Source organism: Citrobacter sp. 506, from assembly GCF_050434985.1.
Lineage (GTDB): Bacteria > Pseudomonadota > Gammaproteobacteria > Enterobacterales > Enterobacteriaceae > Citrobacter > Citrobacter braakii.
Map to the genome: position 1 here is coordinate 517933 of NZ_JBNDJN010000001.1, position 114113 is coordinate 632045.

General features: G+C 52.2%; 110 protein-coding genes and 1 pseudogene (2 of these 111 only partly in view). 46 read left to right on the forward strand and 65 right to left on the reverse strand.

Annotated elements, in window-relative coordinates; genetic code table 11:
• Positions 1 to 605, reverse strand: the 5' portion of a protein-coding gene (locus ABIE10_RS02625; RefSeq protein ID WP_016153126.1) for an L-talarate/galactarate dehydratase. 592 nt of this gene lie to the left of the window's left edge; only the first 605 of its 1197 coding nucleotides appear in the window; the start codon lies at positions 603 to 605; its stop codon lies beyond the left edge, outside the window.
• 271 nt (positions 606 to 876) lie between these two features.
• Here ABIE10_RS02625 and ABIE10_RS02630 point away from each other — a divergent pair, with 271 nt between their 5' ends.
• Both ABIE10_RS02630 and pptA read left to right on the forward strand, forming a co-directional pair.
• Positions 877 to 1929, forward strand: coding sequence for a LacI family DNA-binding transcriptional regulator (locus tag ABIE10_RS02630; protein ID WP_423244166.1), 1053 nt, complete (start codon positions 877 to 879; stop codon positions 1927 to 1929).
• Between the two features lie 34 nt (positions 1930 to 1963).
• A complete protein-coding gene (gene pptA / locus ABIE10_RS02635) occupies positions 1964 to 2191 on the forward strand; it encodes a tautomerase PptA (protein WP_016156554.1) in 228 nt (75 codons plus the stop codon).
• Positions 2192 to 2230: 39 nt separating this feature from the next.
• Here the strand turns inward: pptA and ABIE10_RS02640 are convergent, their stop codons facing one another.
• A complete protein-coding gene (locus ABIE10_RS02640) occupies positions 2231 to 2803 on the reverse strand; it encodes a flavin reductase family protein (protein ID WP_200100682.1) in 573 nt (190 codons plus the stop codon).
• A 157-nt stretch (positions 2804 to 2960) separates the two neighbouring features.
• On the opposite strand from ABIE10_RS02640, the gene nhoA reads away from it, so the two are divergent.
• Positions 2961 to 3806, forward strand: coding sequence for an N-hydroxyarylamine O-acetyltransferase (nhoA, locus tag ABIE10_RS02645; RefSeq protein WP_429154634.1), 846 nt, complete (start codon positions 2961 to 2963; stop codon positions 3804 to 3806).
• Between the two features lie 57 nt (positions 3807 to 3863).
• Here nhoA and ABIE10_RS02650 read toward each other — a convergent pair whose 3' ends face one another.
• The 7 genes from ABIE10_RS02650 to ABIE10_RS02680 all read right to left on the reverse strand — a co-directional run bounded on the left by ABIE10_RS02650 (position 3864) and on the right by ABIE10_RS02680 (position 13836).
• Positions 3864 to 4757, reverse strand: coding sequence for a PhzF family isomerase (locus ABIE10_RS02650; protein WP_429154637.1), 894 nt, complete (start codon positions 4755 to 4757; stop codon positions 3864 to 3866).
• Positions 4758 to 4892: 135 nt separating this feature from the next.
• A complete protein-coding gene (narI, locus tag ABIE10_RS02655) occupies positions 4893 to 5573 on the reverse strand; it encodes a respiratory nitrate reductase subunit gamma (RefSeq protein WP_003833047.1) in 681 nt (226 codons plus the stop codon).
• A complete protein-coding gene (narW, locus tag ABIE10_RS02660) occupies positions 5570 to 6265 on the reverse strand; it encodes a nitrate reductase molybdenum cofactor assembly chaperone (RefSeq protein ID WP_200047866.1) in 696 nt (231 codons plus the stop codon). Before narW ends, narI begins: the two co-directional genes overlap by 4 nt.
• Positions 6265 to 7809: a nitrate reductase subunit beta gene (gene narH / locus ABIE10_RS02665; RefSeq protein ID WP_019076801.1), complete on the reverse strand. Its 1545-nt coding sequence runs from the start codon at positions 7807 to 7809 to the stop codon at positions 6265 to 6267. Before narH ends, narW begins: the two co-directional genes overlap by 1 nt.
• A complete protein-coding gene (locus ABIE10_RS02670; RefSeq protein WP_429154641.1) occupies positions 7806 to 11546 on the reverse strand; it encodes a nitrate reductase subunit alpha in 3741 nt (1246 codons plus the stop codon). The genes narH and ABIE10_RS02670 overlap by 4 nt, the downstream gene beginning before the upstream one ends.
• 113 nt (positions 11547 to 11659) lie before the next feature.
• The gene (locus tag ABIE10_RS02675) at positions 11660 to 13045 is read right to left on the reverse strand and encodes a NarK family nitrate/nitrite MFS transporter (protein WP_047358146.1); all 1386 of its coding nucleotides are present in this window, start codon (positions 13043 to 13045) and stop codon (positions 11660 to 11662) included.
• 212 nt (positions 13046 to 13257) lie between these two features.
• Complete coding sequence (locus tag ABIE10_RS02680; protein ID WP_016153113.1) at positions 13258 to 13836, reverse strand: TetR family transcriptional regulator; 579 nt, start codon at positions 13834 to 13836, stop codon at positions 13258 to 13260.
• Positions 13837 to 13953: 117 nt separating this feature from the next.
• Between ABIE10_RS02680 and ABIE10_RS02685 the strand changes: the two genes are divergently transcribed.
• Complete coding sequence (locus ABIE10_RS02685; RefSeq protein WP_046276366.1) at positions 13954 to 15441, forward strand: MFS transporter; 1488 nt, start codon at positions 13954 to 13956, stop codon at positions 15439 to 15441.
• Here the strand turns inward: ABIE10_RS02685 and ABIE10_RS02690 are convergent, their stop codons facing one another.
• The 3 genes from ABIE10_RS02690 to yddG all read right to left on the reverse strand — a co-directional run bounded on the left by ABIE10_RS02690 (position 15442) and on the right by yddG (position 18386).
• Positions 15442 to 15822 (reverse strand): GFA family protein, encoded by a 381-nt coding sequence (locus ABIE10_RS02690; RefSeq protein WP_429155475.1) that lies wholly within the window; start codon positions 15820 to 15822, stop codon positions 15442 to 15444. It abuts the gene before it with no gap.
• 143 nt (positions 15823 to 15965) lie between these two features.
• Positions 15966 to 17045, reverse strand: a complete 1080-nt coding sequence (gene ompD / locus ABIE10_RS02695) for a porin OmpD (protein WP_047498652.1) — start codon at positions 17043 to 17045, stop codon at positions 15966 to 15968.
• 459 nt (positions 17046 to 17504) lie between these two features.
• On the reverse strand, positions 17505 to 18386 hold the full coding sequence (yddG, locus tag ABIE10_RS02700; RefSeq protein ID WP_016156546.1) for an aromatic amino acid efflux DMT transporter YddG: 882 nt from the start codon (positions 18384 to 18386) through the stop codon (positions 17505 to 17507).
• Between the two features lie 287 nt (positions 18387 to 18673).
• Between yddG and fdnG the strand changes: the two genes are divergently transcribed.
• From fdnG to fdnI, 3 genes are read left to right on the forward strand one after another with little or no spacing between them, the layout of a single operon-like run.
• Positions 18674 to 21721: a formate dehydrogenase-N subunit alpha gene (gene fdnG / locus ABIE10_RS02705; RefSeq protein ID WP_094169740.1), complete on the forward strand. Its 3048-nt coding sequence runs from the start codon at positions 18674 to 18676 to the stop codon at positions 21719 to 21721.
• Positions 21722 to 21734: 13 nt separating this feature from the next.
• Positions 21735 to 22619 carry a formate dehydrogenase N subunit beta gene (gene fdnH, locus ABIE10_RS02710; RefSeq protein ID WP_016153107.1) on the forward strand — a complete coding sequence of 295 codons (885 nt, stop codon included), beginning with the start codon at positions 21735 to 21737 and terminating at the stop codon, positions 22617 to 22619.
• Positions 22612 to 23268 carry a formate dehydrogenase-N subunit gamma gene (gene fdnI / locus ABIE10_RS02715; protein WP_016153106.1) on the forward strand — a complete coding sequence of 219 codons (657 nt, stop codon included), beginning with the start codon at positions 22612 to 22614 and terminating at the stop codon, positions 23266 to 23268. Before fdnH ends, fdnI begins: the two co-directional genes overlap by 8 nt.
• A 138-nt stretch (positions 23269 to 23406) precedes the next feature.
• Here fdnI and ABIE10_RS02720 read toward each other — a convergent pair whose 3' ends face one another.
• The 3 genes from ABIE10_RS02720 to sra all read right to left on the reverse strand — a co-directional run bounded on the left by ABIE10_RS02720 (position 23407) and on the right by sra (position 27448).
• Positions 23407 to 25122: an ABC-F family ATP-binding cassette domain-containing protein gene (locus ABIE10_RS02720; RefSeq protein WP_429154646.1), complete on the reverse strand. Its 1716-nt coding sequence runs from the start codon at positions 25120 to 25122 to the stop codon at positions 23407 to 23409.
• Between the two features lie 308 nt (positions 25123 to 25430).
• Entirely contained in the window at positions 25431 to 27128 is a 1698-nt protein-coding gene (maeA, locus tag ABIE10_RS02725) for a malate dehydrogenase (RefSeq protein ID WP_016153104.1), read from the reverse strand.
• A gap of 179 nt (positions 27129 to 27307) precedes the next feature.
• Positions 27308 to 27448, reverse strand: a complete 141-nt coding sequence (gene sra / locus ABIE10_RS02730; RefSeq protein ID WP_006684530.1) for a stationary-phase-induced ribosome-associated protein — start codon at positions 27446 to 27448, stop codon at positions 27308 to 27310.
• 227 nt (positions 27449 to 27675) lie between these two features.
• Here sra and ABIE10_RS02735 point away from each other — a divergent pair, with 227 nt between their 5' ends.
• On the forward strand, positions 27676 to 28104 hold the full coding sequence (locus tag ABIE10_RS02735; protein ID WP_429154649.1) for an OsmC family protein: 429 nt from the start codon (positions 27676 to 27678) through the stop codon (positions 28102 to 28104).
• Positions 28105 to 28154: 50 nt separating this feature from the next.
• On the opposite strand, the gene ABIE10_RS02740 is transcribed toward ABIE10_RS02735, so the two are convergent.
• The 6 genes from ABIE10_RS02740 to ABIE10_RS02765 are packed head-to-tail and all read right to left on the reverse strand — an operon-like array spanning position 28155 to position 33870.
• Positions 28155 to 28925, reverse strand: a complete 771-nt coding sequence (locus ABIE10_RS02740) for a 3-hydroxybutyrate dehydrogenase (RefSeq protein ID WP_429154651.1) — start codon at positions 28923 to 28925, stop codon at positions 28155 to 28157.
• 11 nt (positions 28926 to 28936) lie between these two features.
• On the reverse strand, positions 28937 to 30331 hold the full coding sequence (locus tag ABIE10_RS02745; protein ID WP_196615732.1) for a GntP family permease: 1395 nt from the start codon (positions 30329 to 30331) through the stop codon (positions 28937 to 28939).
• Between the two features lie 43 nt (positions 30332 to 30374).
• Complete coding sequence (locus ABIE10_RS02750) at positions 30375 to 31298, reverse strand: 3-hydroxyacyl-CoA dehydrogenase family protein (protein ID WP_279263249.1); 924 nt, start codon at positions 31296 to 31298, stop codon at positions 30375 to 30377.
• Positions 31288 to 32493 carry an acetyl-CoA C-acetyltransferase gene (locus ABIE10_RS02755; protein WP_016156539.1) on the reverse strand — a complete coding sequence of 402 codons (1206 nt, stop codon included), beginning with the start codon at positions 32491 to 32493 and terminating at the stop codon, positions 31288 to 31290. Before ABIE10_RS02755 ends, ABIE10_RS02750 begins: the two co-directional genes overlap by 11 nt.
• Before the next feature lie 10 nt (positions 32494 to 32503).
• Positions 32504 to 33160: a CoA transferase subunit B gene (locus ABIE10_RS02760; protein WP_141875187.1), complete on the reverse strand. Its 657-nt coding sequence runs from the start codon at positions 33158 to 33160 to the stop codon at positions 32504 to 32506.
• Between the two features lie 2 nt (positions 33161 to 33162).
• A complete protein-coding gene (locus tag ABIE10_RS02765; RefSeq protein WP_016153096.1) occupies positions 33163 to 33870 on the reverse strand; it encodes a CoA transferase subunit A in 708 nt (235 codons plus the stop codon).
• Between the two features lie 142 nt (positions 33871 to 34012).
• On the opposite strand from ABIE10_RS02765, the gene ABIE10_RS02770 reads away from it, so the two are divergent.
• Positions 34013 to 34903, forward strand: coding sequence for a LysR family transcriptional regulator (locus ABIE10_RS02770; RefSeq protein ID WP_016153095.1), 891 nt, complete (start codon positions 34013 to 34015; stop codon positions 34901 to 34903).
• A 28-nt stretch (positions 34904 to 34931) separates the two neighbouring features.
• On the opposite strand, the gene ABIE10_RS02775 is transcribed toward ABIE10_RS02770, so the two are convergent.
• From ABIE10_RS02775 to ABIE10_RS02805, 7 genes are read right to left on the reverse strand one after another with little or no spacing between them, the layout of a single operon-like run.
• Entirely contained in the window at positions 34932 to 35867 is a 936-nt protein-coding gene (locus tag ABIE10_RS02775; RefSeq protein ID WP_429154655.1) for an ABC transporter ATP-binding protein, read from the reverse strand.
• Positions 35860 to 36846: an ABC transporter ATP-binding protein gene (locus ABIE10_RS02780; RefSeq protein ID WP_429154657.1), complete on the reverse strand. Its 987-nt coding sequence runs from the start codon at positions 36844 to 36846 to the stop codon at positions 35860 to 35862. The genes ABIE10_RS02775 and ABIE10_RS02780 overlap by 8 nt, the downstream gene beginning before the upstream one ends.
• Entirely contained in the window at positions 36843 to 37739 is an 897-nt protein-coding gene (ddpC, locus tag ABIE10_RS02785; RefSeq protein WP_049281776.1) for a D,D-dipeptide ABC transporter permease, read from the reverse strand. The genes ABIE10_RS02780 and ddpC overlap by 4 nt, the downstream gene beginning before the upstream one ends.
• Positions 37736 to 38758 carry an ABC transporter permease gene (locus ABIE10_RS02790; RefSeq protein ID WP_016153091.1) on the reverse strand — a complete coding sequence of 341 codons (1023 nt, stop codon included), beginning with the start codon at positions 38756 to 38758 and terminating at the stop codon, positions 37736 to 37738. Before ABIE10_RS02790 ends, ddpC begins: the two co-directional genes overlap by 4 nt.
• A 44-nt stretch (positions 38759 to 38802) precedes the next feature.
• Complete coding sequence (locus ABIE10_RS02795) at positions 38803 to 40365, reverse strand: ABC transporter substrate-binding protein (RefSeq protein WP_181635597.1); 1563 nt, start codon at positions 40363 to 40365, stop codon at positions 38803 to 38805.
• Between the two features lie 15 nt (positions 40366 to 40380).
• The gene (ddpX, locus tag ABIE10_RS02800) at positions 40381 to 40968 is read right to left on the reverse strand and encodes a D-alanyl-D-alanine dipeptidase (RefSeq protein ID WP_016156534.1); all 588 of its coding nucleotides are present in this window, start codon (positions 40966 to 40968) and stop codon (positions 40381 to 40383) included.
• Positions 40969 to 40982: 14 nt separating this feature from the next.
• Positions 40983 to 41849, reverse strand: a complete 867-nt coding sequence (locus tag ABIE10_RS02805) for a MurR/RpiR family transcriptional regulator (protein WP_016156533.1) — start codon at positions 41847 to 41849, stop codon at positions 40983 to 40985.
• Between the two features lie 400 nt (positions 41850 to 42249).
• On the opposite strand from ABIE10_RS02805, the gene hdeB reads away from it, so the two are divergent.
• The gene (gene hdeB, locus ABIE10_RS02810; RefSeq protein ID WP_003019999.1) at positions 42250 to 42579 is read left to right on the forward strand and encodes an acid-activated periplasmic chaperone HdeB; all 330 of its coding nucleotides are present in this window, start codon (positions 42250 to 42252) and stop codon (positions 42577 to 42579) included.
• Between the two features lie 155 nt (positions 42580 to 42734).
• Entirely contained in the window at positions 42735 to 44678 is a 1944-nt protein-coding gene (locus ABIE10_RS02815; protein ID WP_279272922.1) for a methyl-accepting chemotaxis protein, read from the forward strand.
• A 65-nt stretch (positions 44679 to 44743) separates the two neighbouring features.
• Here ABIE10_RS02815 and ABIE10_RS02820 read toward each other — a convergent pair whose 3' ends face one another.
• Positions 44744 to 46111, reverse strand: a complete 1368-nt coding sequence (locus tag ABIE10_RS02820) for a glycoside hydrolase family 10 protein (protein WP_429154662.1) — start codon at positions 46109 to 46111, stop codon at positions 44744 to 44746.
• 12 nt (positions 46112 to 46123) lie between these two features.
• Positions 46124 to 46411, reverse strand: coding sequence for a VF530 family DNA-binding protein (locus ABIE10_RS02825; protein ID WP_016153085.1), 288 nt, complete (start codon positions 46409 to 46411; stop codon positions 46124 to 46126).
• A 454-nt stretch (positions 46412 to 46865) separates the two neighbouring features.
• On the opposite strand from ABIE10_RS02825, the gene ABIE10_RS02830 reads away from it, so the two are divergent.
• Positions 46866 to 47582 (forward strand): YebC/PmpR family DNA-binding transcriptional regulator, encoded by a 717-nt coding sequence (locus ABIE10_RS02830; RefSeq protein ID WP_016153084.1) that lies wholly within the window; start codon positions 46866 to 46868, stop codon positions 47580 to 47582.
• 176 nt (positions 47583 to 47758) lie between these two features.
• Here ABIE10_RS02830 and ABIE10_RS02835 read toward each other — a convergent pair.
• Positions 47759 to 47893 (reverse strand): annotated as a pseudogene (locus ABIE10_RS02835) (alpha/beta hydrolase); the annotation flags it as partial.
• Between the two features lie 429 nt (positions 47894 to 48322).
• Between ABIE10_RS02835 and tam the strand changes: the two are divergent.
• Together tam and ABIE10_RS02845 are read left to right on the forward strand one after the other, a co-directional pair.
• Positions 48323 to 49081, forward strand: coding sequence for a trans-aconitate 2-methyltransferase (gene tam / locus ABIE10_RS02840; protein WP_429154664.1), 759 nt, complete (start codon positions 48323 to 48325; stop codon positions 49079 to 49081).
• Positions 49082 to 49212: 131 nt separating this feature from the next.
• Complete coding sequence (locus ABIE10_RS02845) at positions 49213 to 49590, forward strand: GFA family protein (protein ID WP_047500428.1); 378 nt, start codon at positions 49213 to 49215, stop codon at positions 49588 to 49590.
• Here the strand turns inward: ABIE10_RS02845 and ABIE10_RS02850 are convergent.
• The 6 genes from ABIE10_RS02850 to sad all read right to left on the reverse strand — a co-directional run bounded on the left by ABIE10_RS02850 (position 49587) and on the right by sad (position 55726).
• Positions 49587 to 50501 carry a bestrophin family protein gene (locus ABIE10_RS02850; RefSeq protein ID WP_429154666.1) on the reverse strand — a complete coding sequence of 305 codons (915 nt, stop codon included), beginning with the start codon at positions 50499 to 50501 and terminating at the stop codon, positions 49587 to 49589. The two genes, ABIE10_RS02845 and ABIE10_RS02850, sit on opposite strands and share 4 nt — an antisense overlap.
• A 208-nt stretch (positions 50502 to 50709) precedes the next feature.
• Positions 50710 to 52161, reverse strand: a complete 1452-nt coding sequence (locus ABIE10_RS02855) for a tagaturonate reductase (protein ID WP_016156489.1) — start codon at positions 52159 to 52161, stop codon at positions 50710 to 50712.
• Positions 52162 to 52267: 106 nt separating this feature from the next.
• Positions 52268 to 52795 carry a GNAT family N-acetyltransferase gene (locus ABIE10_RS02860; RefSeq protein WP_153690369.1) on the reverse strand — a complete coding sequence of 176 codons (528 nt, stop codon included), beginning with the start codon at positions 52793 to 52795 and terminating at the stop codon, positions 52268 to 52270.
• 81 nt (positions 52796 to 52876) lie between these two features.
• Positions 52877 to 53236 carry a DUF4186 domain-containing protein gene (locus tag ABIE10_RS02865; RefSeq protein ID WP_016153078.1) on the reverse strand — a complete coding sequence of 120 codons (360 nt, stop codon included), beginning with the start codon at positions 53234 to 53236 and terminating at the stop codon, positions 52877 to 52879.
• Complete coding sequence (glsB, locus tag ABIE10_RS02870; RefSeq protein ID WP_016153077.1) at positions 53236 to 54162, reverse strand: glutaminase B; 927 nt, start codon at positions 54160 to 54162, stop codon at positions 53236 to 53238. Before glsB ends, ABIE10_RS02865 begins: the two co-directional genes overlap by 1 nt.
• A 175-nt stretch (positions 54163 to 54337) precedes the next feature.
• On the reverse strand, positions 54338 to 55726 hold the full coding sequence (sad, locus tag ABIE10_RS02875) for a succinate-semialdehyde dehydrogenase (protein WP_131405913.1): 1389 nt from the start codon (positions 55724 to 55726) through the stop codon (positions 54338 to 54340).
• Positions 55727 to 55828: 102 nt separating this feature from the next.
• Between sad and ptrR the strand changes: the two genes are divergently transcribed.
• Positions 55829 to 56704, forward strand: coding sequence for a putrescine utilization regulator PtrR (gene ptrR, locus ABIE10_RS02880; protein WP_016153075.1), 876 nt, complete (start codon positions 55829 to 55831; stop codon positions 56702 to 56704).
• Positions 56705 to 56925: 221 nt separating this feature from the next.
• Positions 56926 to 58122 (forward strand): sugar transporter, encoded by a 1197-nt coding sequence (locus ABIE10_RS02885; protein ID WP_019076778.1) that lies wholly within the window; start codon positions 56926 to 56928, stop codon positions 58120 to 58122.
• Between the two features lie 35 nt (positions 58123 to 58157).
• Here ABIE10_RS02885 and ABIE10_RS02890 read toward each other — a convergent pair whose 3' ends face one another.
• Positions 58158 to 58823, reverse strand: coding sequence for a MarC family NAAT transporter (locus ABIE10_RS02890; RefSeq protein ID WP_016153073.1), 666 nt, complete (start codon positions 58821 to 58823; stop codon positions 58158 to 58160).
• Between the two features lie 257 nt (positions 58824 to 59080).
• Between ABIE10_RS02890 and marR the strand changes: the two genes are divergently transcribed.
• The 3 genes from marR to marB are packed head-to-tail and all read left to right on the forward strand — an operon-like array spanning position 59081 to position 60166.
• Complete coding sequence (gene marR / locus ABIE10_RS02895) at positions 59081 to 59515, forward strand: multiple antibiotic resistance transcriptional regulator MarR (protein ID WP_016156485.1); 435 nt, start codon at positions 59081 to 59083, stop codon at positions 59513 to 59515.
• A gap of 18 nt (positions 59516 to 59533) precedes the next feature.
• Positions 59534 to 59917: an MDR efflux pump AcrAB transcriptional activator MarA gene (marA, locus tag ABIE10_RS02900; protein WP_003032424.1), complete on the forward strand. Its 384-nt coding sequence runs from the start codon at positions 59534 to 59536 to the stop codon at positions 59915 to 59917.
• A gap of 30 nt (positions 59918 to 59947) precedes the next feature.
• A complete protein-coding gene (marB, locus tag ABIE10_RS02905) occupies positions 59948 to 60166 on the forward strand; it encodes a multiple antibiotic resistance protein MarB (RefSeq protein ID WP_016153071.1) in 219 nt (72 codons plus the stop codon).
• A 31-nt stretch (positions 60167 to 60197) separates the two neighbouring features.
• On the opposite strand, the gene eamA is transcribed toward marB, so the two are convergent.
• Positions 60198 to 61097: an O-acetylserine/cysteine exporter gene (gene eamA / locus ABIE10_RS02910; protein ID WP_019076776.1), complete on the reverse strand. Its 900-nt coding sequence runs from the start codon at positions 61095 to 61097 to the stop codon at positions 60198 to 60200.
• Positions 61098 to 61295: 198 nt separating this feature from the next.
• On the opposite strand from eamA, the gene ydeE reads away from it, so the two are divergent.
• On the forward strand, positions 61296 to 62483 hold the full coding sequence (gene ydeE / locus ABIE10_RS02915) for an efflux MFS transporter YdeE (protein WP_191221168.1): 1188 nt from the start codon (positions 61296 to 61298) through the stop codon (positions 62481 to 62483).
• A 49-nt stretch (positions 62484 to 62532) separates the two neighbouring features.
• Here the strand turns inward: ydeE and urtE are convergent, their stop codons facing one another.
• The 5 genes from urtE to urtA are packed head-to-tail and all read right to left on the reverse strand — an operon-like array spanning position 62533 to position 68000.
• A complete protein-coding gene (gene urtE / locus ABIE10_RS02920) occupies positions 62533 to 63231 on the reverse strand; it encodes an urea ABC transporter ATP-binding subunit UrtE (RefSeq protein ID WP_191221169.1) in 699 nt (232 codons plus the stop codon).
• Between the two features lie 9 nt (positions 63232 to 63240).
• The gene (gene urtD / locus ABIE10_RS02925) at positions 63241 to 64038 is read right to left on the reverse strand and encodes an urea ABC transporter ATP-binding protein UrtD (protein ID WP_153690373.1); all 798 of its coding nucleotides are present in this window, start codon (positions 64036 to 64038) and stop codon (positions 63241 to 63243) included.
• A complete protein-coding gene (urtC, locus tag ABIE10_RS02930; protein ID WP_016153066.1) occupies positions 64038 to 65111 on the reverse strand; it encodes an urea ABC transporter permease subunit UrtC in 1074 nt (357 codons plus the stop codon). Before urtC ends, urtD begins: the two co-directional genes overlap by 1 nt.
• Positions 65111 to 66685 carry an urea ABC transporter permease subunit UrtB gene (gene urtB, locus ABIE10_RS02935; protein WP_429154671.1) on the reverse strand — a complete coding sequence of 525 codons (1575 nt, stop codon included), beginning with the start codon at positions 66683 to 66685 and terminating at the stop codon, positions 65111 to 65113. Before urtB ends, urtC begins: the two co-directional genes overlap by 1 nt.
• Positions 66686 to 66728: 43 nt before the next feature.
• Positions 66729 to 68000, reverse strand: coding sequence for an urea ABC transporter substrate-binding protein (gene urtA, locus ABIE10_RS02940; RefSeq protein WP_016156478.1), 1272 nt, complete (start codon positions 67998 to 68000; stop codon positions 66729 to 66731).
• Positions 68001 to 68486: 486 nt separating this feature from the next.
• On the opposite strand from urtA, the gene mgtS reads away from it, so the two are divergent.
• Both mgtS and ABIE10_RS02950 read left to right on the forward strand, forming a co-directional pair.
• Positions 68487 to 68582 carry a protein MgtS gene (gene mgtS / locus ABIE10_RS02945; protein WP_003032406.1) on the forward strand — a complete coding sequence of 32 codons (96 nt, stop codon included), beginning with the start codon at positions 68487 to 68489 and terminating at the stop codon, positions 68580 to 68582.
• A 400-nt stretch (positions 68583 to 68982) separates the two neighbouring features.
• Positions 68983 to 69156 carry a YnfU family zinc-binding protein gene (locus tag ABIE10_RS02950; protein ID WP_213083734.1) on the forward strand — a complete coding sequence of 58 codons (174 nt, stop codon included), beginning with the start codon at positions 68983 to 68985 and terminating at the stop codon, positions 69154 to 69156.
• Positions 69157 to 69322: 166 nt separating this feature from the next.
• On the opposite strand, the gene dcp is transcribed toward ABIE10_RS02950, so the two are convergent.
• Positions 69323 to 71368 carry a peptidyl-dipeptidase Dcp gene (gene dcp, locus ABIE10_RS02955; protein WP_429154675.1) on the reverse strand — a complete coding sequence of 682 codons (2046 nt, stop codon included), beginning with the start codon at positions 71366 to 71368 and terminating at the stop codon, positions 69323 to 69325.
• Positions 71369 to 71505: 137 nt separating this feature from the next.
• On the opposite strand from dcp, the gene ydfG reads away from it, so the two are divergent.
• The 3 genes from ydfG (at position 71506) to ydfZ (ending at position 73417) form a co-directional block, all read left to right on the forward strand.
• Complete coding sequence (gene ydfG, locus ABIE10_RS02960; RefSeq protein WP_016153061.1) at positions 71506 to 72252, forward strand: bifunctional NADP-dependent 3-hydroxy acid dehydrogenase/3-hydroxypropionate dehydrogenase YdfG; 747 nt, start codon at positions 71506 to 71508, stop codon at positions 72250 to 72252.
• An 86-nt stretch (positions 72253 to 72338) separates the two neighbouring features.
• The gene (locus ABIE10_RS02965) at positions 72339 to 73025 is read left to right on the forward strand and encodes a GntR family transcriptional regulator (protein WP_016153060.1); all 687 of its coding nucleotides are present in this window, start codon (positions 72339 to 72341) and stop codon (positions 73023 to 73025) included.
• 188 nt (positions 73026 to 73213) lie between these two features.
• Entirely contained in the window at positions 73214 to 73417 is a 204-nt protein-coding gene (ydfZ, locus tag ABIE10_RS02970; RefSeq protein WP_003032393.1) for a putative selenium delivery protein YdfZ, read from the forward strand.
• A gap of 74 nt (positions 73418 to 73491) precedes the next feature.
• On the opposite strand, the gene ABIE10_RS02975 is transcribed toward ydfZ, so the two are convergent.
• The 4 genes from ABIE10_RS02975 to ABIE10_RS02990 form a co-directional block, all read right to left on the reverse strand.
• On the reverse strand, positions 73492 to 74958 hold the full coding sequence (locus ABIE10_RS02975) for a mannitol dehydrogenase family protein (RefSeq protein WP_429154678.1): 1467 nt from the start codon (positions 74956 to 74958) through the stop codon (positions 73492 to 73494).
• Positions 74959 to 75117: 159 nt separating this feature from the next.
• Positions 75118 to 76452 carry an MFS transporter gene (locus tag ABIE10_RS02980; protein ID WP_049041486.1) on the reverse strand — a complete coding sequence of 445 codons (1335 nt, stop codon included), beginning with the start codon at positions 76450 to 76452 and terminating at the stop codon, positions 75118 to 75120.
• 60 nt (positions 76453 to 76512) lie between these two features.
• Complete coding sequence (gene rspA / locus ABIE10_RS02985; protein WP_429154681.1) at positions 76513 to 77727, reverse strand: starvation-sensing protein RspA; 1215 nt, start codon at positions 77725 to 77727, stop codon at positions 76513 to 76515.
• A gap of 107 nt (positions 77728 to 77834) precedes the next feature.
• Positions 77835 to 78161: a YnfA family protein gene (locus ABIE10_RS02990; protein WP_016153055.1), complete on the reverse strand. Its 327-nt coding sequence runs from the start codon at positions 78159 to 78161 to the stop codon at positions 77835 to 77837.
• A 153-nt stretch (positions 78162 to 78314) separates the two neighbouring features.
• Between ABIE10_RS02990 and ABIE10_RS02995 the strand changes: the two genes are divergently transcribed.
• The gene (locus ABIE10_RS02995; protein ID WP_047500462.1) at positions 78315 to 78656 is read left to right on the forward strand and encodes a DUF1283 family protein; all 342 of its coding nucleotides are present in this window, start codon (positions 78315 to 78317) and stop codon (positions 78654 to 78656) included.
• A gap of 35 nt (positions 78657 to 78691) precedes the next feature.
• Complete coding sequence (gene speG, locus ABIE10_RS03000; protein ID WP_006684613.1) at positions 78692 to 79252, forward strand: spermidine N1-acetyltransferase; 561 nt, start codon at positions 78692 to 78694, stop codon at positions 79250 to 79252.
• A 7-nt stretch (positions 79253 to 79259) separates the two neighbouring features.
• Here speG and ABIE10_RS03005 read toward each other — a convergent pair whose 3' ends face one another.
• Positions 79260 to 79970, reverse strand: coding sequence for a YnfC family lipoprotein (locus ABIE10_RS03005; protein WP_080981761.1), 711 nt, complete (start codon positions 79968 to 79970; stop codon positions 79260 to 79262).
• A 102-nt stretch (positions 79971 to 80072) separates the two neighbouring features.
• On the opposite strand from ABIE10_RS03005, the gene ABIE10_RS03010 reads away from it, so the two are divergent.
• The 6 genes from ABIE10_RS03010 (at position 80073) to clcB (ending at position 86506) form a co-directional block, all read left to right on the forward strand.
• Positions 80073 to 80381 carry a DUF1161 domain-containing protein gene (locus ABIE10_RS03010; protein WP_103766286.1) on the forward strand — a complete coding sequence of 103 codons (309 nt, stop codon included), beginning with the start codon at positions 80073 to 80075 and terminating at the stop codon, positions 80379 to 80381.
• A 148-nt stretch (positions 80382 to 80529) separates the two neighbouring features.
• The gene (gene ynfF / locus ABIE10_RS03015) at positions 80530 to 82956 is read left to right on the forward strand and encodes a selenate/tellurate reductase subunit YnfF (RefSeq protein WP_181628648.1); all 2427 of its coding nucleotides are present in this window, start codon (positions 80530 to 80532) and stop codon (positions 82954 to 82956) included.
• Positions 82957 to 82966: 10 nt separating this feature from the next.
• The gene (locus tag ABIE10_RS03020; protein ID WP_049281795.1) at positions 82967 to 83584 is read left to right on the forward strand and encodes a DMSO/selenate family reductase complex B subunit; all 618 of its coding nucleotides are present in this window, start codon (positions 82967 to 82969) and stop codon (positions 83582 to 83584) included.
• Between the two features lies 1 nt (position 83585).
• A complete protein-coding gene (locus ABIE10_RS03025; protein ID WP_049281796.1) occupies positions 83586 to 84440 on the forward strand; it encodes a dimethyl sulfoxide reductase anchor subunit family protein in 855 nt (284 codons plus the stop codon).
• A gap of 42 nt (positions 84441 to 84482) precedes the next feature.
• Positions 84483 to 85097 (forward strand): Tat proofreading chaperone DmsD, encoded by a 615-nt coding sequence (gene dmsD, locus ABIE10_RS03030; RefSeq protein WP_016153048.1) that lies wholly within the window; start codon positions 84483 to 84485, stop codon positions 85095 to 85097.
• A gap of 119 nt (positions 85098 to 85216) precedes the next feature.
• Positions 85217 to 86506 carry a voltage-gated ClC-type chloride channel ClcB gene (clcB, locus tag ABIE10_RS03035; protein ID WP_429154684.1) on the forward strand — a complete coding sequence of 430 codons (1290 nt, stop codon included), beginning with the start codon at positions 85217 to 85219 and terminating at the stop codon, positions 86504 to 86506.
• Here the strand turns inward: clcB and bioD are convergent.
• The 3 genes from bioD to ABIE10_RS03050 all read right to left on the reverse strand — a co-directional run bounded on the left by bioD (position 86462) and on the right by ABIE10_RS03050 (position 89530).
• Entirely contained in the window at positions 86462 to 87157 is a 696-nt protein-coding gene (gene bioD, locus ABIE10_RS03040; protein WP_016153046.1) for a dethiobiotin synthase, read from the reverse strand. The genes clcB and bioD overlap by 45 nt on opposite strands.
• A 125-nt stretch (positions 87158 to 87282) precedes the next feature.
• A complete protein-coding gene (gene mlc, locus ABIE10_RS03045) occupies positions 87283 to 88503 on the reverse strand; it encodes a sugar metabolism global transcriptional regulator Mlc (protein WP_016153045.1) in 1221 nt (406 codons plus the stop codon).
• A 118-nt stretch (positions 88504 to 88621) separates the two neighbouring features.
• Positions 88622 to 89530: a LysR family transcriptional regulator gene (locus tag ABIE10_RS03050; RefSeq protein ID WP_200107789.1), complete on the reverse strand. Its 909-nt coding sequence runs from the start codon at positions 89528 to 89530 to the stop codon at positions 88622 to 88624.
• 107 nt (positions 89531 to 89637) lie between these two features.
• Here ABIE10_RS03050 and ABIE10_RS03055 point away from each other — a divergent pair, with 107 nt between their 5' ends.
• Positions 89638 to 90891: an MFS transporter gene (locus ABIE10_RS03055; protein WP_047500485.1), complete on the forward strand. Its 1254-nt coding sequence runs from the start codon at positions 89638 to 89640 to the stop codon at positions 90889 to 90891.
• Between the two features lie 33 nt (positions 90892 to 90924).
• Here ABIE10_RS03055 and ABIE10_RS03060 read toward each other — a convergent pair whose 3' ends face one another.
• The 3 genes from ABIE10_RS03060 to ABIE10_RS03070 form a co-directional block, all read right to left on the reverse strand.
• Positions 90925 to 91611 carry a CPBP family intramembrane glutamic endopeptidase gene (locus ABIE10_RS03060; protein WP_429154687.1) on the reverse strand — a complete coding sequence of 229 codons (687 nt, stop codon included), beginning with the start codon at positions 91609 to 91611 and terminating at the stop codon, positions 90925 to 90927.
• Positions 91612 to 91763: 152 nt separating this feature from the next.
• Positions 91764 to 93254 carry a sensor histidine kinase gene (locus ABIE10_RS03065; protein ID WP_016156464.1) on the reverse strand — a complete coding sequence of 497 codons (1491 nt, stop codon included), beginning with the start codon at positions 93252 to 93254 and terminating at the stop codon, positions 91764 to 91766.
• Entirely contained in the window at positions 93251 to 93973 is a 723-nt protein-coding gene (locus ABIE10_RS03070) for a response regulator transcription factor (protein ID WP_016153040.1), read from the reverse strand. The genes ABIE10_RS03065 and ABIE10_RS03070 overlap by 4 nt, the downstream gene beginning before the upstream one ends.
• Before the next feature lie 189 nt (positions 93974 to 94162).
• Between ABIE10_RS03070 and msrP the strand changes: the two genes are divergently transcribed.
• From msrP to ABIE10_RS03095, 5 genes are all read left to right on the forward strand, one after another.
• Complete coding sequence (msrP, locus tag ABIE10_RS03075) at positions 94163 to 95167, forward strand: protein-methionine-sulfoxide reductase catalytic subunit MsrP (RefSeq protein ID WP_019076759.1); 1005 nt, start codon at positions 94163 to 94165, stop codon at positions 95165 to 95167.
• Positions 95168 to 95794 carry a protein-methionine-sulfoxide reductase heme-binding subunit MsrQ gene (msrQ, locus tag ABIE10_RS03080; protein ID WP_235116805.1) on the forward strand — a complete coding sequence of 209 codons (627 nt, stop codon included), beginning with the start codon at positions 95168 to 95170 and terminating at the stop codon, positions 95792 to 95794.
• Between the two features lie 46 nt (positions 95795 to 95840).
• A complete protein-coding gene (locus ABIE10_RS03085) occupies positions 95841 to 97328 on the forward strand; it encodes a carboxypeptidase M32 (protein WP_095715962.1) in 1488 nt (495 codons plus the stop codon).
• Between the two features lie 137 nt (positions 97329 to 97465).
• Entirely contained in the window at positions 97466 to 97855 is a 390-nt protein-coding gene (asr, locus tag ABIE10_RS03090) for an acid resistance repetitive basic protein Asr (protein ID WP_429155477.1), read from the forward strand.
• A gap of 270 nt (positions 97856 to 98125) precedes the next feature.
• On the forward strand, positions 98126 to 98947 hold the full coding sequence (locus tag ABIE10_RS03095) for a trypsin-like serine peptidase (protein ID WP_016156459.1): 822 nt from the start codon (positions 98126 to 98128) through the stop codon (positions 98945 to 98947).
• A gap of 34 nt (positions 98948 to 98981) precedes the next feature.
• Here ABIE10_RS03095 and mdtI read toward each other — a convergent pair whose 3' ends face one another.
• From mdtI to ABIE10_RS03110, 3 genes are all read right to left on the reverse strand, one after another.
• Positions 98982 to 99311 (reverse strand): multidrug/spermidine efflux SMR transporter subunit MdtI, encoded by a 330-nt coding sequence (gene mdtI, locus ABIE10_RS03100; RefSeq protein WP_016153035.1) that lies wholly within the window; start codon positions 99309 to 99311, stop codon positions 98982 to 98984.
• Positions 99298 to 99663, reverse strand: a complete 366-nt coding sequence (mdtJ, locus tag ABIE10_RS03105) for a multidrug/spermidine efflux SMR transporter subunit MdtJ (RefSeq protein WP_429155479.1) — start codon at positions 99661 to 99663, stop codon at positions 99298 to 99300. Before mdtJ ends, mdtI begins: the two co-directional genes overlap by 14 nt.
• A 109-nt stretch (positions 99664 to 99772) precedes the next feature.
• Positions 99773 to 99943 carry a hypothetical protein gene (locus ABIE10_RS03110; RefSeq protein WP_085951052.1) on the reverse strand — a complete coding sequence of 57 codons (171 nt, stop codon included), beginning with the start codon at positions 99941 to 99943 and terminating at the stop codon, positions 99773 to 99775.
• Between the two features lie 138 nt (positions 99944 to 100081).
• On the opposite strand from ABIE10_RS03110, the gene ABIE10_RS03115 reads away from it, so the two are divergent.
• Positions 100082 to 101116, forward strand: a complete 1035-nt coding sequence (locus tag ABIE10_RS03115) for an AI-2E family transporter (RefSeq protein ID WP_065554464.1) — start codon at positions 100082 to 100084, stop codon at positions 101114 to 101116.
• Between the two features lie 841 nt (positions 101117 to 101957).
• Here ABIE10_RS03115 and pntB read toward each other — a convergent pair.
• Positions 101958 to 103346 (reverse strand): Re/Si-specific NAD(P)(+) transhydrogenase subunit beta, encoded by a 1389-nt coding sequence (gene pntB, locus ABIE10_RS03120; RefSeq protein ID WP_016153031.1) that lies wholly within the window; start codon positions 103344 to 103346, stop codon positions 101958 to 101960.
• Positions 103347 to 103356: 10 nt separating this feature from the next.
• On the reverse strand, positions 103357 to 104886 hold the full coding sequence (gene pntA / locus ABIE10_RS03125; protein ID WP_235116804.1) for a Re/Si-specific NAD(P)(+) transhydrogenase subunit alpha: 1530 nt from the start codon (positions 104884 to 104886) through the stop codon (positions 103357 to 103359).
• A 525-nt stretch (positions 104887 to 105411) separates the two neighbouring features.
• On the opposite strand from pntA, the gene ydgH reads away from it, so the two are divergent.
• The 3 genes from ydgH (at position 105412) to folM (ending at position 108742) form a co-directional block, all read left to right on the forward strand.
• Positions 105412 to 106356: a DUF1471 family protein YdgH gene (ydgH, locus tag ABIE10_RS03130; RefSeq protein WP_016156455.1), complete on the forward strand. Its 945-nt coding sequence runs from the start codon at positions 105412 to 105414 to the stop codon at positions 106354 to 106356.
• Positions 106357 to 106600: 244 nt separating this feature from the next.
• On the forward strand, positions 106601 to 107983 hold the full coding sequence (locus ABIE10_RS03135) for an amino acid permease (protein ID WP_429154692.1): 1383 nt from the start codon (positions 106601 to 106603) through the stop codon (positions 107981 to 107983).
• Positions 107984 to 108019: 36 nt separating this feature from the next.
• Positions 108020 to 108742 (forward strand): dihydromonapterin reductase, encoded by a 723-nt coding sequence (gene folM / locus ABIE10_RS03140; RefSeq protein WP_094761181.1) that lies wholly within the window; start codon positions 108020 to 108022, stop codon positions 108740 to 108742.
• Here the strand turns inward: folM and ABIE10_RS03145 are convergent.
• On the reverse strand, positions 108739 to 109074 hold the full coding sequence (locus tag ABIE10_RS03145) for a GlpM family protein (RefSeq protein WP_016153026.1): 336 nt from the start codon (positions 109072 to 109074) through the stop codon (positions 108739 to 108741). The two genes, folM and ABIE10_RS03145, sit on opposite strands and share 4 nt — an antisense overlap.
• Before the next feature lie 117 nt (positions 109075 to 109191).
• On the opposite strand from ABIE10_RS03145, the gene rstA reads away from it, so the two are divergent.
• Complete coding sequence (rstA, locus tag ABIE10_RS03150) at positions 109192 to 109935, forward strand: two-component system response regulator RstA (RefSeq protein WP_016153025.1); 744 nt, start codon at positions 109192 to 109194, stop codon at positions 109933 to 109935.
• A gap of 148 nt (positions 109936 to 110083) precedes the next feature.
• Here the strand turns inward: rstA and ABIE10_RS03155 are convergent, their stop codons facing one another.
• Positions 110084 to 111112, reverse strand: coding sequence for a HoxN/HupN/NixA family nickel/cobalt transporter (locus tag ABIE10_RS03155; RefSeq protein ID WP_429154695.1), 1029 nt, complete (start codon positions 111110 to 111112; stop codon positions 110084 to 110086).
• Positions 111113 to 111232: 120 nt separating this feature from the next.
• Positions 111233 to 112072 (reverse strand): aminoglycoside phosphotransferase family protein, encoded by an 840-nt coding sequence (locus ABIE10_RS03160; protein ID WP_429154697.1) that lies wholly within the window; start codon positions 112070 to 112072, stop codon positions 111233 to 111235.
• Between the two features lie 192 nt (positions 112073 to 112264).
• Here ABIE10_RS03160 and ABIE10_RS03165 point away from each other — a divergent pair, with 192 nt between their 5' ends.
• Positions 112265 to 113056: an MBL fold hydrolase gene (locus ABIE10_RS03165; RefSeq protein ID WP_019076747.1), complete on the forward strand. Its 792-nt coding sequence runs from the start codon at positions 112265 to 112267 to the stop codon at positions 113054 to 113056.
• Positions 113057 to 113078: 22 nt separating this feature from the next.
• Here ABIE10_RS03165 and ABIE10_RS03170 read toward each other — a convergent pair whose 3' ends face one another.
• Complete coding sequence (locus ABIE10_RS03170; RefSeq protein WP_429154699.1) at positions 113079 to 113423, reverse strand: DUF1294 domain-containing protein; 345 nt, start codon at positions 113421 to 113423, stop codon at positions 113079 to 113081.
• Positions 113424 to 113488: 65 nt separating this feature from the next.
• Here ABIE10_RS03170 and rstB point away from each other — a divergent pair, with 65 nt between their 5' ends.
• On the forward strand, positions 113489 to 114113 hold the beginning of the coding sequence (gene rstB, locus ABIE10_RS03175; RefSeq protein ID WP_429154701.1) for a two-component system sensor histidine kinase RstB. 677 nt of this gene lie beyond the right edge of the window; only the first 625 of its 1302 coding nucleotides appear in the window; the start codon lies at positions 113489 to 113491; its stop codon lies beyond the right edge, outside the window.

The window sequence follows — 114113 nt, forward strand, 5'->3', positions numbered from 1 at the left end:
TTTGGCTGACCAACCTTGAGTTTGATGCCGCCGATGCCGTTTTCACGGGAAATAACGACGTTTTTGAGCACCTGATCCAGCGGCGTATGCAGGAATCCGCCGGAGGTGTTGTAACACTGCACGGAGTCCCGGTGTGCACCCAATAGTTTTGCCAGCGGCAACCCTGCACGCTTGGCCTTCATATCCCACAAGGCGATATCGATAGGGGAGATAGCCTGAACCGCCATGCCGCTGCGCCCTACGGAAGCGCCAGCCCACAGCAGCTTGGTGTAGATCTTGTCGATATCGTTTGGATCTTCGCCTAACAGGTTATCGGCAATTTCTTTGGCATGAGCATAGATTCCCTGGCCGCCAGCCCGTTTGGAGTAACTAAATCCAACGCCTTCAAACCCGTCGCGACTGCGGATCTCCGCGATAATAATGGCAACTTCGGTTAGGGGTTTCTGGCGACCGGTCAGCACTTTGGCATCGCTCACGGGTGTTGCCAGAGGAAGGAAAGCCAGGGACAGCTTAACCCACTCGATACGGTCGCCGGTTTCAGCCGCGGTTTTTGCATTGGCTGATTTGGCATACGTTACGGCATCGGAATTCGCACTTAATGACATTTTAATCTCTCCTGGTGATAACAAATGATTGCGCTAACATTTTTAGTGTTAGCGCAATCATTGCGCCAGCGAATTGAATGCGTTTTGAACAATCGCTCACAAATACTGAGACAAAAGGGCAGTAACTTGTAAACAGCATCACATTCCAATACTTTATGGGTAAATGCACAAGTCATTATGATGGCGCTATCATTTCAGATGGCGCTAATTAACTAAGCTGCTGTTTTCTCAGCGTTATCGTAGAGGGGCGCTGGCAATAGCCGAAATCATGATGAATAATGCCAGGATAAATCAGCGATTTTTGACAAGGGCATCGACAGTGAAAAATCCCAGACCTCCGCGCGCACCCACGCTGGAAGATGTTGCCCGTACCGCGGGATTGTCGCCCATGACGGTGAGCAGGGCGTTGAATTCCCCGCAGCTGGTGCGCCCGAGAACAGTAGAAAAAGTGATGCAGGCGGTACGCGCCACCGGATATATTCCCAACGCGCTGGCCGGGGGGCTGGCGTCGCGTCGCAGTAAGCTTATTGCTGTGGTTGTCCCACAAATTAACAACAATATGTTTGTCGATACCATCCAGTCATTAAGCGATGAACTGGCTGAACGCGGATACCACATCTTGCTCTGCGTGTCGGGTTATACGCCGCAAACAGAGGCTGATCTGGTGGCGACGCTGCTTTCTCGTCGCCCGGATGGTGTAGTGCTCACCGGTATCCATCATACCGCCGAGCTGAAAAAGGTGATTCTTAATGCGGCCATCCCGGTCGTGGAAATATGGGATTTAACGCCAACGCCCATCGATATGCTGGTGGGGTTTTCGCATGAAAAAGTCGGGCAGGCGGTAGCAGACTATTTGCTGGAAAAAGGGTATCGCCGTCCTGGTTTGCTATGGACCGCCGATCGCCGGGCAGGCCAGCGTAAACAAGGACTGTGCGATGCGCTGAGTCGTCATGGTATTGCGGCTGGCGCACAGGTGGATGTCCCGCTTCCTGCCTCTCTGGCATTGGGGCGTAGCGGGTTGGCACAGCTATTGGCTGAACGCGCGTTTGATGTCATCGTCTGTAGCTCAGATACGTTAGCTCAGGGGGCGATCATGGAAGCCGAAAGCCGTGGTCTACGCGTGCCGCAGGAATTAGCGGTAATCGGTTTTGGCGATCTCGACTTTGCCGCCAGTAACCGACCTGCCATCACCACCGTCAGCGTCGACAGACGGGCTATTGGACAACGCGCCGCCTCTCTGCTTGCCGATCGTATCGAACAAATTCCGCGTGAAGACGATATTATTGATGTTGGATTTCACCTGGTGGAACGAGAATCCGCATAAGTTACCTGCATCCCAAAACAATAAGGAATCTGCTATGCCGCACGTCGATATCAAATGTTTTCCTCGCGACCTGAACGACGAACAAAAATCCGCGCTGGCGGCGGATATTACCGACGTCATTATTCGTCATTTGCAAAGCAAAGACAGTTCAGTGAGCGTGGCGCTTAATGAAATTGAGCCCGAGGCGTGGCAGGGCGTGTGGGATGCGGAGATTGCGCCGCAGATGGCCAGGTTGATTAAAAAACCCGGCTACAGCATGTAAGACAAAACGGGCGGATTTTCCGCCCGTTTTGTCGTGCCATTATTCAACTGCTGTTATGAGTTTTCCACTGGAGACAAACGTTCCGGCCCCAAGGTGATGCAGGGTATTGAGCTTGCCATCATCAAACTGCCAGCGTCCTTCCACGAAGGCTCGCTCATCGGCGGCAGCCGAGACCACTTCACCAAACAGCGTGTCATATTTTTCCTGTGCCGCAGTGGCAGGCAACAGGCGACACTCCATCCAGGCCAGACATTTTGCTTCAATCAGCGGTAAACCCAGTACCGGTCCCTGTACCACGGGAATGCCGTAGCAGTTGAATTTATCTTCCACCCGACCGGAAACGCTGCCTACGGCCCAGGTCCAGTTGGCGGCGGCAACGCCCGGAATAACGATGCCGAATTTGCCGCTACGTTCAATGAGCTCACGTGACCAGGCGGTCTTGTCGACAACAATCGCGATCCGCGGTGGTTCAAACTCCACGGGCATTGACCACGCGGCAGCCATCACATTTCGCCGCTCGGTATGCTCATCCCGGCTGGTGATTAATATCGTTGGGCCGTGATTTAGCAACCGACTGGCATGTTTTAATTCGATCGGACGAAAATGGCTCATGGATGCTCCTTGGCTGAGAGATAACACACCACAATAAACATAGATATTAACGGTATTAGCGATTTTGTCGCCTCGTCTGGAGGAACAACGCACAAAATCGACGGCGCAAAATTAAAAATGCGTTATAAGTACTGCATTAATCGAACAGGAACTCCGTATGACGCCTTTTTTAACCGCTTATTTTGCCCGTATTGGCTGGTCAGATTTGGCCAGGGTCAACATTGAAACCTTACGGGCGCTGCATTTACTGCACAACGCCGCCATACCTTTTGAAAACCTGGATGTATTGCTTCCAAGAGAGATGCAGCTTGACGATTTGTCTTTGGAAGAGAAGCTGGTGACGGCGCGTCGCGGCGGCTATTGTTTTGAACAGAACGGAGTATTTGAGCGGGCGCTACGCGAAATCGGTTTTACCGTACGCAGTCTGCTCGGACGTGTGGTACTGGCGAACCCGTCAAGCCTGCCACCACGCACGCATCGTCTGTTGCTGGTTGAGTTGCAGGGAGAGCAGTGGATCGCCGACGTTGGTTTCGGCGGGCAGACGCTGACGGCGCCGATTCGTCTGCAGGCGAATGTTGAGCAGAAGACACCACACGGCGAATATCGGCTGATTCAGGAAGGTGAAGACTGGATCCTACAGTTCTGTCATCACGAACACTGGCAATCAATGTACCGTTTCGACCTGGTCATACAGCATCAGAGCGATTATCTGATAGGCAACTTCTGGTCCGCTCACTGGCCGCAATCACATTTTCGCCATCATTTGCTGATGTGTCGTCATCTGCCCGACGGCGGGAAATTAACGTTAACCAATTTTCATTTCACCCATTATCAGGATGGACACGCGGTAGAACAGATTAATCTACCTGACGTCGCCAGTCTGTATGCTTTGTTGCAGGAGCGGTTTGGCCTGGGCGTGGATGACGTGAAGCATGGGTTTACCCAGGATGAGCTGGCGACGGTAATGGCGGCGTTTGATACGCATCCGGAGGCGGGGAAATAGGGGCATCGGAATTAGTGCCGGATTGGCGTAATCGCCTTATCCGGCCTACGGGAACAATTAAAAATCTATCGCCCATTCTGCGTGAAACAGGATCACCGCCGAACCGGTAATGGTGACTTTTTCTGGCTGGTTATCACGGATAGTCACCGTCACATCAACAATACCGTCGCGCCCGAGCGCACGGCCCTGATGTCCCTGAACACGTAACGTTTTCCCATCATGCGCCATCAGCCCATGGTGAACCAACCACGCGCCCATTGGACCGTTGGCATTGCCGGTAACCGGGTCTTCCACAATCCCAATTGCAGGCGAAAACATGCGGCCATCGGTGGCGTTTTCGCCCGGGCGGATTTGAAAAGGAAAGAAGCCGTTACAGCCAATTTGTTGGCTGATGGCTGTCAAAGCCTGCAAATCAGGGGAAAGGGCGTCGAGGTCCACCTCGGGCTTAAGCGGAATCATCACTTTCGAATGCCCGGTGGTAGCAACCTGAATCGGCAAGCCTGCCAGCATATCGTCTTCGCTCAGGTGTAGGGCCTCGATAATCGCACTACGAATAGCCCCTTCCAGCGGAGGTTCAAATCCGGGTACGCCTTGCTCAAGGCTAATACGATAGTCATTCCCGATAGCTTCGATATCCACCCGATGACGACCGGCCAGCGAGGTTTGCCAGACTGTACTGTTGCCCAAGCCAAGCACGTTTGCCCGCACATAATGTGCAGCGACGGTAGCATGCCCACAGATAGGAACTTCGACCGTCGGCGTGAAATAGCGGATGCGAACATCGCTGTCGTCGCTGGTCAGCAGGAAAGCGGTTTCCGAATGACGCAGCTCGCGAGCAATGAGTTGCATCTGTGTTTCGCTCAGTCCGTCAGCATGCAAAACCACGCCTGCTGAATTGCCGCGAAAGGGTACCGAGGTAAAGGCATCGACGTGGTAAACCTGTGGTTTCATTAACGTTCTCCCTGGAATGGAGAAGCATCATAACGTGCAAAATGCCGGATGGCGATGATCGCTATCTTATCCGGCCTACGGTGCCTGGTTGTAGGCCGGATAAGGCGTGTCGTCACCCGACATTTCAATGCGGATTTATCGGCGTGAACGCACTATTTGATAGCGGCGGGTAAAGTACTCAAACGGCGCACTCCACACGTGAACCAGGCGTGTGAACGGGAACAGCAGGAAGATAGTCATCCCCAGAACCAGATGCACACGGAAAATCAACGCCACGCCATCCAGATGCGCAGACGCGCCGCCCTGGAAAGTCACCACCGACTGCGCCCAACCTACCAGTTTCAGCATTTCACTGCCGTCAGGATGCTGCGCAGAGAATGGGATGGTGGTTAAGCCGAGGATACACTGAATCAGCAGAACGCAGAGGATCAGGATATCGGCAGTGGAGGAGGTTGCACGAATGCGCGGATTGGTCAAACGACGTACCAGCAAGCCAGCGCCACCGACCAGCGTCAGCACGCCACAGAGCCCACCGGCGATCATCGCCATCTGCTGCTTCACCGCAATCGGCAGGAACCAGGCATACATCCAGTGCGGGGTTAACATGCCAAACAGGTGCCCGAAAAAGATCCCCAGAATGCCGATGTGGAACAGGTTTGACCATAACACCATGCCGCGTTTGTCCAGCATCTGGCTGGAAGAGGCCCGCCAGGTGTATTGCCCGTAGTCATAGCGTAGCCAACTGCCGAGGATAAACACCGTGCCACAGAGGTACGGGTAGATATCGTAAAAAAAGACGTTCAGGTACTGTATCATTTCGGGCCTCCCGCGCTGACGTCGACATACTGAGGTGCCACGTCCTGGCTAAAGCGTCGTTGATAGTTTTGTAACGGTGAACTGTCACAGGCGGTGGCGTTATCCTCGATAAACTTCACCTGTTCCTCTTCCCAGACGGCATCCAGCGCCTGTCGGGTATCGTCGCGGGTTTCCGTGTCAACCTGTTTAGTGACACTGTCACTTGAAAGAGGGCTTCCGGCAAGCAGTAGCAGGGCGTCAAACAGTTGATACCACGGCGTATCACGCTGTTTCAAACGCCCCCCCAGCAGCGCCAGAATCGGTGCGACGTTCTGCAATCCTTCTTTGGCCTCCGCTTCCGGCAACACGCTTAAGTACTCCAGATACAGCGGCAGATGATCCGGCAGTTCGCGGCAGTCGAGCTGCAGTCCGACCTTTTCGTACTGCGCCAACAGATCAACCATCGCCTGGCCCCGATCGCGAGACTCGGCGTGCACGTGCTCAAACAGCAGCAGAGAGGTGGCCCGGCCCCGGTCAAATATCTCACACCATTCGGCTTGTTTATCCAGTAATGGCGCATTGAGCAGCCCCTGGCTAAATTCGGTAAGCATTGGGGCATCGCTGGCCACAAGCGCCAGCGCCTCGTCTTTACACTCCCACAGCAACTCGTCGGGATATTCCATCAACAGGCCGATAACCTTCAGGATTTGCATTATTCACCCTCCGCTTTATCGCGCACTTCGGTGATGTCGATGGCGTCAATACGACTGCTGTTAAACAGGTTGAATTTGGTATCTGAACCATGGCAGCCGTCGCCAAAGGTAAATCCGCAACCGTTTTTTTCCGGGAACGCATCACGCGCCATTTCACGGTGGCTGGTCGGGATCACGAAGCGGTCTTCATAGTTGGCGATGGCCAGATAGCGATACATCTCTTCAACCTGCTCAACGGTCAGACCCACTTCCTCAATCGCGCGGGTGTCCGTAACGCCTTCTACGGTTTGCGAACGCATATAATGGCGCATGGCCATCATTCGTTTTAGCGCCCGCAGTACCGGACCGGTATCGCCCGCGCTAAGCATGTTGGCAAGGTACTGAACCGGAATTCGCAGTGATTCAACCGCTGGCAGAATGTTGCCATTGTGCGGCAGTCCCCCCGCGTCAGCGACCGACTGAATCGGCGACAACGGCGGTACATACCAGACCATCGGCAGGGTGCGGTATTCCGGGTGCAGCGGCAGCGCCAGCTTCCAGTCCATCGCCATCTTGTAAACGGGCGAACGTTGGGCCGCTTCGATGACGTTGTGCGGAATACCTTGTTTTAACGCCTCTTCAATGACCGCCGGGTCGTGTGGATTGAGGAACACATCGCACTGACGCTCGTAGAGATCGGTCTCATGCTCGGTGCTGGCTGCTTCTTCGATGCGGTCGGCGTCGTACAGCAATACGCCAAGATAGCGGATGCGTCCCACGCAGGTTTCCGAACATACCGTCGGCTGGCCCGACTCAATACGCGGGTAGCAGAAAATGCACTTCTCTGATTTACCGCTCTTCCAGTTAAAGTAGATTTTTTTGTACGGACAACCGCTGATGCACAAGCGCCAGCCGCGACATTTATCCTGGTCGATCAACACGATGCCGTCTTCTTCGCGCTTATAGATGGCACCGCTCGGGCAGGTGGCGACACAGCTTGGGTTCAGGCAGTGTTCGCACAAGCGCGGTAAATACATCATGAAGGTGTTTTCGAATTGCCCGTACATCTCCTTTTGCATTTTCTCAAAGTTACGGTCGCGGGCACGTTTTGAGAACTCACCGCCGAGCAACTCTTCCCAGTTAGGACCCCAGATAATCTTGTCCATCCGTTTGCCATCTATCAGCGAACGCGGACGTGCGGTGGGCTGATTCTTGCTTTCCGGTGCGCTATGCAGATGCTGATAATCGTAGGTAAAGGGTTCGTAATAATCATCGATTTGCGGGATCACCGGGTTAGCAAAAATTTTGGTGATAACGCCCATCTTGCCGCCCAGGCGCGGCCTTATCTTCCCGTTAACATCGCGAATCCAGCCGCCTTGCCACTCTTCCTGATCTTCCCAGTTTTTCGGATAACCAATGCCTGGCTTGGTCTCAACGTTGTTAAACCACGCATATTCCATCCCTTCACGTCCGGTCCAGACGTTTTTACAGGTGACGGAGCAGGTGTGGCAGCCGATGCACTTATCCAGATTAAGAACCATGCCTACCTGTGAGCGTATTTTCATTTTTTCGCCTCCTGTACCTGATCGCGACCTTCATCATCCAGCCAGTTAATATTTTTCATTTTTCTAATCATGATGAACTCATCGCGGTTAGAGCCGACCGTGCCGTAATAGTTGAAGCTGTATGCCAGTTGCGCATAGCCGCCGATCATGTGCGTGGGTTTCGGGCAGACGCGGGTGACTGAGTTGTGGATCCCGCCGCGCATACCGGTGACTTCCGAGCCTGGGATATTCATGATTCGCTCCTGAGCGTGATACATCATGGTCATTCCCGGCGGCACGCGCTGACTCACCACAGCCCGCGCGGTGAGCGCGCCGTTGGCGTTAAAGGCTTCAATCCAGTCGTTATCCTCAATGCCCAGCTCTTTAGCATCGGTCTCACTGATCCAGACAATGGGGCCACCGCGCGACAGCGTCAGCATCAGCAGGTTTTCGCTGTAGGTAGAGTGGATCCCCCATTTTTGATGCGGAGTCAGGAAGTTGAGCGCTTTTTCCGGGAAGCCGTTAGGCGGAACTTCGCGCATATTGCTGACGCTTCGGGTATCGATAGGCGGACGATATGCCACCAGACTTTCACCAAACGCTCGCATCCACGCGTGATCCTGGTACAACTGTTGGCGACCGGACAGGGTGCGCCACGGGATCAGCTCGTGGACGTTGGTATAGCCTGCGTTATAGGAGACATGTTCACTTTCCAGCCCGGACCAGGTGGGGCTGGAGATGATTTTGCGCGGCTGCGCCTGAATATCGCGAAAACGGATTTTCTCGTCTTCTTTGTTCAACGCCAGATGCGTATGGTCGCGTCCGGTCATCGCTCCCAGCGCTTCCCAGGCTTTCACCGCCACCTGACCGTTCGTTTCCGGTGCCAGGGCGAGGATCACCTCAGACGCGTCCAGCGCGGTGTCTATCAGTGGTCGGCCTTTCGCCGGACCTTCGCGTTTGGTGTAGTTCAGCTTGCCGAGGAAATCGACCTCCGCTTGGGTATTCCACGTAATACCTTTCCCGCCGTTACCGAGCTTGTCCATTAGCGGACCGAGCGAAGTGAAGCGTTCGTAGGTGGCGGGATAGTCACGTTCCACAACGGCAATATTGGGCGCCGTTTTCCCCGGGAGGAGATCGCATTCGCCTTTACGCCAGTCCTGAATGTCAAACGGCTGCGCCAGCTCTGCCGGGGAGTCGTGTTGCAGCGGTTGTAATACCACATCCGTTTCTTGCCCAAGGTGCCCGACGCAAACCTCAGAGAAGACTTTGGCGATGCCTTTATAAATTTCCCAGTCGCTCTTCGATTCCCACGCAGGATCGACCGCCGCCGACAGCGGGTGAATAAACGGATGCATATCCGAGGTGTTCATATCGTCTTTTTCATACCAGGTGGCGGTCGGCAAAACGACATCGGAGAACAGGCAGGTACTCGACATACGGAAATCGAGCGTTACCAGCAGATCAAGCTTGCCCTCTATCGCCGCGGACTGCCATTCCACCTCTTCAGGTTTAATACCTTCGCTTGAACCGAGCGCTTCCCCCTGGATCCCGCTTTCGGTACCCAGCAGATACTTGAGCATGTATTCATGCCCTTTACCGGAGGAGCCGAGCAGGTTAGAGCGCCAGACGAAGAGATTACGCGGATGGTTGTTACCACTATCCGGCTGCTCGCAGGCAAAACGAATTTCACCCGATTTCAGCGCCTGTGCAGTGTATTGTGCAGGCGACACTCCCGCTTGTTCTGCCTTTGCTTTGACGGTCAGAGGGTTGAGGTTGAGCTGCGGCGCGGACGGCAGCCAGCCCATTCTTTCTGCACGTACGTTAAAGTCGATCAAATGTCCGCTAAACTTCGACGCATCAGCCAGCGGAGAGAGGAGTTCCTGAGCGGTGAGTTTTTCATAACGCCACTGGCTGGAGTGATTGTAGAAAAACGAGGTGCTGTTCATCTGACGCGGTGGGCGGTTCCAGTCCAGCGCAAAGGCCAGCGGCAACCAACCAGTTTGCGGACGCAGTTTCTCCTGACCCACATAGTGCGCCCAGCCGCCGCCGCTTTGTCCCACACAACCGCAGAACACGAGGATGTTAATCATTCCACGGTAGTTCATATCCATGTGATACCAGTGGTTGACGCCAGCCCCGAGGATAATCATCGAACGGCCATGGGTTTTGTGCGCCGTATCGGCAAACTCACGGGCGATTTGTTCGATATGACGACGAGGGACACCGGTAATTTGCTCTCCCCAGGCCGGGGTGTAGGCTTTCACTTCGCTGTAATCTTGCACGCTATGAGCGTCATCCAGACCGCGGTCGAGGCCGTAATTCGCCAGCACCAGATCATAGACGCTTACCACCCGGCAACGGCTGCCGTCGGCGAGGTTAAGATGTTTTACCGGCAGTTGACGAATCAGCACGGGTTCCTGTTTCACGCTGCGAAAATGTGGGTTTTCGTTACCGCCGAAGTAGGGGAATGCCACGCCAGTCACTTCATCATGCTGACCGAGCAGCGAGAGGGAAAGTTCTGTTTCAGCGCCAGCCGCCAGTGGCTCCAGGTTCCATTTACCTTTCTCGCCCCAGCGAAAACCGATAGACCCGTTCGGGACCACCAGTTCGCCAGCAGTGTTAAAGGCCACGGTTTTCCACTCCGGATTGTTACTTTCGCCCAGACCATCGACAAGGTCTGAGGCGCGCATCATGCGACCTGGCACGTAGCTGCCATCTTCCCGGGCATCCAGCAAAACCAGCATCGGCATATCGGTATAGCGACGACAGTAATTGATGAAGTAATCGCTGGGATTGTCGAGGTGGAATTCTTTCAGGATGACGTGGCCCATCGCCATCGCCAACGCGCTGTCTGTTCCTTGCTTAGGTGCCAGCCACTGGTCGCACAGTTTAGCGACTTCCGAGTAATCCGGCGTAATGGCAATCGTCTTGGTGCCTTTGTAGCGTACTTCAGTAAAAAAGTGCGCATCCGGGGTACGGGTCTGCGGCACGTTTGACCCCCAGGCGATGATGTAGCTGGAGTTATACCAGTCGGCGGATTCTGGAACATCGGTCTGTTCGCCCCAGGTCATCGGTGATGCAGGCGGTAAATCGCAGTACCAGTCATAGAAGCTCAGGCAGGTTCCGCCCAGTAGCGAAAGATAGCGTGTGCCTGCGGCATAGGAGACCATCGACATAGCAGGGATCGGGGAGAACCCGGCCACGCGATCCGGGCCATAGGTTTTCACCGTCCAGACGTTGGCGGCAGCAATGAGCTGATTAAGCTCTTTCCAGTTGGAACGGATAAAACCACCGCGCCCGCGTACCTGTTTGTAGCTCTGGCATTTTTGCGGGTCGTTCATAATGGATTCCCAGGCCAGCACCGGATCGGGCTGGCGGGACAAAGCGTCGCGCCACAGTTCGATCAGACGTTTACGCACCAGGGGATACTTCAGACGGTTGGCGCTGTAAAGATACCAGGAGTAGCTGGCACCGCGCGGGCAGCCACGGGGTTCATGATTTGGCAGGTCAGGGCGGGTACGCGGGTAGTCGGTTTGCTGCGTTTCCCAGGTCACCAGTCCGTTTTTGACGTAGATTTTCCAACTGCATGAGCCGGTACAGTTAACGCCGTGGGTAGAACGCACAATTTTGTCGAACTGCCAGCGCTGACGATAGCTGTCTTCCCAGTCCCGGTTGGTGTGCATCACTTGCCCGTGCCCATCGGCAAACGTATCGCCCTTTTGTTTAAAGTAGCGAAAGCGATCGAACAGTTTACTCATGACATAACTCCTGCTTTGAGAATATTGCCGACGGTGAATCGAACGGTAGGCCGGATGGCGGTTAACGCCTTATCCGGCCTATCGAACTGTCCAATCCTGCGGTATCCATTTTGTTATTTTTTTTGTGATTTACGGCCATAGACCAGCCAGGTCACCAGCACGCAGACGATGTAAAACACGAGGAATATTTTCATTGCGCCCACCGGAGAGCCGGTCAGCGCCAGCGATGAACCAAACGCTTTGGGGATGAAGAAGCCCCCCACAGCGCCAATAGCAGAGATGAATCCCAGCGCGGCAGCGGTATCGGTTACCGCCTCACGTTGGGCCTGTTCTTCAGTACCACCGTGCAGCTTGACCCGGTATATGGTGATTTTGCGAAAGATCACCGCGATCATCTGGAAGGTTGAGCCGCTTCCCAGACCCGCAGTCAGGAACAAGCCCATAAACACCAGGTAGAAGGCGACAAAGTTTCCTTCGCCTGACCCAGGCAGGGTGAGGAACAGCAGGGCGCTAAACAACGCCATAAAGATGAAGTTAATTAACGTGACGCGCACACCGCCGAATTTGTCAGAGATCACGCCGCCTGCCGATCGCGCAAGAGCGCCGATGAAGGGGCCGAAGAACGCCAGTTGCAGGATATTCACGTCCGGGAACTGAGTTTTCGCCAGCATGGCAAAGCCTGCCGAAAAGCCGATAAATGAACCGAAAGTGGCGAGATACAGCAGGCTTAATAACCACAGATGAAAACGCTTGAGGACCGGCAACTGGGAAGCAATTGAGGCCTTCGAACTGGCAATATCGTTCATTCCCATGCCTGCTGCTAAGGTGGCTATCAGCAGTAACGGAACCCAAATCCATGCGGCATTGGCCAGCGACAATAACGAGCCGTCGGCCTGCGGTACGCCCTGTACGCCCAAAAAGGTAAAGATAGGCAGAAAGATCACCAGCGGCGCGATCAACTGCATCACGCTGACGCCAAGGTTGCCGAGACCACCGTTAACGCCTAATGCGCTGCCTTGTTTCGCTTTGGGGAAGAAAAAGCTGATATTACCCATGCTGGAGGCAAAGTTTGCGCCAGCAAAACCGCACATCAGCGCAATGATAATAAATACGCCAAACGGAGTAGCGTTATTTTGCACGGCAAAACCCAGCCAGACGCAGGGAATAACCAGAATAATCGTGCTAAAAATGGTCCACCGGCGCCCACCAAATATAGGTACCATAAAGGAGTAGGGAACGCGCAATATTGCGCCAGAAAGAGAAGGCAATGCCGTTAATAAAAACAGTTGGTCAGTAGTGAAATTAAAACCAATTTTATTCAGATTGACGGCCACGGCGCTGAACAACATCCAGACGCAGAACGCCAGCAACAGACAACTTACTGATATCCAGAGGTTTCTGCGTGCAATATGCTTACCTTTGTTTTCCCAAAAGGCAGGGTTCTCCGGTTTCCAGTCAGTTAAAAGATAACGATTATTTTTCTCATTTGATGCTGACATATTATTCTCCATGCCCATGCCGTTCATGAAAAAGAAATAAACGCACACAGCGCCGCGCGAGTTCTTTTTAGAAACTATTGAAAAGTTTTGGGAATATTGACTGAAAGAATAGATAAAAAAGTGCAATAACGCGGCGTGATGAGGGAATTACATGTTGCTTAAGTGTTACCAATTGTAAAAATAAAAGATGTATTATTAATTCATCTATAACATCAATTAACTAACTCCAACGTAATCATACGATCCAAATGGCGTTCGAATGCAGGGTCGGCCATTTCCTCAATGCCTAAGACATAGATGCCATCCAGGCCGCAAACCAATGCGATTAAGCGCCAGGCCACCTCGGCCGCATCCGGTATTGCTGAAAATTCACCTGCACTCTGTCCTTGAGTGATGATAGCGGCGGTTTCTTCATGCCACATCCGCATGGTTAGCAGGTAGGCGCTTTTGATTTCCGGATCTTTATCCGCCAGGACCTGCGCTTCGCGCCACAGTTTAATGTAGGGTTCGAACCCGCCATCTTCGCTGCCCAACATAGCATGCAGTCGTTCGCGGAAGCTGGCGTTATCACTGACCTGTTCGGCATCCAGAAGGGTCCGTATCAGTTGCACAAACGCGAGGGATTTTAACTCACCCGCAGAGGTAAAGTGATGGTGTACCTGCCCGGTGGACACCTGAGCTTCCGTGGCAATACGCCGCACCGTCATAGCAGTAAATCCTTCCTCAAGCGCGACACGCATGGCCGCTTGCAGAATAACTTCCCGACGTTCGTCCCGATTCAGATAGCTCATCTTTCCTCCTGTACCCGTATAGCACGCAGTCTAACAAAAAGTTGGACATACGTTCAAATTTCCGTAGGATCGCTAAAGCTGGACACGTGTCCAGTTTCAGTTTCGTTAGGGAGTTTTATGTTTCGTCAGTGGTTAACGTTAGTCATTATTGTACTGGTCTACATCCCTGTTGCGATTGATGCAACGGTGCTGCACGTTGCCGCGCCCACGCTGAGTATGACGCTGGGTGCCAGTGGTAACGAGCTGCTGTGGATCATTGATATTTATTCTCTGGTAATGGCCGGAATGGTATTGCCAATGGGCGCGCTGGGCGATCGTATTGGCTTTAAACGTCTGCTGCTGTTAGGGGGCGGAGTATTTGGTCTCGCATCGCTGGCCGCTGCCTTTGCCCATAGCGCGGGTTGGCTGATTGCCACCCGGGCTGTATTGGCGATTGGGGCGGCGATGATTGTTCCGGCAACGCTTGCGGGTATTCGCGCCACATTCGCTGAGCAACGGCATCGCAATATGGCGCTTGGTGTCTGGGCTGCCGTGGGTTCCGGCGGTGCGGCATTTGGCCCACTGGTTGGTGGGATGCTGCTGGAGCACTTCTACTGGGGATCCGTATTCTTAATTAATGTACCGATTGTCCTGGTGGTAATGGCCTTAACCGCACGCTTAGTGCCGCGCCAGGCCGGACGTCGCGATCAGTCGTTAAATTTCGGTCATGCGATAATGCTGATTGTCGCCATTCTGCTGCTGGTTTACAGCGCTAAAACCGCGCTGAAAGGGCATACGGCGACCGCTGCCATTGCGTTGACGCTGTTAACCGGCGCGTTACTGTTGTGGCAGTTTGTCCGCATCCAGCTCGCTGCTTCCCGCCCGATGATTGATATGCGGCTGTTCACGCATCGTATCATCTTAAGCGGCGTTGTGATGGCGATGACCGCCATGATAACTCTGGTGGGTTTCGAGTTACTGATGGCTCAGGAGCTACAGTTTGTTCATGGTTTAACACCGTATCAGGCGGGACTGTTTATGCTGCCGGTGATGCTGGCAAGCGGCTTCAGCGGCCCCATTGCCGGTATGCTGGTGTCACGCCTGGGATTACGTTGTGTGGCAACGGCGGGTATGGCGCTTAGCGCCGTCAGTTTTTACGGCCTGGCGATGACGGATTTCAGTACTCAGCAGATTCAAGCCTGGATATTAATGGCTTTGCTCGGTTTCAGCGCCGCCAGTGCGCTGCTGGCCTCAACGGCGGCTATCATGGCGGCAGCCCCGGCAGAAAAAGCCGCAGCCGCGGGCGCCATTGAGACAATGGCTTATGAACTGGGGGCCGGGCTTGGGATCGCTATCTTTGGGTTGTTGTTGAGCCGCAGCTTTTCAGCTTCGATTCTGCCGCCTGTCGGACTTAATCCACAGGAGATAGAACGAGCCTCATCGTCAATGGGTGAGGCGGTGCAACTGGCGCACTCGCTCCCGTCGTCGCTGAGTGAGGCGTTGCTGTCGGCTGCTAAAGAAGCCTTTACCTGGTCGCACAGCGTGGCCTTAAGCAGCGCCGGCAGCATGCTTATCGTATTAGCGGTAGGAATGTGGTTCAGTCTGGCAAAGGTACAGCGTCAATAACTAATGGGCTAAATGACAGGGGTAATCCATCTCTTCGACTTCTTTCCCACTCAGTCGAGCGTATTGCCCCGTCAGCCTCCAGAACGCAGGCTGTGTTTCCGTATAGATCTCTGCCGCTAAAATCAGGCGGCGGCGATCCACCTCATTCAGTTCCAGCAGCGTCCACGGCACAAAATAACGATCGCTGCCCGTTAGGGTAAACCACAGCGGACACCCGCATCCGGAACAGAAGAAACGTTCACCACGATTTGAAGATGGGAAGTGCGAAGGTTCTGCTGAATCTGGCGACATCAGCGGCTGAGCGCTGGCTTCCAGATACATAGCGATGCCACCTGACCACTTCTGGCACAGCGTACAATGACAGGCATAGACATCCAGCATTTCGACGTCGACGGTAAAATGACTCTGCCCGCAAAGACAACGACCAGTGAATGTCTGCACGGCATACTCCTTATGACCGAGTCTACATTAAGAGAAAAAGCCAGCCCTGGAAGGACTGGCTTTGTATTCAGACTACAACAAAATTAGAACTGGTAGTTCAGACCAACAGCAACGATGTTGTCAGTGCTTACACCGGCAGCTCTTGTGAAGTTGTTGGCATCCAGCAGGTTGATTTTGTAATCAACGAAGGTGGACATGTTTTTGTTGAAGTAGTAGGTCGCGCCCAGGTCTACGTATTCAACCAGATCCTGGTCGCCGAAGACCGCAATGTCTTTACCTTTGGATTTCAGGTAAGCAACGGACGGACGCAGACCGAAGTCGAACTGGTACTGAGCAACTGCTTCAAAGTTCTGTGCTTTCTCAGCGATACCAGCAACTTTAGAGCCATAGGTGGTCATGTTGCGAGTTTCGGAGTAGGTGGTTGCCAGGTAGATGTTGTTCGCATCATATTTCAGGCCAGCAGCCCATACTTCAGCGTTTGCGCCGTTAGCTTTGAAGATGCTGTTATGGTTGTTCTGCTCGTCGGTACGGTCAGATTTCGCATAGGTCGCACCTACGCCGAAGCCTTCGTACTCATAGGTAGTAGACAGACCAAAACCGTCGCCGTTAGCTTCCTGAACGTCGTTACGGTCGTTTTTGCCCTGGTACTGAGCAGCAAAGTTCAGACCTTCAACCAGACCGAAGAAGTCGGTGTTACGGTAGGTTGCAACGCCAGTAGTACGGCCAGTCATGAAGACGTCAGTCTGGGTCCAGGTATCGCCACCGAACTCTGGCAGAACGTCGGTCCATGCGCCGATGTCGTAAGCTACGCCGTAGTTACGACCGTAGTCGAAAGAACCGTATTCAGCGAATTTCAGACCAGCGAATGCCAGACGGGTTTTATCTTTGTCGGAACCCTGATTTTCAGAACGGTTGCCTTTGAATTCATATTCCCACTGACCGAAACCAACCAGTTGGTCGTTGATCTGAGTTTCGCCTTTGAAGCCCAGACGCGCGTAAGTTTTGTCGCCATCGTTGCTGGTATCGTTAGAGAAGTAGTGTTGAGCGTGAACTTTACCGTACAGGTCCAGTTTGTTACCGTCTTTGTTATATACCTCAGCTGCGTTTACCGCACCTGCCGCCAACAGGCTAGTCACTGCCACTGCAACTAATTTAAGTTTCATTCTAAATAATCCTTATAATTATTTCTTGGTGTGTTTCCTAAACCATTGCTAAACGAAGGGGTTCGTCAATGGCAAACCATTTTTAAATGACGCAGTGGTATAAGTTCAATAATAAGTTTCATAATATTGCGAAATATTTGAAGTTGTGTGATCCAGATCTACATAATATAGCTGATTGTATTAATCTTAATATGTGACAGATCGGAATGGGTATATTTACATGGGGAACTATTGTGCAGGCTATGATTTAAATGGCGTTAGTTTCGCAGGTGTAATATATACATGTGAAGAGATACAGATAACCGAGTAATACTTTCGGGCGTTAATTAATTTTCATATATTTAACATTTAATTAAAAAAATATAAACATAAACCGCAGTGGAATGAACAATTATTATTCATTAAATTGTCTAAAGTATAGCCGGATTTTATTTGTTTGTGATAAAACCCGACTTTTTTTCAGGCACGGCGCGTTGCCAGCCAGCAAAGCAGAGACCCCGCGCAGACCATCAGCGCTCCTTGCCAGAAGGATAGTGACAGCGGGGCGCTGAGCAACACCGCGGCCAGCGCAGAGGAGAGCACTGGAGTAAAATAAGACCCGACGGCCATAACGGTCACGTTGCCATGCAAAATACCAATATTCCACGCGGCATAGGCAAATCCTAACGTTAATGCTGCAGTGAACATTTTAATCGTCACCGAAGTGCTGAAAACCATTTCCGGTTGAGGCGTAATAAAATAGTAAACCCACAAACTTGCCGCCGTTAGTAAAACGAACACGGTGATGCCGTTAAAACCTTTTGCATATTTATTAGTCACCGTGCAATACGTTGCCCAGATAAAAGCGCCGAGAAAGGCGAGGAAATAGCTAAGCGGGCTGCTGGCAACATTACTGATTATTTCTCCAGGATTCAGGCCGTTTTCGCCCCCCAACACCCAACAAACCCCGGTCAATGCGATGATTAATCCGGGAATCACCAACCAGGTTGTTTTTTGGCCATTAAATAAGATGGCGAATAATATTGTCAGACTTGGCCAGAGATAATTGACCATACCCACTTCAATAGCCTGGTGACGAGTAGCGGCATAGCCTAGGGCCAGCGCTAAGCATATTTCATAGCTAACAAAAAGCACGCTACCGGCGATTAAATATCGCACAGGAATTTTTCTGATATTTGGGAATCCGACGGTAAATATCAGCAACAGGCCGCTTAATGTAAAAATCATCGCCGCGCCGCCTGCCGGCCCAAGTCCTTCGCTTACCCCACGAATAAGCCCGACCATCGTGCTCCAGAGCACGATGGCAATAAGCCCAATTAACGTTGCTTTTTGTTTTGTCATGCTGATTGTCTGTCCATGGTACTGGCAAAAATTAAGCTGAAATGTATAGCACCTTTACACCGTAGCGCGCTAATTAATTCCCTTTTGTCTACTCCCTTATGGGTACAAAGGTTAAGCGAAGTGCACTATTTAGTAGCGGAACCGTTTCGTTATTGATTTGACGCAAAAAAAATATGGATATAGCTGATAGTTTCGTCGCGAAGTTGTACATGTCATCTTTCAATCATGCCGCGCTGGCGCAATTTGAGAGATTTCCTGTACGAATCCCTGCAAAAAAGAGGAAAGCAATGGACGTCAGCCGCAGACAATTTTTTAAAATCTGCGCGGGCGGTATGGCGGGAACAACAGTAGCCGCTCTGGGTTTTGCACCCAAAATGGCACTGGCTCAGGCGCGAAACTATAAGCTGTTGCGCGCCAAAGAGATCCGAAACACCTGCACATACTGTTCCGTAGGTTGCGGGCTATTAATGTATAGCCTGGGAGATGGAGCAAAAAACGCCAAAGAGTCGATTTACCATATTGAAGGGGATCCGGATCATCCGGTGAGCCGTGGGGCATTATGCCCTAAGGGCGCAGGATTACTGGATTACGTGCACAGTGAAAACCGTCTGCGTTACCCGGAATATCGCGCTCCAGGCTCCGACAAATGGCAGCGTATCAGCTGGGATGAGGCTTTCACCCGTATCGCGAAGCTGATGAAAACTGACCGCGACGCCAACTTTATTGAGAAGAATGAGCAGGGCGTAACGGTAAACCGCTGGCTTTCTACCGGGATGCTGTGTGCATCTGCGGCAAGTAATGAAACCGGCATGCTGACGCAAAAATTTGTGCGCTCACTCGGCATGCTGGCAGTAGACAACCAGGCACGCGTCTGACACGGACCAACGGTAGCAAGTCTTGCTCCAACATTTGGTCGCGGTGCGATGACCAACCACTGGGTTGATATTAAAAACGCCAACGTCGTGATGGTGATGGGCGGTAACGCCGCTGAAGCACATCCGGTGGGATTCCGCTGGGCGATGGAAGCTAAAAACAACAATGATGCCACGCTAATTGTTGTTGACCCCCGTTTTACACGTACAGCCTCGGTAGCGGATATTTACGCGCCAATTCGTTCCGGCACGGACATTACGTTCCTGTCCGGCGTCTTGCTGTATCTGATTGAAAACAACAAAATCAACGCTGAATACGTTAAGCATTACACCAACGCCAGCCTGCTGGTGCGGGATGATTTTGCTTTTGAAGACGGTCTGTTCAGCGGTTACGACGCGAAAAAACGCCAATACGATAAATCGTCCTGGAACTACCAGTTCGATGAAAACGGCTACGCGAAACGCGATGAAACGTTAAGCCATCCCCGCTGTGTCTGGAATCTGCTAAAACAGCACGTTTCCCGCTACACGCCGGATGTGGTGGAAAACATCTGCGGTACGCCAAAAGAAGACTTCCTGAAAGTTTGCGAAGTGCTGGCTTCCACCAGCGCAGCGGACCGCACCACCACGTTCCTGTATGCGCTGGGCTGGACACAGCATACCGTCGGGGCGCAGAACATCCGTACCATGGCCATGATCCAGTTGCTGCTCGGCAACATGGGGATGGCAGGTGGCGGGGTCAACGCTTTACGCGGTCACTCCAACATTCAGGGTTTAACCGACTTAGGGCTGCTCTCTACCAGTCTGCCAGGCTACCTGACGCTGCCGTCAGAGAAACAGGCCGATCTGCAAACCTATCTGGCCGCTAACACGCCAAAAGCGACGTTGGCCGATCAGGTGAACTACTGGGGCAACTACCCGAAATTCTTCGTCAGCCTGATGAAATCTTTCTACGGCAATGCGGCGCAGAAAGAAAACGACTGGGGCTTTGAGTGGTTGCCGAAGTGGGATCAGTCCTACGACGTCATCAAATACTTCAACATGATGGATAGCGGGAAAGTCACCGGCTACATCTGTCAGGGCTTTAACCCGGTCGCGTCCTTCCCGGACAAAAACAAAGTGGTGCAGTGCCTGAGCAAACTGAAGTATCTGGTGATTATCGATCCGCTGGTAACCGAAACCTCTACGTTCTGGCAGAACCACGGTGAATCAAACGACGTTGATCCGGCTTCTATTCAGACCGAAGTCTTCCGCTTGCCATCCACCTGCTTTGCGGAAGAGGACGGCTCCATCGCCAACTCCGGTCGCTGGCTGCAGTGGCACTGGAAAGGTCAGGATGCCCCGGGTGAAGCCCGTAACGACGGCGAAATTCTGGCCGGTATTTATCACCGTCTGCGCGACATGTATCGCACTGAAGGCGGTAAAGCTGTAGAACCCGTGCTGAAAATGAGCTGGAACTATAAGCAGCCGGACGAACCGCACTCCGAGGAAGTGGCAAAAGAGAACAACGGCTATGCGCTGGAAGATCTCTATGATGCCAACGGTGTGCTGGTTGCGAAGAAAGGCCAGTTACTCAGCAGCTTTGCGCTTCTGCGCGATGATGGGTCTACGTCATCGTCCTGCTGGATTTATACCGGTAGCTGGACCGAGCAGGGCAACCAGATGGCCAATCGCGATAACGCCGACCCGTCAGGTCTCGGTAATACGCTGGGCTGGGCCTGGGCATGGCCGTTAAACCGTCGCGTGTTGTATAACCGCGCTTCGGCGGACCCGCAAGGTAAGCCATGGGATCCAAAACGCATGCTGATCCAGTGGAACGGCACGAAGTGGACGGGGAACGATATCCCGGACTTCAACACCGCAGCACCGGGTAGTGGCACCAATCCGTTTATTATGCAGCCGGAAGGGCTGGGTCGTCTGTTCGCTATCGATAAGATGGCGGAAGGTCCGTTCCCGGAACACTACGAGCCGATGGAAACGCCGCTGGGTACGAACCCGCTGCATCCGAACGTGATCTCCAACCCGGCAGCGCGTCTGTACGAAGCGGATAAGTTACGCATGGGCACGAAACAGGACTTCCCGTACGTCGGGACGACCTATCGTCTGACCGAACATTTCCATACCTGGACCAAGCACGCATTGCTGAATGCGATTGCTCAGCCAGAGCAGTTTGTGGAAATCAGCGAAACGCTGGCGGCGGCGAAGGGGATCTCCAACGGCGATCACGTCAAAGTTAGCAGCAAGCGTGGATTTATTCGCGCAGTTGCCGTGGTTACCCGTCGTCTGCGTACTCTGCACGTCAACGGTCAGCAGGTTGAAACGGTTGGGATCCCGATCCACTGGGGCTTTGAAGGAGTCGCGCGTAAAGGCTATATCGCCAACACCCTGACGCCGAATGTCGGTGATGCAAACTCGCAAACGCCGGAATACAAAGCGTTTTTAGTTAACATCGAGAAGGCGTAAGGGAGGCGAACATATGTCTATGGAAACGCAGGACATCATCAAACGGTCCGCAACAAACGCCATCACGCCGCCGCCTCAGGCCCGTGATTACAAAGCTGAGGTCGCAAAGCTGATCGACGTTTCCACCTGCATAGGCTGTAAGGCCTGTCAGGTGGCATGTTCAGAGTGGAATGATATCCGCGATGAAGTCGGCCACTGCGTCGGGGTGTATGACAACCCTGCCGATCTTAGCGCCAAGTCCTGGACGGTGATGCGGTTTACCGAAACCGAACAGAACGGCAAGCTCGAGTGGTTGATTCGTAAAGACGGCTGTATGCACTGTGAAGATCCGGGCTGCCTGAAGGCATGCCCGTCTGCCGGGGCTATCATCCAGTACGCCAACGGGATTGTTGATTTTCAGTCAGAGCACTGCATTGGCTGCGGCTACTGTATTGCCGGGTGTCCATTTAATATTCCGCGCCTCAATAAAGAGGATAACCGCGTGTATAAATGTACGCTGTGTGTGGACCGCGTCAGCGTCGGGCAGGAACCTGCCTGCGTGAAGACCTGTCCGACCGGGGCAATCCATTTCGGCACCAAGCAGGAAATGCTGGAAATGGGCGAACAGCGTGTGGCAAAACTGAAAGCACGCGGTTATGAACATGCCGGTCTCTACAACCCGGAAGGTGTGGGTGGCACGCACGTGATGTACGTTCTGCATCATGCCAACCAGCCGGAGCTGTATCACGGCCTGCCGAAAGAACCGCAGATCGATACCTCTATCAATCTGTGGAAAGGGGCGCTGAAACCGCTGGCCGCTGCCGGATTTATCGCCACCTTCGCCGGACTGATTTACCACTACATTGGTATCGGTCCGAATAAGGAAGTGGACGACGACGAGGAGGATCATCATGAGTAAGTCGAAAATGATTGTGCGCACGAAGTTTATCGACCGCGCCTGTCACTGGACGGTGGTGATCTGCTTCTTCCTGGTGGCGTTGTCGGGGATTTCGTTTTTCTTCCCGACTCTGCAATGGCTGACGCAGACCTTCGGTACGCCGCAGATGGGGCGCATTTTGCACCCGTTCTTCGGACTGCTGATCTTCGTGGCGCTGATGTTCATGTTTGTACGCTTTGTTCACCACAACATCCCGGATAAAAAAGATATCCCGTGGCTGAAAAACATTGTGGAAGTGCTGAAAGGCAATGAACACAAAGTGGCGGACGTGGGTAAGTACAATGCCGGGCAGAAAATGATGTTCTGGTCGATCATGAGCATGATTTTCGTGCTGCTGATCACCGGCATCATTATCTGGCGTCCGTACTTTGCGCAGTTCTTCCCGATGCAGGTCGTGCGCTATAGCCTGCTTATCCATGCGGCTGCGGGGATTATCCTGATGCACGCCATCCTCATCCACATGTATATGGCATTCTGGGTGAAAGGATCGATTAAAGGCATGGTCGAAGGGAAAGTGAGCCGTCGCTGGGCGAAGAAACATCACCCACGCTGGTATCGCGAAGTTGAACGACAAGAAGCGAAAAAAGAGAGCGAGGAAGGGGTTAACTAACTCCTGACGTGCCCTGATCGTAATGGCGCTACACCAGTAGCGCCATTTTTTTGCCAAAAAAACGTCATATTTCGATAAGCCGGATGACGGGCCTACACGCGCATTTTGCTGATGTAGGCTGCCATCCGGCAATACGGTTTACTCCAGTTGTGAGTTCAGGCGCTCAATCTCCTCACGCCATTGCGCCTGTAACAGCGGCTTTTGATGTTTCGGCTTGCGGGCAAGATCGTCAGCCAGACGCTGCTCCAGCTCAAGAAGTTGTTCCAGCAATCCATCGCTGTCACCGCTTATTTCGGCTCTTGCATCGACCACCGTTTTGGGAACGGTTACCTCCGAGGATGTTTCCCGAATACGCGCATTGACCGCGTCCAGATCGTGCCATTCACTGAGTTCGCCGTTGTCGATCAACCAAAACCGGTTGCAGCTTTGGCTGATCAGCTGACGGTCGTGACTGACCAACAACACGCCGCCGTTATAGCTTTGCAGCGTTTCTGCCAACGCCTCTTTACCTTCCAGATCCAGATGGTTGGTCGGTTCATCGAGCATCAGCAGGCTGTAGCGCGCAAGCGTTAGCCCAACAAACAGCAGCCGGGAGCGCTCACCGCCGCTTAGGGAACTGATCCGCTGCGCGTGACGAACCCACGGAAAACCCGCGCTAATCAGCGCCATTTTGCGGATATCAGGCTGCGGAGCAAACGGCTCCAGCGCGTCAAATAACGAATCGTTATCTGCGAGTTGGTGCAGCGTCTGGTCGTAATACCCCAACGTAACGCGCGGGTGCAACACCAGTGAAGGTGATGCCAGTTGTGAGTGAAACTGTTGCCAGATAAGCCTTAACAACGATGATTTCCCGCAACCGTTGCGCCCGACAATCGCCACGCGATCGCCGCTTTTTAACCGGAGACCGGCAATGGAAAACAGCGTATCGGCGTCGGGAGCAGGGGCTACGGACAGATTAGTCATCTCCAGCAAACGATCCGCACGCAGGGCATCTCCCTGCAATGTTAGTGTCCACTGACTTCCTGACGTCACTTCAGTCTGTACCTCTTTCAGGCGCTGTACCTGCTTTTCCATCTGCTTGGCCTTGCGGGAAAGATCTTCGTTGTCGTAGACCCGCCCCCAGGTAGCCAGCCGTTTGGCGCTGGCGGTCACCCGGTCTATCTCCTTTTGCTCAGCCTTATGGCGCAGAGCATCGCTGATGTCTCTTTCTGCCAGAGCCTGACGCGCCGCGCTACAGGGCAGATCGAAGGCATGAAGAGTTCGATCGCGCAGGATCCAGGTTCCGTGAGTCACCGCGTCTAACAGCTGCGGGTCGTGGGAAACCACCACAAAACTCCCAGACCAGTTTTGTAAGAACTGTTCCAGCCACAGTAATGTTGGCAGATCCAGGTGATTACCCGGCTCATCCAGCAGCAGCAGGTCAGGGTTTCGCATCAGCGCCCGCGCCAATAACAGACGCGTGTGTTGGCCGCCGCTCAGCGTGTGTGCTGTCAGAGATAAATTCTCCGGCGTGAACCCCATTTCGGCGAGCAGTGCTTCAACTCGCCACTGCTGACCTGCGCGTTCATGCTCGGGCAGTTGAGCCAGAACGGCTTCCTGCAGCGTGAGTGGCAATATTTCGTCAGGCAGATGTTGTTCTACACGGGCGAGATGGCAGTGATTTGCCTGCGCGATAACCCCACTGGTCGGCGAAATTGTGCCATCGAGCAGTTTTAACAGCGTGCTTTTGCCGCAGCCGTTGTAACCGATAAGCCCGATGCGGTCGCCTTTTTTCAGGGTAAAGGAAAGATCGTCGAATAGCGTGCCGAATGCCGTATCAACGTGTAAGGATTGTGCGGTTAGTAATGTGCTCATTGTTGCTTACTCAAGAGTTACAGGCGTAAAAACGCCTCGTCAAACATCGCTGACGATAACCCGGTAAGCCCGAGAGAAGGGATTTAGAAGTTAGCTTCGCTCAAGCAGAAGTTATCGCAGCACGATACCGATAACGCTTGAGCACTGGCGATCGCCAAAAGCATGTGAAACGATAAAACGTTCACAGTACAGCATAAGTATCCTCCTTATTATTTTCCAAATGTTAATAGATGGTGAAAGTGTAATCGTAAGACACGCAGTCGCGCAAGTTCTGAGCGCCCGGCAGCAACGTGCCGCCGGGCAAACCGTCAGATAGAGGTACGACGGTAGTCGCGGTATTCTGCCTGCCAGAAATTATCGTCAATCGCCTGTTGCAGCGCTTCGGCGGAGGTTTTCACCGCCACGCCTTGCTGCTGGGCCATTTTACCGACGGCAAACGCGATGGCGCGGGAAACGGTCTGAATATCTTTCAGCTCAGGTAACACCAGTCCTTCGCCGTTGAGCACCAGCGGTGAATACTGCGCCAGTGTTTCACTGGCCGACATCAGCATTTCATCAGTGATACGCGATGCGCCAGAGGCAATTACCCCCAGACCAATACCCGGGAAGATATAGGCGTTGTTACATTGGGCAATGGGATAGATTTTCTCTTTCCACAGTACCGGTGCGAACGGGCTACCGGTCGCAACCAGCGCGTTACCCTCGGTCCAGGCGATAATATCCTGTGGCGTGGCTTCTACGCGGGAAGTCGGGTTAGACAGCGGCATGACGATCGGACGCGGGCAATGCTTATGCATTTCGCGAATGATCTCTTCGGTAAACAGGCCGGTCTGTCCGGAAACACCAATCAGGATGTCCGGCTTAACGTTGCGTACCACATCGAGTAACGACAGCACATCTTCTTGCGTATCCCAGTGCTGCAGATTTTCGCGTTTTTGCACCAGTTTGGTCTGGAAAGAGAGCAGGTTCGGCATCTTATCGGTTAACAGGCCGAAGCGATCGACCATAAACACGCGTTGACGCGCCGCTTCTTCGCTTAAACCTTCACGCTGGATTTGCGCGATGATCTGCTCGGCAATTCCGCAACCGGCGGAACCTGCCCCGAGGAAGACAATGTTCTGTTCGCTTAACTGGCTACCGGCAGCACGGCTGGCCGCAATCAGCGTGCCAACGGTTACCGCAGCGGTACCCTGAATATCGTCGTTAAACGAGCAAATTTCATCGCGATAGCGGGTCAACAGCGGCATGGCGTTTTTCTGTGCGAAGTCTTCAAACTGCAACAGCACGTCCGGCCAGCGATGCTTCACGGCCTGGATGAATTCATCGACAAATTCGTAGTATTCATCATCGGTGATACGCGGATTACGCCAGCCCATATACAGCGGATCGTTGAGCAGTTGCTGGTTGTTGGTTCCGACGTCCAGTACCACCGGCAGGGTGTAGGCCGGGCTGATCCCACCACACGCGGTATACAGCGACAGTTTACCGATTGGAATACCCATCCCGCCGATCCCCTGATCGCCAAGACCCAAAATACGTTCCCCATCGGTGACAACGATGACCTTGATATTGTGGTTAGGAACGTTTTGCAGGATATCGTCCATATTGTGGCGGTTCTGATAAGAGATAAACACGCCGCGCGCGCGACGATAAATCTCGGAGAAACGCTCACAGGCCGCGCCGACCGTTGGGGTATAGATAACTGGCATCATCTCATCAAGGTGATTATGCACCAGCCGGTAAAACAGGGTTTCGTTGGTGTCCTGGATGTTGCGCAGGTAAATATGTTTATCGATTTCGGTTTTAAATCCCTGATATTGGATCCAGGCGCGTTCAGCCTGTTCTTCAATCGTCTCGACCACTTCCGGCAGTAACCCCAGCAGGTTGAAGTTACGGCGTTCTTCCGCACTGAAAGCACTCCCTTTATTCAGTAAAGGGAATTCAAGCAGAACCGGGCCAGCGTAGGGGATGTAAAGGGAACGCAGTTTTTTAGTTTCGTTTTCCATGTCACTCACTCTTTTTTGAATAACCGTCCCTGGCACTCTTTATGATCGTATGTGGCCTGTCCGCCAGGGAAACGGCCGAAGTATAAAGCATTGTGAATGGGTTAAGGGGTTTTATAAGCAAAAACACCACTGCGGTTGCAATGGTGTTTATCTCGTTATTCAGTCAGACGTGCGAAAGGCTATTTGCCGTCAGCGCGGCGCTTTCTTCCGGTAGGATTATTGACCACGTTGGTTTTGTCACCTTCGGTCACGACTTTACGTTGATTTGAGATTTTGTGGTCCAGTCCGAGAATATGACGGGCCTGACGGTTCGATTTCATTCTAACTCCTTAATCCTGTTACTGGTTTCAAGGGCGAGTCCGTATGAGAACGGACGAAATACAACCTGATAGAAAGCCGATGTTAAAAATAGCGGCTTTCTGGATGGTCGGTCATTTCAGCTGAAAGGTCAATGCTTAAGCGGCAAATGAGAACTATCCCGTATGTGCCATGCTTTTTCTCAGCCGTCCTATACTTGTAACTCCAACGACAACACAGGAGAGCGGTAATGACTATCCATAAGAAAGGTCAGGCACACTGGGAAGGCGACATTAAGCGCGGTAAAGGTACCGTGTCGACCGAAAGTGGGGTGTTGAATCAGCAACCGTATGGGTTTAATACCCGATTTGAAGGGGCGAAAGGCACCAATCCTGAAGAGTTGATTGGCGCGGCGCATGCAGCCTGCTTCTCAATGGCGCTTTCGCTCATGCTGGGCGAAGCGGGTTTTACCCCAGATGCCATTGATACCACTGCCGATGTTTCTCTGGATAAAGTGGATGCCGGATTTGCTATCACCAAAGTCGCGCTACACAGTCAGGTGAGCGTCCCGGGGATAGATGCCGCCACGTTTGACAGCATCATCCAGAAAGCAAAAGCCGGCTGCCCGGTATCACAGGTACTGAACGCGGAAATCACGCTGGATTATCAGTTAAAATAGTAAAGATGGTGTGCCGGATGCGACGGAGTCTTATCCGGCACCAGATATCTTTATTGCGCCACCCAGCCGCCATCCATATTCCACGCCACACCACGCACCTGCGACGCCCCGTCTGAGCACAAAAATAGCGCAAGCTCACCCAACTGTTGCGGCGTGACGAATTCGCGCGACGGCTGTTTTTCCGCTAGCAGGGCGTCACGCGCGGCGTCAGGCTCAGCGCCTTCGGCAATACGTTTATCGATTTGCTGCTGGACCAACGGCGTGAGCACCCAACCGGGGCACAGCGCATTGCAGGTGATTCCCGTCTGCGCAGTTTCCAGCGCAATGGTTTTGGTTAATCCCACCACGCCGTGCTTCGCCGCCACATAGGCGGATTTCTCTTTTGAGGCCACCAGACCATGAACAGAAGCGATATTGATGATGCGTCCCCAGTTACGCGTTCGCATGCCTGGAAGCGCCAGGCGCGTGGTGTGAAAGACAGAAGAGAGGTTAATGGCGATAATCGCGTTCCATTTATCAACCGGGAAGGTCTCCAACGGAGAAACATGCTGGATCCCGGCATTGTTCACCAGAATATCCACACCGCCAAATTCGCTATCGGCATAGCGCATCATGTCGGCAATTTGCGCTTCATCGCTCAGGTCCGCGCCATGATAGCCTGGCGTTTTGCCATACTGCGCAATGGCATCTTTGGCGGCTTCCACAGCACCAAATCCGTTAAGGATCAGGGTAGCGCCCGCTTGCGCCAGCACCTGTGCGATGCCTAATCCAATACCGCTGGTAGAGCCGGTAACCAGAGCGGTTTTTCCCGTTAAGTTCATGATGATTCTCCTTAAACAATTCCGGTGGTGTAGAAGACGCCGATAACAAACAGCACGGCCAGACTTTTAATTACGGTAATGGCGAATATCCCGCCGTACGCCTGACGATGGCTAAGACCGGTTATGGCCAGCAGGGTAATGACCGCACCGTTATGTGGCAGGGTATCCATACCACCACTGGCCATTGACGCCACGCGGTGGAAGACCTCGAGGGGAATATTGGCGGCATGGGCGGCGGCAATAAAAGTGTCAGACATGGCGGCGAGGGCAATACTCATCCCGCCAGACGCCGAACCGGTGATCCCGGCAAGCGTGGTGATGCTGATAGCCTCATTGAGCAGCGGGTCGGGAATGGCTGCCAGCGCTTTTGACAGCACGAGGAAACCTGGCAGGGCGGCGATCACTGCGCCAAAACCGTATTCTGATGCGGTGTTCATGGCCGCGAGGATCGCGCCGCCAACCGCCGTTCGGCTCCCTTCCGCCAGGCGACCTTTAATGTTGCGATAGCCGAAGAGCACCACCAGCAGGATCCCAGAAATCAGCGCCGCTTCTACCGCCCAGATAGCGGTGATTTTACCGACTTCGGTGGTAATCGGTTTGGCAAGGCCCGGAAGTTCCAGTTGATGCGTAGCGCCATACCATTGCGGGATCCAGTGGGTAAATAGTAGGTTAAAAACGCCAACCAGGATCAGCGGAGAGATAGCAATTATCGGGTTCGGCAGGTTAATGTTATCCGGCGTTTCCGGCTCGTTTAACAGTTCAGTGCCGTACCCTTCATTCTTTGCCTGCGCTTTACGACGCTGGCGCTCGAGATAAACCAGACCGACAACGATGATAAACAGAGAGCCGATCAAACCCAGCCAGGGCGCGGCCCAGGCGTTAGTTCCAAAGAAGCTGGTCGGAATAATGTTCTGGATCTGCGGCGTGCCTGGCAGAGCGTCCATGGTGAAGGAAAACGCGCCCAGCGCAACGGTGGCTGGGATCAGGCGCTTCGGAATATTACTCTGACGGAACAGCTCCGCCGCAAATGGATACACCGCAAATGCCACCACGAACAGCGATACGCCGCCGTAGGTCAACAGTGCACACACCAGCACAATCACAGGGATGGCGTGACGACGCCCGAGAATGTTGATGGCGGCGGCAACGATGGATCGAGAAAAACCCGATAACTCGATTAACTTGCCAAACACAGCGCCCAGTAAGAACACCGGGAAGTAAAGCTTCACAAAACCGACCATTTTTTCCATAAACAGGCCGGTGAAGGCAGGGCCGACGGCGCTGGGTTCGGTGAGCAATACAGCACCTAATGCCGCGATGGGGGCAAACAGGATGACGCTATATCCGCGATAGGCTGCCAGCATCAGCAGGCCCAACGCTGCCAGGGCGATTAATACACTCATCATGACTCCTCAATATCATTGTTATAGTGGGGTACAGAAAGAGAAGTTACGGTTTCAGGGCAAAGCGCAGCTGATGCTCTCTGCGTTGCTGGATATATTCCTTGCGCGAATCATCCCAGCGATAAAATCCCTGACCGCTGCGCAAACCGGTATCACCGTTAGCCACCTTGTCAGCGACCAGAGACATCATGTCGCTCCCGGTTGCCAGCTCCGGTAGCAGATGCCGACAAATGTCCTGTACCGTAGAAAGTCCGGTCATATCCGCCGCCTCCAGCGGACCGACCATCGCATAGCGACGACCGAGCGAGGCGCGCATTACCTGATCCACCACCTCTGCGCTGGCGATCCCGCTTTTTACGATATGCAACGCTTCACGCAGCAGAGCGAACTGCAGGCGATTACCGACAAACCCCGGCGCGGCGCGGTCGAGCACAACAGCTTCCAGCTGCATCGAAAGCAGCAGTTGTTGCAGCTCCTGCAGATATTCCGGCTTCGTGGCCGTGCCGGGTACAATCTCGACCAGCGGAATAAAATGCGGCGGGTGCCAGAAATGGGCGATTAACAACCGCTCAGGATGGGCGAGCTTTTCTGCCAGCGCATCCGGCGGCAGGCCGCTGGTGTTACTGGCAATGACGGCCTCAGGCGCGATCAGTGCTTCCAGTTGTGCATACAACGCGTGCTTGAGTTCGAGTCGCTCCGGGATGGCTTCGATCAGTAACCCGCACGCGGCGATATCTTGCAGTGAGGTAGTGCCATGCAGACGACTCACAGCCTGTGCTTTGTCGTTTTTAGGAAACTGTTCGGTGGCAATCAGTTCATCCAGAATTCCGCTGGCAACTGCGCCAATGTCTGCAATACGGTTACTATCGGTGTCGTACAGCCAGACATCGTGACCATAACGGACGAAGTGGGTGGCAATACCGACACCCATTAAACCCGCGCCCAGTACGCAGATATGCTTACTTTTCATGAGATACCTCCTGCGGGCGCTCAACCGCCAGCGCCACCCCCTGACCGCCGCCTACGCACAGCGTAGCCAGCCCTTTGGCGGCGTTACGGCGGGCCATTTCGTGCAGCAAAGTCACCAGAATTCGGCAACCTGACGCGCCAATGGGATGGCCCAGCGCAATCGCGCCGCCGTTTACGTTCACCCGATTGCTGTCCCAGTTCAGGGATTCGCCAACCGCCAGCGCTTGCGCGGCAAAGGCTTCGTTGGCTTCAATGAGATCGACATCATTCAACGTCCAGCCAGCTCGCTTCAGGCACTGAAGTGATGCCTCTACCGGCCCAATGCCCATAATCGCAGGGTCGACGCCGGAGACAGCGTAGCCCGCCACTCTGGCAAGAACCGGCAGATTGAGTTCTGCTGCTTTGGCGGCGCTCATCAACATCACCGCGGCGGCGCCATCGTTGATTGAAGAGGCATTCCCGGCGGTCACCGTGCCGTTACCTGGGCGAAACGCTGGTTTGAGCTGCGCCAGCTTTTCAGCCTGCGTATCCGGACGAGGCTGTTCGTCACGATCCACGACACGCGGCGGTTTTTTGCCCTGCGGGACGCTGACTGGCGTGATTTCCGCGCTAAAACGACCGGCTTCAATGGCGGCGGCTGCTTTTTGCTGTGAGCGCAGGGCAAAGGCGTCCTGCTGCTCGCGACCGATCACGAACTTATCCGCCAGATTTTCCGCGGTAATCCCCATGTGATAGTCGTTAAACGCATCCCACAGACCGTCATGCACCACGCTGTCTTTCATGCTGGCATGACCGAGCCGCAGTCCCGCCCGGGCGCCGTCGAGGAAATAGGGCGCATTGCTCATGCTCTCCTGCCCACCGGCAATCACAATTTGCGCATCGCCACAGCGAATCGCCTGGACCGCCTGATGCACCGCCTTCATGCCCGAGCCGCACACCAGATTCAGGGTTAACGCGGGCGTGGTGACCGGCAGTCCTGCGCGTAACGCCGTTTGCCTGGCAGGGTTCTGGCCGCAGCCTGCCGTCAGAACCTGGCCGAAGATCACTTCATCAATTTGCTCAGGTGCCACGGCGGTTTTTTCAAGCAGCGCACGGATCACCACTGAACCTAGTTCAACCGCGGAAAGCGGCGCCAGCGCGCCATGAAAACTGCCAATTGGGGTGCGCGTTGCCGCGACAATAACAACATCCTGCATGGTCAGCTCCTCAGCTAAAGTGCATTTCGGGGACATTTTCGGGAACGATCAGCTTGCCGGCGGTTCTGGCGACAATCTCATCCACGCTGATGCCCGGCGCTCGCTCGCGCAGAATGAACGCCCCGTCGGCAATCTCCAGCAACGCCAGATCGGTAAGCACACGTTTAATACAGGCCACGCCGGTCAGCGGCAGGGTGCAGGCGGGAAGCAGTTTCGACTCGCCGCTTTTAGAGGCATGCGTCATCACCACGATGATGTTGTCGGCTCCGGCAACCAAATCCATCGCGCCGCCCATGCCTTTCACCATTTTTCCGGGGATCATCCATGAGGCGATATTGCCGTTAACATCCACTTCAAACGCGCCGAGCACCGTCAGGTCGACGTGACCGCCGCGGATCATGGCGAAGGATTGCGCCGAGTCGAAGATTGCCGCGCCTTTGCACGCCGTCACGGTCTGTTTCCCGGCGTTGATCATGTCAGCATCAATTTCGTCTTCCGTGGGAAACGGGCCCATACCCAGCAAACCGTTTTCCGATTGCAGCATTACGTCCATGCCTTCAGGAATGTAGTTCGCCACCAGAGTAGGAATACCAATCCCGAGGTTGACGTAATAACCGTCTCGCAGTTCGCGGGCGACACGCATCGCCATTTGTTCACGCGTTAACATGGTCAGGCTCCTTTCTGGCGCAGGGTGCGTTGTTCAATACGTTTTTCAAACTGCCCCTGGATAATGCGGTTAACGTAAATTCCGGGGGTGTGAATTGCGGCGGGGTCCAGCTCTCCGGGAGGGACAATTTCTTCAACTTCCACGACGGTAATACGCCCAGCGGCAGCCATTAGCGGATTAAAATTCTGTGCGGTGTGGCGATAAATAACGTTGCCGTACCAGTCGGCTTTCCAGCCTTTAACCAACGCAAAATCACCGGTTATCGCCTGCTCTAAGATGTAAGGGCGTCCGGCAAACTCGCGAACTTCTTTCCCTTGCGCGACCGGGGTTCCGTATCCGGTCGCGGTAAAGAATGCCGGGATCCCCGCGCCGCCCGCGCGCAGCTGCTCAGCCAGCGTGCCTTGCGGCGTCAGGATAGCTTCCAGTTCACCGCTGAGAACCTGCTGCTCAAACAGGGCGTTTTCACCTACATAAGATGCGACCACTTTGCGTACCTGGCGCGTTTCCAGCAAAACGCCAAGGCCAAAACCATCCACGCCGCAGTTGTTTGACACAACCGTAAGCCCCTGAACCTCCCGACGGCGTACTTCGGCAATCAGGTTCTCAGGGATCCCACATAAGCCAAAACCGCCCGCCAGCAGCGTCATGTTATCGGTCAGTCCTTCCAGCGCCTCTTGATAGGTGGCAACCCGTTTATCCAGTCCAGCCATACACTTGCCCCTCCTGTTGTCCTTGCCGACATCATTGGGGGTGAAAAATGATTTGTTAATTTTAAATTTGTGACTCACTCATTGGGTTTTTTTATCAATTTAATGTTAATTAAAGGTATTCAACAAGTTAAAGGAATGCGAAATGGGAATGAGCATCAAACAGTTACGCGCGTTTTTAGCGGTAGCTCACACTCTGAATTTTGCTCATGCCAGTGAAAGACTGAATATGTCGCAACCCGCTTTAAGCCTGGCGATTAAAGGACTGGAGGATTCACTGGGCGGGGCGTTACTGTTGAGAACCACCCGCAAAGTGACCCTGACGCAGGAGGGAGAAACGCTGCTCAACATGGGGCGACAGCTGCTGGCGGACTGGGAGAATACGGAAGAGGCAATGCGCCAACGCTTTACGCTGCAGCGCGGGAAAATCTCTATTGCCGCCATGCCCTCATTCGCCGCTAACGTCCTGCCATCGGTACTGAAAACGTTTCGTGATTCCTACTCCGGGATCAACGTAACGGTACATGACGTCATTAACGAACAAGTGATTGAGATGGTCAGTGAAGGGCGGGTGGAGATGGGCATTGCCTTTGAGCCGGACTCTTCAGGGCATCTGCATTTCACCCCGCTCGGCGTGGATCGTTTTATCGCGATTGTTCCGCCGACATGCAAACTGGCGGGCCGGGATCGTATTGCGTGGCGCGAATTACTGACGCTGGATTTTATCACCCTGCAACGTCCTTCCGCCGTGCGCCTGATGCTGGAAGAACAGTTGGTGCAAAGTGGGCATACGCTGGAGGTGGCGCTGGAGAGCCATCAACTGGTGACGGTTGGTCGCCTGGTGGCAAGTGGACTGGGCGGCAGCGCCGTGCCCGCATTGTGCCGCACGCAAATGACAGAGCTGGGCGCAACCTGTATCGATCTGGATACGCCGGTGATCCAGCGTCGGATCGGCGTTTTGCGTTCGGCGCATCATAAGTTATCTACCGCTTCTGAAGTGCTGGTGGATTCACTGAAAAAGGCGTATTGCACCTGACTCTCACGCAATACGCCAACCGTTCAGCTCATGCAACCGCCCGCCAGCAGCGAACTTCACCTCCGCTATCACTTTTCAGCAATACCTGTTTCTTCTCACAGCCGCTGGTCGCCAGTGGACATCTGTCACGGAAAAAACAACCCTGGGGCAGCGTTCGGTTCCCCGGTAGTTCGGTTTTCCGTAACACCAAATCCTCCGCCAGCGGTGCTCCCGTTTTAGGGACCGAATCCAGCAATAATCGCGTGTAGGGATGGGCGGGCTGCGTGAGTACCTGCTGCGCATCGCCCAGCTCAACAATTTGCCCGAGGTACATCACCGCCACGCGGTCGCTCATATGGCGAACCACCGACACGTTGTGCGAGATCAGCACGTAGGTCAAGTTCCTGCGAGTCTGCAATGACACCAGCAGATTGAGAATTTGCGCCTGCACGGAGATATCCAGCGCCGAAGTAGGTTCATCAAGCACAATCACGTCCGGCTCTGATGACAACGCCCGGGCGATGGCAATACGCTGGCGCTGTCCACCGGAAAACGCATGCGGCAGGCGGTCGAGATATTCAGGACGAATTCCCACTTGTCGCGCCAAATCTTCAGCAAGCATACGGCGCTCACGTTCTGCAGGACGTTTTTGGATCCACACCGGTTCGGTGATAATCCGCCATACCGGTAAGCGCGGATCCAGCGATGAAAGGGGATCCTGAAAGACCATTTGCATACCGGTATGCTGCTTGTCACCACGGCGCGCATAGTTGCCCTGACTGGGTTTAAGCATCCCCATCAGCAGTTGCGCCAGCGTACTTTTTCCACAACCGGACTCGCCAACAATCCCCAGCGTTTCCCCCTGACAGATCTGTAAATCCAGACCATTGAGGGCATGCACCCGTTCCGTTACCTTGCCGAGCCAGTTTTTACGCGCAGGGAAGTTGACATGAACATTCTGCAGCGCCAGTAAAAAATCAGACATGTGTTGTCTCCAGTTGCGGATACCAGCAGGCAGATTGTTGATCCCCGCCTCCCTGACTGCGTAACGCAGGTGTTTCTTCACAACGGGGGCCAGCGGCAAAGCAGCGCTCGCGAAACGCACATCCCGTCGGTAAGCAGGTTAAGTTCGGCACGGTGCCGGGAATGGCGGGCAGCAATGCGCGCGGCTCGCCGTGTTCCGGCGCGCATTTCAGCAGACCAATGGAATAGGGATGCGTCGGGCGTTGAATAACGATTTGCGTTGGGCCACTCTCAATTACGCTTCCGGCATACATGACGTACAACCGGTCGCATAACTGTGAAACCACTGCCATATCATGGCTGATAAATAACACGGCTGTCCCGCTGGCTCGCGCTTTTAACTTCAGCAAACGCAGCACCTGCAGTTGCACCGTGACGTCCAGAGCGGTGGTCGGTTCATCGGCAATGATAAGCTCCGGTTCACACGAAAAGGCCAGCGCTATCATTACGCGCTGGCGCATCCCGCCGGAAAGCTCAAACGGGAAACGCTTCATGACTTCCGCCGCGTCCGGGATTTGCATCTCCTGGAGTAAAGCGATGGCTTTCTGACGGGCATCCGTGCGGCTTAATGCCTGATGATGGCGGATAACCTCCACCATTTGCTGACCGATGCGTCGGGTCGGATTCAGCGCCGTCATGGGTTCCTGAAAGATCATCGCTACGCGTGCGCCGCGCCATTGGCGCATTTGCTTCTCGCTGGCATTGAGCACATCTTCCCCCAGCAGCGAAACGCGTCCCTGGTGGATATGATAACTGCCTTCCGGCAGCAGACGCATGGTGAGCATGGCCGTCACGGACTTACCGGAACCGGACTCACCAACCACGCCAACGATTTCTCCGCGGTTAATATGCAGCGATACATGGTTAAGCGCATGCACGTCAGCTTTATAGCCGGGAAAACTCAAATGCAAATCTTCGATTTCCAGCACGGGTTGTGTCATGACTGTTTTCCTCCGGCTTTCGGGTCAAGCAGATCGCGAATACCATCGCCAAAGAGATTAAAGCCCACGGCGGTAATCAGAATGGCGGCACCGGGGAAAGCGCAATACCACCACTGATCAAGCACATAGTTACGGCCTATTGCGACCATCGCTCCCCATTCAGCGCTGGGTTGCTGTGCGCCCAGACCGATAAATCCGAGCGTGGCGGCCATCAGGATCGCACTGCCGATATCCAGCGACGCTTGCACAATTAGCGGGGGCAGAGAGTTACGTAAAATGTGCCAGCTAATCAGATGCCAGCGTGATGCGCCGTAGGTCCGCGCCGCCTGCACATAGGTAAACTGGCGCACTACTAACGTTTGACCGCGTGCGAGGCGCACATAAAACGGAATACGTACGATAGCAATCGCCAGCATGGCGTTAAACAGGCTTGGACCCAACGCGGCGGCCAGCGCCATCGTTAGCACCAGCGAGGGAATGGACAGCATAATGTCCATTATTCGCATAATAATTGCATCGGCGCGTCCGCCCATTACGCCAGACAAACAGCCCAGCAGCGAACCCAATCCCCCGGCGATACCCACCACGACCAGCCCCGCAACGACCGATTGTTGGCTACCCACCAGAACGCGGCTGAACAGATCGCGGCCGACTTCATCGGTACCAAACCAGTGAGCGGCTGACGGGGGCAGCAGGCGTGCACTCAAATTGATGGCATTAGGGTCGTGAGGGGTTATCCACGGCGACAGCACCATCAGCAGCAGTATCAACACAATGATGACCCCGCCAACCAACGTCAACGGGCTGCTTTTCATCATCCAGAACAGTTTAGCCCAGTCCGTGCGACGGCGTGCTGTCTGAGGCGCGGCTGGCGTTTCTTGTGTGAGCATCATTGTGCGTCTCCGCGTCCAATTCGTGGATCGATCCACAAGTAGAGTAAATCCACCACCAGGTTAACCAGCACATAGGCGAAAGAGACCACCACGGCAAATCCCATTACCGCCGGGAAGTCGAGCGCCTGAATCGACGTCACCACCCAGGCGCCCATTCCCGGCCAGGCGAAGACCGTTTCAGTCAGCACCGCACCGTAGAGCAGATCGCCCAATGCCAGGCCGAGAACGGTTATCGAGGGGATAAGCGCATTTGGCAACGCGTAACACAACACGATGTACCAGCCTGGCAACCCGCTGGCGCGAGCGGTGCGAATGTAATCTTCACTCAGTTGCTCCAGCATGGCGGAGCGAATCTGGCGGGCAACGATCCCCAGGTGCACAAAGGCCAGCGTCAGTGATGGCAGGATCAGATGCTGAAGCGCATTGAAAAAGACTTCGCCATTGCCTTCCAGCAGTGCATCAATCAGATAGAACCCGGTGACGTGAGTTGGCGGATCCAGCCAGTCGTCTAAACGTCCACCGCCGGGTAAAATTTGCAGATGACCATAAAACAGCACAATAACCCCCAGCCCCAGCCAGAATGCTGGTGTGGAGATACCGGTGATCGCCATCAGGCGAACGAGGTGATCAAGCCAGCGGTTGCGCCAGACCGCAGATAAAATGCCCAAAGGAATACCGATAACCAGCGCCAGCAACAAGGAGCAGAAAGCCAGCTCAAGGGTGGCGGGGAAGAAGATGCGCAGCTCATCCAGCACCGGACGTCCGGTGCGAATAGAGGTGCCTAAATCGCCGTGAAAAATGTCGCTGACATAGCGAAAAAACTGGACATACAGCGGCTGGTTCAGCCCCAACTGTTGGCGAATATTTTCGACTATTTCATCGCTGGCGCGATCGCCCGCCAACAACCGCGCGGGGTCGCCAGGTATCAGGTGCGAAATAATAAAAGTGATTACGCAAACACCGATAACCACCAGAATAAGTCCCCAGCATCGCTGGCGTAAAATGCTCCAGAACGTCATTAGCTTCCCCTTGCGGAGCCAGAGCGGCTCCGCATTAACGTGGCTTATTTACTCATGGTGGAGATATTGAAGACCTGTTCCAGCATGGGGTTGAATACAAATCCTTTGACGTCTTTGTTCATCGCCAACTGATAGTTTTTCTGGAATAAATAGACGTAGGCGGCTTCATCAATCACGATAGTTTGCGCCTGCTGGTAGTCATTGGTTCTGGCAACCTGATCGGTCGTGGCCAGCGCGCTACGCAGCAGCTTATCGACCTCACCGTTTTCATAGAACGAACGGTTACCCGGCAAGCCTTTCTTATCTGACTCAAACCAGTAGTTCATAAACATGTACGGATCGGCGAAATCTGGGCTCCAGTTGCCAATGGCAATGTCGTAATCTCCTTTGCCCACGCGGTCACGCATGGTGGCGTTCGCCAGTTTTTCCAGCTTGACCTTAATGCCCAGTTTGCCAAGGCTTGCCTGGGTCGCGAGCGCGATAGGTTCCCAGTTGGGGTCATTATCCGAGTACAGGAAGCTCAGACTGTCAGGTTTGGTGGCAACGTTGTCCCACGCCGCTTTCGCTTTGGCTTCATCGAAACTGTACTGCATGGCCTTGTCGTCAAAACCCCACATGCCTTCAGGGATCGGACCCCGCATTTGCTTACCGTTGCCGCTCAGGATCCCGTTTACCATGCCTTTATAATCGGTGGCCCACGAGATGGCGCGGCGTAAATCCACCTGATTGAGCGGCGCTTTACTGTTATTCAGATACAGATAGGTCACGCGCAACGAGGGATAATCCGCCACGTTAACTTTGCCTTCCTGTTTTAAGGCGGCAAGCTGGTCAACCGGAAGCGCATCGGCAATGTCGATATCACCCCGCGACAATTGCAGACGGCGAGAGGCGCTTTCACCGATGATTTTTACCGAAACCCGCTTAAACGCCGGTTTTGCACCGGCATAATATGGGTTAGGAACCAGCACCAACTGCTGTCCCTTTTGCCAGCTTTTGAGCATGAAGGGACCGGAGCCTGCCGTGTTCTGCGCCAGGAATCCGCGGGCATCGTCTGCGGCATGATCTTTTAAGACGGCCGGGTTAATAATTGAAGCTCCGTCATTGGCCAGCGTATACAGGAACGGCGCAAATGGCTGGCTGAGGGTAAACTTCACCGTATTGTTATCGATAGCCTCGACCTTCAGATCTTTCGGGAACGCTTCTGCAGGCCCCTGGCCGATTTTGAGCAGGCGTTCAAAAGATTGCTTTACCGCATCAGCCGTCACCGGCGTTCCGTCGGCGAATTTGGCATCGTTTTTCAGGATAAACGTCCACTCTTTCTGGTCGTCAGAGGCCTTCCAGCCGCTGGCCAAATCGCCTTCAACTTCCGTGGAGCCTTTACCGCCATCCGTTTTGTACTGAACCAGCCGCTGATAAGAGGGATAGGTGACCGTCCAGTCGTTGTTATCGATGGTCACGGCGGGATCGAGCGTCTGCGGGTCGGCAGCTTTGCCGATCACCAGCATATCTTTGGGAACGGCGGCCTGCGCAGCGGGCAGGGCAAACGCCAGCGCAACGGCTATCAGAGCGGGGCGAAAAAACGCGTTTAACGCAAGTGTAGTCTTCATAACCAGGCTCCAGAATTAAAGGGAATGTTGTGTTGTTATGGGTGTGACAGTGTAACAATCTATCTGATCGTCAAGCAGCGGATAGCGGGCGGCATCAGGTAATTCAAAATGCCACCACTCGCTGGTGATACCGACAAAACCGCCGCCAAACATAATGGCATTGAGCAGCAGGCGGTTGCGCTGCGCAGCCGGAGGAACAGAAGGGTGCCAGGCATGGGAACGGTCGTGCATCTCATCAAAGCCCGCGCCCATATCGAGAAGATTGCCACGATCGTCCATTAGCGTAACGTCAATGGCCGTCCCGCGGCTGTGATTGGATCCTATCGCCACATCGACAACATACTGAGGATCCGGACACGCATTCCACAGCACCGCCTGCGCCTGCTGCGGGCGATACGCGTCGTATACCACAAGTTTCAGGCCCGCCAGTTGCGCAATACTGATGCTTTTCGCCAGCGCAGTGACCGCCTCGGTGTGCAACAGGCAACGAGCTTCCCGGTAGATAGGGGCGCCGGTAATGTTGTCTGCCGTAGCGTATTTAAGATCGATATGCAGCGACGGGAATATCACCGACAGATCGACCAGTTCTGGGGTTTCTGACATAGCACGTTTCCTGTTTATTGTTCGAATTGACCAAATTGTTGTTGTAACTGGCGATTGGTTTGCAGGCGTTCTGCGAGGGAGTCACCCAGTTGTGCCACCACCGCAGAGAGTAATAAGTTGAACAGACAGCTCACCGGAGCCAGTGAGTCCCAGAAATGTCCGGTGTCAGTTTTCACCTGAAGTAAGTCAATGGAATAGTCTCTGGCCCACGGGCACCACACATCGGTGATTAACGCCAGCGGAATGCAGCGTTCTGTGGCAACGCGGCAATATTGTCGCGAGATAGCGGAATAGGCGCGCATATCGGTGATCACCACGTAAGGCTGGGTGAATCCTGAATTCAGCGACTCGACCCAACTGCCGGAAAGCCCTTCGGAGTAGCTGACTTTAGGCCGCAGGTATTCCAGGTGACTGAAAAAGGCGTTAGCGATCCCGCGGGTGGACTGGATCCCAAGGATATACACGGCTTCCGCATGCGCCAGCCGCTGCGCTATGCGTAAAAACGTTTCGCCTTGCGCGAGTTGATAGACATAGGTAATGGCGTCGATTTCCAGTAACAGCGACTGCTGCGCGCGATCTGGCAGGCTTTGTTGTTGGTGCCAGGAGTCCAGCCGCTCGTTCATCCCCCAGGGTTGATAGGCGACGACGGGTAGCTCCCGCAGGCTGGCTTTTGCATCTTCCAGATTGCGAAAACCCAGTTTGCGCAGATAGCGTCCAACGGTAATGCCGCTGGTACCAGTCGCTTTAGCAATACCATCCGCGGTTTCAAAAGGGATCTGCACAGCATGGGCTAACAGCCACCCGGCCACGCGCTTTTCGCTGGGCGTCAGTTGGCTAAAGGTCTGCTCTATACGGGTAAATAACTCCGGTTTCGCTGTCATTACCTTCTCGCTGTTAATTGTTTGTCAGAGTACGGCTCACTGTTAGCAAATTAACAATGCAGGACGCGTGCCATGTTGGTAACAGCGGCACGCCGACCATTTTTGTTAAAAATCAGCCCATATCCGTTAACTAATGATCAACATTTGTGCAGCGTAGTTCAGTTTTGGTGCAGCGACAGGGGAAGAGGGGTATGAATCTGCTGATTTCGTCGGAACGATCACATTGTGGTCACGTTTTACGCCCAGACATCAGAATCAGTAATGTGAAATATAAATTTCAGCCATATCAATGGTGGCAATCTTTATTCTTATGACGTTAGGGGTATTATTTTTTGCGAACTACATTAACGGTTTGAAGCGCAAGTGTAGATATTATTTATATTATAAATGGAGTACTACAATGAATAAATTCTCCCTTTCTACAGCAGGTATTCTGGTCGCAGCGCTGTTAACCAGTGTCAGCGTCAATGCAGCAACTGATAACGCTAAAACTGAAGTGACTCCAAAAGGCATGAATTGCCAGGAGTTTATTGATTTGAACCCGCAAACTATGGCCCCGGTGGCTTTCTGGGTGCTCAATGAAGACGAAGATTTCAAGGGTGGCGATTACGTAGACTATAACGAAACCGTGACTACTGCAGTTCCTCTGACCGTTGAACTTTGTAAAAAACATCCGCAGAGCGAATTAAGCAAAATAAAAGACGAAATCAAAAAAGAATTATCCAAATAAGATTAAGTCATTATTAAAACCCAGCCAAAGTGCTGGGTTTTGCTATTTGTGACAATGTCACCTATTTATTTTGTGATACTTAAGAAAACTTTATAAAGATATAAACGCCTGTGCCGATACTGGATAAAAGTTAGCCTTTTGCAGAAGGAGTTTGTATGGCCTGGTATCCTACTCGTATTTCAACGCGTTTAACCATCGGCGGCATTCTGCTGCTTGCAGTCACGACCCTTGTTATTGTGGTGATTATGCTCTGGCGTGGCCAACCGCGCGTCGTTGAAATCAACACCGCCCTGATCGAAGAAACAGGGCAAGGTTTAACCCGTCAGTTGAGTACCGTATTGTCCCGAATTGAAGGTGAGACCGTTAGCTTGTCACGACTGGCTGAGGTGCTGCCAAATGATGAATCTCTTTATCAAAGCGTCGTTCCGCATCTGATTGGTGAAGATAAAGATTCAATTATTACCGGCGGCGGTATCTGGCCAGAACCAGACGCTTTCACCACAGGTGTGGAGAAAAGAAGCTTTTTCTGGGCGCGTAATGCTGAAGGTAAACTGGTGTATTCCAACGACTATAACGTCGAGGGGTCAAGCGGATACCACAATGAAAACTGGTATCAGCATGCTAAAGGGCATTCACAAAACAGTTGCTTATGGTCTGATGTCTACCAGGACGCCAGTTCAGGCGTCAACATGGTGACGTGCAGCGTACCTTATCAACTGGCGGGCAAGTTTGCCGGTGTCGCCACCACCGATATTCGCCTGGATAACGTAGCCACTTTCATGCAGCAGCAGGGAAACAGCACCGGTGGTTACGCGTTTGTGGTGGACAAGCAGGGACAAATCCTCTATTTCCCGCAGGCCGATCTGGCGAAATATAAAACCATTAACGATCTGGCGCAAAGCGCGCAATGGCTTATCCCGGTGGAAAACGGTCTGAAATCTCTGCGCCCAGCGGACGGGGTGAAAACGATTACGCTTGCAAATGATAACGTCCTGAATTCGGCTTCACGGGTGATGCTGTTCCCGATGGCGGATACCGGTTGGGTTGTTGGTCTTGCGACGCCTGAATCGCGTATCGTCGGCCTTGCCAAAGTGATGATGCAGGACGTGCTGGAAGTGTTGATCCCGATCATGACCCTGTTGCTGGTGGGATCCTGGCTGGTGGTTCGCCGACTGATTTCACGTCTCGATGATACCCGTCAGGCTCTCGATGACATTGCGCAGGGAGAAGGCGATCTTACCCGTCGCCTGGATGTGCGTGGCAAAGATGAGATTTCTGCTATCGCCGAAGCGTTTAACCTGTTCGTCGATAAAATCTCAGCCATCCTGATCACTGTCAGAAGCAGTAGCGTAGTGGTGGCGAATAACGCTGTCAGCCTGGCAGACAGTAATATGGAACTTTCATCTCGCGTGACGCAACAGGCCGCTGCGCTGGAAGAGAGTTCGGCGGCGATGGAACAGTTAAATGCGACCGTTCATCAAAATGCCAGTAATACACAACTGGCGGATGAGCTCTCTGATAGCACCGCGCAAACGGCCAACCGCTGCGGCGATGTTATGCAGGGTGTTATCTCTACAATGGATAATGTCAGTGCCTCATCCGGCAGAATGGTGGAAATTGTCGCGGTTATCGACAGCATTGCGTTCCAGACCAATATTCTCGCCCTGAATGCCGCGGTTGAAGCCGCCAGAGCAGGTGATGCCGGGAGAGGGTTTGCCGTTGTGGCCTCCGAAGTGCGTACGCTGGCCCAGCGCAGCGCCACCGCCGCGCAGGAAATAAAAGCATTGATTGACGAATCCGTTTCTCATGTAGGTAGCGGAAGTCAGCAAATTCACAATGCGGGCGAACGTCTGGGAGAGCTGGTCAGTAATGTACGTCAGGTACGTCAGTTAATGGGGGAAATACGCGTTGCGGGTGAAGAACAACGCAAGGGCGTTTCCGAAGTTACGCTGGCCGTTACCGAAATGGACAGCACCGTTCAGCAAAACGCCTCGTTAATAGATGATGCTGCCGCGCGAACGCAGGCGCTGAAAGAGGAGGCGGAACAGCTGGCGATGCTGGTCTCATCATTCAGATTGCCTGAGCCTTCAGTTGCCTGATGGATCGGTTAAGAGCGTCCGTATAACCGGACGCTCTTACGTTATAAATCCAATACGGACGACCATTAACGCCCCCAACGACTGCGAATATAGGTCACGGCTTCCTGCGTTTGCGGCTGATTAAGGTAATCTTCGCGAAACAAAATTGTGCCGTTAATGTGCGGTTCAGACTCGTTCAGATCGAGCTGTTTTTTCAGCTCCGGCACGCCGCCTTTAACCGTCCAGTCAGGTTCTTTTCGCGACGGCTCACCGACTTTGTACAACGCCACGCCAATATACAGGCGGGTGTTGGTTGATTTGACGACATCTGCCCACCATTTCGCCAACACATCGTAACGCGCCGCGTCGCGGGCAAAAGGCCAGTACAGCTGCGGGGCGATGTAGTCCAGCAAGCCTTGTTGCACCCAGCGGCGGGTGTCCGCATACGATTCATCATAGGCTGCCGCGCCGCGCGTGTCGGAGCCCGCCGGATCGTGCGAACGGTTGCGCCACACGCCCGCAGGGCTGACGCCAAATTCAACTTCAGGTTTGAGTTTCTTGATGGTTCGTGAAACCTGAGCGATCAGGCGTTGCGTGTTATCGCGCCGCCAGTCAGCTTTGGAGACAAATCCCTGGCCGTATCTTCTGAAGGTCTGGCTGTCGTTGAGCGCAGAGCCGGGAGACTCGGTATAGAAGTAATCATCGAATTGCACGCCGTCAACCGGGTAATTCTCAACCACTTCCGCCACGATACTGGTTATCCAGTCACTCACTTCGGGAATACCGGGATCTAACACAAAACGCTCGCCCGAGGTACGGATCCAGTCCCGATGCAGGACAAAAACGCTGGAAGGCGTCTGTGACAGCGTGTTGTTTAATTCGGTAACCGTCGCAGGTTTAGTGTTAACGGACACGCGGTAGGGGTTAAACCAGGCATGGACTTTCATTCCGCGTTTATGCGCTTCATCGAGCATAAACCGTAACGGATCGTAACCCGGATCCTGACCAATCTTACCGGTCAGGGTATCTGACCACGGCAAGATTGTAGAATGCCACAACGCAGTGGCATCGGGCTTCACCTGAAAAAAAACGGTGTTAATACCAAGACGTTTCAGGTTATCCAGCTTGTCCGTCAGCGCCTTTTGCTGCTGGCTGATACGAACGGCAGGCGAGCTGATGTTGACGGATGAAATCGGCGGCCAGTCAAGACGCGAAACCGTTGCCAGCCAGATACCGCGCACCGGCTCCTTGCTCTGCTGTGGTTTGCCCACCGGGGGCAGTGGGGTGATTTTTGAACCGGGCGGCTGTGAAGAACAACTGCCAAGTAGCAACATACTGCCTACGAGCAGCGCGAACCATTTCATGTTGGTTCGCGGCAGCCTGGCTCGGGAACGGGCGAGAATATTCGCCAGTTTTTTCTGATAATTTGCTGAAATAAAACCGGATGCTGACATCAGATTTTGCTCTTAATTCTTCTTGTTGCGGCTGTTAGCCCAGGGATCGAACGCCGGTTCGGTGGTGTTATTTGAGGCCAGATCATGCAGTGAATCCAGGTACAGCGCTTCAACTTCTGCCCGCGCCCAGGGCGTGCGGCGCAGAAACTTCAGACTGGATTTAACGCTCGGCTCATTTTTAAAGCAGTTGATATTAATGCGTTGCGCCAGCTCAGCCCAACCATAACGATCAACCAGTGCATTGACCTGCATTTCAAGCGTTACGCCATGTAAAGGGTCTTTAGAAATATGAGCATTCATATGAAGTCCAGTTCAGTGGTTCCAGATTTTGTCAGTAGTGCAACGGGAAGAAGGTTACAAGAAAGCGGGGCGACCAGCAATGGCATCTGTTCCTCAGGCTTTCATGATTAAGAAGTAAACATCAGCCAGACATTGCTGAAGAAAAGATCTGGATTAGATGCGTTCATTAATCTTAAGTGGGTATTTATACCTGGATTGTTACTTCAGCTTCTCTTTATTTATGTATTATTGCTACCATTCAACTATTAAAATTAAAAAACGAAAGATCTAAAAAAAACGAAAATAACATATCCATAATGTTAACTATTGATAAAATTAAAGTAACATTTAGTAAAACATGGATATTTTGTTTTTCATGGACGAGAGTTTACATATCATGATATAATATTGCGGAAAAATTTGCAGGCTATTAATCTGCATGTAATGTAAATGAATTTCTGAGGAGACTATTCCAGTGGGACGTAAATGGGCAAATATTGTTGCTAAAAAAACTGCTAAAGACGGTGCAACGTCTAATATATATGCAAAATTCGGTGTAGAAATCTATGCTGCTGCCAAACAAGGTGAACCAGACCCAGAATCAAACTCAGCTTTAAAATTCGTTATTGAACGTGCGAAACAAGCACAGGTTCCTAAACACGTTATTGATAAAGCAATTGATAAAGCCAAAGGCGGCAGCGATGAAACGTTCGTGCAAGGGCGTTACGAAGGCTTTGGTCCAAGTGGTTCACTGATTATCGCTGAAACGTTGACGTCAAATGTTAACCGTACGATTGCTAATGTCCGCTCAATTTTCAATAAAAAAGGCGGGAATATCGGAGCGGCAGGTGCTGTCAGCTATATGTTTGACAATACCGGGGTGATTGTATTTGCAGGAACAGATCCTGACCATATTTTTGAAATTTTGCTTAATGCTGATGTAGATGTTCGCGATGTAACCGAAGAAGAGGGAAACATCGTTATTTATACTGAATCTACAGACCTTCATAAAGGAATTGCAGCCCTGAAAGCCGCTGGGATTACTGAATTCTCAACAACAGAATTAGAAATGATTGCTCAATCAGAAGTTGAACTTTCACCAGAAGATTTAGAAATCTTTGCAGGACTCGTTGATGCCCTTGAAGATGACGATGATGTTCAAAAAGTCTATCACAACGTTGCAAACCTCTAATTATAAATAAAGGAATCTGTTATTGCGGCAGATCTTTAACTTATAAAGTTGTTACAAAAATATCTAGCCCGATACATTGATTATAAAAAAAGAAAAAATTTACGGTAGAAAATCAAAGTGACTGTCTGCTTTTGCTCAAGGCAGACAGTCATGTCCAGCAGTTTTCAGTCAGGATTAGCAGGTGGAGCTTTTCCAGGAATGAAAAAAACCGCTTCCTGGCTTCCTGACTCGAAGGCGACAACAGCTCTGACCTTATCGTTTTTCATCACTGTGTACCAACCGGAACCGCCAAACTGAGAATGGCTAACGAGGGATCTGCATTCGGGGTCATCTGACGAAAACTTGTTACCGTAGCAGATAAGGGAAGGGTAAGGATTTGATGGAACGGCGTCAGCTAAGGGGTATGAACTAAGCATCCATCAAATACCAAATTGCATTTAACATAATATACATTATGCGCACTGATGTTAAGTAAGGTAGAATCTGATGCTTTATGGTAATCCTTGTGCTGCTCGATAATGATGGCCAAACACTATTTTCGACCTGCGCCACATCACTCACTGAACATCAAAATTGATAACTGTAGTTCACGCAGGCAAACCACAGACATGCCAATCTGTCTTCCTGGCATATTTCTGCCCTTATCCTTCATTATCATATAATCTTCTAAATGAAATGGCTCACCGGCAAGGACTTATGCGGTCCTTTCTGCCTTTTTCTCTCATACTGGAGATTCATTCATGGCTGACTGGAACCCTTCGCTTTATCTGCAATATGAAACTGAACGTTCAAGACCCGCAGCGGAATTACTCAACAGAGTGGCGTTAGAGAGTATTCGTTCAGTTGTTGATCTTGGCTGTGGTCCGGGAAACAGCACGGCATTACTGCATCAGCGCTGGCCTTCGGCTGTAATAACCGGGGTTGATTCCTCACCCGCCATGCTGAATGAAGCGCGCAACGCATTACCGCAATGCCATTTTATTGAAGCGGATATCAGTCAGTTCCAGCCCGAGTATCCTGTGGATCTGCTTTACGCAAATGCGTCTTTACAATGGGTACCCGATCACTATGAACTATTGCCGAACCTGGTATCGCTGCTGGGTCGCAACGGCGTTCTGGCCGTGCAAATGCCGGATAACTGGCTGGAACCCACGCATGTTCTGATGCGCGAAGTGGCTTATGAACAGGGTTTCCCGGACCGGGGTCGTGCGCCACTTCCTGGCGTACATGCCTACTATGATATTTTGACCGAAACTGGCTGTGAGGTGGATATCTGGCGCACCACGTATTATCACATTATGGATTCTCATCAAGCAATTATCGACTGGGTAAGTTCTACAGGCCTGCGCCCCTGGTTACAGGATTTGAGAGAAAGCCAGCAACGTCAGTATCTGGCGCGCTACCACGAACTACTTCAGGAGCAATATCCACTGCAGGAAAATGGCAAAATTTTACTGGCATTTCCCCGATTGTTTATTGTTGCGCAACGCAATAATTAAGCATTTATCATCAGATAGATCACAGGAATAGAGGATCGCCTATGAGCGCCCTCGCCTTTTTAACATAAGGATCTAGTGACAATGCGAGGCATCTGCTAGTGTCTTGCCACGTGTTTCCGACGGGAGTTGTTATGTCTAAAGTCTACATTGGTGGGTGTCTTTGTGGTTCGATCCGCTTCACGGCCAGCAGTCCTAATAATTCCCATACCTGTTCCTGCGATATATGCCGGAAACATACGGGCGCACCGACCGTCGTCTGGATTGAGTTTGATGCGAAAAATGTGGAATGGACGGGAAAAGCCGGAAAACCGACAACCTGGCGCTCATCAGAAACGAGTTGTCGAGCCTTTTGCCCTCAGTGCGGCAGTTCCGTGGGCGCTATTGATGACGCCCCGGTAATTGCACTTTTAGCCGGGGCTTTTGATGACCCTAACGATGAAGACCTGGCGCCAGAGTTTCATTCGTTTTCCGATATGCAGCCAGCCTGGTGGCAAAACGAACGTAACTAAGTTAGTTGGTAATGCTTATCAGGCATGTGTTTTGCTGGCACATTTGTTTCATCGTTCATCTGCAGCAAATCGATTTCGATCGCATTGCAAATCGCATCCAGCGGCAGGTCATTGTTCTCTGTGCCAAACGGATCTTCAAGCTCTTCTGCAAGCGTGTCGAGCGAGATAAAAGTATAGGAAATAAGCACCGAGATAAACGGTGTCATATAGTGCAGATCCACCACTAACGCGAATGGCAGCATGATACAAAACAGGTATACCGTGCGATGAAGGATCAACGTATAAGCAAACGGGACCGGCGTATTCGCAATCCGCTCACAACCAGCCAGTACCGCAGACATATCGTTTAACCTATTGTTTAAACTATGAAATAATACGTCTGACAGTTGACCATTACGCCTGCGCACGGCCAACCACTCTCCCATCAACAACAAAATGCGGTTTGCTGGAGATTGTGAGGCAAATACCGTCTGCAGATCTTTCTCGCTGAGGTACTTCGCCAACGGCTCTGCCTGTGGCTTTCGACGTAAAGTCATGCGTAAACAGTGGGCAAACGCGATTTGCAGACGAACAAACTGCCCTAATTCGGCGTCGTCCGGTAAGGTGGTTTTTACCTCACGCAGTAGCGATCGGGAAGCAATCATCAACTGCCCCCACAGGTGTCGGGCCTCAACGTAACGTGAATAACAGGCGTTATTGCGAAAACCTAAAAAGATAGCAATCGCCACGCCGAGAATGCTGAATGGCGCCAGGGTGAATTTGATTCCCAGCATCGTATACCACGGAAGCATGATAATAACGGCGATGGAGAGCAGGAAGTTCAGCAGCAGTCGTGAAAAGATTTTGGATAATACCGACCCATGCCAGACGAATATCAGGCGTAGCCAGTGTTGTTGGGGGCGAACGATCATGGTTTTCTTCGGGAAAATGTGAAATCCATCACATTAGACGCGATCATGATCAATGTTGCAAGTTAATCGCAACATTAACTAAACAACTTTTGCTCTGCCAGAACCACCGCGCACCGGAGTTACAGAACGGTGTAGTTATTAATAAATAATAGTATGTTGTAACTAAAGAATGTTCTATAAAAAACCCGGCCTGAGCCGGGTTGTCTTCTTAGCACAATGGCTTAACGGCTTCACGCATGCCTTTGGCCAGAATGGTATCCAGATCGGCTGAAACCTGCTCCACGAGTCCGGAAACCTGAGTCAGATCCTGTTCCCAGTGTTCTTTAACGCCCAGTACCGATTTGACTAACTCTTCGGTGCTTATCTGGCGGTCATGATGCTGGGACCACAGCTGTTGAAAACGTGCCACCCAGTGCGCATCATCCTGGACCGGATAAGCCTCACCGTTACGCTCTCCACGATAGAAAGCAATCAGCGCGGCAAGCGCAAACGTCAGGCGCGCCGGCAGTTTACCGCTGGCCTGTTGCCCTGCCAGCAGCTGCGGCAAAATACGGGTACGGAATTTAGTCATGCCGTTCAGGGCAATCGACAGCAACTGATGCTTGATGTACGGATTGCAGAATCGACCGGTCACCGCACTGGCGAAAGACGCCAGCTCATCGCGGGGTAAATCCAGTACCGGAATGATCTCTTCATAAATCGCTTTTTCAACGAAGGCGCAAATCTCTGCGTCATTCATCGCCTCACCCACGGTGTCCAGCCCTGCCTGCCAGGCAACGGGAACCAGTGCGGTGTGTGCGCCGTTGAGAATCGCCACTTTCCGTTCTTTGTACGGTTTGATGTCATCAACAATCAGGACATTGAGCGGATACTTATCCAGACGCAGTTCTGCAGCTAATGACTTCGGTCCCTGAATAACGAACAGATAGAAGTGTTCTGCAGTGTCGAGGAAGGCATCGTGATAGCCCAACTCAGCTTCCAGTTTCTCCACTTCGTCACGCGGATAACCGGTAACAATGCGGTCCACCAGCGTGGAGCAAAATGCGTTGGCCTGATCCAGCCACTGAATAAATGCCTCTGGCAGCGCCCACTCCTGAGCGTAGCGCAGGACCAGTTCACGCAGCGCATCACCATTGTAATCAATCAGTTCGCAAGGAATGATAATCCAGCCTTTATCCGACGCGCCATTAAAATGGCTGAAGCGTTCGAACAACAGTCGGGTCAGTTTAGCCGGATAACTCACCGCCGGTGCATCCTCAAACTTATCGCCCGCGTGGTAGCTGATGCCCGCTTCAGTCGTGTTGGAGAACACAAAACGCATATCTGGATTATGCGCCAGCTTCAGGAACTCATCGTATTCGCTATAGACGCTGATTTCACGGTTAACCGAACGGATCAAACGGGCATCGCTTACGGCCTCGCCCTTCTCATTCAAACCACGAATGATGGTGGTATAAAGACCATCCTGCGTACTCAGCGATGGCGGGAAGGTACTTTCGATGGGACGAACAATGACTACACCAGCGTTCAGATCGGTATGTTCGTTCAGCAAATCGACTTGCCAGTCAACAAAGGCGCGCAGGAAGTTTCCTTCACCAAACTGAATAATGCGTTCAGGATACTGAGCACCGGGGAAATCGCGACGATTTAGTGTTTGCACAATGGGTTCCCTTTTTAATTAGTCATACAACCTGATTGAATTGGTCCAATAGGTTAGCAAACTTTAATACATTGAAACCCTGTTTTGATCAATCCCCGGCGACAAATTAGAGAGTTTTGTAGAAAAGTGTGGTCCCGGTCAGCTTCCCGTCAGGCATTTTTGCATAGTCCGGTATCACCCCTACTTTTTGCCATCCACAATTGTGGTAGAACAACTCAGCGCTGCTGCCCGTCGCTGTATCAAGCACCAGCAGCGTTTTCCCTTGCTGACGCGCGCAGTTTTCGAGTTCGTTCATCAACGTCCGGGCAACACCACCGCGCCGCGCTGAGGGGTGAACCAGCAGCTTGGCGACATCAGCACGATGAGGTTGGTTTTCGGGTTGATCGATAATGAGCTGGACGGTACCGACAAGCACCCCCTGTGCGTTCTGCGTACCCAGAACAATCCTTTCTCCACGGTCAACGCTTTGCGCGACACTTATCCAGAAAGGCCGTGATTTATCACCACTAAAAGGGAGCATAAAGCTGACAGAGGCACCATCATTGACGCATGTTTCAAGGATATCGCTGAACTCACCGATTCTCGACAGAATCTGGGCCGCGCTCAGCACAAAGCAGGGTTTACAGGAAGCCATTTTTTTCTCCTTAGAATGACCCCTTCATACTGCTTTTAACAATTACACAACACAAGGAGTCATATCATAGGATTATGTTATCTATGGCTTGTTCATCTGGATCACTAGCCAGTGATAGATAACCGTGACAACGTAACGCTGCTGTTCATCGTTTAACGCCACCCCCTGAGGGATATCATGCCATTTCGCCAGACATCCCCGACAACAGGTCGCCGTAGCATGTTGAGCGATAAATACCGGATGCCCGCGCATGGGTGTCTGCTTACCGTCATTGGCAGGAAACGCGGGTGCCAGCCGTTTGGCAATAAAATCCGTGGCGTGTTGTTCGATAACCGGCGCGCCTTTATCCAGACAATACTGCCTTTCTTTCTGGCCAAGGCGAAACCGCGAGCGAAACGTTGATTTCGCCAGCCGGGCAAAAAGAGGATCGAGCGTGTTCATCAGTAAACCGAGCGCCCCAGTTGTTGCGTTAGTTGCTCCAGCACGGCGATACCCGCCAGCGAATTTCCCGCCGCATCCAGTTCCGGACTCCAGACGGCAATCGCCATCTCGTGAGGCACGATAGCCACGATACCGCCCCCCACACCAGATTTCGCCGGTAAGCCCACTCGCCAGGCAAATTCCCCTGCGTTCTGATACATGCCACTGGTCGCCATCAGCGCGTTGATCTGCCGGGCTTGCATAGGCGTCACCACGGGCTCTGCAAGATGAAAAGCATGTCCCTGATTCGCCAGAAAGACGAACGTGCGGGCCAGCTCTACACAGCTCATTTTCAGTGCGCAGTAGTGAAAGTAATTTTGCAAAACGGTGGTCACGTCATGGTGAAAATTGCCAAAGGACTTCATTAGCCAGGCAATAGCCGCGTTACGCGCCGAGTGCTCAAACTCAGAACGCGCCACCGTCGCATCATAGGCGATATCCGAAACGCCGCTTAGCGCCCGTACCACTTCCAGCATCCGTTGACGCGGTGCGCTCAGACGTCCTTGCAGCATATCGCAAACCACCAGCGCCCCGGCGTTGATAAAGGGATTGCGTGGGATGCCTTGCTCCATTTCCAACTGCACCAGGGAATTAAAAGGATGCCCGGAAGGATCCTTGCCGACGCGTTGCCAGATCTCATCTTCCTGATAGTGACGCATCGCCACGACCAGACTGAGCACCTTTGAAATTGACTGAATAGAAAAGCGCTCTTGCGCATCCCCCGCCTGATAGTGCTGTCCATCGACGGTGCAAATAGCAATACCCAGTTTTGAACCGTCGACAGAAGCTAAGGCAGGAATGTAATCAGCGACTTTACCCTGACCAATCAGCGGACGAACCTGCTGCACAATGGTCTCTAAAATTGAATTGTCCATGGCCCTGGCCACAACATGCTCCTTGCTCGCAGGTATGAAAGGCCTGCGAGTATAACAGAGCTGAATACGCAGCGTCAGGCCGGAAGGCGGAATCTGGCCACGGTCTGCATGAGCGGGTGAGATTCATGCCGTAGACAGAAATATTGCAGAATTAAGGCCGGTGCCCCCGTCGGAGGCACCCACACCATCAGAGGCGGTTTTTCCAGACGGTCTGTACATTACAAAACTCATGCAGACCAAAGTGTGAAAGCTCGCGGCCAAAACCACTTTTCTTCACGCCGCCAAAAGCAACGCGGGCATCGCTGGCGCTGTAACCATTGATAAATACGCCCCCACACTCCAGGCGTGACGCCATCTTCTGCGCCAGAGCTTCATCCGCGGTGAACACCGTGGCTGATAAGCCGAAATCACTGTCATTAGCCAGCGCTAAGGCATGTTCCGCATTCTTTGCAACGGTAATCGCTGCAACCGGGCCAAACAGCTCCTGACGAAAAGCCGTCATCTCCGGGGTGACATCACCCAGAACCGTCACGGCATAGTAATTGCCCTGACCCGCGATTTTTTCCCCGCCGAGAAGTAACCGCGCGCCTTCGGCAAGGGAGGCTTCGACCTGCTGATGCAGCTCATCGCGCAGATCAAATCTTGCCATCGGACCCAGATCGTTTTCTTCGTTCAGCGGGTCACCCATTTTGAGCGCGCTCGCGGCCGCCACAAAACGAGCCGTAAATTCTGCTGCAATTCCTTCTTCGATAATAAAGCGCTTTGCTGCCGCACAAACCTGTCCGGTGTTCTGATAACGACCGGCGACCGCCGCCTTAACGGCCAGATCGAGGTCAGCATCATTAAGGACAATAAACGGATCGGAACCCCCCAGTTCAAGCACGCATTTTTTCAGCGCCGCCCCCGCCTGAGCACCAATCGCCGCACCAGCTCGAACGCTGCCCGTCACCGTTACCGCCGCGATACGCGGGTCATTGATCATCTGACTTACCCCGGCGTTATCGGCATTCACCCAACCATAAACACCCGCGGGAACGCCCGCATCAGCAAAAACCTGCGCGATAATCGCGGCACAGCCGGTTACGTTTGGCGCATGCTTTAACAGATAGCCATTTCCGGCCAGCAGAATTGGAATGGCGCCGCGAAGTACCTGCCAGAGCGGGAAGTTCCACGGCATGATCGCCAGAATAGTTCCAACGGGGCGATACTCAATCACCGCCTGGTTGTTCTCCACCAGCGTAGGTTCCGGGTTGAGCATCGCCGGTCCATGTTCGGCGTACCAGTCACACAATGCGGCTGATTTGGCAACTTCACCACGCGCCTGCTTGATGGGTTTCCCCATTTCACGTGAGATACACTGCGCCATCTCTTCGGCGCGATGACGCAGAGCCTGCCCGATATGACGCAGCGTTTGCGCACGCTGCTCAACGGCAGTGTGTTTCCATTCACTGTAGCCATTCGCTGCAAGGCTCAGCGCATGTGCAATCTCTTCAGTACTGGCCCACGGCATTGCCGCCAACCTTTCACCGTTGGTAGGGTTAACGGAAATCGCATGTGTTGCTGCTGTGATAGTCATAAGTGCCTCTCTTTATCGCAGGGTATGGTCATATCATGCGCATATTTACTCTTTCTGAAAAATGAATAATATTAACCACACCATTCACGAACAGAGAATATTATGGATCTGACGCAACTGGAAATGTTCAACGCCGTCGCGGAGACAGGCAGTATTACGCAGGCCGCCGCGAAGGTGCATCGCGTGCCATCCAATCTCACCACCCGTATTCGCCAGCTTGAAGCCGACCTTGGCGTCGATCTGTTTATTCGTGAAAATCAGCGTTTGCGGCTTTCCCCGTCCGGGCACAATTTTTTACGCTACAGCCAGCGGATCCTCGCCCTGGTTGACGAGGCGAGAATGGTCGTCGCCGGCGATGAACCGCAGGGATTGTTCTCTCTTGGCTCGCTCGAAAGTACTGCCGCTGTGCGGATCCCCGCCACGCTGGCTGAATATAATCAGCGTTACCCCAAAATTCAGTTTGCGCTGGCGACAGGTCCTTCAGGCACGATGCTGGACGGCGTACTCGACGGGACGCTGAACGCCGCCTTTGTCGACGGCCCAATTACTCATCCAGGTCTTGAAGGAATGCCGGTCTACCGTGAAGAGATGATGATAGTCACTCCGCACGGTCATCCCCCTATCCAGCGGGCCAGCGACGTTAACGGTTGCAGCATTTACGCCTTTCGCGCCAACTGTTCCTATCGTCGCCATTTTGAAAGCTGGTTTCATGCCGATCGCGCAATGCCTGGCACCATTCATGAAATGGAGTCGTATCACGGCATGCTGGCTTGCGTCATTGCCGGTGCGGGTATCGCGCTGATACCGCGTTCGATGCTGGAGAGCATGCCAGGACACCATCAGGTCCACGCCTGGCCGCTAAGCGAAAACTGGCGCTGGCTGAATACGTGGCTGGTCTGGCGCAGAGGGGCAATGACGAGGCAACTGGAAGCGTTTATTGAGGTATTGAACCCTCAGTTGTCGAAAAGCACGGAATAATGCGCGATTCTCAAACAACACCATAAATAGCGTTCCGGGTGAATTCACACGCCCGGAATTTCATTAATAATGAAACAGTTAAAATTACGCGGAATGTTCGGCAGTCAATTTTGCCACCCAGTCAATGAAATGGGATCTGCATCACGAAATGATTGTATTTTAGCCAGCAAAAGTTTTAAGATCGTGGCCTTACCTTTTCGCAGCTAATCCACCTAATTGATATGACAACAGACACTGTTTCCCGCAAGGTCGCGTGGCTTCGGGTAGTTACGCTTGCCATTGCCGGTTTTATTTTCAATACCACTGAGTTTGTCCCTGTCGGTTTGTTATCCGACATCGCACAAAGTTTTAATATGCAGACCGCTCAGGTCGGGATCATGCTGACGATCTACGCCTGGGTTGTCGCCCTGATGTCGCTGCCTTTCATGCTGCTTACCAGCCAGGTAGAACGCCGCAAACTTCTGATCTGCCTGTTTGTCGTTTTTATCGCCAGCCACGTTCTCTCTTTCCTGGCATGGAATTTTACCGTGCTGGTGATCAGCCGTATTGGTATTGCTTTTGCCCACGCTATTTTCTGGTCGATCACCGCATCGCTGGCGATTCGCCTGGCTCCTGCCGGGAAACGCGCGCAGGCTCTCAGCCTGATTGCGACCGGCACCGCGCTGGCGATGGTGCTGGGCCTGCCTATCGGGCGCATCGTTGGTCAGTATTTTGGCTGGCGTACTACCTTCTTCGCCATCGGTATGGGGGCGTTAGTCACCCTACTTTGCTTGATTAAGCTCCTGCCAAAATTACCCAGTGAGCATTCCGGTTCATTAAAAAGCCTGCCGGTTTTATTCCGCCGTCCGGCATTGATGAGCCTGTATCTGCTGACGGTGATTGTGGTCACCGCGCATTACACGGCCTACAGCTATATCGAACCGTTTGTACAGACCGTCGCCGGGCTGAGCGCAAACTTTGCCACCGTGCTGCTGCTGGTTCTGGGTGGCGCAGGTATTGTCGGTAGCGTCATTTTTGGCAAGCTGGGTAATCAACATGCTTCCGTATTGATTAGTAGCGCCATTGCCCTGCTGACGGTGTGCCTGGTGCTGTTACTGCCCGCAGCGGACAGCGAAATGCATCTGGCCGTCCTGAGTATATTCTGGGGCATCGCCATTATGTTGATAGGCCTGGGTATGCAGGTCAAAGTGCTGGCGCTGGCCCCGGATGCCACCGACGTCGCAATGGCCCTTTTCTCTGGTATCTTTAATATCGGGATAGGCGCTGGCGCGCTGGTGGGAAATCAGGTGAGTCTGCACTGGTCAATGTCTACGATTGGTTACGTAGGTGCAGTGCCTGCGGTTGTGGCGTTCATATGGTCGGTGATTATCTTCCGTAAATGGCCAGTATCACTGGAAGAGCAGCCTCAGCATTCATAAAAGCGTGCCCGGTAGACAATACCGGGCACGTTGTTTTAAGCGTAAGTTTTAATGATTTCCAGCACGCCGTTAATAATAAACTGCACGCCCATACATACCAGCAGGAAGCCCATCAGTCGGGAGATCGCCTCAATACCGCCTTTGCCGACCAGGCGCATGATCCCGCCAGAACTGCGCAAACAGCCCCACAGGATAACCCCGACCACGGCAAAAATAATCGGCGGTGCGACCATTATCACCCAGTCCGGGAACTCAGCCCCATGACGCACGGTGGACGCCGAGCTGATGATCATTGCAATCGTACCCGGACCCGCGGTGCTTGGCATGGCCAGCGGAACAAATGCAATATTGGCAGTCGGTTCATCTTCCAGTTCTTCTGATTTGCTTCTCGCTTCCGGAGAGTCATGTGCCTTCTGCTGTGGAAACAACATTCGAAAGCCGATAAACGCAACGATTAACCCGCCCGCGATACGTAACCCGGGAATCGAAATCCCGAAGGTATTCATCACCAGTTGTCCGGCATAATACGCCACCATCATGATGGCAAACACGTAAACGGACGCCATGAGTGACTGACGGTTACGCTCTGCGCTGTTCATGTTGCCGGCAAGGCCGAGGAACAACGCCACGGTGGTTAACGGGTTTGCCAACGGTAACAGGACTACCAGCCCCAGTCCTATTGCTTTAAACAAGTCCATCATAATGTCATCTTTCCTGTGCGTTAATCGTCAACGGCAAGTATACGGTGAAATCCGGGAGATAAGCCATTTTCGCGGTGTAAGGATTCATTTTTCATCCGCACGTATAAACCATAATTTTCAAACCGTTAAAATTCCACTCGCCAGATATTGAGTCTGATGATTTAGCAAAACGTGGCATTTGCTGACCCATTCATTTGACTTATATTTGCCTAAGCAATAATATCAGCCGTGACTAACTACTTGCCAGGGCAACCATTGTGAAAAGCACCAGTGATCTGTTTAACGAAATCATCCCACTGGGTCGTTTGATCTACATGGTTAATCAGAAAAAAGATCGTTTGCTAAACGACTATCTGTCACCGCTGGATATCACGGCATCACAGTTCAAGGTGCTCTGCTCCATCCGTTGCGCGGTGTGTATTACCCCTGTCGAATTGAAAAAAGTGCTGTCTGTCGATCTCGGCGCCCTGACGCGGATGCTGGACAGGCTGGCCTGTAAAGGCTGGATAGAAAGGCTTCCGAATCCACATGACAAGCGAGGCGTGCTGGTGAAACTCACCGAGCATGGCGCGGCAATTTGCGAGCAGTGTCATCAATTAGTAGGGCAAGACCTGCACCAGGAACTAACAAAAAACTTAACGGCGGATGAAGTGACCACGCTTGAGCATTTGCTTAAGAAAATCCTGCCGTAAACAGAAAGAGGTATGACGATGTCCAGACGCAATACTGACACAATCACTATTCATAGCATTTTGGACTGGATCGAAAATAACCTTGAATCGCCGCTCTCGCTGGAAAAGGTGTCAGAGCGTTCAGGTTACTCCAAATGGCACCTGCAACGGATGTTTAAAAAAGAAACCGGTCATTCACTGGGTCAATACATCCGTAGCCGTAAAATGACTGAAATAGCGCAAAAATTAAAAGAGAGTAACGAGCCGATCCTTTATCTGGCGGAGCGTTACGGTTTTGAGTCCCAGCAAACGCTGACCCGGACATTCAAAAACTATTTTGATGTTCCGCCGCATAAATACCGTATGACGAATATGCACGGCGAATCACGCTATTTGCTGCCACTCAATCAATGTAATTGCTAATCGCCAGTTAACGACGTAACCGAGGAAATCATGAAACTTCTGTCTTATGCGATGCTGGCCCTGCTGTATGTTGTTTCGGGCCAGAGCATGGCGGAACAGACCGCGCAACCTGCCACACAAAACAGTCGTGACGCGATGATTATGCCGCCTGCGCACGATCGGTCCCCGTTCGATTTTAATCATATGGGTGCAGGCAGCGACAAATCCGACGAATTAGGTGTGCCTTATTACAATATGCGCAACCTGTAATTTTTTTGCCCCGTCACTGCGGGGCTTTTTTTTACCCTCTCGCCTGCGCAGTCTTACGCAACCGAAAGCCAAACACATTAATGTACAATCCTGCCATGATCAGCAGCGCACCGAGCAGTTGTAATCCGGTAAGCGTTTCATCCAGCAGCACGGCCGCGCTCGCCAGTCCAACAACCGGCACCAACAGCGACAACGGCGCGACACGCCAGGTTTCATAACGCCCGAGTAAAGATCCCCAGATGCCATAACCCACAATGGTCGCCACAAACGCCAGATAAACCAGTGACAGAATGGTGGTCATATCTATCGTCACCAGACTTTGGATAATTTGCGTTGGGCCATCGAGAAGTATTGAGGCGAGGAAGAATGGGACAACAGGAATCAACGCACTCCATACCACCAACGACATCACCGCCGGGCGTGACGTATGCTGCATGATTTTTTTATTAAAGATATTACCGCTGGCCCAGCTTAGGGCCGCCGCCAACGTCAGCATAAAACCGAGCATGCCAACATGCTGTCCGTTGAGACTGGCCTCAATCAGCACCAGCACGCCAAATATGGCCAGCGCAATCCCTACCCGTTGTTTACCTTGCAAACGTTCACCAAAGGCGAATGCCCCCAGAATGATGGTGAAAAACGCCTGAGCCTGTAATACCAAAGAAGCTAACCCGGCAGGCATACCGAATTTGATGGCGCTAAAGAGAAACGCAAACTGCCCAAAACTGATGGTCAGCCCATAGCCGAGCAGCAGTGAAAGCGGAATTTTCGGCCGGGCAACAAAAAAAATCGCCGGAAATGCCACCAGTAAAAAACGCAACCCTGCCAGCATTAACGGTGGCATATTGTGGAGCCCCACTTTGATGACGACAAAGTTCAGCCCCCAAACCACAACGACCAGTAACGCTAATAACCCGTCTTTACGCGACATACCACCGCCCCTGCGAATATTAAATTTTTGTAAACAAATTAAAGTAACGGAAATCGTTGTGCCGTAACAGATCATTAATTCAGGTAGGCCACACAGGGCATTTTCGGACAACTTATTGAGTGTACATCACACTTTTAGCATGCTATTTGTTTCTGATATCTAAAAAAAACATAACAACATGCATTGTCGGGCAGGAAAATGAATATCTCTCTGAGAAGGTCCACTCTCGCGTTACTCGCGTCATCATTGTTATTAACGATTGGGCGTGGCGCCACGCTGCCCTTTATGACGATCTACCTCAGCCGACAGTACAATCTGAGCGTCGACCTGATCGGTTATGCGATGACGGTCGCACTGACCATTGGCGTCGTGTTCAGCCTTGGCTTTGGTATTCTGGCCGACAAGTTTGATAAAAAACGCTATATGCTGCTGGCTATCTGCGGCTTTGCCTCTGGCTTTATTGCTATTCCACTGGTGCATAACGTAGTGGTAGTGGTTTTGCTCTTTGCCCTGATCAACTGCGCCTACTCCGTCTTCGCCACGGTGCTGAAAGCCTGGTTTGCCGATAATCTCTCGGCGACCAACAAGACAAAAATTTTCTCGCTTAACTATACCGTGCTGAACATCGGCTGGACCGTAGGCCCACCGCTGGGCACGCTACTGGTGATGCAAAGCATTAACCTGCCGTTCTGGCTCGCTGCTGCATGTTCAGCACTCCCTCTGGTGTTTATCCAGACCTGGGTAAAGCGTTCACCAGCAGCATCAGAAGGTTTGAACGCGGCAGTTTGGTCCCCCTCGGTACTGCTACGCGACAGAGCATTATTCTGGTTTACGCTGTCAGCATTTTTGGCGTCATTCGTTGGTGGTGCCTTCGCGTCCTGTATTTCGCAATACGTTATGGTGGTTGCAGACGGCGATTTTGCCGAGAAAGTGGTAGCAGTCGTCCTGCCCGTCAACGCCGCCATTGTGGTATCACTGCAATATGCCCTCGGGCGCAGGCTCACCGCCACCAATATCCGCCCGCTAATGACTGTAGGCACGCTGTTCTTTGTGGTCGGTCTGGTTGGCTTTACCTTCTCCGGCAACAACCTGGTGTTATGGGGCATTTCTGCGGCCTTTTTCACTATCGGCGAAGTCATTTACGCACCGGGTGAATACATGCTCATCGACAACATCGCGCCTGCAGGAATGAAAGCCAGCTATTTTTCCGCCCAGTCGTTAGGCTGGTTGGGCGCAGCGGTAAACCCATTAGTCAGCGGCGTCATTTTAACCACATTGCCGCCGTGGTCGCTGTTTGTGGCGCTGATGGTGGCGATCGTTCTTGCCTGGGCGCTAATGATAAAAGGCATGCGCGCCAAACCCTGGGGCCAGACGGCGGCCTGCTAATTCTGCTAATGATGATCGCGACAGAGCCAAAGCCCCTCTGTCGCGAATCTCAAATGGCGACCAGCCCTCGAACGCCGTCGGACTCCATATTTTTACCGTCACCGCTTTGAATAATGCTGCCTCGCGACATGAGTAAGTATTTGTCGGCCAGTTGCTGCGCAAAATCATAGAACTGCTCCACCAGCAAAATGGCCATGTCACCCCGGTGCGCCAGTTGAGAAATCACCTGCCCAATTTCTTTAATCACTGACGGCTGGATCCCCTCCGTGGGCTCATCGAGGATCAACAACTGCGGGCGACTGGCCAGCGCTCGCCCAATCGCCAGTTGCTGCTGTTGCCCGCCGGACAAATCTCCGCCCCGCCGATGTTTCATCTCCTGTAGCACCGGAAAAAGCGCATAGATATCATCCGGCACACGTCTGGCCTCCTGTGCTGAAAAACGGGAAAGGCCGAGCAGCAGGTTCTCTTCTACCGTCAGACGCGGGAAAATATCGCGACCCTGTGGTACATACGCCACACCGGCCCTGACCCGCTGATGCGGCTTCCAGTGAGTGACATTTTTCTCCTGCCAGAACACACTCCCACTGCGGGCAGGAATAAGCCCCATCAGGCACTTAAGAAGCGTCGTTTTCCCCACGCCGTTACGCCCCAGCAGACATGTCACCTCGCCGATACGCGCCTCAAAGTTCACACCTCGCAGAATATGGCTGCCACCATAATATTGATTCAGTTCTTTCACCTGCAGCATCTGTGCTCCTTAACGCCCGAGATAAACTTCAATAACCTGCTCATTGGCCTGCACTTCGCGCAGACTTCCCTGAGCCAGAACGCGTCCCTGGTGTAAGACCGTGACGCGATCGGCAATGGTTTCGACAAATCCCATATCGTGCTCAACAACCATCAGCGAGTGCTTCCCGGCAAGCTTACGAAACAGCTCCGCAGTGTATTCCGTCTCCGCATCCGTCATGCCCGCCGCGGGTTCATCCAGCAGCAGTAAATGCGGCTCCTGTACCAACAGCATACCAATTTCGAGAAACTGTTTTTGCCCGTGAGAAAGTAGCCCGGCGCGGCGGGCCCGCTCGTTGCCCAGCCGCAACAGCACCAGTATTTCATCTATACGATCCCGTTGTTCGCCGGTGAGGCGCGCCCGTAAAGAGCCCCAGACAGATTTATCACTTTTCAGCGCCAGCTCCAGATTCTCCTCTACCGTTAACGCTTCAAATACCGTGGGTTTCTGAAATTTCCGTCCAATTCCCTGACGTGCAATGGCGATGGGATCCAGCGTTGTTAAATCGGTCGACTGATCGTATATCGCCCGACCACTTTGCGGCCTGGTTTTGCCGGTAATAACATCCATTAGCGTCGTTTTTCCGGCACCGTTGGGACCAATGATGCAACGCAGCTCCCCAACGCCAATATTGAGCGTGAGATCCGTTAACGCCTGGAATCCATCGAAGTTAACGTTAATTTTTTCCAACTGGAGCACCGGGTCCGTTTGGTTGCGAAACCGATCGCCTGGCATCTGGCGAGTAAAAAGCCCTTCATCTGGCTGCATTATTTGTCTCCCTTGCGAAACAGACCCATCACACCACGAGGTAAAAACAGCGTAACGCCAATAAAGATCAGGCCAAGAAACAGCTGCCAGTATTCCGGCATAATGACGGTAAACAGACTTTTAGCGCCGTTCACCAGTACGGCGCCAAATACCGGGCCAATCAGGGTTCCACGCCCGCCAAGGGCAACCCAAATCGCCGCTTCTATCGAGTTGGTCGGCGACATTTCGCTGGGGTTAATGATTCCAACCTGCGGAACATACAACGCCCCCGCCAGGCCGCACAGCACGGCGGAAAGCGTCCACACCAGCAGCTTGAAACCTTTCGGATCGTAACCACAGAACATCAGTCGGTTCTCGGCGTCGCGCACGGCGGTGAGAATTCGACCAAACTTACTGCGGGCCAGCGCCAGTCCCAGCCATATTGCCAGCACCAGCAGCATGACCGTCGCCAGAAACAGCGCGATACGGGTTGAGGTCGCGGTCACCGGAAATCCCAGAATGGTGGTAAAGCCGGTAAAACCGTTATTTCCCCCAAAGCCGGTTTCGTTGCGGAAAAACAGTAACATTCCGGCGAAAGTCAGGGCCTGAGTCATGATGGAGAAATAGACCCCTTTGATTTTTGAACGGAAGGCAAACCAGCCAAATACCAGCGCCAGCAGGCCCGGCACCAGCACAACCAGCAACATCGCCCAGATAAAATGTTGCGTTCCCCACCAAAACCAGGGCAGCTCGGTCCACGACAGAAACGACATAAAGGCCGGTAATCCTTCGCCGGAAGCCTGGCGCATCAGGTACATTCCCATCGCATATCCCCCCAGCGCAAAGAAAATACCGTGGCCCAGCGAGAGCATTCCCGCATAGCCCCACACCAGATCCAGCGCCACCGCCACAATGGCATAGCAGAGAATTTTCCCGGCCAGAGTCAATGTCCACACCGATATGGCCAGCGGATGATCCGCAGGTAACAGCGCCAGAAACGGCAGAATAATCAGCGCCAGCAGTAAACCCAGCCCCAGGACGCGTGTCGCGCGTGGCGCTTTACGCGCCAGCGTTAATGTCATTGGCATCGTCATCAGTCAATAACCCTCCCTTTCAACGCGAACAGCCCCTGAGGACGTTTCTGAATAAACAAAATAATCAGCACCAGAATCATAATCTTACCGAGAACCGCTCCCACCTGAGGCTCAAGAATTTTGTTGAAAATCCCAAGCCCAAACGCAGCGGCTACACTCCCCGCGAGTTGTCCCACGCCGCCCAGCACCACCACCAGAAACGAATCGATAATGTAGCTTTGCCCCAGCTCCGGTCCTACGTTGCCTAACTGCGAGAGCGCTACGCCCCCCAGTCCGGCAATCCCTGAACCAAGACCAAAGGCCAGCATATCCACACGTCCGGTAGGTACGCCGCAGCAGGCCGCCATATTGCGATTTTGCGTCACCGCACGTACGCGCAGTCCGAGACGGGTTTTATTCAACAACAGCCAGGTGAAGAACAGCACCAGAATGGCAAAGCCAAACACCACAATTCGGTTCCACGGCAAAATCAGATTGGCATAAACCTGAATGCCCCCGGAAAGCCATTCCGGATTAGCGACTTCAAGGTTTTGCGCGCCGAAGGACATACGCACCAACTGGATAAGCATCAGGCTGATCCCCCACGTTGCCAGCAGGGTTTCGAGCGGACGCCCGTATAAATGGCGGATCACTCCGCGCTCAAGTAGCATTCCAACCCCAGCGGTAAGCAAAAAGGCGACCGGAAGCGCAATAACCGGATACCAGGCCAACCATTGCGGGAAAAACTGGCCCATCAGCTGTTGCACCATCCAGGTACCGTAAGCGCCGAGCATTAACATCTCACCATGCGCCATATTAATGACGCCAAGTAAGCCGTAGGTTATCGCCAGACCCAATGCCGCCAGCAGCAAAATGGAGCCTAGCGACAATCCCATAAATGCCTGTCCAAGAAGATCGCCAACCTTCATGCGATGCGCGATGGCATTCAGGCTTTCGTCAGCGGCAGCACGAACGCGGGCATCAGGTTCATGTTCAGCATGGGTGAATGGCTGCAGACGCGCCTGGGTTTCAGGATCGTTCGACGCCCCTAGCAGTACGATTGCCTGACGTCTGATTTCAGGCGAGGTGCTGGTCAGTTGCAGGTTTGCCAGTGCAATAGCCAGTAAGGATTTCACGTCAGCATCGGGCTCCTGGGCCAGTCGTTGCTGCAAAAACGGCAGCATCTCCGGCTGGGCTTCACGCTGTAATGTACGCGCTGCCCCGCCCCTTTGCGTGACACTGTCACTTAAGAGCTGGTGGACGGCCAAGGTTCCGGCAACCAGATTACGCAGGCGGTTAGTCAGGCGGATTTTTTTTAGCTCGCCGTTCGGACCTGCCGCCATTCCTAGCGGTTGTACGTGCGAGCCGTTCATGATGAACGCGTTTTTCGCGTTATCTGTCAGCAGGTTCTCATCACTCAGCGCTTTGAGCACCGGCAAGCGTTGAACATCGGGTTTTACCGACCATTGTTCTAGCAAGGCGGCCTGCTGAGTCCGGTTGGCGGCGGTAAAGGTATCGGCATCTGCGGCCTGCGCTATCCACGGCAAAAGCCACGTCAGCAACAACACACCACGAATAAAGCGCATGGCTTTCATGAGCATTCTCCAAAGCGTTGCCCTCCCGCAGGAGGGCGTAAGATCAGTTGCTGGCGGTTTTAACGGGCTGTTCAGATTTTTTATCATTACCAGCGATATATGGACTCCACGGCTGGGCGCGAACCGGCGCTTCGGTTTGCCACACCACGTTAAACTGGCCGTTGCCTTCAATCTCGCCAATCATGACGGGTTTATGCAGGTGATGGTTGGTCGCATCCATGGTCAGGGTAAATCCTGATGGTGCCGCGAATGATTGTCCTGCCATAGCCGCCCGGACTTTATCCACATCGGTAGTTCCGGCTTTTTCTACTGCCTGCGCCCACATATGCAGGCCAACATAAGTGGCTTCCATAGGGTCGTTGGTCACCACCGAATCAGCATTCGGCAGCTTATGCGCTTTAGCATACGCCCGGTAATCTGCGACGAACTTCTTGTTGGCCGCATTATCTACGGACTCAAAGTAGTTCCACGCAGCCAGGTTGCCCACCAGCGGTTTAGTATCGATACCGCGCAACTCCTCCTCACCCACAGAGAATGCCACCACCGGAACATCCGTGGCTTTCAGGCCCTGGTTCGCTAACTCTTTATAGAATGGAACGTTAGAATCCCCGTTGATGGTCGATACCACCGCCGTTTTTCCCCCTGCGGCGAATTTTTTAATACTGGCAACAATGGTCTGGTAATCACTGTGTCCGAATGGGGTATACACCTCTTCGATGTCTTTATCGGCCACGCCTTTCGAATGCAAAAAGGCGCGTAAAATTTTGTTAGTCGTACGCGGATAGACATAGTCCGTACCCAGCAGGTAGAAGCGCTTAGCGCTGCCGCCGTCCTCACTCATCAGATACTCAACCGCCGGGATCGCCTGCTGATTAGGCGCAGCGCCGGTATAGAAGACGTTAGGCGACATCTCCTCACCTTCATATTGCACCGGGTAAAACAGCAGACCGTTCAATTCTTCAAATACCGGTAAAACCGATTTACGCGAAACCGATGTCCAGCAGCCGAAAACCGCCGCTACCTTGTCCTGGCTCAGTAACTGACGTGCTTTTTCAGCAAATAACGGCCAGTTCGAAGCCGGGTCAACCACCACCGGTTCCAGCTTTTTGCCCAATACACCGCCCTGCGCATTGATTTCATTAATAGTCATCAACGCCACATCTTTCAGCGGCGTTTCGGAAATAGCCATGGTGCCGGATAACGAATGCATGATGCCAACCTTAATAGTGTCGGCCGCCTGAACGCTAAAACTCATTCCCATTGCGACAACAGAGGCGGAAAGCGCAAAAGCTTTTAAAAATGTACGACGCTGCATAGTTTCACTCCTGAAATTAGTCTTGTTGAAAGCTCCGGTGCAGCCGGGCAGACAAAACGGTGCAAATTAAGGGTATTCAGAAGTGATAAGGCAAAAACGATGCCAGATATTTAAACATCATATAAAATCAATTAGTTAGAATTTTAGGCACAAAAATCAGTATTAATTTTTGCCGCCAGAAGGATTAATCGCGTGAAAGATTGAACCACAATGAGACAACTCTGCATTATAAACGTGCAACAATCTGTGTCTGTCACACACGGTCATAACGGCGTGCCCCGGTATAAAAACGTGGTTATTTGTTCGCAGATAACCGTGCCTTGTCACTATTATTTATTTTTCCCGACGTAATCACGTCAAAATTTTACTTTTCCGCCGAAATAATCACACAGTTCAGCCTTTGTTTAAGATTGAATTGCTACTATAGTCATAAGCGAGGTGAACTTAAGGTAAGAGAGGAAACTCACAAATAAAGGAGCATTTACTATGCTGGGTAATATGAATATTTTTATGGCTGTTCTGGGAATTATTTTATTTTCCGGTTTCCTGGCCGCGTATTTTAGCCACAGATGGGATGATTGATGAACGGAGATAGTCCTGAACCGACCCGGCCCCTTGCTGCGTAGCTGCACAAGGGGCCATTTTTTTACCTGAATTCCCCTTCCCGGCACCTTTTCCCTGATGTACAGATAAAAAAAAACCGCCGGATAAACCAGCGGTAAATGCTTGCATGGATAGATTTGTGTTTTGCTTTTATACGCTACCTGGCAATTCCCTGCGAAGATAACGGATAGTTGGCTAATCTATCATCGACAACCCCAATGAACGTTAAACGAAACGTAACTACCTTCTATAAGACATGTTGGCCGCTAATGAGATTCTTGCAAACCGTACAGTAATCCATGTTATCGCAATGGTTATAAAATGAGCTATTTATTGCTTCATAGTGTATGGTAAGCACCCCATCACAAGGACAATCAATATGTCGATACTCAAAGATATTAAGATGCGTACTTTACGACCAGTGAAAAGTACCTGTCCTCACTGCTGCCGCCAGTCAATGCACAGCCTGTCGAGAATAAAAAACAACATAACGTTAGTCTGCCCCAACTGCGGCAATACCTACCTTCCTTCCCAAAGCAAACCAGTCAAGTAACGTAAGAACAGGAAAACAATGCCGACCTTTCACCAGCAGCACTCCCTACCCGAGCGTCTCTATGAGATGCAAGGCATCAATACCCAACAACGATTCATTTTGCTGAAGAAAAAATCCAGCTAACAACCGGGCACCACGCCCGGTTCAATTTTCTGGCTGACCAGTCTTAAGCGCTCAAGCCACGATGTTCCAGCATGGGTTCCATACGCGGTTCACGCCCGCTCCACTGGCGATAAAGTTCAGTTAAATCAGTGCTGTTTCCGCGGGACAAAATTGCTTCGCGGAATTTCTGTCCGTTTTCACGGGTTAATCCGCCCTGCTCTACGAACCACTGATAGCCGTCATCGGCCAGCATTTGCGTCCACAGATAGGCATAATAACCTGCGGCATAACCGCCACCGAAGATATGGGCAAAATAACTGCTGCGATAACGCGGCGGCACAGCCTTGAGATCCAAACCTTCCGCCGCCAGCGCCTGCTGTTCAAATTGATCGACCGGATGAGATGACTCGCTCAACTCCAGAGAGTGCCAGCGCATATCCAGCAATGCAGCGCTGAGCAGTTCGGTCATGTCGTAACCTTTGTTAAACAGACTGGCCCGCTGCATTTTATTCCGCAATGCCTGCGGCATTTGCTCCCCGGTATCAACATGTCGGGCAAAACGGGCAAAGACCTGAGGATGGCTCGCCCAGTGTTCGTTGATCTGTGAAGGAAACTCGACAAAATCACGCGGAGTGTTGGTTCCAGAAAGCGTGGCATAACGCTGAGTGGCGAACAGACCGTGCAATGTATGTCCAAATTCATGAAATAGCGTAATAACATCATCCCACAGCAGCAATGCAGGCTGATCCTGTGCTGGTTTTTGATAATTACAGACGTTGTAAATAACCGGTCTGGTTTCGTTAAGCAGCGATTGCTCGACAAAATTGCCCATCCAGGCTCCGCCGCTTTTTGATTCCCGGGCAAAGAAATCACCGTAAAATAGCGCCAACCCTACGCCATCATGATCGAATATTTCCCATACCCGAACATCCGGGTGATAAACCGGAATATCGAATCGTTCAACGAATTTGATGCCAAAGAGTTGATTGGCCGTCCAGAAAACGCCCTCGTTCAGCACCGAATCCAGGGCAAAGTAAGGTTTGAGCTGTGCCTCATCAAGGTCATATTTCTCACGACGGACCTGCTCGGCATAAAACGACCAGTCCCAGGCCTCGGCGCTAAACGACTCGTGTTCTTGAAAGATAACGTTCTGGATTTCAGCCTGCTCATCCAACGCCCGCGCCCGCGCGGCTGGAACAATAGATCGCATAAATGTCAGTGCCGCTTCCGGCGTTTTTGCCATCTGGTCGGCAATTTTCCAGGCTGCGTAATTGGCAAAACCAAGCAGTTGCGCCTGCTGCATCCGGATTGCTACCAGTCGCTGAATAATAGCTCGCGTGTCGTTGGCATCATCATTTTCAGCCCGCGTCCATGCGCGGGTGAACAGTTTTTCGCGGGTCTGACGATCGCGTAAAACCACAAGCGCCGGTTGCTGTGTTGTGTTTAATAGCGGGATAACCCAACGCGCTTCAAGCCCTTTCGCCCTTGCAGCTTCGGCGGCAACGGCAATTTCTTCTGTGCTGAGCCCCTCCAGATGCCGGATATCATCCACCACCATAGCACCTGACGTGTTTGCTGCCAGCAACCGTTGATTGAACTGGCTGGTCAGCGTGGCTGACTCCGTATTGAGCGCTTTAAGTTTGGCTTTATCGGTCTCGTTCAGACGGGCGCCGGCCAGTACAAAACGCTGATACACGACCTCCAGCAGACGTATTGATTCGCTATCCAGACTTAACGTACCACGCCTCTGCCAGACGGCTTCGACACGGGCGAAAAGCGCGCCATTGAGATAAATATCATTGGCAAGGTTCGCCAGCTCTGCGGAAAACTCTTCGTCAAGGCGCTGTAGTTCATCGTTGGTGTGCGCCGCCGTCATCGCGAAGAAAACGCTGGTCACGCGCGTGAGCAGCCCCCCGCTTTGTTCAAGCGCCAGCAACGTATTAGCAAAATCAGGAACCTGTGAGTTTTGCACAATAGCGTCGATCTCGGCGCGTTTTTGCCGCACGCCTTCATCAAACGCTGGACGATAATGCTGCACGTCGATCTGATCAAACTGCGGTGCCTGATACGGCAATGTGCTGTGGTGTAAAAATGGATTCGTTAACGACATCTTTCACTCCTGAAAACGATTTGTATACCAGAGTAGACTTCCCGGGAATCGACCGCAATCGCGTTAAGCAGGAATAGCTCTGAACGGAAATGACGTGCTATGGTAGTACTACATAAAAAGCGTTGAGGAACAGTGAGATGATCGTTTTAGTAACCGGAGCAACCGCAGGTTTTGGTGAGTGCATTACGCGTCGTTTTATTGAGAATGGGCATAAAGTTATTGCCACCGGACGCCGCCAGGAGCGCCTGCAGGAACTCAAAGATGAGCTGGGTGACCGCCTCTATACCGCGCAACTGGACGTACGTAATCGTGCATCAATTGAAGAGATGCTGAACGCCTTACCCGCTGAATGGCGCGATATTGATGTTCTGGTCAACAACGCGGGTCTGGCGCTGGGCCTTGAGCCAGCCCACAAGGCCAGCGTTGAAGACTGGGAAAATATGATCGACACCAACAACAAAGGTCTGGTTTATATGACCCGTGCCGTTCTGCCAGGCATGGTTGAGCGCAACCGCGGTCATATTATCAATATCGGTTCTACCGCGGGAAGTTGGCCATACGCTGGCGGGAACGTCTACGGTGCGACCAAAGCGTTTGTTCGCCAGTTTAGCCTGAATTTACGTACTGACTTACATGGCACTGCGATTCGCGTTACCGACATTGAACCGGGTCTGGTTGGCGGTACGGAATTCTCTAACGTACGTTTCAAAGGCGATGACGCTAAAGCTGAAAAAGCCTACGAAAATACCACTGCGCTGACCCCGCAAGATGTTACAGAAGCGGTATGGTGGGTGGCGTCCTTACCCGCTCATGTCAACATTAACACCCTTGAAATGATGCCTGTCACACAGTCCTTTGCCGGACTGAGTATTCATCGGAGCTAATTTCTCTGCCCGGCCTTGCGCCGGGTATAGATAGCCTGAAATAAGTGATAAGATCTCCGGGTTAACTCTCTAAAAAGTAAGAATGAATGACCGTAGAAACGCAGCTCAACCCTACACAACCGGTAAATCAACAGATTTACCGTATTCTTCGTCGTGATATCGTGCACTGTCTGATTGCACCCGGTACGCCGCTGTCGGAGAAAGAGGTTTCCGTACGCTTTAATGTGTCACGCCAGCCGGTACGAGAAGCATTCATCAAACTGGCAGAGAACGGTCTGATTCAGATCCGCCCGCAGCGTGGCAGCTACGTAAACAAAATTTCGCTGTCGCAGGTGCAGAACGGCTGTTTTGTTCGCCAGGCAATTGAATGTGCCGTGGTCCGCCGCGCCGCATCACTGATCACCGATAAACAGTGCTATCAGCTCGAGCAAAATCTGCATCAACAGCGCATCGCGATTGATCGAAAACAAATCAATGATTTCTTCCAGCTTGATGACGAATTTCATCAGAAACTGGCTTTAATCGCCGAGTGCCAGCTCGCCTGGGACACCGTTGAGAATATTAAGGCCACGATTGACCGCGTTCGCTATATGAGCCTGGATCATATCTCTCCGCCTGAAATGCTGCTGCGTCAGCATCACGATATTTTTACCGCACTTGAGAAACATGATGGCGATGCCGTTGAGCGCGCAATGATGCTGCATCTCCAGGAAATTGGTGAGTCCGTTCAGCTAATCCGTCAGGAAAATAGCGACTGGTTCAGCGAAGATTAATATTACGCTCACCTCACACCGAGGTGAGTTTCTCCTGCCTTCCCCTCTCCCGCACATCTGCATAAAAAAAGCTGTGATTTTGATCGAAAACAAAAAAAATCATTAACGAGAAGCGTATTTATATTGCGCCCGTTACGTGGGACTAGAGACCACGGGCTTTGACGGTAAGTTGGAAAGGAGAAAACACCATGAAAACATACGATCGTAACCGTAACGCAATCACCACTGGCAGCCGCGTCATGATTAGCGACACCGGACTTACAGGCCGCATTACAGCGATAGATACCGATGGCCTGACCGCTGAGCAAATTCGCCGCGGGAAAACAGTGGAAATCGAAGGGTGTGAAGGTAAATATGCCCCCCTCGAACTGATTCGTTTGGGCATGAACTAATTGGTGTGAATGCCAGAAAACAATGCGCCATCTGGCCCGTTTATAGCCAGATGGCGACTTAAATGATGTTCTCGTTACTTCAGTTTTGCAGCATACTTCGCAACGGTTGCCTTCGCCCCTTCAGCCAGTAAAGCAAGATAGGCTTGTGTGACCTGATTCTTGAACAATTCTACCTGCGGCAGTTCACGACCAAAAATAGCATCGATCGCCAGCAGCGCCTGGACACGATCTTCGCCCTCGTTACTGCTATGCACCGCTTTCTGGATCACCGGTAACAGCGGATCGCTGATTTCAATCGCCTGACCCTGATCATCCACACCACCGACGTAACGCATCCAGCCAGCCACGCCCAGCGCCAGCAGTTCAAAGTGGCTACCGTGCACAATGTGCCAGCGAATGGAGTCCAGCATACGCTGCGGCAGTTTTTGACTGCCGTCCATCGCGATCTGCCAGGTGCGATGACGCAGTGCCGGGTTGCTGTAGCGCTCAATTAACAGATCGGCATAGTGCGGAAGATCCACTCCTTTCACTTTTAACGTGGGCGCTTGTTCCTGCAACATCAGCGCGCGCGCGGCGAGGCGATAATTTTCATCGCCCATGCAATCGTTAATGTGCTGATATCCCGCCAGATAACCCAGATAAGCAAGGAAAGAGTGGCTGCCGTTGAGCATACGCAGTTTCATCTCTTCAAACGGAATGACATCAGCAACCAGCTCCGCTCCCGCCTTCTCCCATTCAGGGCGACCAGCGACAAACTTATCTTCAATAACCCACTGACGGAACGGTTCACATGCCACGCCTGCCGGGTCGCGTACGCCGGTAATGTGTTCAATTTTGTCCAGCGTATCCTGGGTAACTGCAGGGACAATGCGGTCAACCATTGTCGACGGGAATGTGACATGTTGTTCGATCCACGCAGCCAGTTCCGCATCCACCGCCCGGGCATACGCGGTGACAACATTGCGCATCACATGACCGTTTTCCGGCATGTTGTCGCAGGACATCACGGTAAAAGCGGGTAACCCCGCAGCTTTGCGGCGTGCAAGCGCCTCAACCACAACGCCTGGCGCAGTTTTTGGCTGTTTTGGATTTTGTAGATCGGCAGCAATCATCGGGTTGTCTAACATCAATTGACCGGTCGCCGGAGAATGGCAATACCCTTTCTCGGTAATGGTCAGAGAAACAATCGCAACCTGCGGTTCACTCATCGCAGCCAGTACGCTTTCCAGCCCATCAACCTGCGCATGCAGCGCATTTTTCACCACGCCCACGACTCTTGCAGTCCAAGCATCTGCGGACATTTCTGCAACGGTATACAGGTTATCTTGCTGTTTCAGATCGGCAATCTGCTGCTCGCCGCCAATCAGGTTCACTTCGCAATAGCCCCAGTCACTGCCGTGATCTGCAGCGAGAATGTCAGCGTAAACCCCCTGATGTGCGCGGTGAAATGCGCCAAACCCCAGATGGACAATACGCGGGACCAGTTTTGTACGATCGTAGTCGGGAAGTGCAGCCTTTGCCGTTAAGAGCTTGTTTTGCATGGTATGACCTACTTATCAATGAAATCAGGATTGATTCAGAGTAACGCCTGTATGGTTGTATGTTTTGATTTGCATTAAGCTTTTTATGATTGGTATGACATCACTTAAAGCTGTGTACCATAAAAGGTAAATTTGGCGGCATATTGCCGCCAAAGGATATTAATGTTTCTGCCACTGCTGGTATTCACGTTTAAGCCTTTGCGGTGCAGTTTCCGGCATCATCAGCAAACCAATAACTGAGATGACGCCAAGTACAATCACATAGGTTGCGAGTCCATAATAATGTCCACCAGTTACTTGCAGAATTTTTACTGCTACTAAACCAAGAATCCCACTACCAATTAGCGATCCCAACTGCCAAATTAATGCTATTCCGCTACAGCGAATATGAGTCGGGAAAAGCTCTGGGAAATAAGATGCCTGAGGTGCATAACACATACTATGCCCAACGCTCAGTACCAGGATCATTACTATTTGCGTAAGCCAAAAGCTATCCTGATTGATTGCAAGGAAGAAAGGAATAATCATAACAACCTGGAGCAATGCGCCGATAATATAAACTGGTTTACGCCCAATTTTATCGCATAGCGAGCCCATCATCGGTATTGCAATTATTTCTATAATCACCGCAACAATCATTGTCTCCATCAAGATATTTGCATCGAGATTGTTTGCCTTACCGTATGCAAGGACAATCACTGTAAACATTGCAAATGTGCAAGCCTCAATCAGCTTCGCACATACTCCCTTAACGACAATTCCCGGAAAATCACGGATAACTTCAACTAATGGACGTGATTCTTCTGCTTTTGTCTCCCTAATCTGAGCAAAGACTGGTGATTCATCAATTTTTAAGCGGATAAATAACCCAACAATAACCAGCAACAGACTTAACAGGAACGGTATACGCCACCCGTAATCCATCATTGCCTCTGGAGAAAGTGTGGCATTTAACAACGCAAAGAGTGCTAACGGCAGAAGAAAACCAACTGGGGCACCGATTTGAACCCAACTCGAAAAAAATCCACGATGTTTGGGCTCAGAATATTCAGCAGTCATCAATACTGCACCGGCTTGTTCTCCTCCAACACCAAAGCCCTGTAATACACGAATAAATATAAGTAAAGCTGGAGCCCATACACCTATTTTTTCATATGTAGGTAACAACCCAATACAGAATGTCCCTAAGCCAACGATTAATATAGTAATAACCAGTGCTTTTTTGCGCCCGACCTTATCGCCAATATGCCCAAAGACAATTCCTCCTAATGGTCTAGCCAGGAAACCAACGGCATAGGTTGCAAAAGCAGCCAGCGTACTAATTAACGGATCGTCACTTGGAAAAAATAAATGACCAAAAAAGAGTACGGCTGCTGTCCCATATGCAAAGAAGTCATAGTATTCGGCAGCAGTACCAATTGCGGAGGCTGAAGCCACTCTGCGAATAATGGGTTTATTATCTACGTTATTTTTAATATCGACTGAACTAACCATAAGTTTTACCTTCTGTAGGGTATTGAGTTAATCAACATCTTTCGTACGTAAAATTTATATTTACCAGTTCCACAACGTGCCATCTTCCAGACGAGCAACAGGCAGATATGCAGGGTCATACGGGTATTTCGCCGCCAGCTTTTCATCAAACTCGATCCCAAGACCTGGTTTGTTTCCTGGATGCATATAGCCGTTATCAAAGGTCCAGTTGTGCGGGAACACTTCCAACATTTGCTCGGAATACCCCATATACTCCTGTACGCCGAAGTTCGGCACCCACAGATCAAAGTGCAACGCAGCGGCCATGCATACTGGGGACAGATCGGAAGGTCCATGCGAACCGGTACGTACCTGATACAGCGACGCAAAATCGGCAATTCGACGCATGCCAGTGATACCGCCCGCATGGGTGATGGTGGTGCGGATATAGTCGATCAATTGTTCTTCGATAAGCTGTTTGCAGTCCCAGATGCTGTTGAAAACTTCCCCTACCGCAATCGGCGTGACCGTATGCTGGCGGATCAGGCGGAAGCATTCCTGGTTTTCAGCCGGGGTTGGATCTTCCATCCAGAACAGACGGTATTGCTCGATGCTTTTGCCGAAACGGGCCGCTTCAATTGGCGTCAGACGGTGGTGCATATCGTGCAGAAGATGTTCGTTGAAACCAAACTTGTCGCGCACGGCTTCAAAAAGTGTTGGCGTGAAATCGAGGTATTTCTCCGTTGACCATAACTGCTCTTCTGGCCACTGCCCTTTGGTGGCGGGTTCGTAGGCCAGTCCTTTGCCTTTAGACATACCGTAAGTGGTTTTCATACCCGGCACGCCGCACTGCACGCGAATTGCTTTAAAGCCCATCTCTTTATGGCGCGCATAATCTTCGAGTACGTCATCAACGGTATGGCCTGTGGTGTGACAGTAAACCATAACGCCTTCACGAGATGCACCGCCGAGCAACTGGTACAATGGCATATTCGCCGCTTTCGCTTTGATGTCCCACAATGCCATATCCACCGCGGAAATCGCCGACATGGTGACCGGACCACGACGCCAGTACGCGCCTTTGTAGAAAAACTGCCAGATGTCCTCAATTCGGTGCGCATCGCGACCAATCAGTTGCGGACAAACATGATCTTTCAGATAGGACGCTACGGATAACTCGCGTCCGTTTAACGTCGCATCTCCCAGCCCAGTGATCCCATCGTCTGTCGTAATTTTCAACGTGACAAAATTACGCCCCGGACAGGTGACAAACACTTCAGCCCCAACAATCTTCATCTCTTATTCCTTGCATTTGTTCTTGTGATGCAGGAAATTTACCCAACTGAGCTACTACCATACAAGTATGAAGATCAAAAAAGCGCTGATTGATCACAAAAAAGGCGCTATGCGCGCCCCCATCCCGCCACAATAATCAGCATGCCGCACAATGCCACCAGCGCGCCTGACCAGTCGTACAGGCTAAGTTTTACGCCGTCAACAATACGTAGCCAAAGCAACGCTGTCACCACGTAAACTCCACCATAGGCCGCGTACACACGCCCGCTTGCTGCCGGATGCAGCGTCAGTAACCAGACGAATAAGGCCAGTGACATCCCGGCGGGTATCAGCAGCCAGGCCGTAGCCCCTCGCTTAAGCCAGAGCCAGGGTAAAAAGCAGCCAATGATTTCGCATAACGCGGTGATGAAAAAAAGGAATGTGGTCTTAAGCATTGATGTTATTCAGTTACCTTCGGTTTAACCATGATACGACAGAATGTCGTTAGCGTATCCATCTCCGCTGAGTGGGTATGCCCGCAAGCCAGAATAGTGTAGAATTTAACCCTGTTTTATTGTTTTTTCCCTTTCCCATAAAAGGAATTCACCATGAATATTACACTGACCAAACGCCTGTGCCTGACGGCTATGCTGACGCTGGCTGCGGCTGTGTACACCTCTTCCGCATTTGCTGAAACCAGTAAACTGATCATTGAATCCGGGGACAGTGCGCAAAGTCGTCAACAGGCAGCAATGGAAAAGGAACAATGGAACGATACGCGTCAGCTACGCCAGAAGGTCAACAAGCGTGCAGAGAAAGAGTGGGACAAAACCGACTCAGCTTTCGATAGCCGTGATAAATGCGAACAGAGCGCTAATATTAATGCGTACTGGGAGCCCAACACCCTGCGCTGCCTCGACCGCCGCACTGGCCGCACCGTTGCCCCATAATGATTGCACTTTGAAAGATATTGAAAGGATACGATATGACTAGCGCCCTCAGTGTTAAGCTGCGCCCGCTGGAGCGTGAAGATTTACGATTTGTCCATCAGCTTGATAACAACGCCAGCGTAATGCGTTACTGGTTTGAAGAACCTTACGAAGCATTTGTTGAACTGTCAGATCTGTATGACAAGCATATCCACGACCAAAGTGAACGTCGCTTTGTTGTGGAATGCGACGGTGAAAAAGCCGGACTGGTGGAGCTGGTTGAAATTAACCATGTGCACCGCCGGGCAGAATTCCAGATCATTATTTCGCCGGAATATCAGGGCAAAGGTTTGGCTTCCCGGGCTGCTAAGCTGGCGATGGATTATGGCTTTACCGTACTTAACTTATATAAGCTGTATCTGATCGTTGATAAAGAGAACGAAAAAGCCATCCACATCTACCGTAAACTCGGGTTTATGGTCGAAGGCGAGCTGATTCATGAATTCTTTATCAACGGTCAATACCGCAACACTATCCGCATGTGTATCTTCCAGCAGCAGTATCTGGCAGAACATAAAACGTCAGGTCCTAACCTGCTGCAACCTACCGCTCAGTAAAGACTAACTAATAGTAATCGATGGTGTTTTCAATCGAGTAATGGTGTTCAACTGCCGGCTTCACGCTCTCGTCAACGATAACAAGCTGGCAGTTGACCGGATTAGCATAGTCATCATACTTGCACGTTTGTTTTACATTACCTAACGGATGGTTATTGAGCAGACTTACCGCGGTGTAATCCAGCTTCTTTAACGGGTCAACCGACGGTTTGGCATCAACCTGCAAGGTATTGTCCTTATTGACGGTGGTTTTACCCAGCGGGTAGCCTTCCGCATCATAGCGATATTGCACCTTCATCTCTTTTCCCGTGGCGGAAACGACAAAACCGTTATCGTCGGTATCCCATACCACGCCCGCCGCAGGCAGTTCTGCTAACTGACATTTACCCTGTAAGCGGATCCGTTTTTCCAGCGTTTTGGCGTCCCGGTAATAGTTAGCATCCAGGACCAGCGCCATGCCGGTATTGCTTTCGATATCATGCAATTCAAGCGTATCGAAGCACCCTTCCTGTGAGAGCGTACCGACAACGCGCTTGGTGACTACACCTTTGTCATTAAGCAGCGTCTGGCTGAAATCTTTTACTGGCCCGCGCAGCGGATCGAAATCAAATTCATTGGAAAAACTGGCCATTTCCGGCGTAAAGGAATCCAGGCCTTTGGCGTTATCACACCCGACCAGCACGACGCACAGGAAACCTAATAAGATCTTTTTCTTCACATTTTTCACCGGGATAAGAAGATAATTCTCAATCATATTAGCAAATACAGTTATTTACACCAGAAATGCTAATCTTAGTCCAGGTCGATCATAAAGGAGCTGATGATGAAATACATAACAGGAATTGCCGCGCTCTTACTGGCCGTCGCGTCCCCGCAGGTTTTGGCGGCACCGGCGTCATGTGAACGCGTGAAAAGCGATATCGAACAGCGCATCATTAATAATGGCGTTGCTGAATCCAGCTTTACGCTGAACATTGTCCCCAACGATCAGGCCGATCAGCCTGATTCACTGGTCGTGGGACATTGTGCAAACGATACGCACAAAATTCTCTATACCCGAACCAACAGTGGCAACGCCCCTGCCAATAGCACCCCTGCCCAGGACGGGCACGCCGCCGAACCGCAATAAATCACGCCCTCCGTGCGCGGAGGGTCACTCCAGTTTGATATGCATTAAGATGACATACCCATAACTGGGTAAACTCAAACCATTATTAGCATGCTATTAATTTCGTTATAGAAATTAATATATAGCGATAACTATAATGGGGTGAGTAATGTCAAAAACTGAGCAATATGGAGGCATTAGCCGCAGGACGTTAGTGAAATCCTCGGCAATCGGTTCGCTGGCGCTTGCCGCGGGTGGGCTGTCGTTACCTTTCGGAATGCGCACTGCCGCCGCAGCGGTACAGCAGGCGATACAACCCGTTGAAGAGAAGGTTGTCTGGAGTTCATGTACCGTTAACTGTGGTAGTCGTTGTCTTTTACGTCTGCACGTTAAGGATGACTCCGTCTATTGGGTAGAGTCGGACACAACGGGCGATGATACCTACGGTAATCATCAGGTACGTGCCTGCTTGCGTGGCCGATCGATCCGTCGCCGTATGAATCACCCTGACCGCCTAAAATATCCAATGAAACGTGTAGGCAAGCGTGGAGAAGGAAAATTTGAAAGGATCACCTGGGATGAAGCACTGGACACCATTAGTGGTAATTTGAAGCGGATCCTGCAGGATTACGGTAACGAAGCGGTTCACGTGCTGTACGGTACAGGTGTAGATGGTGGGAATATTACTAACTCCAACGTCCCCTACCGCCTGATGAATTCTTGCGGCGGCTATTTGAGCCGCTACGGTAGTTATAGTACCGCGCAAATCAGCGCCGCAATGGGTTATATGTTTGGTGCTAACGACGGCAACAGTCCTGACGACATCGCCAATACAAAACTGGTCGTCATGTTTGGCAATAACCCTGCCGAAACCCGTATGAGCGGCGGCGGTGTAACCTGGTATGTTGAGCAAGCCCGCGAACGTTCTAACGCACGAATGATCGTTATCGATCCTCGATATAACGATACTGCCGCTGGTCGTGAGGATGAATGGCTGCCTATCCGACCAGGAACTGACGCTGCATTGGCTGCGGCGATCGCCTGGGTACTGATCACCGAAGATCTGATTGATAAACCTTTTCTTGATAAATACTGTGTCGGCTTCGATGAAACCACTCTTCCCGCCAGTGCACCGCGGAATGCACACTATAAAGCCTATATTTTAGGCGATGGACCAGACGGGATAGCCAAAACACCGGACTGGGCTTCCCACATTACCAGCATTCCGGCTGAGAAAATTATCCAGTTAGCGCGTGAAATCGGCGCAGCGAAACCCGCTTATATCTGCCAGGGTTGGGGACCGCAGCGTCACTCCAACGGTGAACAAACCGCTCGCGCGATTGCGATGCTCTCCGTTTTAACCGGCAATGTGGGGATAAACGGTGGTAACTCAGGGATGCGCGAAGGGACCTGGGATCTGGGCGTGGAATGGTTCTCCATGCTAGAAAACCCGGTTAAAACGCAGATATCAGTCTTTACCTGGACGGATGCTATTGATCATGGTGCAGAGATGACCGCGACCAAGGACGGTGTTCGCGGTAAAGATAAGCTGGACGTGCCTATCAAGTTTATCTGGTGTTATGCCAGCAATACGCTCATCAACCAGCATGGCAATATCGCGCATACCCATGATGTCTTACAGGATGACAGCAAGTGCGAAATGATCGTCGGTATTGAGCATTTTATGACTGCCTCCGCAAAATACTGCGACATTCTGCTACCTGACCTGATGCCAACTGAACAAGAAGATCTCATCTCACACGAGTCTGCCGGGAACATGGGCTATGTCATCCTTGGTCAACCTGCGACATCGCCAAAATTTGAACGTAAACCCATTTACTGGATGTTAAGTGAAGTCGCCAAACGTCTAGGTCCGGATGTATATCAAAAATTCACCGAGGGTCGTACGCAGCATGAATGGGTGAAATACCTGCATGCCAAGACCAAAGAGCGTAACCCGGAAATGCCGGATTACGACGAAATGAAAACGACAGGTATTTTCAAGAAAAAATGCCCCGAAGAACACTATGTTGCTTTCCGTTCTTTCAGAGAAGATCCTGGGGCTAACCCATTGAAAACGCCATCAGGGAAAATTGAGATTTACTCTGAACGGCTAGCAACCATTGCAGAAACATGGGAACTCAAAGACGATGAGATTGTTCATCCTCTTCCAGCTTATGCACCAGGCTTTGACGGTTGGGACGATCCTAAGCGCAAAACGTATCCATTGCAGCTCACGGGTTTCCACTATAAGGCGAGAACCCACTCCAGCTACGGCAATATCGATGTTTTACAGCAGGCTTGCCCGCAGGAGATCTGGATAAACCCCGTCGATGCCAGGACGCGCGGCATCCGTAATGGCGACACAGTTAGGGTGTTTAATAATATCGGCCAGATGCTGATCAGCGCGAAAGTCACACCGCGTATTTTGCCCGGCGTCACTGCCATCGGACAAGGAGCCTGGCTCAATGCCGATATGTTCGGCGACCAGATCGATCATGGTGGTTCCATAAATATTCTCACGTCGCATCGACCTTCTCCATTAGCGAAGGGGAATCCATCCCACAGTAATCTCGTTCAGGTTGAAAAGGCATAAGGACTAACCCATGACAACTCAGTATGGATTTTTTATTGATTCCAGCCGTTGCACGGGGTGTAAAACCTGCGAGCTGGCCTGCAAAGATTACAAGGATCTCACTCCCGACGTCAGTTTCCGGCGTATTTACGAATACGCTGGAGGCGACTGGCTGGAAGATAACGGCGTCTGGCAACAGAATGTCTTCGCCTACTACCTCTCCATTGCCTGTAATCACTGCGAAGATCCGGCCTGCACCAAGGTTTGCCCCAGCGGCGCTATGCATAAGCGTGAAGATGGTTTTGTGGTGGTGGATGAAGACATATGCATAGGCTGTCGCTACTGCCACATGGCCTGCCCGTACGGCGCACCGCAGTACAATGCCGCCAAAGGTCATATGACCAAGTGCGATGGCTGTCATGACCGCGTGGCCGACGGCAAAAAGCCCATCTGCGTCGAGTCCTGTCCGCTGCGCGCGCTGGACTTTGGTCCAATTGATGAGCTGCGCAAAAAGCACGGTGAACTGGCGGCGGTCGCTCCGCTGCCAGGTGCGCACTTCACCAAACCGAGCATTGTGATCAAACCCAACGCCAATAGCCGCCCGACCGGGGATATCACGGGTTATCTGGCGAATCCGCAGGAGGTGTAACATGGGCAATGGATGGCATGAATGGCCGCTGGTCCTGTTTACGGTGCTGGGCCAGTGCGTGGCCGGGGCGCTGATAGTGAGTGGCTATGGCTGGCTGACCGCTAAAGACGAGGTGGCAAAACAACGTATCGTGCGCAGCATGTTTTTTCTGTGGCTGGTGATGGGCATCGCCTTTCTCGCCTCGGTAATGCACCTGGGTTCGCCACTGCGTGCCTTTAACTCGCTGAACAGAGTTGGCGCATCTGCGCTGAGTAACGAAATCGCCAGTGGTTCACTGTTTTTCGCCGTCGGTGGCCTGTGGTGGCTGGTGGCGTTTCTCGGTAAAATGCCCGCAGCGTTAGGTAAAATCTGGCTGCTGGTGGGCATGCTGCTGGGTCTGGTATTTGTGCTGGCGATGACCAGCGTCTACCAGATAGACACTGTCCCGACCTGGTATAACGGCTACACTACGGTGGCATTTTTTATGACGATGTTGCTGAGCGGACCGCTGTTTGCCGCCCTGCTGCTGCGTGCTGCGGGTGTTTCCTCTGGCACCGCCAGATTCGCCTACATAAGCGTTTTGGCCCTACTGGTGATCGTGGCGGTTATTGTTCTGCAGGGACTGTCGCTCGGCGGGATCCACAGTTCGGTGCAATCCGCCAGCGCGCTGGTTCCCGACTACGGAAGCTTGCAGGTCTGGCGCATCATTCTGCTGGCCGCCGGTCTGGGCTGCTGGATATGCCCGCTGATACGTCGTAAAGCACCGTCCGTCGGCGGCCTGGCGCTGGGCTTAGTGTTAGTCCTCGCCGGTGAAATCATTGGCCGCGGATTGTTTTACGGTTTACATATGACAGTCGGAATGGCTGTTGCAGGTTAACTTTCGGGTGCGGGGCAACCCGCACTGTTCAGGATTGTTTGCATGACCCATTTTTCGCAAGGTGACAACTTTTCTACCGCGGCGCGCGTTCTCGGCGCACTGTTTTACTATGCGCCAGATAGCGCGGAAGCCTCTGCATTAGTCAGCGCGTTAAGAGCCGATGGCTGGCAGGCGCAGTGGCCGCTCGATCAGGCAATGCTTTTTCCGCTGGCTGCACGGCTACAAGCCGAGGTCGATGAGCCTCTCCCGCAGGCCTGGCAACGCCTGTTTGTCGGTCCATATGCGCTACCCTCTCCGCCCTGGGGATCCGTCTGGCTGGATCGTGAAAACGTGTTGTTTGGCGACTCTACGCTGGCACTCCGTCAGTGGATGCGGGACAACGGCATCCAGTTTGCCATGCAGCAAAATGAGCCAGAAGATCACTTTGGTTCACTGCTGTTGCTGACGGCCTGGCTTGCTGAAAATGAACGCCACACCGAGTGCGAACAGCTGCTGGCCTGGCATCTGTTCCCGTGGTCATCCCGCTTCCTTGATGTGTTTATCGAAAAAGCTGACCACCCGTTTTACCAGGCGCTGGGGGAGCTGGCCCGTCTGACGCTGGCGCAATGGCAGTCGCAGTTACTGATCCCGATAGCCGATAAGCCACTTTTTCGTTAGTTTCATCACAGGCAGGATGTGTCCTGCCTGTGTAGCATCCTGTTGCGCACGCCGAGCTTTTGCTTCTGTTGCCAAATAGCCGCAAAATAAAGCGTCTGAAATTTCCTGTCTGGCCACTCATGCATCATTTACATGCTTATCCTGACCTGCGCGCCATGTTCCGCCGCCTGCTGATTGCTGCGCTGATTGGTATCCTTGCTGCGTTGGCCGTCGCAGGATTTCGCCACGCCATGCTCCTTCTTGAATGGTTGTTCCTGAGCAATGACACAGGGAGTCTGGTCAACGCGGCAACAAACCTTTCCCCTGTAAGACGCATGCTGACTCCTGCGTTAGGAGGGCTGGCGGCGGGTTTGCTGCTTTGGGGATGGCAAACGTTCAACCGGTTACGCCCGCAGGCTCCCACTGATTACATGGAAGCCTTGCAAACTAACGGACAATTTGACGTCAGTGCAAGCCTGGTGAAATCGCTGGCCTCGTTACTGGTCGTCTCCAGCGGGAGTGCCATCGGGCGCGAAGGTGCCATGATTTTACTGGCAGCGCTGGCAGCCTCCAGCTTTGCTCAACGCTTCACCCCGCGCACAGAATGGAAGTTATGGATTGCCTGCGGAGCCGCTGCGGGTATGGCCGGAGCGTATCATGCCCCACTGGCGGGCAGTCTATTTATTGCTGAAGTGTTGTTTGGCACCTTGATCCTCGCGTCACTGGGACCGGTGGTGGTATCCGCCGTCGTCGCCTTGCTCACCACCAATATGCTGAGCGACAGCAATGCGCTGCTGTATGCCGTGCACTTCACACGGGAACTGCATGCGCTGGAATACGTCATGATCATCAGCACCGGTCTGGCTGCCGGCGTTTGCGGACCGCTATTCATGTGGTTGATGACCGCCAGCCATAATGGTTTTTTGCGCTTAAAACTCTCGCCCCCGTGGCAACTGGCGCTTGGCGGGCTGATCGTTGGCCTGCTGTCATTGCTCACGCCTGCGGTCTGGGGTAACGGCTACAGCGTGGTGCAGTCATATTTACTCTCCCCACCGCTGCTGGCCGTGGTGAGCGGGATCTTCATCTGCAAATTACTGGCGGTGCTTGCCAGCAGTGGTTCCGGTGCGCCTGGCGGTGTGTTTACGCCAACGCTGTTTGTCGGTCTTTCGGTGGGTATGCTGCTGGGACAAGTGTGGGGATTATGGCTTCCGGGTCCGGATGAGATTGCCATTCTGCTGGGATTAACAGGGATGGCCACGCTGCTGGCAGCGACCACGCATGCGCCAATAATGTCGACACTGATGGTTTGTGAAATGACCGGGGAGTATCGTCTGCTCCCCGGATTGCTGATTGCCTGTGTGGTGGCGTCTGTGCTGTCGCGAACGTTACGCCAGGACTCTATCTACCGACAACACGCTGCCGAGCATTGACAGACGGATGTACTGAGACAGCTCGCGCTGCTCTGCACGAGGCAGATAAGGCAGTTCACCGATCAGCGGTGCGGGTAATTTTTTGCCCAGCACATCAATGATTTCCGCATAATGTGCTAGCCCCGGATTGATTCGGTTCGCGACCCAGCCAATCAAAGGCAATCCGTCGCTGGCAATCGCCTGTGCGGTGAGGATGGCATGATTAATACAGCCTTCCTGGATACCCACCACCATCAGTACCGGCAGTTGTTCCTGCACCACCCATTCAGATAACGGACGCAGATCGTTCATCAGGCTCCGCCAGCCTCCGGTGCCTTCCACGACAACGTGATCCACTTTTTCGCTGAGGCTTGCGAGGCCGTTGGATAACAGGGTGTAATTGACCGGACCACTATGCGCTACGCTGCTTTCATCCTCACTCAACGCAATCGGGTTGACCGCCTCGTAGGGCAATTCGATAGTAGACACGCTTTGCAGCACCAGCGCATCTTTGTTGCGCAGACCTTCAGGTGTCTCTTTGCTTCCTTTGGCAACGGGTTTGTAGCCCGCAACGCTTTTACCCCCTGACGCTAACGCTTGTAGTAATGCGCGGGAAACCACGGTCTTCCCAACAGAAGTGTCTGTACCTGTAATAAAGAAACGCTTCAGCATCACTAACTCCACCGTTATGCTTTGAAAATATAAGTCAGGAAAATAATACAGTGGAGAAAGTCTAAGGTATGACGACGAGAATCGGCTTGAGATAGCGCAATTTTTCGTACAACAGTTAAAAAATGTTAACCCTGTAATAGACGAATCAACAAAGAACCGTTATACATCGCGTCCTTCACGAGCGCCGCCCCTGCCATCGTCCCTTGATTGGTGAACTGCGTACTTTCGACGACAATATGCTGACTGTAGGCCGGGAGCGCTTGCTGACGAATGCTGTCAGCAATAGTGGGAAACAAAATATCCGCCGCTTTACTGAGCGGAGAACCAATCAATATCTTTTGCGGGTTGAACAAATTCACCATGATGGCAAGAATCCGTCCGACATGGGTCCCGACGCCGCTAATGATATCTTTCGCCAATAAATCCCCCTGCATCGCCGCCAGACACAGCGCGTCTACCGTTAACGGTTGGCCGTGTAGAGAAGAACTCATCGACTGCTTCAAGCGTACCTGTGCCAGTTCGAGCACGCTGTCGACGCTGGCGATCGTTTCCAGGCAACCATGGTTGCCGCAATAGCAGCGTTTGCCGTAGGGGTCCACCTGCGTATGACCAATTTCCACCAGGCTACTGCTGCCGGCATGCAGTAGATGACCGTCGGTGATTACTCCGGCCCCCACGTTATGATCGATCACCACCTGAATGACGTCGCGCGCGCCGCGCGATGCGCCAAAAAGCGCCTCGGCCATAGTCCAGGCGCTGATATCATGCTGAATATAGACCGGCACGCCGGTATGATTTTCAAGCGCTTCACCCAGCGGCATCTCTTTGACATCGTCGTAGAATGGCATGCGATGAACGATACCGTTTTCAGTATCAATAATGCCGGGTAAGGTAATGGCGATGGAGGTTAAGCGCTCCAGCTTTTGCTGGTGGCGGATGAAAAACTGATCGACCTGGGTAATAACGCGTTCCAGCAATGGTGTTTCACTGACCAGCGCCATTTCAAGACAATCTTCAACCACCAGTTTGCTGCTTAGATCGCGCAGCGCCAGAAAGATCTCGCCGCGACTGATACGAATGGATAAATAGTGCCAGGCTTCCGTTTCCACAACCAGCCCAACGGCCGGACGTCCTCGGCTGCCCGCTTCCTTGATTTCCAACTCTTGCACCAGGTGCGCTTCGAGCATTTCGCGGACAATTTTAGTAATACTGGCAGGCGCCAATTGTGCCAGGCGAGAGAGATCAATACGCGATACCGGACCCAGCTGATCAATCAGGCGATAAACCGCGCCCGCATTGGTCTGCTTAATTTGATCGATATGCCCAGGCTGACTATCAGCAACCACCACTTACTCCCTTTATTTTCGCGCTCCGAAATAATCTGCGGGCTATGGTGAAGCACTTCAATGGCTTCCGTCAACTTTTTACTTAGCCTTGTGATTTACTGCACATTTTCGCCCATTTTTAAACTAAATTAATCGCCTGAACGGCCGCCAGCAGTTGCTCGCGAAAGCGTTGCGCGGCGTGACTTTGCTCATGATGTTTTGGCCACACTAGCCACATTTCCGAAACGGCATCTTCTTCCGCTATCGGGATCCAACACATTTCATACAATTGCACCCGTTTAAAGGAAGCGGGAAGAATGGAAACGCCTAATCCTGCGGCCACCAGCCCGATGATAGTCATCGCCTCGCCAACCTCCTGAGTGATAGTCGGCTTCAGTCCATAGCGATGCATGAGGCCAAGAATATCGTCATACAACCCCGTCCCCACATGCGGATCAAAAAAGACAAATGGCTCATTGGCCAACTCCGCCAATGTGACCACGGGCTTTTGCGCCAGCGGATGCGCGCGCGGGATCATCGCCATCAGCGGCTCATGCAGAATGATTTCACGCTCCAGCGTTTCCGGAAGCTGCGTGTTGCGCAGAAGTCCCAAATCCAGCGTTCCTTCATTGAGCGGAGCAATTTGCTCGCGCGTGTTCATTTCACGGGTTTGCATATGTACAGCGGGGTAGCTCTGGCGAAAGAGGGATAACGTATCTGAAACCGCTTTGATAAACGGTGCCGATGACGTAAAGCCGATACGCAATTCCCCCGCTTCTCCCAGATGCAGGCGCTCAGCCCTGGCAGCGGCCTCATTAACCAGCCCCAGGATCTGCCGACTGTCTGCCAGAAACTGCTTTCCGGCAGCGGTCAGCGCCACGCTGCGGTTAGTGCGCGCCAGAAGTCGGGCGCCGACCTGCTGCTCGAGGATCTGGATTTGCTGGCTCAGCGGCGGTTGCGAAATATTCAGCCGTGCCGCCGCCCGGCCAAAATGCAATTCTTCGGCAACCGCTACAAAGTAACGTAAATGACGCAGCTCGATATTCATATTTTTAAGATATCATTTGAGATTATTAATATATTAGACAGAATAATGTGATTTTCATACTCTTAATGCTAGTCATGTAGAGGTAATTGATTGAGCAAGGATTTCAAGTGAGCCGTACAACCACTGTCGATACCGCGCCGACAAGCGATGTTGATGAACAGAGAGTTACCCCGCCGGATAGTTTTATCAAACGCGGAACATCCCCATTTATGCGCGTCACGCTGGCGCTGTTTTCTGCCGGACTGGCGACATTTGCTCTCCTCTATTGCGTGCAACCCATACTGCCAGTGCTCTCGCACGAGTTTGGGGTCTCTCCCGCCAGCAGCAGTATTTCGCTTTCCATCTCAACGGCGATGCTCGCGATCGGTTTACTGTTTACCGGTCCACTTTCCGATGCGATAGGCCGCAAGCCGGTGATGGTTACCGCCCTGCTGCTCGCGTCCTGTTGTACGTTGCTTTCGACGATGATGACCAGCTGGCACGGTATTTTAATCATGCGTGCGCTGATAGGTCTTTCGCTCAGCGGCGTGGCGGCAGTGGGAATGACCTATCTGAGCGAGGAAATACATCCCAGCTTCGTCGCCTTCTCAATGGGCTTATATATCAGCGGTAACTCGATTGGTGGTATGAGTGGCCGTTTGATAAGCGGCGTGTTTACCGACTTTTTTAACTGGCGTATCGCGCTGGCGGCGATCGGTTGTTTTGCCCTCGCCTCCGCGCTGATGTTCTGGAAAATCTTGCCGGAATCTCGTCATTTCAGACCAACGTCGCTGCGACCGAAAACGCTGTTTATCAACTTTCGTTTGCACTGGCGCGACAGAGGGTTGCCGCTGCTGTTTGCGGAAGGTTTTTTACTGATGGGGTCGTTTGTCACGCTGTTTAATTACATCGGCTACCGTCTGATGCTCTCGCCGTGGGAACTCAGCCAGGCGGTTGTCGGTCTGTTGTCCGTAGCCTATCTGACCGGGACCTGGAGCTCACCGAAAGCGGGGTCGATGACCACCCGCTATGGACGTGGTCCGGTAATGCTCTTTTCAACCGGCGTGATGCTGATTGGACTGTTGATGACCCTGTTCACGTCGCTGTGGCTGATCTTCGCCGGGATGCTGCTCTTTTCAGCCGGGTTCTTTGCCGCGCACTCCGTGGCAAGCAGTTGGATTGGACCACGGGCAAAACGCGCTAAAGGCCAGGCATCTTCCCTGTATCTGTTCAGCTATTATCTGGGTTCCAGTATTGCCGGTACGCTGGGTGGCGTATTCTGGCACAGCTACGGCTGGAACGGCGTGGGCGGATTTATCGCTCTGATGCTGGTGCTGGCGTTGCTGGTCGGTGCACGTCTGCACCATCGTCTGCACGTATAATCCACGATGCCCGGGTTCCGGGCATCGCCTTCATCAACCAGGCTGTAACGTCTGAGCCCCCATTTGCAGGGCAATAACCGTCCCGTTCATCGCTATATGCAGTATAACCGGCATCAGCAGGCCGTTGCTTTTCAGTCTGGCGATGATCAAAACCTGCGACACAAGAAACAGCATCAGCAACGTGCGCAGATCCACATACTGCGTATGCATGATGGCAAAAATGACCGATACCACCACCGACGACAGCCAGGTTTTATTATTGAACCAATACTGGAATGCGTTGAATAAACAGCCCCTGAAAACAATCTCTTCATACACTGGCGCAATAAATATCAGGGTCAGAGTGGATAACCACAGCGCGTAGCTGTTTAGGGATATCTGGCTGGTCACCCACGCTTCGGTTTGTCTGAGGCCCAGAAACCATGGCAGGATAAGCTGAATAAACAGCAGCGCCACGAACAAAATGGCAAACCACCTGGCGTTGAAAATTCCCTTTCCCAGCCCCTCTCTTTTTCTGAAGAAGAAGTAATACAGCGGGACCAGCACAACAAATTCCAGCGCAAACAGCAGCGGAAAAAGTAGCCCTTTGGCAAGCAGAACCTGGCTGGTGGGGAAAAACAACGGGATAAACGTGAGGCCAAACATCAGCAAAAACATGGTAAAACAGCCAGCAACCGCTTTGGTCCTGACGATATACAGGTTGTCGGCATCCAGTGACATACGATCTCCTTGCGCTTATCAAAGATAACTTGATGAATTATCAATACATGATAAAAATTCTCATTATCACTGACAACCTACCAACATTTACGCAATGCCCACGGTTTACAACGCGTATAGCGTTACAGACTCTTTTCAGCGGAACATTCTCATCAGCTACTCAGTGGAGAATCCGCCAGCGGCAACGAAAAACGGAAACAGGCCCCTGCCGTTGAATTAATCAGGCGGATATCTCCCCCATGCAGTTCGAGCATTCTGCGCACGATCAGTAAGCCCAGACCACCACGCTCAGCCCGCTGCTCACGGGGTAGTAACGCCGTCGGGCGCTGAAATAATACTTCGCGAACAGCCTCTTCGACGCCAGGCCCGCTGTCCTGCACTTCTGCTAACAAGCGGTCTTCATCACGCCAGACTTTTAGCCACACTTCGCCCCCGTCAGGCGTATGACGGATAGCGTTATCCAGCAAATTCGTGACGATTCTTTCCATCATCGATAAATCGGCATTCACCAGCGGTAACGGACCAATTACGTCAAGGTGCAACTGCAAATGACGCGTGGCAACGGGTAGATCAAATTTCTGCGCCACATCCTGGATCAGCTCGCCAATAGCAAAACGTTCACGCTGCGGTTTTATGCCGCCATGCTCAAGTCTCGCCAGCTCAAAAAGCTGTTGTGACAGATGGCGAACCTTATGCCCCTGGCGCAGTGCAATGCTAAGATAATGCCGGTTTTCCTCCGGCGTCATCGTATCGGCTTTCAGCGACAGCATTTCCAGATACCCCAGCAGTGAAGTGAGCGGCGTACGTAAATCGTGCGAAATATTGGCGATAAACTCTCTGCGCTGACGATCGCTGTCAGCTAATAAATCCCATTGGTGAGCAATTTTCTGTGCTAACTCAATAAATGCATTGTTCAGCAACGCAATTTCATTCGCCGGAGCTAAATCGGGCTTTTTCTGCGCCAGCTGTTTGATGACGCTAATGCTGTCCTGCTCCAGATTAACCACCTGACCGGTCAGCCTTTTCACCGGATTCGTCACCCATCTCCACACCAGGTACCCCGCGATTGCACCGGCTAATAAAACCAGTATTAACGTCCCGGTCACGGTGTTCCAAAGCGTTTTTTGCCAGGCGGTATTCGCCAGCATATTGAGATCTTCACCCTGGAGAATAATGTACAAATAGCCATGCAGCTTGCCGTTAAATAAAACTGGCGCAGCGCTAAATACCTTTTGCTGGCTGCTGCGCGGATCATTGCCATAGACGGGCAGCTCGTCCGAATTAAGGAAAACCTGAATCGGCTGTACGCTAATGTTCTGGCGCTGAATATGCCCAGGCGGAGCGGCATCAGCAAGTATCTCGCCTGACGGTGAAACCAGATACAGCTCCACGCTAGGGTTGAGCGTCATCAGGTGATTGAACAGTCCTTTTAAGGTCTGCCGATTAACCTGCCCGCTGGCATCAATAAGCGACTCACTTTTGACAATCTTGCTCGCCAATTCCAGCGAGAGCCTTTGCACCATGGCGTCGCCATACTGTTTACTGCTGCGGATCTGGACAACGCTGACCGCAACCGCACAAATCAACATAATAGCGGTAAAGACCAGGGTCAGACGCTGGCTCAGCGACAATCGATAAATCATGGTTGATGCTCCGCGTTAACCGCAGCAAGCTTATAGCCCCGTCCCCAAACGGTAAGAATAATTTCCGGCTCCGCAGCATCTTTTTCAATTTTGGTGCGCAGGCGATTAATATGACTGTTCACCGTATGCTCATATCCTTCGTGCTGGTAGCCCCACACCTGGTCTAACAACGCCTGACGCGAAAAGACCTCGCCGGGATGGCGGGCGAAAAAATAGAGCAGATCGAATTCACGCGGCGTTAAATCGAGGGATTTACCCTGCAGACGGACTTCCCGGGCTAATGGATCAATCTCCACACCATGGACGGTGATAATCCCCGCCTCCATACGCAGGTTCTGACTCATCGCCTCCTGACGGCGAAACAACGCCTTCACCCGGGCCATCAATTCCAGCACCGAGAAAGGTTTGGCTAAATAATCATCGGCGCCCATTTCCAGCCCCAGTACGCGGTGAGTTTCACTGGTGCGAGCGCTGATAATAATGACAGGTAGATAGAAGCTCATTTGCCGAATGCGACGACAAATTTCCAGACCGTCCACGCCCGGCAGCATTAAATCGAGGATAACGGCATCCCAGACGTGCTTCTCCAGTAGCTCGACCGCTCGTGCCCCATCAGCCTCATGAATAATTTCGTACCCCTCATCCTTCAGGCTAAGTTGCAAAAGTGAGGCGATATCGCTGTCATCTTCCACCAAAAATATCTTTTTCGCGCCTGCCATCAGTGTCATCCCCCTCTCGTCATGCTGAAAGCTTACCTCAGGCAAGGGGCGGAAGTTATCACAAAATTTTTAACTTTTCGTGAGGAATCAGGGATACGCATGCGTCCAGTATGTCGTTATAGATAGGTCAGCCATCAACAGGGAAACGTCGATTTGTTTTCCTTAACATGAAAATAAAAAGGAAAAGTTATGCAGAAAAAACATCCACTTCGGGAAGCTGATGTTACCGCCGAGTCCGTTTTTTTTATGCAACGACGACAGATCCTCAAAGCTCTTGGGATAGGTGCGGCGGCGGCTTCGTTCTCTTCCCCGACACAGGCCGGTCTGCTGAATTGGTTTAAAGGCAACGATCGCCCGTCTGCACCAGCGGGCAAACCACTCGAGTTCACAAAACCCGAGATCTGGCAAAACAATCTCCCCTTGACGCCGGAAGACAAGGTAACGGGCTACAACAATTTCTACGAATTTGGTCTGGATAAAGCCGACCCTGCCGCGAATGCCGGTAGCCTGAAAACCGATCCCTGGACGTTAACCATCAGCGGTGAAGTGAACAAACCTTTAACGTTGGATCATGATGCGCTGACGACTCGTTTTCCATTAGAAGAGCGTATTTACCGGATGCGCTGCGTTGAGGCGTGGTCGATGGTTGTACCGTGGGTCGGCTTTCCTTTGCATAAATTATTGGCGCTGGTTGAACCCACCAGCCACGCCAAATACGTCGCCTTTGAAACACGCTACGCGCCTGATGAAATGCCCGGCCAGAAAGATCGCTTCATTGGTGGCGGGTTGAAGTATCCCTATGTTGAAGGTTTACGTCTGGACGAGGCCATGCACCCGCTTACCCTTCTGACCGTGGGCGTGTATGGCAAAGCGTTGCCGCCGCAAAACGGGGCGCCAATACGCCTGACCGTACCCTGGAAGTACGGCTTCAAGGGCATTAAATCGATAGTCAGTATTAAGCTGACGCGTGAACAGCCGCCGACGACCTGGAATATGTCGGCACCTAACGAATACGGTTTTTACGCCAACGTCAATCCGCAAGTCGATCACCCACGCTGGTCTCAAGCCACAGAGCGTTTTATCGGTTCGGGTGGCATTCTCGATGTGCAGCGACAGCCCACGTTGCCTTTTAATGGTTATGCCGATGAGGTGGCTTCTTTATATCAGGGCATGGATCTACGGGAGTATTTTTAAGTGAGGTTAACCGCAAAACAGATAACCGGCCTGAAAGTACTGCTGCATTTCGCCGGTTTTTTACCCCTGCTATGGCTCTTCTGGGCCGCACAGCGTGGTGAGTTGGGGGCCGACCCGGGTAAAGATATCCAACACTTTACGGGCATCACCGCGCTGAAGTTTCTGCTTGCTACCCTGCTGGTGTCACCGCTTGCCCGCTACGCAAAGCAGCCGTTGTTGTATCGCACCCGTCGATTATTAGGGTTATGGTGTTTTGCATGGGCCACGCTGCATATGACCAGCTATGCGCTGCTGGAGTTGGGTATACAAAATCTGGGATTATTGGGACGTGAACTGGTTTCACGCCCATGGCTAACGTTGGGCATGACTGGTTGGATAATCTTATTCCTGCTGACGCTGACCTCCACGCAAGCCGCGCAGCGTAAAATGGGCAAACGCTGGCAAACATTGCACAACTACGTCTACCTGGCGGCCGTTTTGCTTCCGCTGCATTATCTGTGGTCGGTAAAAGTGTTATCACCGCTCCCCATTATTTATGCCCTCTGTTTTCTCGTGCTACTGGCTTTTCGCTATAAAAAGCTGTTACGCAAAGTCGGGTACAAAGGTGTGTTTATGAAAAGTGAATGAATCACGGTAAACTTCTCATCACACCTAAACAGAACGAGAACAAAAAATGAGTAACAATGATAATTACCATCAGCTCACCCGCACGTTTCAGCGGCTCTCTCGCTTCTCCCACCTCTCGGCAATCGCCAGTTGGGACATGTTTACCATGATGCCATCTGGCGGCAGCAAAGCTCGCGGCGAAGCGCTGGCCGAGCTGAGCGTGCTTGAGCACCAGTTGTTAACCGACCCGAAGGTGGCAACGTGGATCGCCGCAGCCCAACAGGAAGACCTTAACGATGTTGAGCAGGCCAACCTGCGCGAAATGTCGCGACTGCATCATCAGGCATCCTTACTACCTGAATCGTTGGTAGAAGCGAAATCACTCGCGGGTAGCCGCTGCGAGCATGCCTGGCGCAGCCAGCGACCAGCGAATGACTGGGAGGGATTTTCCGAAAACCTGAAAGAGGTCGTGAAGCACAGTCGTGAAGAAGCCCGGCTGCGTGCCGAAGCCACAGGCTGTTCGCCTTATGACGCGCTACTGGACATATTCGAACCAGGGATGACCAGTGCCCAATTGGATGTCCTGTTTGCAGACGTTAAAAGCTGGCTACCGGATCTGCTCAACAAGGTGGTGGCAAAGCAGTCTCAGCAGTCGCTCATCGCCCCGGTTGGTCCTTTCCCAACCGCAATCCAGCGAGAGTTGGGCCTTGAAACGATGGCGCAGTTGGGATTCGATTTTACGGCTGGTCGACTGGATATCAGTGCGCACCCCTTCTGTGGTGGCGTACCTGAAGATGTGCGTATCACCACCCGCTATGATGAAAACGAATTACTTAGCGCGCTGTTTGGCGTGATCCATGAAACCGGTCACGCCCGCTATGAGCAAAATCTGCCGCACAGTTGGTCAGGGCAACCTATCGCCCTGGCTCGCTCAACCGCCATTCATGAGTCCCAGAGTCTGTTCTTTGAGATGCAACTGGGGCGTAGTAAAGCATTTCTGACGCGGTTAATTCCTGCTGTGACGCGCCACTTTGGCGATCAGGCTGCGTTTGAAGAAAGCAATTTCATCGCCTGGAACCAGCAGGTTAAACCCGGTTTTATCCGTGTTGATGCCGACGAGGTGAGCTATCCTGCTCACGTTATCCTGCGTTATGAAATCGAACGCGCGCTCATTAATGGCGATATTGAAGTGGATGATATCCCGGCATTGTGGAATGAGAAAATGCAGTCCTGGCTGGGGCTGTCAACCATCGGCAACTATCGTAACGGTTGTATGCAGGATATTCACTGGACCGATGGCGGCTTTGGCTACTTCCCTTCCTATACTTTAGGCGCCATGTATGCGGCGCAGTTATTCAGTGCCGCTAACCGCGCATTGCCTGATTTAGAGCAGTCTATTGCGCAAGGTGAGTTTGGTGCCCTGTTTGACTGGTTACGTCAGAATATCTGGCAGCATGGCAGCCGTTTCACCACTGAACAACTTATTACCCAGGCCACCGGAGAGCCGCTCAGCAGCCGTTATTTCCGCGCTCATCTGGAAGCCCGCTATTTGTAATCTCATACCGTGAGTCATTGTACATATCGTTACACGCCGAAACCAATGACTCACGGAAGCCCTGTGATTACAGCGATATAGTTATTTCAACGGCCCCGCAGTGGGGTTGAATGAAAAACCAAATCGAGGGTATGAGAATGAAAAAAGTATTAGCTCTGGTTGTTGCCGCTGCTATGGGTCTGTCTTCTGCTGCATTTGCTGCTGAAACAACTGCTACCACCGCTCCGGCTGCAACCACCAAAGCAGCTCCGGCAAAAACCACTCATCATAAAAAACAGCACAAAGCAGCGCCGCAGAAAGCGCAGGCTGCCAAGAAACACGCTAAAAAATCCACCACAAAACCGGCTGTAGAACAGAAAGCGCCAGAGCAGAAAGCGCAGGCAGCTAAGAAACACACCAAAAAAGCAGCGACCAAACCCGCTGCAGAACAAAAAGCACCAGAGCAGAAAGCTCAGGCAGCAAAAAAACACACCAAAAAAGCCGTAAAACACGACACCGCTAAACCCGCTGCTCAACCAGCTGCATAACACATTTGTAGTTACTATGGCGTCCCCCACGCCATAGCATACGGCGCTAAATCGACCTGATTTAGCGCCGCCTTTTGGAGGGTAAAATGGTGTCACATTATCGCTTTGAGTTCATTCTTATTACCCTGATAATTTGCGCCCTCATTGCCATGCATTTTTATCTTTCCTGAGTGTAGTTATCTGATTTTACTCCCACTTTCCCGCCGTCCCGTCTATAGTATTAACTGAGGGTTTGCTGTTAAAAATCATAATTCCCCACCAGAGTGTGATATGCATAAAACCATTGCTGTGTTACTGGGTTCAATTTGTTTACTTCCTGTCGTTGCGCATGCGGACCAGCCTGCAACGGCCAGCGCTGAAGCAGAAAACGTAAAAACGCTGTTTTTTGGTCATGACGATCGCATAAAAGTGACTGACCCAACGCAATCTCCTTGGGACGCTATCGGGCAACTGGAAACCGCCAGCGGTAACCTGTGTACTGCCACGCTCATTTCACCACGACTGGCACTGACTGCCGGGCACTGCTTACTCACCCCCCCGAAAGGCAAGCCGGATAAAGCCGTGGCATTACGCTTCGTGTCGAAAAAGGGTGTCTGGCGCTACGAGATCCACGGCATTGAAGGACGGGTTGATCCCTCGCTCGGAAAACGTTTAAAAGCCGATGGCGATGGCTGGATTGTGCCGCCTTCCGCGGCCCCGTGGGATTTTGGTCTGGTGGTGCTGCGTTACCCACCTTCTGGCATCACACCGCTGCCATTATTTGAAGGTGATAAAGCGGCATTAACCGCGGCGCTGAAAACCGCAGATCGTAAAGTTACGCAGTCGGGCTACCCGGAAGATCATCTCGATGATTTGTACACGCATCAGGATTGCGTGGTGACCGGTTGGGCGCAGAATACCGTTTTGTCGCACCAGTGCGACACACTCCCGGGCGACAGCGGTTCGCCATTGATGTTGAAGACAGATACTGGCTGGCAGTTGATTGGCGTACAAAGCTCCGCTCCGGCGGCGAAAGATCGCTGGCGGGCCGATAATCGCGCCATATCCGTGACCGGATTTCGCGATAAGCTGGATGAGTTGGCGAACGAATAACCTATGCTGCCCGTAGTAACGGGCAGCACTGAGATCAGGCAAGTTTAATCATCACCATTCCGGCAAGCAGCAGCGCCAAACCGATCCAGCCTTTATGATTCAGGCGCTGACCAAACAATACCCAACCTGCCGCTAACGTCGCAGCAATCCCAAAGCCGCCCCACAAGGCGTAGGCAACAGAAAGGTCGATACCTTTTACCGCCTGGGACAGCGCGCTAAAGGCCGCTAACACGGCTGCCAGCGACAGCACGCCATAAGTCTTGCGGCGAAACCCATCTGAAAATTTCAAAAAGACGTTAGCGACGATTTCGAGCACAATGGCTATGCCAAGCCATGCGCCGTGAACCCATTCAAACTGCTGCATGGCTCACCTCTCTGCCCACCTTTGTCGGTTTTCGTGTACCGGATTTAATCAGCACAATACCTAACACCAGCGAGACCAGTCCAGCCACCTTCATCGTGGACAAGGTTTCGTCAAATAACAGCACGCTGAACAGCGTAATAAATAAAATACCGATACCTTCCCATAAGGCATAGGCCACACCAAGGGCAATTTTTTTAACGGCAAAACTGAGAAAAATATACGATAAGGCAATCATTACCAGCATTAAAATAAAGCCCGAATTACCATGGCCGACGCTTGCCCATTTCATTGACAGCGTACCAGTAATTTCAGCCGCGATGGCCAGACCTAATAATATCCAGTAAAACATAATGCTTCTCCTGCTTGAGAATATAGTCCTTTGGGCCTACTGCATGCAGTAAACCAAAAAAAATAAAATTAGTTAGCTCAGCGCACAGCGCCAGCTCAGGCAGAAGAAGGGACTAAAGCGCGTTGCGCCAGTGTTGCTCACCCGCAAGCAAGAAAGTGGAGGAGGTACGAAGAAGTGAAGGTAAACGCAAAAACATCCTGAACATATTGTCCATAATATTACAATTATCCGCAGTGTTGCTTCTCATCATCGCGGATGATAATTGTCCTCGGTAGTTAAACACAGATGATTTGTACCATAGCTTCAATGCGAACTCAAAGTCTTTTCACTTCTTTACCTGCCCCATTTGATTTTTGTTATAACGGCTCGACGCAAATCACATTATTATTCAGATTCAAAAATGAAAAATGCAGGAATACACATGGCGAAACCGATCATCACGCTTAACGGCCTAAAAATAGTCATTATGCTGGGCATGCTGGTTATCATCCTGAGCGGCATCCGCGTTGCCGCAGATATCATCGTCCCATTTATTCTGGCGTTATTTATTGCCGTCGTGCTTAACCCCGTGGTGCAGCGGATGGTCAAACTTCGCATACCGCGCGTAATAGCGGTATCATTGCTCATTGTTATTATTGTAATGCTAATGGTGTTGCTATTAGCGTATTTAGGTACATCCTTAAATGAGCTTGCACGAACGCTGCCGCAGTATCGCTCTTCACTGGTTATCCCACTCAAAAACCTTGAGCCGTGGTTACAGCGCGTAGGGATCGGCGTTTCCGTGGATGAACTCGTCAAATATATCGACCCGAACGCGGCAATGACGCTGGTGACCAATTTACTGGCGCAGTTGTCTAATGCCATGTCATCGATATTTTTATTGCTGTTGACGGTGGTTTTTATGCTGCTGGAAGTACCGCAGTTACCCAACAAACTCAAACAAATGATGAGTCGTCCCATTGAGGGAATGGCGGCGATTCAACGCGCCATCGACAGCGTTTCCCACTATCTGGTGCTCAAAACGGCGATCAGCATTGTGACCGGGCTGGTGGCCTGGGGCATGCTCGCCGCACTCGACGTGCGTTTCGCTTTTGTCTGGGGACTGCTGGCGTTTGCGCTCAACTATATTCCTAATATCGGTTCGGTGCTGGCCGCCATTCCCCCTATTGCTCAGGTGCTGGTATTTAGCGGCCTTTATGACGCCCTGGTGGTTTTCGCAGGTTATCTGGTCATTAACCTGGTGTTCGGAAATATCCTCGAACCACGGATCATGGGGCGCGGACTTGGGTTGTCTACGCTGGTGGTGTTTCTGTCGTTAATCTTCTGGGGCTGGTTACTGGGGCCTGTCGGGATGCTGCTTTCTGTACCGCTGACCATCATCGTGAAAATCGCGCTTGAGCAAACCAACGGCGGTCAAAGCATTGCCGTGTTGCTGAGCGATCTCAATAAAGAATGAATATACACGGCGTTTTACGGTGATTAGACGGCTAAAACCGTATGGGTTTATGAGTGGTAATCATGAATAGCGAAGTATTAAAAAAAAACGGCCTCCGCAGAGGTTATGCCCGTCAGTTAATCATTATGGAGAACATGTGATTTTGGCTCAGGGTTTCGTTCACCTCAGTGGTATCAATTCTATGAGGCTCAGATACCCGTGAACGCGCAAGGGAGGCTCACCGCCGCCTCCCTTGCAACCCAGGCTCCCGGCGGGAAAATCGTCGCTGCGCGATTCATTCGTCTTATGCCGTCTGCCTGTCGGGTCGGGGCCGAGCCTGCGTCCCTGCAGGCCGTCCCCTCTGCCCGCATCCCTGCGGGCAGACCCGGTCAGCCGTCAACGCCTCATCGATTTTCAGCCGGACCGGGGTCATCGCTGCAACGCACTGACTTCCAGTTAACTCTGTTTTGCTGTTCAGATAAAAAACGCAGGTGGTCAGGTGTGGGCTGGTCCGGCTGAAAATTGCCGACGTGTTTCCGTAAGGCCGGGAGAACCCGCAGGGATGCGGGTTCAGGGCGCGTTTTGCAGGGACGCTACCTCGCGCCCGGCCCGTTAGCCTGAAGGAATAAGCGGAGGGTATTGCGCAGCAACAATTTTCCCGCCGGGAGCCGGGATTGTTAAGGGTACGGCGATAGTACCCTTAACACGTTCACAGGTCGTATTGCCTCAGAGAAGTGACAAACATAAGGTGAACGTAGCAATATACCGGAGGCAACAGATTCATTACCTCCGTATGTGCCACTCATCCTCGTTAACTGACAAGCATTACCTTCGCAGAGGCCGTCTTGGTTTGCGCTGACGATTACAGCGCTTTCAGAATCGCATCCACGCTGGCTTTGGCATCGCCAAACAGCATATGAGTGTTTTCTTTAAAGAACAGCGGGTTCTGCACGCCAGCATAGCCGGTGTTCATAGAACGTTTGAACACGATAACGTTCTGCGCTTTCCATACTTCCAGCACCGGCATACCGGCGATTGGGCTACGCGGATCGTCCTGCGCCGCCGGGTTTACCGTATCGTTGGCGCCAATCACCAGCACGGTATCGGTATCGGCGAAATCATCATTGATTTCATCCATTTCCAGCACGATGTCATACGGTACTTTGGCTTCCGCCAGCAGCACGTTCATATGACCAGGCAAGCGCCCTGCTACCGGGTGAATACCAAAGCGTACCTTGATGCCGCGGGCGCGCAGTTTCTCGGTGATTTCAGCGACCGGATATTGCGCCTGTGCCACGGCCATGCCATAGCCCGGGGTGATTATCACGGAGTGCGAGTTCTTCAGCATTTCTGCCGTGTCTTCCGCATTAATCTCACGATGCTCACCGACTTCTTCATCAGACCCCGTAGAAGAACCATCAGAACCAAAGCCACCGGCAATCACGCTGATAAACGAACGGTTCATCGCCTTACACATGATGTAAGACAGGATCGCACCGGAAGAACCAACCAGCGCACCGGTGACGATCAGCAGATCGTTGCTGAGCATAAAGCCCGCCGCCGCCGCCGCCCATCCTGAATAGGAGTTAAGCATTGAAACGACGACCGGCATATCCGCACCGCCGATGGACGCCACCAGATGCCAGCCAAAGGCTAACGCAATAATGGTCATCACCAGCAGCGCCAGAACCTGCAGACCCACGCTTTCGGTACGAACAAACACCACCAGCAGCAGGAAAGAAACAACCAGTGCCGCCAGGTTCATTTTGTGACGATTCGGCAGCATCAGCGGTTTAGAAGAGATCTTACCGCGCAGTTTGCCAAACGCCACCACGGAACCGGTAAAGGTCACCGCACCGATGAAGATACCAAGGAACACTTCCGTCAGGTGAATGTTCACCAGAATCGGTTCCAGGCCTGTGTCGTGATACAGGTAGCTGTTGAAACCCACCAGTACCGCCGCCAGACCGACGAAGCTGTGCAGAATCGCCACCAGCTCCGGCATCTCGGTCATCTCGACTTTCTTCGCCAGACGAATACCAATCGCGCCGCCGATGATCATCGCCACCAGGATCCACGCAACGTTGCCGGTCTCCGGGCCAAAAATCGTGGCAATCAGCGCAATCGCCATCCCGGCGATACCGTAGTTGTTACCCTGTTGAGAGGTTTCGTGTTTCGAAAGCCCAGCCAGGCTGAAAATAAACAGGATCGCGGCAACAATGTATGCAGCTGTAACTAATCCTCCAGACATATGTTACCCCTTAGTTTTTCCGGAACATTTTCAGCATGCGCTGAGTCACGGTGAAGCCACCGAAAATATTAATGCTGGCAATAAGCACCGCGATAAAGCTCAGGAAACTCACCCAGCCACCCTGGCCAATTTGCAATAACGCCCCGACAACGATGATCCCGGAGATAGCGTTTGTCACGGACATCAGCGGAGTGTGTAGCGCGTGCGACACATTCCAGACCACGTAGTAACCCACTACACAGGAAAGCGCGAACACCGTAAAGTGACCCAGGAACTCTTTCGGCGCGACATCAGCAAGCCAGCCAAACAGTATGACGACCAGTGCCATCAACGCATATTTGCGCCACAGTGAGGCCGGTTTTTTCTCTTCTTTCGGCGCGGGCGCGGCTTTTGGCGCAGCCTGCGGCTGAGCTGAAACCTGGATAGGCGGCGCAGGCCAGGTGATTTCACCCTCGCGAACCACCGTAACGCCACGTACGACCACGTCGTCAAAATCGACGGTGATATTGCCGTCTTTCTCTTTGCACAACAGCTTGAGCAGGTTAACGAGGTTCGTGCCATAAAGCTGGGAAGACTGCGTCGGCAGTCGGCCTGGCAGGTCGGTATAACCGATAACCTTCACCCCGTTCTCGGTGGTGGTCACCTGGTTAGGCACGGTATATTCGCAGTTACCGCCGTTTTGCGCGGCGAGATCGACAATCACGCTGCCCGCCTTCATCGAATCGACCATTTCACGGGTGATCAGTTTCGGTGCCGGTTTGCCCGGAATCAACGCGGTGGTAACGATAATATCAACGTCTTTCGCCTGTGCGGCGAAGAGCGCCATTTCAGCTTTGATGAACGCTTCGGACATCACCTTGGCGTAACCGTCGCCGCTGCCGGCCTCTTCTTTAAAGTCCAGTTCGAGGAACTCAGCGCCCATACTCTGAACTTGTTCTTTCACTTCCGGACGGGTGTCAAAAGCACGAACGATAGCGCCCAGGCTGTTTGCCGCACCGATAGCAGCCAGACCTGCCACACCCGCACCAATCACCATGACCTTGGCAGGTGGAACCTTGCCCGCGGCGGTGATCTGGCCGGTGAAGAAGCGGCCAAATTCATGAGCGGCTTCAACAATGGCACGATACCCGGCGATATTCGCCATCGAGCTTAAGGCATCAAGCGACTGCGCGCGCGAAATACGCGGCACGGAGTCCATCGCCATAACCGTCACGTTGCGCTCTGCCAGCTTTTGCAACAGCTCAGGGTTTTGCGCGGGCCAAAGAAAACTCACCAGCGTCGTGCCCGGGTTGAGCAACGGGATTTCCGCCTCTTCCGGCGCGTTGACCTTCAGGATAATCTCTGACTGCCAGACGGCATTTCCGTCAACAATTTCTGCGCCTGCTTGTACAAACGCCTTATCGTCAAAACTTGCCAGTTGACCTGCACCGCTTTCAACCGCGACGCTGAAACCCAACTTAAGCAGCTGCTCAACCGTCTTCGGCGTAGCTGCGACGCGGGTTTCATTGGTTAACCGTTCTCTTGGTATGCCAATTCGCATAATGTTCCCTTCCATCTGTATTTGTGATGATGGTTTATCAATGTTCGCACGAGGCATGCGCGCACTCTCGAAAGAGGTCAGTGTTACCCCAATAAAATAAAACAGTAACAAACTCTGTATAACCTACTGAAAATGACGCCTGTGATCTAGCGCCAAAAAACAGTATTTATTATGAAATTCGCGAAATAGAGATGAATCGGACCGCTGGCAGATAAAATACCCTAAAAATAGCCCACAAAGGCCGATAATTCGCTCAAGCGAAGCGGCAAAACATGATTACGTGCCTGCCAAAAACAATTGATTAACATTAAATTAACTTATGAAATTCAACTGCTTTATCAGTTTTGGTCGCCAAACGCCGAAATTTTCGACATATCACAAAATGTTATCTGTGTTGTTACGTCACGTGGCACGATGAGTGAAAAATGACGCAGACACTGACACAATTTAAATGCAATAATCAGCGACGTTTCTAGTCAATAACAATACCAGTACCTGGTTTGCGCAAGGCGAAGGATTATTTTTATGAAGCTTAAGAACACTCTCCTGGCGTCCGCACTTATTTCTGCGACTGCTTTTTCTGTAAATGCAGCGACAGAATTGACGCCGGAGCAAGCGGCTGCCCTGAAACCCTATGACCGCATTGTGGTTACCGGTCGTTTTAATGCTATCGGTGACGCGGTGACCGCCGTATCACGCCGTGCAGATAAAGACGGTGCAGCCTCCTTTTATGTTGTTGATACCTCAGATTTTGGCAGCGGCGGTAACTGGCGCGTTGTAGCCGACATCTATAAAGCCGATGCTGAAAAAGCGGAAGCGTCCAAAAACCGTGTCATTAACGGCGTGATGGAATTACCGAAAGATCAGGCCGTTCTGATAGAACCATTCGATACCGTTACGGTGCAGGGCTTCTACCGCAGCCAGCCTGAAGTGAACGATGCCATCACCAAAGCAGCGAAAGAGAAAGGCGCTTACTCCTTCTACATCGTGCGCCAGGTCGATGCCAACCAGGGTGGCAACCAGCGTATTACCGCATTCATCTATAAAGCTGATGCGAAAAAACGCGTAGTACAAAGCCCTGATGCGATCCCAGCAGATTCAGATGCCGGACGTGCCGCATTAGCCGCCGGTGGCGAAGCCGCGAAGAAAGTTGAGATCCCAGGCGTTGCGACTACCGCGTCTCCGAGCGCTGAAGTCGGTCGTTTCTTCGAAACGCAATCCACCAAAGGTGGGCGTTACACTGTCACGCTGCCGGATGGAACCAAAGTTGAAGAACTGAACAAAGCAACCGCCGCTATGATGGTGCCGTTCGACAGCATCAAGTTCACCGGTAACTATGGCAACATGACTGAAATCTCTTACCAGGTTGCCAAACGCGCAGCGAAGAAAGGCGCTAAGTATTATCACATCACCCGCCAGTGGTCTGAACGTGGTAATAACATGACCATCAGCGCTGACCTGTATAAGTAATACTCAGTACCTTATCAGGTCTACAGCCTTGTAGACCTGATAATTTCCCGCCATCCTCCCCTCGGGCGAAACAAAAACAGCAGTATTAAGACTACTTTTCACACTATTAGTCACAAATCTCTCTATCCCCATTGCATGCGTTCTCTTCTCTCCGTAAAATCCCGCGCCTTAGTGGCTTTCACCATTTTTATGCGGTTTGCCAAAATAATTATTCTCTCACTCTCGTTTTTGTCACTGGATACAAATGGAAAAGAAATTGGGTCTGAGCGCACTCACCGCGCTGGTTTTAAGCTCAATGCTCGGCGCTGGTGTTTTCAGCCTGCCACAAAATATGGCGGCGGTAGCAAGCCCGGCTGCATTACTGATTGGTTGGGCGATTACCGGTGCGGGTATCCTTTTGCTCGCCTTTGCCATGCTGATTCTGACGCGTATCCGTCCTGAACTGGATGGCGGCATATTTACCTATGCACGTGAAGGTTTCGGTGAGCTGATTGGCTTTTGCTCCGCGTGGGGATACTGGCTGTGTGCTGTTATCGCTAACGTTTCGTATCTGGTGATTGTTTTCTCTGCGCTCAGCTTCTTTACCGACACGCCGGAGTTACGTCTGTTTGGCGACGGTAATACCTGGCAGTCGATTGTTGGCGCATCGGTGCTGTTGTGGGTGGTCCATTTTCTGGTGCTGCGTGGTGTGCAAACGGCAGCCAGTATTAACCTGGTGGCGACGCTGGCGAAATTACTGCCGCTTGGTCTATTTATCGTGCTGGCGTTTATGCTGTTTAAGCTCGACACCTTTACCCTCGATTTTACCGGCGTAGCGTTGGGCGTTCCCGTCTGGGAGCAGGTAAAAAACACCATGCTCATCACCCTGTGGGTTTTCATCGGTGTGGAAGGCGCGGTGGTGGTTTCAGCTCGTGCCAGAAACAAACGCGATGTCGGACGCGCTACGCTGCTGGCGGTACTCGCCGCGCTGGGCGTTTATCTGCTTGTCACCCTGCTGTCTCTGGGCGTTGTCGCACGTCCCGAACTGGCGGAGATCCGCAACCCGTCAATGGCCGGTCTGATGGTGAAAATGATGGGGCCATGGGGTGAAATTATTATTGCCGCAGGTCTGATTGTCTCCGTGTGCGGTGCTTATTTAAGCTGGACGATTATGGCGGCGGAAGTGCCGTTCCTCGCCTCCACGCACAAAGCGTTTCCACGCATTTTTGCGCGGCAGAACGCGCAAGGCGCGCCATCGGCGTCGCTGTGGCTGACCAATGTCTGCGTACAGATTTGCCTGGTGCTGATCTGGCTCACAGGTTCCGACTACAATACGTTATTAACCATCGCCTCAGAAATGATTCTGGTGCCCTATTTACTGGTCGGCGCATTTCTGCTGAAAATTGCCACTCGTCCAATTCATAAGGCTGTCGGTATCGGTGCGAGTATTTATGGCATATGGTTATTGTATGCGTCAGGTCCGATGCACCTGCTGCTGTCTGTGGTGCTGTATGCGCCAGGGCTGCTGGTCTTCCTTTATGCCCGTAAAACACACGCGCATGAAAACGTATTAAAACGCCAGGAAATGGCGCTGATCGGCCTGCTGCTAGTTGCTGCTGTTCCGGCGACCTGGATGTTGATGGGGTAACATTGTCCCCATCGTTCGCGACACATGGAGATTACGATGGGTAAAAAACCCCCTTTGCCAATTCTTATCACCGGAGGAGGTCGACGTATCGGCCTCGCCGTCGCATGGCACTTTATTAATCAAAAACAGCCAGTTATCGTCAGCTACCGTACGCATTATCCGGCTATTGATGGCCTGCGAGATGCGGGCGCGCTGTGTATCCAGGCTGATTTTTCCACCGATGAGGGCGTACTGGCCTTTGCGGATGAGGTCAAAGCACAGACGGATGGCCTGCGCGGTATTGTGCATAATGCCAGTGCCTGGCTTGCAGAAAAGCCCGGAGCGCCGTTAACCGAAGTGCTGTCAACCATGATGCAGATTCACGTCAATACCCCCTACCTGCTCAACCACGCGCTGGAAGGTTTGCTGCGCGGGCATGGACACGCGGCCAGCGATATTATCCATTTTACAGATTATGTTGTGGAGCGTGGCAGCGATAAGCACATCGCTTATGCAGCCAGCAAAGCGGCGCTGGACAACATGACCCGCTCGTTCGCGCGCAAACTGGCACCAGAAGTGAAAGTGAACGCGATTGCCCCCTCGCTAATCCTGTTTAACGAGGGTGACGATGCAGAGTATCGTCAGCAGGCATTGAACAAATCACTGATGAAAACAGCGCCGGGTGAAAAAGAGGTCATTGATTTAATTGACTATCTGTTGACCAGCTGTTTTGTCACCGGGCGTAGTTTTGCCCTTGATGGCGGGCGTCATCTGCGTTAGTGCAATTTAATCCAACAAAAAATAAGCAACCATGCGCTCAGGCCCCAGCACACCACTGAACCGCCGAGCGCAACGGGTAAGCGCATAAATCCGGTGAAATACCACAGCGAAACGAGGTAGACAAAATAGGGAATAATCGACCACATGCTGAAGACAATGGTTGTACGCAACGCTTCGATCCCACGTTCACTGGCCACGATATAGTGGGCAATCAACGCAAAGGTCGGGAACAACGGAATTAATCCGGCAATATAGTAGTTCTTTGTTTTCGCCAGCACACCAATTAACACCACCACCAGCGCACCGAGCGCCGCTTTTATAACGAGTCCCATCACTCTGCCTTAACACATCAATAACATCAGCCCCTAGCATAACGGAAGCGTTCTTGTTTAGAAAAGATTAATGGAAGGAAAAACCGGGGCGGTGTATGTTGGCGTTTTATATTCAAAATGAATGATATGAACACCATCGTATTTGTTGAAGATGATCCCGAAGTTGGCTCGCTGATTGCAGCCTATCTGGCCCGGCATGATATTGAGGTTATCGTTGAGCCTCGAGGTGATTTGGCCGAGGAGAAAATCCTGCAAGTTCAACCCGATCTGGTGTTATTAGATATCATGCTGCCGGGCAAAGATGGGATGACTATCTGCCGCGATTTGCGTGGACGCTGGCAGGGTCCTATTGTCCTGCTCACCTCGCTGGACAGCGATATGAACCATATTCTGGCGCTGGAAATGGGTGCCTGTGACTATATTCTGAAGACAACGCCGCCAGCAGTGCTGCTTGCTCGCCTGCGTCTGCATCTGCGCCAGAATGAACATTCAGTCCAGTCTAAAGGTATTCAGGCGGCAACCATCACGCCGCACACGACGCTGCGCTTTGGCACACTCACTATCGACCCAACCAATCGTTCCGTGCTGCTCGGCGGCGAGCAAGTCTCACTCTCCACCGCCGATTTTGAATTACTGTGGGAGCTGGCAACCCATGCCGGGCAAATTATGGACCGCGATGCGCTGCTGAAGAACCTGCGCGGCGTAAGTTATGACGGCATGGATCGCAGCGTTGATGTCGCGATTTCCCGGTTACGCAAAAAACTGCTCGATAACGCGACTGAACCCTATCGAATCAAAACGGTGCGCAACAAAGGTTATCTGTTCGCACCGCACGCCTGGGACGATGAGCCTCAAATGTAATCCCTCAGGGCCGACCATTATACGTTACACCGTCACTTATAATATCACCCAGATTTGGGTGATGAAGATGGTGTGTATCGTCACCGCGAATTAGTCAGACCTCAAGTAAGATCAAAGCCTTCCCTTTCACGGAAGGCTTTCTTTTGTGTCAACTAAACGTCAGCCCGTCGTATTTTTTCCAACGGTAATTTACTGCAGAAATAATCCAGCAGCCGATAAAGACGCCAATAATCGCAAACCCGACATTCCCCATATGGTCACTCAACTCGCTGACGGTATCCCACAAACCTCCCTGGAGCGAAAATGCGTCAGAGAGAAGCCCCAGCGCCTCCAGCCCGCCAATAAAAAGCGCAACAATTACCGAGGTCCCGGTGATGGTCATATTGTAATAGAGCTTACGCTGCGGCTTATTGAATGCCCATCCGTAGGCCTCAACCATCAGGATACTGTCGAGGCAGTCGATCAGCGCCATGCCGCAGGTAAACAGCGCCGGGAACACGAGAATTGACCACACCGACATGCCACTGGACGCGCTTGAAGCAGAAATTCCGAGCAGAGAAATTTCAGTAGCGGTATCAAAACCCAGGCCAAACAAAAAGCCGACAAAATACATATGCCAGTCTTTGCCTACCAGCCGAAACGCCGAGCGGAAAAGCCAGTTCAGCGGGCCTGAAACTGTCATTTCCTCTGTGGTGCCATCGTAAGTACCGGTGCGTTTTAGATGACGAAAAGCCTTCCAGACATGACAGAATATAACGAGATTAATGGTAGCCAGAATCAGCAGAAATACGGCAGAAACCGTGGTACCTATCAGACCTCCGACATTCTGAAACCATGCCATGTGTTGCTTAAACACGCTGGTGGTCAATGCAATGCCAATGCTTGCCAGTACCACAATGGTGGAATGCCCCAGGGAAAACCAGGCTCCCGTCGTCAGGGCGCGTTTTTTCTGCTGCATGAGTTTACGCGTAGCGTTATCTATCGCGGCGATATGATCGGCATCAACAGCATGGCGCAAACCATAGCACCATGCGATCAGACTAAGCGCCAGTAACGACGTGTTGTTGCTAAACGCGGTGAAAGCCCACAGCCACGCCACGATGTTTGCCCCGATGAGTAAGACCATCAACAAAATAATGTTCGGGCGTTTTTTTAATAAAAAAAACAATGCGTTCATTGCTCACAGCCTGTCAAATTTGCGCTAAAAAACACACTACACCGCCGTTCACTGATTGATTAATAAAACATTTACCAGGCTAATGATAACTCTAAAGAATTACCAGCCCAGTGTCGTAGATCAAAATTGATTACCCCCAAAAGCGAGTTCCGCGCTCGCTAACTCTGCGATGCGCAGGGGTATCGTGGCACAGTCTCCTTCTTGCAGAAACCAGGCAGACGACAACCCACACCAGGCAATAATCCACATCAGCAAACGCTGCCGTTCAATCTTCGCGATTTCAGACACAATATTTACCCGTTGTGCGAATCTTTCTGGCTCAATGGCGACAGGTTTGGTGGGGTCGGCAAGATCGGGATTAGTAAAAATATTGGCGTAATCAAAGCCACGCTCGCCCACCAGCCCTTTAGGATCGATAGCCAGCCATCCTTTCGTTCCGAAATCAAGAATATTGCCGTGGTGTAAGTCACCGTGCAATACGACTTCATTCTGGGGAGAGGAGAGCAATACGTTTGCCACCTCTGCACAATGCGTCAGGATGCCGCCATGCTTTTTCGCGGCAGGAGCCAGATCGCGAAACCAATAAAGTAGCGGTGTTAACGCAGGCGTTGACGCATTCCGGGGGAGATGGAGTCGACTGGCTGCATGGCAAATAATGCGACAGGCCTGCGCATCATTGCCAGACCAGGACATGTCCGCTAAAGACCCCGCCCCTGTTGCACGTTCTAACAGAATCGCCCCTGCTGCATGAGCAAGCACTTTCGCAGCACCATTCCCGTTCCACCAGACCATTAGTTCGCAGCCGTTCCGTTCACTGTCATCGTCGGTGAGTTTGAGTATGGCTTTCTGACCATCTTTGGTCACCACGGGCAAAAGCTGTGATGTGTGCGTCTCAAGCGGTTGGCCATCAGGAGTAAGTCCCCAACGGCTAAGCCAGGTGTTGAACAGACTATTTTCCAAACATTATCCTCATTTTTTTCGCCGGAAATGACCCTCGACAGGGACGGTGTAGACATTATTCCTGCTTTCTGCTGGTTGGGCCACAACGACCCACGCCCACCATTCCTAGCTTATCGTGTAGAGCACTAAAGGGCACACCCTTGCGTATCGGTGTGCCATGCTGACTGTGTTTTTTCAATAGAGGAAGACACGATGATCACGTTATGCAAAGCCTGTGGAACATCCTATGAGGTTGCAGACGCCCTTCCTGAACATTGCGATATCTGCCAGGACGAACGTCAGTATGTCCCCGCGACCGGACAGGAATGGGTCGATTTTGCCGCACTTTGTGCTTCGCACACAAATAAGTGGCGGCAACATGACAGCACCCTCCTCAGCATCCGCACCGTTCCTGGTTTTGCAATTGATCAACGGGCGTTTATTCTGCGTACTCCGGAAGGCAATATTTTATGGGACTGCATTGCCACGCTCGACGACGCCACAAAAATGCTAATAACGTCCCTGGGCGGGCTTAAGGCCATCGCGATTTCGCATCCTCATTACTACACCACCATGCAAGACTGGGCTGACGAATTTAACGCTCCCATTTATCTCCATGCCAACGACCGCAAGTGGGTAATGCGCGACAGCCCGTGGATTAAATTTTGGGATGGCGACACCCTGGAACTAACACGCGACGTCAGTGTGATACGCCTCGGCGGACACTTTGCTGGCGGCTGCGTTCTGCACTGGGCGCGAGATGAAGGCGTGGTGCTTTCCGGCGATATCGTTCAGGTCACCCCTGGGGCGCATGCCGTCTCCTTTATGTGGAGCTACCCCAATATGTTGCCATTGCCAGCCGCAACGGTCAGCGACATTACCCACCGCCTGAGTACGGTGAAATTTAAGCAACTTTATGGCGCGTTTGAAGGGAAAGACATAACGAAAAATGCCGATGACATCGTGCAGCGCTCAGGTGAAAAGTACGTTTCCTGTCTCAAGTAAGCAGGCTGCCTGTCACTGACGTTCACCAGGATGAAAAAGGATAGAAATGATAGGCCGCTCCGATGACAGACACATTCACTATCACACTGATAATGAAGTAGGTTTTGAATGGCTGTTTTTGTGTTTTATGGCGAAAGAGTTGTTGAACGGCTATCGCGCCACCCCACCCGCCAACAACGCCAAACAGCAGCAAAGTGGACTCCGGCACTCGGCGCCAGGCCCTGCGCGCTGCCATTTTATCCGCACCGTACATTGCCAACGTCAGTATGTTGGCGAGCAAAAACCATATAACAAAGGGATGCGAGGTGAAAATGCAGCCTAACGCTGCGAAAATGAGTAGTAAATAACAACAGCGATTGAAATTCATATTTTTATATCACAGCAATTTTGAGAGTATCGGTGAGCATTATATTATGTATTCGGTGATTTTTTATGAAGAAGCTGTTTGTACAGTTTTATCTCCTGCTGTTTGTCTGCTTTCTGGTGATGACCCTGCTGGTCGGCCTGGTCTATAAATTCACCGCAGAGCGCGCAGGCAGACAATCCCTCGACGATTTAATGAAAAGCTCGTTATACCTGATGCGCAGCGAGCTTCGCGAGATCCCGCCACGTGACTGGGGTAAAACGCTGAAGGAGATGGATTTGAACCTCTCCTTTGACCTGCGCGTTGAACCGTTAAATAAGTACACGCTGGACGTTCAAACAATGCAACGTTTGCGCGAAGGCGATATCGTGGCGCTTGACGATCAGTACACATTTATTCAACGGATCCCACGCAGCCATTACGTGCTGGCCGTCGGCCCGCTTCCCTATCTCTATTTTCTCCATCAAATGCGCTTGCTGGACATCGCGTTGATGGCGTTTATTGCTATCTCGCTGGCCTTTCCGGTACTTATCTGGATGCGTCCGCACTGGCAGGAAATGCTGCGACTGGAAGCTGCTGCACAGCGTTTTGGGGAAGGACATCTGGGCGAACGCCTCCATTTTGACAGCGGTTCCAGCTTTGAGCGATTGGGTATCGCGTTTAACCAGATGGCAGACAATATCAATGCGCTAA

What these genes read in the sequence shown, in the direction of transcription:
- ABIE10_RS02630 (WP_423244166.1), top strand. Translation starts at nt 877, where the DNA reads ATGAATAATGCCAGGATAAATCAGCGATTTTTGACAAGGGCATCGACA.
- pptA (WP_016156554.1), top strand. Translation starts at nt 1,964, where the DNA reads ATGCCGCACGTCGATATCAAATGTTTTCCTCGCGACCTGAACGACGAA.
- ABIE10_RS02640 (WP_200100682.1), bottom strand. Translation starts at nt 2,803, where the DNA reads ATGAGCCATTTTCGTCCGATCGAATTAAAACATGCCAGTCGGTTGCTA.
- nhoA (WP_429154634.1), top strand. Translation starts at nt 2,961, where the DNA reads ATGACGCCTTTTTTAACCGCTTATTTTGCCCGTATTGGCTGGTCAGAT.
- ABIE10_RS02650 (WP_429154637.1), bottom strand. Translation starts at nt 4,757, where the DNA reads ATGAAACCACAGGTTTACCACGTCGATGCCTTTACCTCGGTACCCTTT.
- narI (WP_003833047.1), bottom strand. Translation starts at nt 5,573, where the DNA reads ATGATACAGTACCTGAACGTCTTTTTTTACGATATCTACCCGTACCTC.
- narW (WP_200047866.1), bottom strand. Translation starts at nt 6,265, where the DNA reads ATGCAAATCCTGAAGGTTATCGGCCTGTTGATGGAATATCCCGACGAG.
- narH (WP_019076801.1), bottom strand. Translation starts at nt 7,809, where the DNA reads ATGAAAATACGCTCACAGGTAGGCATGGTTCTTAATCTGGATAAGTGC.
- ABIE10_RS02670 (WP_429154641.1), bottom strand. Translation starts at nt 11,546, where the DNA reads ATGAGTAAACTGTTCGATCGCTTTCGCTACTTTAAACAAAAGGGCGAT.
- ABIE10_RS02675 (WP_047358146.1), bottom strand. Translation starts at nt 13,045, where the DNA reads ATGTCAGCATCAAATGAGAAAAATAATCGTTATCTTTTAACTGACTGG.
- ABIE10_RS02680 (WP_016153113.1), bottom strand. Translation starts at nt 13,836, where the DNA reads ATGAGCTATCTGAATCGGGACGAACGTCGGGAAGTTATTCTGCAAGCG.
- ABIE10_RS02685 (WP_046276366.1), top strand. Translation starts at nt 13,954, where the DNA reads ATGTTTCGTCAGTGGTTAACGTTAGTCATTATTGTACTGGTCTACATC.
- ABIE10_RS02690 (WP_429155475.1), bottom strand. Translation starts at nt 15,822, where the DNA reads ATGCTGGATGTCTATGCCTGTCATTGTACGCTGTGCCAGAAGTGGTCA.
- ompD (WP_047498652.1), bottom strand. Translation starts at nt 17,045, where the DNA reads ATGAAACTTAAATTAGTTGCAGTGGCAGTGACTAGCCTGTTGGCGGCA.
- yddG (WP_016156546.1), bottom strand. Translation starts at nt 18,386, where the DNA reads ATGACAAAACAAAAAGCAACGTTAATTGGGCTTATTGCCATCGTGCTC.
- fdnH (WP_016153107.1), top strand. Translation starts at nt 21,735, where the DNA reads ATGTCTATGGAAACGCAGGACATCATCAAACGGTCCGCAACAAACGCC.
- fdnI (WP_016153106.1), top strand. Translation starts at nt 22,612, where the DNA reads ATGAGTAAGTCGAAAATGATTGTGCGCACGAAGTTTATCGACCGCGCC.
- ABIE10_RS02720 (WP_429154646.1), bottom strand. Translation starts at nt 25,122, where the DNA reads ATGAGCACATTACTAACCGCACAATCCTTACACGTTGATACGGCATTC.
- maeA (WP_016153104.1), bottom strand. Translation starts at nt 27,128, where the DNA reads ATGGAAAACGAAACTAAAAAACTGCGTTCCCTTTACATCCCCTACGCT.
- sra (WP_006684530.1), bottom strand. Translation starts at nt 27,448, where the DNA reads ATGAAATCGAACCGTCAGGCCCGTCATATTCTCGGACTGGACCACAAA.
- ABIE10_RS02735 (WP_429154649.1), top strand. Translation starts at nt 27,676, where the DNA reads ATGACTATCCATAAGAAAGGTCAGGCACACTGGGAAGGCGACATTAAG.
- ABIE10_RS02740 (WP_429154651.1), bottom strand. Translation starts at nt 28,925, where the DNA reads ATGAACTTAACGGGAAAAACCGCTCTGGTTACCGGCTCTACCAGCGGT.
- ABIE10_RS02745 (WP_196615732.1), bottom strand. Translation starts at nt 30,331, where the DNA reads ATGATGAGTGTATTAATCGCCCTGGCAGCGTTGGGCCTGCTGATGCTG.
- ABIE10_RS02750 (WP_279263249.1), bottom strand. Translation starts at nt 31,298, where the DNA reads ATGAAAAGTAAGCATATCTGCGTACTGGGCGCGGGTTTAATGGGTGTC.
- ABIE10_RS02755 (WP_016156539.1), bottom strand. Translation starts at nt 32,493, where the DNA reads ATGCAGGATGTTGTTATTGTCGCGGCAACGCGCACCCCAATTGGCAGT.
- ABIE10_RS02760 (WP_141875187.1), bottom strand. Translation starts at nt 33,160, where the DNA reads ATGTTAACGCGTGAACAAATGGCGATGCGTGTCGCCCGCGAACTGCGA.
- ABIE10_RS02765 (WP_016153096.1), bottom strand. Translation starts at nt 33,870, where the DNA reads ATGGCTGGACTGGATAAACGGGTTGCCACCTATCAAGAGGCGCTGGAA.
- ABIE10_RS02770 (WP_016153095.1), top strand. Translation starts at nt 34,013, where the DNA reads ATGGGAATGAGCATCAAACAGTTACGCGCGTTTTTAGCGGTAGCTCAC.
- ABIE10_RS02775 (WP_429154655.1), bottom strand. Translation starts at nt 35,867, where the DNA reads ATGTCTGATTTTTTACTGGCGCTGCAGAATGTTCATGTCAACTTCCCT.
- ABIE10_RS02780 (WP_429154657.1), bottom strand. Translation starts at nt 36,846, where the DNA reads ATGACACAACCCGTGCTGGAAATCGAAGATTTGCATTTGAGTTTTCCC.
- ddpC (WP_049281776.1), bottom strand. Translation starts at nt 37,739, where the DNA reads ATGATGCTCACACAAGAAACGCCAGCCGCGCCTCAGACAGCACGCCGT.
- ABIE10_RS02790 (WP_016153091.1), bottom strand. Translation starts at nt 38,758, where the DNA reads ATGACGTTCTGGAGCATTTTACGCCAGCGATGCTGGGGACTTATTCTG.
- ABIE10_RS02795 (WP_181635597.1), bottom strand. Translation starts at nt 40,365, where the DNA reads ATGAAGACTACACTTGCGTTAAACGCGTTTTTTCGCCCCGCTCTGATA.
- ddpX (WP_016156534.1), bottom strand. Translation starts at nt 40,968, where the DNA reads ATGTCAGAAACCCCAGAACTGGTCGATCTGTCGGTGATATTCCCGTCG.
- ABIE10_RS02805 (WP_016156533.1), bottom strand. Translation starts at nt 41,849, where the DNA reads ATGACAGCGAAACCGGAGTTATTTACCCGTATAGAGCAGACCTTTAGC.
- hdeB (WP_003019999.1), top strand. Translation starts at nt 42,250, where the DNA reads ATGAATAAATTCTCCCTTTCTACAGCAGGTATTCTGGTCGCAGCGCTG.
- ABIE10_RS02815 (WP_279272922.1), top strand. Translation starts at nt 42,735, where the DNA reads ATGGCCTGGTATCCTACTCGTATTTCAACGCGTTTAACCATCGGCGGC.
- ABIE10_RS02820 (WP_429154662.1), bottom strand. Translation starts at nt 46,111, where the DNA reads ATGTCAGCATCCGGTTTTATTTCAGCAAATTATCAGAAAAAACTGGCG.
- ABIE10_RS02825 (WP_016153085.1), bottom strand. Translation starts at nt 46,411, where the DNA reads ATGAATGCTCATATTTCTAAAGACCCTTTACATGGCGTAACGCTTGAA.
- tam (WP_429154664.1), top strand. Translation starts at nt 48,323, where the DNA reads ATGGCTGACTGGAACCCTTCGCTTTATCTGCAATATGAAACTGAACGT.
- ABIE10_RS02845 (WP_047500428.1), top strand. Translation starts at nt 49,213, where the DNA reads ATGTCTAAAGTCTACATTGGTGGGTGTCTTTGTGGTTCGATCCGCTTC.
- ABIE10_RS02850 (WP_429154666.1), bottom strand. Translation starts at nt 50,501, where the DNA reads ATGATCGTTCGCCCCCAACAACACTGGCTACGCCTGATATTCGTCTGG.
- ABIE10_RS02860 (WP_153690369.1), bottom strand. Translation starts at nt 52,795, where the DNA reads ATGGCTTCCTGTAAACCCTGCTTTGTGCTGAGCGCGGCCCAGATTCTG.
- ABIE10_RS02865 (WP_016153078.1), bottom strand. Translation starts at nt 53,236, where the DNA reads ATGAACACGCTCGATCCTCTTTTTGCCCGGCTGGCGAAATCAACGTTT.
- sad (WP_131405913.1), bottom strand. Translation starts at nt 55,726, where the DNA reads ATGACTATCACAGCAGCAACACATGCGATTTCCGTTAACCCTACCAAC.
- ptrR (WP_016153075.1), top strand. Translation starts at nt 55,829, where the DNA reads ATGGATCTGACGCAACTGGAAATGTTCAACGCCGTCGCGGAGACAGGC.
- ABIE10_RS02885 (WP_019076778.1), top strand. Translation starts at nt 56,926, where the DNA reads ATGACAACAGACACTGTTTCCCGCAAGGTCGCGTGGCTTCGGGTAGTT.
- ABIE10_RS02890 (WP_016153073.1), bottom strand. Translation starts at nt 58,823, where the DNA reads ATGATGGACTTGTTTAAAGCAATAGGACTGGGGCTGGTAGTCCTGTTA.
- marA (WP_003032424.1), top strand. Translation starts at nt 59,534, where the DNA reads ATGTCCAGACGCAATACTGACACAATCACTATTCATAGCATTTTGGAC.
- marB (WP_016153071.1), top strand. Translation starts at nt 59,948, where the DNA reads ATGAAACTTCTGTCTTATGCGATGCTGGCCCTGCTGTATGTTGTTTCG.
- eamA (WP_019076776.1), bottom strand. Translation starts at nt 61,097, where the DNA reads ATGTCGCGTAAAGACGGGTTATTAGCGTTACTGGTCGTTGTGGTTTGG.
- ydeE (WP_191221168.1), top strand. Translation starts at nt 61,296, where the DNA reads ATGAATATCTCTCTGAGAAGGTCCACTCTCGCGTTACTCGCGTCATCA.
- urtE (WP_191221169.1), bottom strand. Translation starts at nt 63,231, where the DNA reads ATGCTGCAGGTGAAAGAACTGAATCAATATTATGGTGGCAGCCATATT.
- urtD (WP_153690373.1), bottom strand. Translation starts at nt 64,038, where the DNA reads ATGCAGCCAGATGAAGGGCTTTTTACTCGCCAGATGCCAGGCGATCGG.
- urtC (WP_016153066.1), bottom strand. Translation starts at nt 65,111, where the DNA reads ATGACGATGCCAATGACATTAACGCTGGCGCGTAAAGCGCCACGCGCG.
- urtB (WP_429154671.1), bottom strand. Translation starts at nt 66,685, where the DNA reads ATGAAAGCCATGCGCTTTATTCGTGGTGTGTTGTTGCTGACGTGGCTT.
- urtA (WP_016156478.1), bottom strand. Translation starts at nt 68,000, where the DNA reads ATGCAGCGTCGTACATTTTTAAAAGCTTTTGCGCTTTCCGCCTCTGTT.
- mgtS (WP_003032406.1), top strand. Translation starts at nt 68,487, where the DNA reads ATGCTGGGTAATATGAATATTTTTATGGCTGTTCTGGGAATTATTTTA.
- ABIE10_RS02950 (WP_213083734.1), top strand. Translation starts at nt 68,983, where the DNA reads ATGTCGATACTCAAAGATATTAAGATGCGTACTTTACGACCAGTGAAA.
- dcp (WP_429154675.1), bottom strand. Translation starts at nt 71,368, where the DNA reads ATGTCGTTAACGAATCCATTTTTACACCACAGCACATTGCCGTATCAG.
- ydfG (WP_016153061.1), top strand. Translation starts at nt 71,506, where the DNA reads ATGATCGTTTTAGTAACCGGAGCAACCGCAGGTTTTGGTGAGTGCATT.
- ABIE10_RS02965 (WP_016153060.1), top strand. Translation starts at nt 72,339, where the DNA reads ATGACCGTAGAAACGCAGCTCAACCCTACACAACCGGTAAATCAACAG.
- ydfZ (WP_003032393.1), top strand. Translation starts at nt 73,214, where the DNA reads ATGAAAACATACGATCGTAACCGTAACGCAATCACCACTGGCAGCCGC.
- ABIE10_RS02975 (WP_429154678.1), bottom strand. Translation starts at nt 74,958, where the DNA reads ATGCAAAACAAGCTCTTAACGGCAAAGGCTGCACTTCCCGACTACGAT.
- ABIE10_RS02980 (WP_049041486.1), bottom strand. Translation starts at nt 76,452, where the DNA reads ATGGTTAGTTCAGTCGATATTAAAAATAACGTAGATAATAAACCCATT.
- rspA (WP_429154681.1), bottom strand. Translation starts at nt 77,727, where the DNA reads ATGAAGATTGTTGGGGCTGAAGTGTTTGTCACCTGTCCGGGGCGTAAT.
- ABIE10_RS02990 (WP_016153055.1), bottom strand. Translation starts at nt 78,161, where the DNA reads ATGCTTAAGACCACATTCCTTTTTTTCATCACCGCGTTATGCGAAATC.
- ABIE10_RS02995 (WP_047500462.1), top strand. Translation starts at nt 78,315, where the DNA reads ATGAATATTACACTGACCAAACGCCTGTGCCTGACGGCTATGCTGACG.
- speG (WP_006684613.1), top strand. Translation starts at nt 78,692, where the DNA reads ATGACTAGCGCCCTCAGTGTTAAGCTGCGCCCGCTGGAGCGTGAAGAT.
- ABIE10_RS03010 (WP_103766286.1), top strand. Translation starts at nt 80,073, where the DNA reads ATGATGAAATACATAACAGGAATTGCCGCGCTCTTACTGGCCGTCGCG.
- ynfF (WP_181628648.1), top strand. Translation starts at nt 80,530, where the DNA reads ATGTCAAAAACTGAGCAATATGGAGGCATTAGCCGCAGGACGTTAGTG.
- ABIE10_RS03020 (WP_049281795.1), top strand. Translation starts at nt 82,967, where the DNA reads ATGACAACTCAGTATGGATTTTTTATTGATTCCAGCCGTTGCACGGGG.
- ABIE10_RS03025 (WP_049281796.1), top strand. Translation starts at nt 83,586, where the DNA reads ATGGGCAATGGATGGCATGAATGGCCGCTGGTCCTGTTTACGGTGCTG.
- dmsD (WP_016153048.1), top strand. Translation starts at nt 84,483, where the DNA reads ATGACCCATTTTTCGCAAGGTGACAACTTTTCTACCGCGGCGCGCGTT.
- clcB (WP_429154684.1), top strand. Translation starts at nt 85,217, where the DNA reads ATGCATCATTTACATGCTTATCCTGACCTGCGCGCCATGTTCCGCCGC.
- bioD (WP_016153046.1), bottom strand. Translation starts at nt 87,157, where the DNA reads ATGCTGAAGCGTTTCTTTATTACAGGTACAGACACTTCTGTTGGGAAG.
- ABIE10_RS03050 (WP_200107789.1), bottom strand. Translation starts at nt 89,530, where the DNA reads ATGAATATCGAGCTGCGTCATTTACGTTACTTTGTAGCGGTTGCCGAA.
- ABIE10_RS03060 (WP_429154687.1), bottom strand. Translation starts at nt 91,611, where the DNA reads ATGTCACTGGATGCCGACAACCTGTATATCGTCAGGACCAAAGCGGTT.
- ABIE10_RS03065 (WP_016156464.1), bottom strand. Translation starts at nt 93,254, where the DNA reads ATGATTTATCGATTGTCGCTGAGCCAGCGTCTGACCCTGGTCTTTACC.
- ABIE10_RS03070 (WP_016153040.1), bottom strand. Translation starts at nt 93,973, where the DNA reads ATGGCAGGCGCGAAAAAGATATTTTTGGTGGAAGATGACAGCGATATC.
- msrP (WP_019076759.1), top strand. Translation starts at nt 94,163, where the DNA reads ATGCAGAAAAAACATCCACTTCGGGAAGCTGATGTTACCGCCGAGTCC.
- ABIE10_RS03085 (WP_095715962.1), top strand. Translation starts at nt 95,841, where the DNA reads ATGAGTAACAATGATAATTACCATCAGCTCACCCGCACGTTTCAGCGG.
- asr (WP_429155477.1), top strand. Translation starts at nt 97,466, where the DNA reads ATGAAAAAAGTATTAGCTCTGGTTGTTGCCGCTGCTATGGGTCTGTCT.
- ABIE10_RS03095 (WP_016156459.1), top strand. Translation starts at nt 98,126, where the DNA reads ATGCATAAAACCATTGCTGTGTTACTGGGTTCAATTTGTTTACTTCCT.
- mdtI (WP_016153035.1), bottom strand. Translation starts at nt 99,311, where the DNA reads ATGCAGCAGTTTGAATGGGTTCACGGCGCATGGCTTGGCATAGCCATT.
- ABIE10_RS03115 (WP_065554464.1), top strand. Translation starts at nt 100,082, where the DNA reads ATGGCGAAACCGATCATCACGCTTAACGGCCTAAAAATAGTCATTATG.
- pntB (WP_016153031.1), bottom strand. Translation starts at nt 103,346, where the DNA reads ATGTCTGGAGGATTAGTTACAGCTGCATACATTGTTGCCGCGATCCTG.
- pntA (WP_235116804.1), bottom strand. Translation starts at nt 104,886, where the DNA reads ATGCGAATTGGCATACCAAGAGAACGGTTAACCAATGAAACCCGCGTC.
- ydgH (WP_016156455.1), top strand. Translation starts at nt 105,412, where the DNA reads ATGAAGCTTAAGAACACTCTCCTGGCGTCCGCACTTATTTCTGCGACT.
- ABIE10_RS03135 (WP_429154692.1), top strand. Translation starts at nt 106,601, where the DNA reads ATGGAAAAGAAATTGGGTCTGAGCGCACTCACCGCGCTGGTTTTAAGC.
- folM (WP_094761181.1), top strand. Translation starts at nt 108,020, where the DNA reads ATGGGTAAAAAACCCCCTTTGCCAATTCTTATCACCGGAGGAGGTCGA.
- ABIE10_RS03145 (WP_016153026.1), bottom strand. Translation starts at nt 109,074, where the DNA reads ATGGGACTCGTTATAAAAGCGGCGCTCGGTGCGCTGGTGGTGGTGTTA.
- rstA (WP_016153025.1), top strand. Translation starts at nt 109,192, where the DNA reads ATGAATGATATGAACACCATCGTATTTGTTGAAGATGATCCCGAAGTT.
- ABIE10_RS03155 (WP_429154695.1), bottom strand. Translation starts at nt 111,112, where the DNA reads ATGAACGCATTGTTTTTTTTATTAAAAAAACGCCCGAACATTATTTTG.
- ABIE10_RS03165 (WP_019076747.1), top strand. Translation starts at nt 112,265, where the DNA reads ATGATCACGTTATGCAAAGCCTGTGGAACATCCTATGAGGTTGCAGAC.
- ABIE10_RS03170 (WP_429154699.1), bottom strand. Translation starts at nt 113,423, where the DNA reads ATGAATTTCAATCGCTGTTGTTATTTACTACTCATTTTCGCAGCGTTA.